General features: G+C 37.1%; 97 protein-coding genes, 3 tRNA genes and 1 pseudogene (1 of these 101 running past the window's edge). 41 read left to right on the forward strand and 60 right to left on the reverse strand.

Translation table 11 applies throughout. The features are described from left to right. Positions 1 to 249: 249 nt before the first annotated feature. The 6 genes from ABXH06_RS15390 to ABXH06_RS15415 all read right to left on the reverse strand — a co-directional run bounded on the left by ABXH06_RS15390 (position 250) and on the right by ABXH06_RS15415 (position 4,828). Positions 250 to 326, reverse strand: a tRNA-Arg gene (locus tag ABXH06_RS15390). Positions 327 to 430: 104 nt separating this feature from the next. Next, positions 431 to 507, reverse strand: a tRNA-Arg gene (locus ABXH06_RS15395). Between the two features lie 270 nt (positions 508 to 777). Next, a tRNA-Ser gene (locus ABXH06_RS15400) sits at positions 778 to 869 on the reverse strand. A gap of 196 nt (positions 870 to 1,065) precedes the next feature. Then, positions 1,066 to 1,263 carry a carbon storage regulator CsrA gene (gene csrA, locus ABXH06_RS15405; protein WP_303448405.1) on the reverse strand — a complete coding sequence of 66 codons (198 nt, stop codon included), beginning with the start codon at positions 1,261 to 1,263 and terminating at the stop codon, positions 1,066 to 1,068. A 417-nt stretch (positions 1,264 to 1,680) separates the two neighbouring features. Continuing rightward, positions 1,681 to 4,305, reverse strand: coding sequence for an alanine--tRNA ligase (gene alaS, locus ABXH06_RS15410; RefSeq protein ID WP_353518777.1), 2,625 nt, complete (start codon positions 4,303 to 4,305; stop codon positions 1,681 to 1,683). Positions 4,306 to 4,375: 70 nt separating this feature from the next. Next, a complete protein-coding gene (locus ABXH06_RS15415) occupies positions 4,376 to 4,828 on the reverse strand; it encodes a regulatory protein RecX (RefSeq protein ID WP_311580311.1) in 453 nt (150 codons plus the stop codon). A gap of 207 nt (positions 4,829 to 5,035) precedes the next feature. On the opposite strand from ABXH06_RS15415, the gene ABXH06_RS15420 reads away from it, so the two are divergent. Beyond that, positions 5,036 to 8,578, forward strand: coding sequence for a BACON domain-containing protein (locus tag ABXH06_RS15420; protein ID WP_353518778.1), 3,543 nt, complete (start codon positions 5,036 to 5,038; stop codon positions 8,576 to 8,578). A 205-nt stretch (positions 8,579 to 8,783) separates the two neighbouring features. Here the strand turns inward: ABXH06_RS15420 and ABXH06_RS15425 are convergent, their stop codons facing one another. The 16 genes from ABXH06_RS15425 to ABXH06_RS15500 all read right to left on the reverse strand — a co-directional run bounded on the left by ABXH06_RS15425 (position 8,784) and on the right by ABXH06_RS15500 (position 24,276). Next, entirely contained in the window at positions 8,784 to 9,632 is an 849-nt protein-coding gene (locus ABXH06_RS15425) for an MBL fold metallo-hydrolase (RefSeq protein WP_311580304.1), read from the reverse strand. Between the two features lie 42 nt (positions 9,633 to 9,674). Next, positions 9,675 to 10,745: a DNA polymerase IV gene (gene dinB, locus ABXH06_RS15430; protein ID WP_353518779.1), complete on the reverse strand. Its 1,071-nt coding sequence runs from the start codon at positions 10,743 to 10,745 to the stop codon at positions 9,675 to 9,677. Between the two features lie 126 nt (positions 10,746 to 10,871). Further along, the gene (nqrM, locus tag ABXH06_RS15435; RefSeq protein WP_311580298.1) at positions 10,872 to 11,102 is read right to left on the reverse strand and encodes a (Na+)-NQR maturation NqrM; all 231 of its coding nucleotides are present in this window, start codon (positions 11,100 to 11,102) and stop codon (positions 10,872 to 10,874) included. Between the two features lie 64 nt (positions 11,103 to 11,166). Beyond that, a complete protein-coding gene (locus ABXH06_RS15440) occupies positions 11,167 to 12,192 on the reverse strand; it encodes an FAD:protein FMN transferase (RefSeq protein WP_353518780.1) in 1,026 nt (341 codons plus the stop codon). Between the two features lie 223 nt (positions 12,193 to 12,415). Next, on the reverse strand, positions 12,416 to 13,639 hold the full coding sequence (gene nqrF / locus ABXH06_RS15445; RefSeq protein WP_353518781.1) for an NADH:ubiquinone reductase (Na(+)-transporting) subunit F: 1,224 nt from the start codon (positions 13,637 to 13,639) through the stop codon (positions 12,416 to 12,418). A gap of 74 nt (positions 13,640 to 13,713) precedes the next feature. Continuing rightward, entirely contained in the window at positions 13,714 to 14,337 is a 624-nt protein-coding gene (gene nqrE / locus ABXH06_RS15450) for an NADH:ubiquinone reductase (Na(+)-transporting) subunit E (protein ID WP_311580290.1), read from the reverse strand. Between the two features lie 5 nt (positions 14,338 to 14,342). Next, positions 14,343 to 14,966, reverse strand: a complete 624-nt coding sequence (locus tag ABXH06_RS15455; RefSeq protein WP_311580287.1) for an NADH:ubiquinone reductase (Na(+)-transporting) subunit D — start codon at positions 14,964 to 14,966, stop codon at positions 14,343 to 14,345. Next, positions 14,966 to 15,745, reverse strand: a complete 780-nt coding sequence (locus ABXH06_RS15460) for a Na(+)-translocating NADH-quinone reductase subunit C (protein ID WP_311580284.1) — start codon at positions 15,743 to 15,745, stop codon at positions 14,966 to 14,968. The genes ABXH06_RS15455 and ABXH06_RS15460 overlap by 1 nt, the downstream gene beginning before the upstream one ends. Beyond that, on the reverse strand, positions 15,738 to 16,940 hold the full coding sequence (locus ABXH06_RS15465) for an NADH:ubiquinone reductase (Na(+)-transporting) subunit B (RefSeq protein ID WP_311580280.1): 1,203 nt from the start codon (positions 16,938 to 16,940) through the stop codon (positions 15,738 to 15,740). Before ABXH06_RS15465 ends, ABXH06_RS15460 begins: the two co-directional genes overlap by 8 nt. Positions 16,941 to 16,942: 2 nt before the next feature. Further along, positions 16,943 to 18,280 (reverse strand): Na(+)-translocating NADH-quinone reductase subunit A, encoded by a 1,338-nt coding sequence (locus ABXH06_RS15470; RefSeq protein ID WP_311580277.1) that lies wholly within the window; start codon positions 18,278 to 18,280, stop codon positions 16,943 to 16,945. 374 nt (positions 18,281 to 18,654) lie between these two features. Next, positions 18,655 to 19,845 (reverse strand): enoyl-ACP reductase FabV, encoded by a 1,191-nt coding sequence (gene fabV, locus ABXH06_RS15475; protein WP_353518782.1) that lies wholly within the window; start codon positions 19,843 to 19,845, stop codon positions 18,655 to 18,657. A 155-nt stretch (positions 19,846 to 20,000) separates the two neighbouring features. Next, positions 20,001 to 21,095, reverse strand: a complete 1,095-nt coding sequence (locus ABXH06_RS15480; protein ID WP_353518783.1) for a TRAP transporter substrate-binding protein — start codon at positions 21,093 to 21,095, stop codon at positions 20,001 to 20,003. Positions 21,096 to 21,162: 67 nt separating this feature from the next. Beyond that, positions 21,163 to 22,548, reverse strand: a complete 1,386-nt coding sequence (locus ABXH06_RS15485; RefSeq protein WP_353518784.1) for a TRAP transporter large permease — start codon at positions 22,546 to 22,548, stop codon at positions 21,163 to 21,165. Further along, a complete protein-coding gene (locus ABXH06_RS15490; protein ID WP_353518785.1) occupies positions 22,548 to 23,090 on the reverse strand; it encodes a TRAP transporter small permease subunit in 543 nt (180 codons plus the stop codon). The genes ABXH06_RS15485 and ABXH06_RS15490 overlap by 1 nt, the downstream gene beginning before the upstream one ends. A 137-nt stretch (positions 23,091 to 23,227) precedes the next feature. Then, complete coding sequence (gene bolA / locus ABXH06_RS15495) at positions 23,228 to 23,551, reverse strand: transcriptional regulator BolA (RefSeq protein WP_353518786.1); 324 nt, start codon at positions 23,549 to 23,551, stop codon at positions 23,228 to 23,230. Between the two features lie 137 nt (positions 23,552 to 23,688). After that, a complete protein-coding gene (locus ABXH06_RS15500; protein ID WP_353518836.1) occupies positions 23,689 to 24,276 on the reverse strand; it encodes an alpha-ketoglutarate-dependent dioxygenase AlkB family protein in 588 nt (195 codons plus the stop codon). 75 nt (positions 24,277 to 24,351) lie between these two features. On the opposite strand from ABXH06_RS15500, the gene ABXH06_RS15505 reads away from it, so the two are divergent. The 6 genes from ABXH06_RS15505 to ABXH06_RS15530 all read left to right on the forward strand — a co-directional run bounded on the left by ABXH06_RS15505 (position 24,352) and on the right by ABXH06_RS15530 (position 29,182). After that, complete coding sequence (locus tag ABXH06_RS15505) at positions 24,352 to 25,494, forward strand: methyltransferase (RefSeq protein WP_353518787.1); 1,143 nt, start codon at positions 24,352 to 24,354, stop codon at positions 25,492 to 25,494. Between the two features lie 3 nt (positions 25,495 to 25,497). After that, complete coding sequence (locus tag ABXH06_RS15510) at positions 25,498 to 26,085, forward strand: YajG family lipoprotein (RefSeq protein WP_353518788.1); 588 nt, start codon at positions 25,498 to 25,500, stop codon at positions 26,083 to 26,085. A gap of 40 nt (positions 26,086 to 26,125) precedes the next feature. Beyond that, positions 26,126 to 26,710, forward strand: coding sequence for a peptidylprolyl isomerase (locus ABXH06_RS15515; protein ID WP_353518789.1), 585 nt, complete (start codon positions 26,126 to 26,128; stop codon positions 26,708 to 26,710). Positions 26,711 to 26,924: 214 nt separating this feature from the next. Further along, positions 26,925 to 27,254, forward strand: coding sequence for a hypothetical protein (locus tag ABXH06_RS15520; protein ID WP_311580249.1), 330 nt, complete (start codon positions 26,925 to 26,927; stop codon positions 27,252 to 27,254). A gap of 109 nt (positions 27,255 to 27,363) precedes the next feature. Beyond that, positions 27,364 to 28,959: an AmpG family muropeptide MFS transporter gene (locus ABXH06_RS15525; RefSeq protein WP_353518790.1), complete on the forward strand. Its 1,596-nt coding sequence runs from the start codon at positions 27,364 to 27,366 to the stop codon at positions 28,957 to 28,959. Between the two features lie 52 nt (positions 28,960 to 29,011). Beyond that, entirely contained in the window at positions 29,012 to 29,182 is a 171-nt protein-coding gene (locus ABXH06_RS15530; RefSeq protein ID WP_311580243.1) for a hypothetical protein, read from the forward strand. 124 nt (positions 29,183 to 29,306) lie between these two features. Here ABXH06_RS15530 and ABXH06_RS15535 read toward each other — a convergent pair whose 3' ends face one another. Continuing rightward, positions 29,307 to 29,846, reverse strand: a complete 540-nt coding sequence (locus ABXH06_RS15535) for a YkvA family protein (protein ID WP_353518791.1) — start codon at positions 29,844 to 29,846, stop codon at positions 29,307 to 29,309. Positions 29,847 to 30,034: 188 nt separating this feature from the next. Between ABXH06_RS15535 and ABXH06_RS15540 the strand changes: the two genes are divergently transcribed. Together ABXH06_RS15540 and ABXH06_RS15545 are read left to right on the forward strand one after the other, a co-directional pair. Next, a complete protein-coding gene (locus tag ABXH06_RS15540) occupies positions 30,035 to 31,267 on the forward strand; it encodes a DUF3667 domain-containing protein (RefSeq protein ID WP_353518792.1) in 1,233 nt (410 codons plus the stop codon). A 50-nt stretch (positions 31,268 to 31,317) separates the two neighbouring features. After that, positions 31,318 to 32,061, forward strand: coding sequence for an SGNH/GDSL hydrolase family protein (locus tag ABXH06_RS15545; RefSeq protein WP_353518793.1), 744 nt, complete (start codon positions 31,318 to 31,320; stop codon positions 32,059 to 32,061). Positions 32,062 to 32,183: 122 nt separating this feature from the next. On the opposite strand, the gene lysS is transcribed toward ABXH06_RS15545, so the two are convergent. The 5 genes from lysS to ABXH06_RS15570 all read right to left on the reverse strand — a co-directional run bounded on the left by lysS (position 32,184) and on the right by ABXH06_RS15570 (position 38,106). Continuing rightward, positions 32,184 to 33,734 carry a lysine--tRNA ligase gene (gene lysS / locus ABXH06_RS15550; RefSeq protein ID WP_353518837.1) on the reverse strand — a complete coding sequence of 517 codons (1,551 nt, stop codon included), beginning with the start codon at positions 33,732 to 33,734 and terminating at the stop codon, positions 32,184 to 32,186. Positions 33,735 to 33,956: 222 nt separating this feature from the next. Next, positions 33,957 to 35,055, reverse strand: a protein-coding gene (prfB, locus tag ABXH06_RS15555) for a peptide chain release factor 2 (protein ID WP_311580229.1) whose coding sequence is annotated in 2 segments (ribosomal slippage) — positions 33,957 to 34,979 and positions 34,981 to 35,055 — 1,098 coding nt in all. Because the reading frame shifts where the segments join, the coding sequence is not laid out codon by codon here. A 148-nt stretch (positions 35,056 to 35,203) separates the two neighbouring features. Further along, positions 35,204 to 37,045 (reverse strand): single-stranded-DNA-specific exonuclease RecJ, encoded by a 1,842-nt coding sequence (recJ, locus tag ABXH06_RS15560; RefSeq protein ID WP_353518794.1) that lies wholly within the window; start codon positions 37,043 to 37,045, stop codon positions 35,204 to 35,206. A 52-nt stretch (positions 37,046 to 37,097) separates the two neighbouring features. Then, on the reverse strand, positions 37,098 to 37,865 hold the full coding sequence (locus ABXH06_RS15565) for a thioredoxin fold domain-containing protein (protein ID WP_353518795.1): 768 nt from the start codon (positions 37,863 to 37,865) through the stop codon (positions 37,098 to 37,100). Between the two features lie 109 nt (positions 37,866 to 37,974). Next, entirely contained in the window at positions 37,975 to 38,106 is a 132-nt protein-coding gene (locus ABXH06_RS15570) for a hypothetical protein (protein WP_311580218.1), read from the reverse strand. 33 nt (positions 38,107 to 38,139) lie between these two features. Here ABXH06_RS15570 and fldB point away from each other — a divergent pair, with 33 nt between their 5' ends. The 4 genes from fldB (at position 38,140) to ABXH06_RS15590 (ending at position 44,198) form a co-directional block, all read left to right on the forward strand. Continuing rightward, positions 38,140 to 38,664: a flavodoxin FldB gene (fldB, locus tag ABXH06_RS15575; RefSeq protein ID WP_353518796.1), complete on the forward strand. Its 525-nt coding sequence runs from the start codon at positions 38,140 to 38,142 to the stop codon at positions 38,662 to 38,664. A gap of 94 nt (positions 38,665 to 38,758) precedes the next feature. After that, the gene (srmB, locus tag ABXH06_RS15580; protein ID WP_311580212.1) at positions 38,759 to 39,997 is read left to right on the forward strand and encodes an ATP-dependent RNA helicase SrmB; all 1,239 of its coding nucleotides are present in this window, start codon (positions 38,759 to 38,761) and stop codon (positions 39,995 to 39,997) included. A 165-nt stretch (positions 39,998 to 40,162) separates the two neighbouring features. Beyond that, positions 40,163 to 41,200, forward strand: coding sequence for a FecR family protein (locus tag ABXH06_RS15585; RefSeq protein ID WP_311580208.1), 1,038 nt, complete (start codon positions 40,163 to 40,165; stop codon positions 41,198 to 41,200). 82 nt (positions 41,201 to 41,282) lie between these two features. Next, positions 41,283 to 44,198, forward strand: a complete 2,916-nt coding sequence (locus ABXH06_RS15590; protein WP_353518797.1) for a TonB-dependent receptor domain-containing protein — start codon at positions 41,283 to 41,285, stop codon at positions 44,196 to 44,198. Between the two features lie 14 nt (positions 44,199 to 44,212). Here the strand turns inward: ABXH06_RS15590 and yaaA are convergent, their stop codons facing one another. Continuing rightward, positions 44,213 to 44,989 (reverse strand): peroxide stress protein YaaA, encoded by a 777-nt coding sequence (gene yaaA, locus ABXH06_RS15595; RefSeq protein WP_311580202.1) that lies wholly within the window; start codon positions 44,987 to 44,989, stop codon positions 44,213 to 44,215. Between the two features lie 297 nt (positions 44,990 to 45,286). Between yaaA and tal the strand changes: the two genes are divergently transcribed. The 3 genes from tal to ABXH06_RS15610 all read left to right on the forward strand — a co-directional run bounded on the left by tal (position 45,287) and on the right by ABXH06_RS15610 (position 47,145). Further along, positions 45,287 to 46,240: a transaldolase gene (gene tal, locus ABXH06_RS15600; RefSeq protein ID WP_353518838.1), complete on the forward strand. Its 954-nt coding sequence runs from the start codon at positions 45,287 to 45,289 to the stop codon at positions 46,238 to 46,240. Between the two features lie 119 nt (positions 46,241 to 46,359). Then, positions 46,360 to 46,533, forward strand: coding sequence for a DUF3545 family protein (locus ABXH06_RS15605; protein WP_311580196.1), 174 nt, complete (start codon positions 46,360 to 46,362; stop codon positions 46,531 to 46,533). A gap of 78 nt (positions 46,534 to 46,611) precedes the next feature. Then, the gene (locus tag ABXH06_RS15610) at positions 46,612 to 47,145 is read left to right on the forward strand and encodes a DUF6942 family protein (RefSeq protein WP_353518798.1); all 534 of its coding nucleotides are present in this window, start codon (positions 46,612 to 46,614) and stop codon (positions 47,143 to 47,145) included. An 11-nt stretch (positions 47,146 to 47,156) separates the two neighbouring features. On the opposite strand, the gene ABXH06_RS15615 is transcribed toward ABXH06_RS15610, so the two are convergent. The 5 genes from ABXH06_RS15615 to ABXH06_RS15635 form a co-directional block, all read right to left on the reverse strand. Further along, positions 47,157 to 47,930 carry an EAL domain-containing protein gene (locus ABXH06_RS15615; RefSeq protein WP_353518799.1) on the reverse strand — a complete coding sequence of 258 codons (774 nt, stop codon included), beginning with the start codon at positions 47,928 to 47,930 and terminating at the stop codon, positions 47,157 to 47,159. A 277-nt stretch (positions 47,931 to 48,207) separates the two neighbouring features. After that, positions 48,208 to 50,511, reverse strand: a complete 2,304-nt coding sequence (gene parC / locus ABXH06_RS15620) for a DNA topoisomerase IV subunit A (RefSeq protein ID WP_353518800.1) — start codon at positions 50,509 to 50,511, stop codon at positions 48,208 to 48,210. A 277-nt stretch (positions 50,512 to 50,788) separates the two neighbouring features. Next, a complete protein-coding gene (locus ABXH06_RS15625) occupies positions 50,789 to 52,033 on the reverse strand; it encodes a GGDEF domain-containing protein (RefSeq protein WP_353518801.1) in 1,245 nt (414 codons plus the stop codon). Further along, positions 52,026 to 53,954: a GGDEF domain-containing protein gene (locus ABXH06_RS15630; protein ID WP_353518802.1), complete on the reverse strand. Its 1,929-nt coding sequence runs from the start codon at positions 53,952 to 53,954 to the stop codon at positions 52,026 to 52,028. The genes ABXH06_RS15625 and ABXH06_RS15630 overlap by 8 nt, the downstream gene beginning before the upstream one ends. Before the next feature lie 167 nt (positions 53,955 to 54,121). Further along, entirely contained in the window at positions 54,122 to 54,529 is a 408-nt protein-coding gene (locus ABXH06_RS15635) for a VOC family protein (protein WP_311580180.1), read from the reverse strand. Positions 54,530 to 54,762: 233 nt separating this feature from the next. On the opposite strand from ABXH06_RS15635, the gene ABXH06_RS15640 reads away from it, so the two are divergent. From ABXH06_RS15640 to ABXH06_RS15650, 3 genes are all read left to right on the forward strand, one after another. Continuing rightward, positions 54,763 to 55,188, forward strand: coding sequence for a cupin domain-containing protein (locus tag ABXH06_RS15640; protein WP_353518803.1), 426 nt, complete (start codon positions 54,763 to 54,765; stop codon positions 55,186 to 55,188). Between the two features lie 141 nt (positions 55,189 to 55,329). Continuing rightward, the gene (locus ABXH06_RS15645) at positions 55,330 to 56,052 is read left to right on the forward strand and encodes a type 2 periplasmic-binding domain-containing protein (RefSeq protein WP_311580174.1); all 723 of its coding nucleotides are present in this window, start codon (positions 55,330 to 55,332) and stop codon (positions 56,050 to 56,052) included. Positions 56,053 to 56,322: 270 nt separating this feature from the next. Then, a complete protein-coding gene (locus ABXH06_RS15650) occupies positions 56,323 to 56,478 on the forward strand; it encodes a transposase (RefSeq protein ID WP_311580171.1) in 156 nt (51 codons plus the stop codon). A gap of 686 nt (positions 56,479 to 57,164) precedes the next feature. Here the strand turns inward: ABXH06_RS15650 and ABXH06_RS15655 are convergent. After that, on the reverse strand, positions 57,165 to 59,834 hold the full coding sequence (locus ABXH06_RS15655; protein ID WP_311580168.1) for a TonB-dependent receptor domain-containing protein: 2,670 nt from the start codon (positions 59,832 to 59,834) through the stop codon (positions 57,165 to 57,167). A 265-nt stretch (positions 59,835 to 60,099) separates the two neighbouring features. On the opposite strand from ABXH06_RS15655, the gene hutC reads away from it, so the two are divergent. Further along, entirely contained in the window at positions 60,100 to 60,801 is a 702-nt protein-coding gene (gene hutC, locus ABXH06_RS15660; protein WP_311580165.1) for a histidine utilization transcriptional repressor HutC, read from the forward strand. Positions 60,802 to 60,856: 55 nt separating this feature from the next. On the opposite strand, the gene ABXH06_RS15665 is transcribed toward hutC, so the two are convergent. The 15 genes and pseudogenes from ABXH06_RS15665 to ABXH06_RS15735 all read right to left on the reverse strand — a co-directional run bounded on the left by ABXH06_RS15665 (position 60,857) and on the right by ABXH06_RS15735 (position 78,030). Continuing rightward, on the reverse strand, positions 60,857 to 60,985 hold the full coding sequence (locus ABXH06_RS15665; protein ID WP_311580160.1) for a hypothetical protein: 129 nt from the start codon (positions 60,983 to 60,985) through the stop codon (positions 60,857 to 60,859). Between the two features lie 211 nt (positions 60,986 to 61,196). Next, positions 61,197 to 61,682 carry a nuclear transport factor 2 family protein gene (locus ABXH06_RS15670; RefSeq protein WP_311580157.1) on the reverse strand — a complete coding sequence of 162 codons (486 nt, stop codon included), beginning with the start codon at positions 61,680 to 61,682 and terminating at the stop codon, positions 61,197 to 61,199. Between the two features lie 42 nt (positions 61,683 to 61,724). Continuing rightward, positions 61,725 to 62,258, reverse strand: coding sequence for a c-type cytochrome (locus ABXH06_RS15675; RefSeq protein WP_311580153.1), 534 nt, complete (start codon positions 62,256 to 62,258; stop codon positions 61,725 to 61,727). Between the two features lie 60 nt (positions 62,259 to 62,318). Further along, entirely contained in the window at positions 62,319 to 62,618 is a 300-nt protein-coding gene (locus ABXH06_RS15680; RefSeq protein WP_311580149.1) for a hypothetical protein, read from the reverse strand. Between the two features lie 21 nt (positions 62,619 to 62,639). After that, a complete protein-coding gene (locus tag ABXH06_RS15685) occupies positions 62,640 to 64,481 on the reverse strand; it encodes a 2Fe-2S iron-sulfur cluster-binding protein (protein ID WP_311580145.1) in 1,842 nt (613 codons plus the stop codon). A gap of 773 nt (positions 64,482 to 65,254) precedes the next feature. Then, positions 65,255 to 68,371 (reverse strand): annotated as a pseudogene (locus ABXH06_RS15690) (efflux RND transporter permease subunit); the annotation flags it as partial. Positions 68,372 to 68,389: 18 nt separating this feature from the next. Next, complete coding sequence (locus ABXH06_RS15695; RefSeq protein ID WP_311580142.1) at positions 68,390 to 70,204, reverse strand: efflux RND transporter periplasmic adaptor subunit; 1,815 nt, start codon at positions 70,202 to 70,204, stop codon at positions 68,390 to 68,392. Continuing rightward, entirely contained in the window at positions 70,204 to 71,661 is a 1,458-nt protein-coding gene (locus ABXH06_RS15700) for a TolC family protein (protein ID WP_311580139.1), read from the reverse strand. Before ABXH06_RS15700 ends, ABXH06_RS15695 begins: the two co-directional genes overlap by 1 nt. Beyond that, positions 71,661 to 72,185 (reverse strand): DUF411 domain-containing protein, encoded by a 525-nt coding sequence (locus tag ABXH06_RS15705; protein WP_311580135.1) that lies wholly within the window; start codon positions 72,183 to 72,185, stop codon positions 71,661 to 71,663. Before ABXH06_RS15705 ends, ABXH06_RS15700 begins: the two co-directional genes overlap by 1 nt. A gap of 148 nt (positions 72,186 to 72,333) precedes the next feature. Continuing rightward, complete coding sequence (locus tag ABXH06_RS15710) at positions 72,334 to 72,693, reverse strand: CopL family metal-binding regulatory protein (RefSeq protein WP_311580366.1); 360 nt, start codon at positions 72,691 to 72,693, stop codon at positions 72,334 to 72,336. 779 nt (positions 72,694 to 73,472) lie between these two features. Then, entirely contained in the window at positions 73,473 to 75,362 is a 1,890-nt protein-coding gene (gene parE, locus ABXH06_RS15715; protein WP_311580131.1) for a DNA topoisomerase IV subunit B, read from the reverse strand. Between the two features lie 38 nt (positions 75,363 to 75,400). After that, positions 75,401 to 75,979 carry a YqiA/YcfP family alpha/beta fold hydrolase gene (locus tag ABXH06_RS15720; RefSeq protein WP_353518804.1) on the reverse strand — a complete coding sequence of 193 codons (579 nt, stop codon included), beginning with the start codon at positions 75,977 to 75,979 and terminating at the stop codon, positions 75,401 to 75,403. Between the two features lie 15 nt (positions 75,980 to 75,994). Next, positions 75,995 to 76,765, reverse strand: a complete 771-nt coding sequence (locus ABXH06_RS15725) for a metallophosphoesterase (protein WP_353518839.1) — start codon at positions 76,763 to 76,765, stop codon at positions 75,995 to 75,997. A gap of 5 nt (positions 76,766 to 76,770) precedes the next feature. Continuing rightward, positions 76,771 to 77,250 carry a DUF1249 domain-containing protein gene (locus ABXH06_RS15730; protein WP_353518805.1) on the reverse strand — a complete coding sequence of 160 codons (480 nt, stop codon included), beginning with the start codon at positions 77,248 to 77,250 and terminating at the stop codon, positions 76,771 to 76,773. A 144-nt stretch (positions 77,251 to 77,394) separates the two neighbouring features. Beyond that, positions 77,395 to 78,030: an NUDIX domain-containing protein gene (locus ABXH06_RS15735; protein ID WP_311580117.1), complete on the reverse strand. Its 636-nt coding sequence runs from the start codon at positions 78,028 to 78,030 to the stop codon at positions 77,395 to 77,397. Between the two features lie 373 nt (positions 78,031 to 78,403). Here ABXH06_RS15735 and tolC point away from each other — a divergent pair, with 373 nt between their 5' ends. Continuing rightward, the gene (tolC, locus tag ABXH06_RS15740) at positions 78,404 to 79,729 is read left to right on the forward strand and encodes an outer membrane channel protein TolC (RefSeq protein ID WP_311580113.1); all 1,326 of its coding nucleotides are present in this window, start codon (positions 78,404 to 78,406) and stop codon (positions 79,727 to 79,729) included. A gap of 119 nt (positions 79,730 to 79,848) precedes the next feature. Here tolC and hldE read toward each other — a convergent pair whose 3' ends face one another. Beyond that, on the reverse strand, positions 79,849 to 81,276 hold the full coding sequence (gene hldE / locus ABXH06_RS15745; RefSeq protein ID WP_311580110.1) for a bifunctional D-glycero-beta-D-manno-heptose-7-phosphate kinase/D-glycero-beta-D-manno-heptose 1-phosphate adenylyltransferase HldE: 1,428 nt from the start codon (positions 81,274 to 81,276) through the stop codon (positions 79,849 to 79,851). A 69-nt stretch (positions 81,277 to 81,345) separates the two neighbouring features. Here hldE and lpxL point away from each other — a divergent pair, with 69 nt between their 5' ends. Continuing rightward, the gene (lpxL, locus tag ABXH06_RS15750) at positions 81,346 to 82,284 is read left to right on the forward strand and encodes an LpxL/LpxP family Kdo(2)-lipid IV(A) lauroyl/palmitoleoyl acyltransferase (protein ID WP_353518806.1); all 939 of its coding nucleotides are present in this window, start codon (positions 81,346 to 81,348) and stop codon (positions 82,282 to 82,284) included. Between the two features lie 72 nt (positions 82,285 to 82,356). Further along, positions 82,357 to 83,007 (forward strand): TcpQ domain-containing protein, encoded by a 651-nt coding sequence (locus ABXH06_RS15755; RefSeq protein WP_311580104.1) that lies wholly within the window; start codon positions 82,357 to 82,359, stop codon positions 83,005 to 83,007. Positions 83,008 to 83,039: 32 nt separating this feature from the next. Here ABXH06_RS15755 and glnE read toward each other — a convergent pair whose 3' ends face one another. Then, on the reverse strand, positions 83,040 to 85,937 hold the full coding sequence (glnE, locus tag ABXH06_RS15760; RefSeq protein WP_353518807.1) for a bifunctional [glutamate--ammonia ligase]-adenylyl-L-tyrosine phosphorylase/[glutamate--ammonia-ligase] adenylyltransferase: 2,898 nt from the start codon (positions 85,935 to 85,937) through the stop codon (positions 83,040 to 83,042). Between the two features lie 226 nt (positions 85,938 to 86,163). Between glnE and ABXH06_RS15765 the strand changes: the two genes are divergently transcribed. The 10 genes from ABXH06_RS15765 (at position 86,164) to ABXH06_RS15810 (ending at position 94,205) form a co-directional block, all read left to right on the forward strand. Then, on the forward strand, positions 86,164 to 87,141 hold the full coding sequence (locus tag ABXH06_RS15765; RefSeq protein ID WP_353518808.1) for a hypothetical protein: 978 nt from the start codon (positions 86,164 to 86,166) through the stop codon (positions 87,139 to 87,141). 23 nt (positions 87,142 to 87,164) lie between these two features. Then, complete coding sequence (locus tag ABXH06_RS15770) at positions 87,165 to 88,067, forward strand: DUF350 domain-containing protein (RefSeq protein ID WP_311580095.1); 903 nt, start codon at positions 87,165 to 87,167, stop codon at positions 88,065 to 88,067. A gap of 22 nt (positions 88,068 to 88,089) precedes the next feature. Continuing rightward, on the forward strand, positions 88,090 to 89,832 hold the full coding sequence (locus ABXH06_RS15775) for a polyamine aminopropyltransferase (RefSeq protein WP_353518809.1): 1,743 nt from the start codon (positions 88,090 to 88,092) through the stop codon (positions 89,830 to 89,832). A 173-nt stretch (positions 89,833 to 90,005) separates the two neighbouring features. Next, positions 90,006 to 90,419, forward strand: a complete 414-nt coding sequence (locus ABXH06_RS15780; protein WP_311580089.1) for a YjfI family protein — start codon at positions 90,006 to 90,008, stop codon at positions 90,417 to 90,419. Positions 90,420 to 90,443: 24 nt separating this feature from the next. Beyond that, positions 90,444 to 91,133: a PspA/IM30 family protein gene (locus ABXH06_RS15785; protein ID WP_311580086.1), complete on the forward strand. Its 690-nt coding sequence runs from the start codon at positions 90,444 to 90,446 to the stop codon at positions 91,131 to 91,133. Positions 91,134 to 91,214: 81 nt separating this feature from the next. Then, positions 91,215 to 91,853 carry a hypothetical protein gene (locus ABXH06_RS15790; RefSeq protein WP_353518810.1) on the forward strand — a complete coding sequence of 213 codons (639 nt, stop codon included), beginning with the start codon at positions 91,215 to 91,217 and terminating at the stop codon, positions 91,851 to 91,853. Between the two features lie 2 nt (positions 91,854 to 91,855). Next, complete coding sequence (locus ABXH06_RS15795; RefSeq protein ID WP_311580080.1) at positions 91,856 to 92,176, forward strand: hypothetical protein; 321 nt, start codon at positions 91,856 to 91,858, stop codon at positions 92,174 to 92,176. Positions 92,177 to 92,189: 13 nt separating this feature from the next. Then, positions 92,190 to 92,651, forward strand: a complete 462-nt coding sequence (locus tag ABXH06_RS15800; RefSeq protein WP_353518811.1) for an ion channel — start codon at positions 92,190 to 92,192, stop codon at positions 92,649 to 92,651. 101 nt (positions 92,652 to 92,752) lie between these two features. After that, a complete protein-coding gene (locus ABXH06_RS15805) occupies positions 92,753 to 92,992 on the forward strand; it encodes an LPP leucine zipper domain-containing protein (protein ID WP_311580074.1) in 240 nt (79 codons plus the stop codon). 121 nt (positions 92,993 to 93,113) lie between these two features. After that, positions 93,114 to 94,205, forward strand: a complete 1,092-nt coding sequence (locus ABXH06_RS15810; protein ID WP_353518812.1) for an HDOD domain-containing protein — start codon at positions 93,114 to 93,116, stop codon at positions 94,203 to 94,205. On the opposite strand, the gene ABXH06_RS15815 is transcribed toward ABXH06_RS15810, so the two are convergent. Further along, positions 94,191 to 95,096: a L,D-transpeptidase family protein gene (locus ABXH06_RS15815; RefSeq protein ID WP_353518813.1), complete on the reverse strand. Its 906-nt coding sequence runs from the start codon at positions 95,094 to 95,096 to the stop codon at positions 94,191 to 94,193. The two genes, ABXH06_RS15810 and ABXH06_RS15815, sit on opposite strands and share 15 nt — an antisense overlap. Positions 95,097 to 95,101: 5 nt before the next feature. Further along, positions 95,102 to 96,616, reverse strand: coding sequence for a CYTH and CHAD domain-containing protein (locus ABXH06_RS15820; RefSeq protein ID WP_311580064.1), 1,515 nt, complete (start codon positions 96,614 to 96,616; stop codon positions 95,102 to 95,104). A gap of 151 nt (positions 96,617 to 96,767) precedes the next feature. On the opposite strand from ABXH06_RS15820, the gene ABXH06_RS15825 reads away from it, so the two are divergent. From ABXH06_RS15825 to ABXH06_RS15835, 3 genes are all read left to right on the forward strand, one after another. After that, positions 96,768 to 97,379, forward strand: coding sequence for a TIGR04211 family SH3 domain-containing protein (locus tag ABXH06_RS15825; RefSeq protein ID WP_311580061.1), 612 nt, complete (start codon positions 96,768 to 96,770; stop codon positions 97,377 to 97,379). A 72-nt stretch (positions 97,380 to 97,451) separates the two neighbouring features. After that, positions 97,452 to 98,975, forward strand: a complete 1,524-nt coding sequence (locus ABXH06_RS15830) for a capsule assembly Wzi family protein (RefSeq protein WP_353518814.1) — start codon at positions 97,452 to 97,454, stop codon at positions 98,973 to 98,975. A 106-nt stretch (positions 98,976 to 99,081) separates the two neighbouring features. Further along, positions 99,082 to 99,825, forward strand: a complete 744-nt coding sequence (locus ABXH06_RS15835) for a glycosyltransferase family 25 protein (protein WP_353518815.1) — start codon at positions 99,082 to 99,084, stop codon at positions 99,823 to 99,825. A 13-nt stretch (positions 99,826 to 99,838) separates the two neighbouring features. On the opposite strand, the gene ABXH06_RS15840 is transcribed toward ABXH06_RS15835, so the two are convergent. Then, positions 99,839 to 100,888, reverse strand: a complete 1,050-nt coding sequence (locus ABXH06_RS15840) for a CDP-glycerol glycerophosphotransferase family protein (protein WP_353518816.1) — start codon at positions 100,886 to 100,888, stop codon at positions 99,839 to 99,841. Positions 100,889 to 101,306: 418 nt separating this feature from the next. Here ABXH06_RS15840 and leuA point away from each other — a divergent pair, with 418 nt between their 5' ends. The 4 genes from leuA (at position 101,307) to leuD (ending at position 106,088) form a co-directional block, all read left to right on the forward strand. Beyond that, the gene (gene leuA, locus ABXH06_RS15845) at positions 101,307 to 102,851 is read left to right on the forward strand and encodes a 2-isopropylmalate synthase (protein ID WP_311580047.1); all 1,545 of its coding nucleotides are present in this window, start codon (positions 101,307 to 101,309) and stop codon (positions 102,849 to 102,851) included. 112 nt (positions 102,852 to 102,963) lie between these two features. After that, positions 102,964 to 104,067 carry a 3-isopropylmalate dehydrogenase gene (leuB, locus tag ABXH06_RS15850; RefSeq protein WP_353518817.1) on the forward strand — a complete coding sequence of 368 codons (1,104 nt, stop codon included), beginning with the start codon at positions 102,964 to 102,966 and terminating at the stop codon, positions 104,065 to 104,067. Between the two features lie 2 nt (positions 104,068 to 104,069). After that, the gene (gene leuC, locus ABXH06_RS15855) at positions 104,070 to 105,479 is read left to right on the forward strand and encodes a 3-isopropylmalate dehydratase large subunit (RefSeq protein WP_311580041.1); all 1,410 of its coding nucleotides are present in this window, start codon (positions 104,070 to 104,072) and stop codon (positions 105,477 to 105,479) included. A gap of 12 nt (positions 105,480 to 105,491) precedes the next feature. Next, positions 105,492 to 106,088: a 3-isopropylmalate dehydratase small subunit gene (gene leuD, locus ABXH06_RS15860; protein ID WP_353518819.1), complete on the forward strand. Its 597-nt coding sequence runs from the start codon at positions 105,492 to 105,494 to the stop codon at positions 106,086 to 106,088. A gap of 165 nt (positions 106,089 to 106,253) precedes the next feature. On the opposite strand, the gene ABXH06_RS15865 is transcribed toward leuD, so the two are convergent. Next, positions 106,254 to 107,924 carry an AAA family ATPase gene (locus tag ABXH06_RS15865; protein ID WP_353518820.1) on the reverse strand — a complete coding sequence of 557 codons (1,671 nt, stop codon included), beginning with the start codon at positions 107,922 to 107,924 and terminating at the stop codon, positions 106,254 to 106,256. 171 nt (positions 107,925 to 108,095) lie between these two features. Here ABXH06_RS15865 and ABXH06_RS15870 point away from each other — a divergent pair, with 171 nt between their 5' ends. Continuing rightward, complete coding sequence (locus tag ABXH06_RS15870; RefSeq protein WP_353518821.1) at positions 108,096 to 109,355, forward strand: multifunctional CCA addition/repair protein; 1,260 nt, start codon at positions 108,096 to 108,098, stop codon at positions 109,353 to 109,355. Between the two features lie 79 nt (positions 109,356 to 109,434). On the opposite strand, the gene ABXH06_RS15875 is transcribed toward ABXH06_RS15870, so the two are convergent. The 4 genes from ABXH06_RS15875 to ABXH06_RS15890 form a co-directional block, all read right to left on the reverse strand. After that, positions 109,435 to 111,984 carry a TonB-dependent receptor plug domain-containing protein gene (locus tag ABXH06_RS15875; RefSeq protein ID WP_311580028.1) on the reverse strand — a complete coding sequence of 850 codons (2,550 nt, stop codon included), beginning with the start codon at positions 111,982 to 111,984 and terminating at the stop codon, positions 109,435 to 109,437. A gap of 702 nt (positions 111,985 to 112,686) precedes the next feature. Then, positions 112,687 to 114,009, reverse strand: a complete 1,323-nt coding sequence (gene fahA, locus ABXH06_RS15880; RefSeq protein ID WP_311580026.1) for a fumarylacetoacetase — start codon at positions 114,007 to 114,009, stop codon at positions 112,687 to 112,689. Between the two features lie 211 nt (positions 114,010 to 114,220). Continuing rightward, positions 114,221 to 114,526, reverse strand: coding sequence for a DUF1289 domain-containing protein (locus ABXH06_RS15885; protein ID WP_353518822.1), 306 nt, complete (start codon positions 114,524 to 114,526; stop codon positions 114,221 to 114,223). Positions 114,527 to 114,611: 85 nt separating this feature from the next. Beyond that, positions 114,612 to 115,343 carry the final stretch of a SulP family inorganic anion transporter gene (locus ABXH06_RS15890; protein WP_311580020.1) on the reverse strand. It continues 825 nt past the right edge of the window, so the window shows 732 of its 1,557 coding nt (coding positions 826-1,557); the start codon falls outside the window, past its right edge; its stop codon occupies positions 114,612 to 114,614.

Consider the following 115,343-nt stretch of genomic DNA (forward strand, 5'->3'; position numbering starts at 1 on the left):
CAAGACGAAAAAAAACCAACCCGAAAGTTGGTTTTCTCTAGCAAAGCTAATGTGGCGGACGCGGCAGGAGTCGAACCTACGACCGGAAAGGGTTAGCTTCGTAGCCACTAAACTTTTGATAAGGCTTGACAATTAAGTGGTGGAAGCACAGATCATTGCATTGTTTCTATCTATAACATTAGCTCATGCAACAAATTCAAGACGAAAAAAAACCAACCCGAAAGTTGGTTTTCTCTAGCAAAGCTAATGTGGCGGACGCGGCAGGAGTCGAACCTGCGACCGCCTGGTTCGTAGCCAGGTACTCTATCCAGCTGAGCTACGCGTCCGCGGTAACATTTCTTTTATATCCGAGTTCAGGATAGTATTTATTTTATCAGCTTTAATACTAGCTGTACTACTTATTTTTAACCACTTTACTAAAAAGTAAAAGTGGCGGACGCGGCAGGAGTCGAACCTGCGACCGCCTGGTTCGTAGCCAGGTACTCTATCCAGCTGAGCTACGCGTCCGCAATATACTATGTTTTACATCTGAGATAAAAGATGACGAACTATGTTCGTAGCTGCTAGCACAAGTTAAGTCTATCCAACTAATCTACATGTCCGCAATATACTATGTTTTACATCTGAGATAAAAGATGACGAACTATGTTCGTAGCTGCTAGCACAAGTTAAGTCTATCCAACTAATCTACATGTCCGCAATATACTATGTTTTACATCTGAGGTAAAAGATGACGAACTATGTTCGTATTAATCTATTTAACATCTAGATAAAAGATGGCGGTGAGCGAGAGATTCGAACTCTCGATCGGGTTTAACGCCGATACTCCCTTAGCAGGGGAGCGCCTTCAGCCACTCGGCCAGCTCACCAGTGGGTGCGAATATTAATGGATCTTAAAAATAAGTCAAACGATTTTTTAGCTTTTATTTTTGTTTGCTGAGAAATCAGCCAACCAGACTATAAATCAGGCATTTTTTGCTATTTTCATCACCATAATATTAAAACCATTTTCTCAAACATATAAAAAAGCCGGCTACTGCCGACTTTTTTATTGAATGCGTTATTTTAGAACTTATTGCCAGAAGCTTCGTTATCCCCTTTTTCTGACTGAATTCGCATATAAATCTCTTCTCGATGCACTGAGACTTCTTTTGGCGCATTAACACCAATGCGAACTTGATTACCTTTAACACCCAAGACAGTGACAGTAACATCATCACCAATCATCAAAGTTTCTCCAACTCGACGCGTTAATATTAACATTCCTAATTTCCTTTATATTTGTAAACGGGATCCACTAAATAAATATAAGCTAGTAATAAATTTAGTATAACAATTGGTATGTAGTACGATAGTCACTCAGAATAAGTTTAATAAAAAACCATCAAAATAGTCGACACATCAAATAAAAAAGTAAACAAAACGCTAGTATTTTCTGTTTACCATTCAAATAATTTCACACCAATTACTTTTATTTTAGCAAGGTTATTGGGATGGTACAGTTAAAAAGGCCTTTTTTTACAATTAAATGTAACGATTAATGAAACAATAAACGCTCATTAACTAAGCATTAACAAATGATAAGAAGTTATTCATTCCTAAATCAGTAAACACTAGATAATAAAAAAGGAAACAAATAGCGTTTCCTTTTTCTAATGGGTAAATAGTTTCTTGAAATATTTACGTTAATTTTTCAGCTAACCAAGCGTTTACTGAAGCAAGTGCTTGAGAAATATTCTCAGGCTTACTTCCTCCGGCTTGTGCCATGTCAGGGCGCCCACCACCTTTACCACCGACTTGCTGAGCCACCATATTAACGAGTTCACCGGCTTTAACTTTTCCGGTTAAATCTTTAGTAACACCCGCTATCAAACCAACTTTGCCATCATTCGATGTCGCAAGCATGATAATACCAGAGCCTATTTTCACTTTCAGTTCATCTAACATACCGCGCAGATCTTTCGAGGCAACGCCATCAAGTTCAGCAATTAATGCTTTCACGCCATTAATCTCAATAACTTGGTTAATTAAATCAGACCCTGCTTGCGCAGCTAATTGCTGTTTTAAAGCCGCGATATCTCGTTCCAATTGCTTATTTTTACTTAATACTTGCTCGACCTTTTCAATGGAGCCTGCCACATCAGATTTTACTAAACCGGCAATTGAAGCAAGAGTATTAGCTTGTTGATCGATATAAGCTAGTGCTCCTTCGCCTGAAACGGCTTCAATACGACGAACGCCAGCCGCAATACCTGATTCTGAAACGATTTTAACAAGCCCAATATCTCCAGTTCTATTAACGTGAACGCCACCACAAAGCTCAGTAGAAAAGTCACCTAACGTCACCACTCTTACTTCATCGTCATATTTTTCACCAAACAGTGCCATTGCGCCTTTTTCTTTTGCTTCATCAATTTGCATCAATTGAGTATCACGGGCATGGTTTTGACGTATTTCTTGGTTTACTAAGCGTTCAATTTCATTTAATTCGGTTGGCGTTACGGCTTCAAAATGAGAGAAATCAAAGCGTAATTTTTCAGCATCACATAACGAACCTTTCTGCGTGACATGCTCACCTAAAACTTTTCTTAGCGCAGCATGTAATATATGTGTTGCGGTATGATTTTTAACGATTGCTGCCCGTCGAGCCGTATCAATTTCAGCGTTAACTCGAGCATTTAATTGAATTGGAGCTTTAGCAACACCTCGATGAGCAAATGCATTACCGACTTTAACGGTGTCTGAAACCTCAAAAGCTCCTTGGTCAGTAATAATTAACCCGCTATCGCCAACTTGGCCGCCCGACTCCGCATAAAAAGGGGTATTATCTAAAACGACAATCCCTGATGCTCCCGCTTGTAGAACATTGACACTACCTTCGTTATCAAACAGTTCGATCACGGTCGCAGAATATGAAGAATTAGTATAGCCTTTAAACGATGTGTGTTTGTCCGACTTTAATTGTTCATTATAATCGGTACCAAACTGACTGGCTTGTTGAGCACGCTCACGTTGCTGCTTCATAGCCTCGTCAAAACCTTGTTCATCTATTTTCAAATCACGTTCACGGGCAATATCAGCCGTTAAATCGGCAGGAAAGCCATAAGTATCGTAAAGTTTAAAGACATCTTCACCGCTGATCGTATCACCATCTAAATCCGTTAAAATATCTTCAAGTAACGCCATCCCTCGATCTAATGTTTTTTCAAATTGTTCTTCTTCAATACGCAAGATTTTTTCAATGATATGTTTTTGCGCAACAAGTTCAGGATAAGCCTCACCCATTTGTTCAATCAATGAAGAGACTAAGCGATAAAAGAAATGTGATTTAGCCTCAAGTTTATGACCGTGTCTTACGGCACGACGAATAATACGTCGCAATACATAGCCTCTTCCATCGCCAGCGGGCATAACACCATCTACAATTAAAAAGCTACATGAACGGATATGATCAGCAATAACGCGTAGTGATTTATGTTCTAGATCAGCACAATCTAATAATTTAGCCGTATCTTTTATTAATGCTTGGAAAATATCAATTTCGTAGTTGCTATGAAAACCTTGTAAAATTGCTGCAATACGCTCTAACCCCATCCCCGTATCTACTGAAGGTTTAGGTAATGGGCTCATTTCACCAGACGCTTGACGATTAAACTGCATGAAAACGATGTTCCAAATTTCTATGAAACGATCGCCATCTTCTTCTGGCGAGCCTGGAGGCCCTCCCCAAATATGTTCGCCATGATCATAGAAAATTTCACTACAAGGACCACAAGGACCAGTATCGCCCATCGACCAAAAGTTATCAGATTCATATTTTTTATCTGCTGACTTATCGCCAATGCGGATAATTTTTTCTTCCGGCACCCCTATTTTATTCGCCCAAATCTGAAAAGCTTCTTCATCAGTTTCATAAATAGTAACGAGTAATTTATCTTCTGGTAGCTTTAACACTTTAGTTAAAAATTCCCAGGCGAAGGTAATTGCTTCTTCTTTGAAGTAATCACCAAAACTAAAATTACCTAACATTTCAAAGAAAGTATGATGGCGAGCAGTATAACCAACGTTTTCTAGATCATTGTGTTTACCACCGGCTCGAACACAGCGTTGCGAAGACGTGGCTCGGGTGTAACTTCGTTTGTCAGCGCCCAAAAATACATCTTTAAATTGCACCATCCCGGCATTCGTAAAAAGTAAAGTGGCATCGTTACCAGGAACAAGCGAGCTGCTCGGGACAATTTGATGTTGCTTTGATGCAAAAAAATCTAAGAATGCTTTTCTTAAATCGGCACTGGTTTTGATCATAGGGGTATCCAAATTTTTTAAAATTAAATCTATTAAGTCAATTAACTCATCATTATCGAATAATAATTAGTTAACCGTCATTATGTTCTTCTTCATTGATGACCGTGAAAATTTCATCGGTTGAAAAGCCACGATATTGTAAAAATCTTATACGTTTTGCTTTGTCTTTTTGTTCTGTAATTGGTGCATGATTGAAACGTTTTTTATAAACAACTTCTACTTGATGGTACCAATTAATCTCTAACGCTTGAGCAGCCGCGTTAATATCGCGAGAACTTACTCCTTTCTGGGCAAGTTCATTTTCAATAAAACGTTTACCATAGCCTTTATTAAGCCGAGTTCGATAAACGCTATCGGCAAACCTTGCTTCATTCAAATAATCATTTTCCACAAGAAAATCAATGACAGGTGTAATTTCACTGTCTTGAAATTCACGAAGTCGCAATTTATTTCGAAGTTCAAGCTCCGAGTGCTCTCGCCTAGAAAGTAAGTCGATTCCTTTATGTAAAATGGCTTTATTCAAAGTTTTTTAATCTGCTAATCTAATTATTGTTCGCTTAATACACAAGGCCGACCAATTTAGTGCAAAACCTCTAACTATTCTACCCACAACGCAAGAAAAAATCATATTTGATGAATAAATTATGATAAGTTTTTACATTAGAGAAAGAATCGCGCAAAATATTAGAAAATGATACCCGATAAGCTGTTAACAACAATAGGGAAATGTATGAAGGAACATCTATACAATTTTATTCGTATAACTTTATTTTTCACGCTAGCTACTGTGCTGCAAGCCTGTGGTGGTTCAAGTGATAAATCACCAAATTATACTATTTCAGCGGATACTTCTGCGGTTAACTTTGCCAACGAATTTTTACAGGTTTCTGACGACTCCTATAAAGTTGATGTGACGTTTGAAGGTAACGGCTTATTAGTCGGCTTTGCCCCTGATGCCGAAATTGCATCTTGGTTAACGTTCAGAACAGAAAATGTAACAGCAAATTCTGCTACCTTATATATTGATGTTAATAATGCCGAAAACATTATCCCTAACCTTTATAACACTACCATTAGGTTATCTACTGGCGATGTTGATAAGGTTAATCTAGTTCACCATGACATCGACGTTTCATTACTTGTCTGGCAACTTATTACCGATAGTGAACTATTAAGTTTTCGCGGCACACTAGGTGATACCGAAATAGCGCCACTGTCGCTTTCAATTACCAGTGAATCAAATGTTTGGACCGCAGAAACAGATGTTGACTGGTTAACATTAGATGTCACACAAGGTACTGGCAATGGTGTAATCGTCGTAACACCAAATATTTCAGAGTTTACTAGTGCGCAACTTTACCAAGCCAATATCACCTTAACCGAAACGACAACCGGTGATAGTAAACAAGTCCCTGTCGAACTAGGTTTAGACCGACATTATCTTTATAGTAATCAAGCTAGCCTGTCATTGAGCAAACTTGCCAATATCAGCGCCACATCGAAATCATTAATGATCAACTCAAACAGCCCAACAACTATCAATTGGCAGGCGAGCAGTGATGTTGATTGGCTTGATTTAACCAAAACCAATATTTCAGGCGAACTATTGGTCAGTGTAAAATCGGATGCAAGCTTTACCGAAGCGCAAAATAATGCCGTGATCACTATCAACGCCATTGATGAAGAAGGCATGATTGATGAAAGTGTGGTTGCTGAAACCATTGCACTTTCTTTTTATCAATCCGATGAAACAAGCGAAAATATCATTCTTGAAGAATTAACAGCGAACGCGAATGCGTTAATTACCTCACCTCGAACACCTCAAATTTATATTGGCACGAATAATCAGTTACATGTTTATCATCAATACACTGGAGAATTAATAACAACGGTTGATGTATCACCAGCAGAAACTTTGTTAGAGCAATTTGTTATTCATCCTGATGGCACCATATTATTAGCCAAAGCTGATGAAACTATTGTTGGCGAAGATGAAACAACAAGTACGGTGACCCATAGGTATCACATTAATCTTAGCGATTATTCAGTAACCCAAATCACTGATGCCAGCATTGAATATGAACCTATTCAATTTGTGAGTTTTGCTGGTCGCCATTTTGTCGTCACCCAAGCGTTAGAATTTGCTGATGAAAATTTACAGCGCATTTTTTGGGATAATCAAAATGCGTATATTACTAATCAAGTAGACCAAGCACGCAATAGCCAAGCGTTTTATGCATTAGATTTAACAGACTCAAGCTTTAAGCGTTATACAGCAAAAATCAATGATTTCACTACACAAGCCATTGTTGTTGAACAAAGCCATCAATACCGACCAGAATTATTAGCAGAAAACCAAGCTATCAGCCGGTTTATCGTTGATGACAATGAAAGTGGAATTTATGCTATTAGCCCAACAAGTGAATGGATAAGCTTTGACGGCGAAACATTTACTGATAATGGCTTACTAGAACAAGCAGAAGATAGTGTTACCTTAGCGCTAACCAAATCACACAATAATCGTGCTCATTATGCTCGCTTTACGCAAACGGCAGGCTTTATTATCGATATTTATGATGAGGAGCAAACATTAATTAATACCGTTGCAACACAAGGACAGCAACCGTCTGAGATAACCTTGTCTTATGACGATAAGCGCATCGTGCTAAATACGAATAACGCTAACCAGATTGAAATTATTAATGTTGAACAAATACAATTGTCGGTTAGTAATCTTGCTTTTAAGGCGACTTTCGGCGATAGCAACATAGACAGTCAACAATTCACAGTGTCTGGTATTAGTGATTTATCGCAAGTTCAAGCGAGTGAAGATTGGTTTGTTGTTAGTACATCCGAAGTTGATGGTCAGTTGATCATTACGGTCGACATTGATGAAAATAACCTCTCAGGTTGGGGGTTATTTAATGGCACAATTACCGTATCTGATAATCAAAGTCATACTGCTACCACGATTTCAGTTGAAATTGCGATCGATGAAGTAAGACTCTATTCCAGTTTTCCTGCACTTGCTTTCAGTGCTCATGCAGATAAATCAACGCTAAATCATACCGTTGATATTCTGACGAATAAAGCTAGTAAGGTAGCATGGCAAGCACAAACTGATGTCGATTGGTTAACATTAACAGCCGATACTGACAATAACACGTTAACTGTTATAGCCGATCCAACGATATTAACCGATGTAGGTTTATATACTGCTACCATCACATTATCTTCACTAACCCCAGGAGAAAGTGTTGATGGACAAATCGCTGTTAATTTAAGTAAAGGTAATTTTAATACCGCAGATTTTGAAGAGCTAGTTATTGAGGATATAAATCCAAATAGCAATGGCGTGGTGTTAGATACCTTGAGACCTTACTTATATGTTGCTCAAACCGATATCATTGATGTGTATAACATTATTGATGGGAGTAAAGTCACGAGTATTCAATCGCCACTTGCTGAGGTGGATTTAACTAACTTAGTCATAAACCCTGACAGCACTTTGTTATTGGCATCAAATACAGAAACATATCTTGATGAAAATGAGCAAGAGCAAACACGGATAAATTATTACCAAGTCACATTAGCTGATTTTTCTATCGAGCAATTAGATGGTGATTTAATTGATATTCAATATGCCCCCTCAAAAATTGTCAATGTATCAGGAAAACCTGTAGTTATTACTCAAGCGTTAGAGTTAGCTGATCTGTCATTAACTAGACAGTATTGGGATAATGAAAATGCGTATTTTACAGCGGCTTTAGCTAAGGTACCTACAAGCAATACCTTTATTAGCTACAATGCGACTGACTTTAATTTACAGCATTTTACACTTACTTATAATGCTTTTTCAGCAAGTACGATAAGTGTAATGAATACACTTGACTACATTAACCCTGCCCATGCCAATGGAGTTTCAGGTATTGCTACCAGTACTGACGGTAGAAACATTTATACCGTTAATAGCACCTCTGAATGGTCAACCAATAACGATGGTGAATTTGCCGAACAAGGTTTATTAGATGGCAATACGTTGACCAGTCCTGTGGCAGTGATCACAGATAGTCAAAATAATAGTTATTTTTATCGCTTTGATTTTGGTATTGGCTTTTTTACTCTAGCGAAATATGATGAGAATCAAAGTAATGTTTGGACTACAGGCTATACCGCTGGCTCAGGTGACATTTATTTATCAGCGGATTATCAACGCGTTGTACATTACAATAATTCAGATAATAAATTAGTGATAGATTTTATGCCTGATTAATATATGACAACTAAATAACCATATTAAAAAGCCCGCTTTAGCGGGCTTTTTGTTTTCTTCGCATCGATAAAAACCATAAATTGACATTAGATCATTGCTCGATGCTTTTTCGTTATCTATGCAAAAGAATGACTTAAATACGCTTTCAAACTTTTACTTTTCAAGCTTTTACTTTCAAAACTATCAGTATGAAAAAGAATGGTGGTTATTTTAAATCTTTAACGAGTGTTTTTAACCACTTCTCTTCGGAAATGAAACTCCATGATTTGCTTTTATACTTCTCTCCAATACCCATCTGTAGAATGTCCTCTTCACTTTTCCCTTCAGATAAGGCCTTTTCAACTCTTTTAATGCTAAAATCAATCATCTGTGCAAACGCGTTAAACTCAGCTTTATTCGTTAATTTCCCATGACCAGGGATCACCACCACATCGTCAGGCAGTTGCTCAATGATTTTTTTTACGTTCGCTAAATAGCCTTTGACACTGCCACCACTGTCTAAATCAATATAAGGGAAGCCTATTTCAAAAAACAAATCGCCTGTGTGTATCACATTAGCTTCTTTAAAATAGACAATAGTGTCACCATCGGTATGGCCACTAGGTAAATGGGTTAATTGAATATTTTCATTGGCGAGATAAATATTCAAACCATCTTTATAGGTCACTACAGGTAAGCTATTAACGTCATGATTTTCTTTATCAGTTAAACGATGACGGACGTTTTCATGGGCAAATATAGGTGCTTTATGTGAAAAGTAACTGTTACTACCGGTATGATCGCCATGATAGTGAGTATTGACCACATATCGTAATTGATTATTTTTAATGCTTTGCATTGCTGATTCTATTTTTTCAGCAAGCGGCTGGAATTGATCATCCACTAATAACAAGCCCTTTTCAGTAGCAAGCACACCAATATTACCACCAGCCCCCGTTAACATATACACATCCCCAGCCGCCTTATGAGCCGTAATTTCAACTTCTGATAACTGTTGTGCATCTATAATTGTACTACCAAGCGCTAAAGTTAGTCCTAATATTAATTTTTTCATGCTAAACCCTTTATTATTTTGCTTATTCATCAATGAGTAGTTCTAAAGAATAGGTAAAATTAATTGCTGACATTCACTCTCCAAGCTTTTTCTAGGACTAAAGGCCAATGTTATCCCAACTAACCTAATCGCACGATTATTCGCTCTTAGCATCGCCCTTTGAAACAAACGTCTAAATATTTCTACATCAACCTCATCACTACGTTGTTCAACTGTGGTTTGGTTGAAGTCAGCAAACTTTAATTTAACTCCTTGTTTAACAATAAGCTTATCTTCGCATTTACTCAAACGATACTTTAATTTATCAAGTAAACCATCCATGACTGCTTGAACTTGCTCAAAAGTTATAATGTTTTGACTCAAAGTAACTTCAACGGCCAGTGATTTTCTTTCTCTATCAGGCTCGACTAAACGCTCATCTCTGCCAAAACTTCGATGATATAAGCTAATTGCTTGCTTACCGACAATATTTTGTAAATTGATTATTGAGCTATTTCTTATATCCCGACAAGATTCAAATCCTTGTTCGGCTAAGCGTAAAGCTGTTTTAGGACCAACTCCGGGAATTTTCTTTAAAGGTAAATCAGCGACGAAGTCTGCTACTTGTTCAGGTGGTATCACACATTGGCCATTCGGTTTATTCTCATCGCTTGCAATTTTTGCTAAGAACTTATTTGGCGCTACACCAGCAGATGCCGTTAAATTTAATTCGTTATATATATCTTTTCGAATTTGTTCGGCAATTAATGTAGCGCTACCATTAAAGTGTATTGTATTAGTAACATCTAGATAGGCTTCATCTAAGGAAAGCGGTTCTATCAACTCTGTGTAACGTTGAAAAATATCTCTAATCTGCGTTGATACCGTTTTATAAACAGCCATACGAGCATTAACAATGAGCAGATCTGGACAAAGTTTTTTAGCCTGATGATTTGGCATTGCGGCACGAACACCATATTCACGCGCGATATAATTACAGGTACACAACACCCCACGGGCACTATTTCCGCCTATCGCAATCGGAATATTTTTATAGGCAGGATTGTCGCGCATTTCAACCGCAGCATAAAAGCAATCCATATCTACATGTATGATTTTTCGTTGCTTAGTCATCTAAACAATAATACTGTAAATAAAAACAGTATAATAATTATTACTAAAACATCAAGTCATACGCCGGCATTAAAAACAAAAAAGCTACCCAAAGGTAGCTTTATTATAAAACGTGTTAACGAACCGTTAGATATTTTTAACGTTTATCGAATGATGATTATCACGCTCTTGTGCGGCGATACGCTCACGCTCTTGGCGCTTTTCACAAGGGCTATCACAATTACAGGCTTTCTCAATACCTACTGAGCCGAGTCCTCCACAACTTCCCGCTAACGTTTTTTGTTGAAAGATATACCCCACCGCCATTCCAGCAGCAATAATAAGAAAAAAAACTAAGGTCACTAAAAAAATCATCATAACGAAACGTCTCAATATTTAACGAACATAAGCCTCAACAATTACACAATAGGAATTGTGCGAATTATTTAAGGTATTGCATGAATTTTACCGTGCTTTGCTCAACAAAGCCATTTTCCGTTTTAACGATAAAATACGCGGCTAAATCATGTTGCTCAGCAAAGGCTAAAGCTTGCGCTTCTCCCATGACCATCATTGCAGTAGATAGACCATCGGCAGTCATCGAAAATGGATGGATAACCGTTACAGAGACTAACTTATGATTAATAGGTTTGCCTGTAGCCGGATCAATAATATGAGAAAAGCGTTGGCCGTCAACTTCATAATAATTACGGTAATCACCCGATGTAGCAACCGCATTATCTTTAGGGACAATAATTTGTTGCACAGCACGCTCTATCGTCACTGGTTTTTCTATTGCAACATGCCACAATTCGCCCGTATGTTTAAATCCTTTTAGGCGCATTTCTCCACCTATTTCAACAAGATAATTTTCAATACCTTGCTGTTCGATATACTCTGCAACAATATCAACACCGTACCCTTTAGCAATTGTGGATAAGTCCACATATAGATCTGGATTTAGTTTATTTAACATCCCGTTTTGTAAAACTAGTTTATCTAAACCTACACGTTGTCGAGTCGTTTCGAGTAACTGATCTGAAGGAATGGTTTCAGGACGAAACTCAGGGCCAAACCCCCATAAGTTCACTAAAGGACCAACGGTAATATCAAGTTTACCTTTACTTAGCTGACCTAAGCGTATCGCCTCAGTAATCACTCTGTCTAACCCTGCTGAAATTTTAACGGGTGTTAAACCGTTCGACTGATTAAATCGAGATAATTCAGAATCTTTAATATAAGTCGACATCTCTTGGTTTAATTGTACTAATAAATCATCAATGCCCTGATGCATACCTTTGATATCAACTTGAGCATTTTCTTCGCCAATGACCACTTTAATATTATAAGTTGTGCCCATCGTTTTACCTTGCAGTAAAACCTCTTGTTTAGCTAAGTCGTTACTTGGGAAGCAACCACTTAACACTAGTACAAATAGTAAGGCAGAAATTGATTTTAATTTATTCATTTATAAAACCTAGATAATTTATTATTTATATAAAAAGCTTACCTTTCTCAAACTAAGCTTCTTATATAAATAATAAAGACGACAAATGTCGTCTTTATTATGTGCATTGCCCTGTAATTTTTAACTCATTCATATTAAAACAAAAAGAAGGCGCATCGCTCACGATAGTCAGTCATCACCTTCAATACAATGATTCGATGAACAAGTAAAAATTCAGTTAAATTTACCCGCCGAAGTCATCCAACATGATGTTTTCATCTTCAACGCCTAAGTCTTTCAACATATGAATAACAGCAGCATTCATCATTGGAGGACCACACATGTAATATTCACAATCTTCTGGAGCTTCATGGTCTTTCAAGTATTGCTCATGTAAAACATTATGAATAAAGCCAGTTAAGCCGTCCCAGTTATCTTCTGGTTGTGGATCAGATAACGCTACATGCCATTCGAAGTTATCATTTTCAGCAGCAAGCGTATTATAATCATCTTCATAGAACATTTCGCGTAGCGAACGTGCACCATACCAGAAACTCATTTTACGTTTAGATTTAAGACGCTTTAATTGGTCGAAAATATGTGAACGCATTGGTGCCATACCTGCACCACCACCGATAAACACCATTTCATTATCAGTTTCTTTCGCAAAAAATTCACCAAATGGACCTGAAATAGTCACTTTATCGCCAGGCTTAAGACTGAAGATGTATGATGACATTTTACCTGCAGGTAGATGTAATTTTCCAGGAGGTGGCGTAGCGATACGCACATTCAGCATTATAATGCCTTCTTCTTCTGGATAGTTTGCCATCGAATATGCACGTAATGTGTCTGTATCAACTTTTGATTCAACATCAAAGAAACCAAAATGATTCCAGTCACCACGGTACTGTTCATCAATATCAAAGTCACTATATTTTACATGATGCGCAGGCGCTTCAATTTGAATATAACCACCCGCTTTAAATGGTACTGATTCACCGTTAGGAATTTTAAGCTTAAGTTCTTTAATGAAAGTCGCTTTGTTATCATTTGAGATAACTTCACATTCCCATTGCTGAACACCGAAGATTTCATCTTCAACTTCAATTTCCATGTTTTGTTTTACAGCCACCTGACACGCTAAACGACAACCTTCTTTCGCTTCACGTTTCGTAATATGACCTAATTCAGTTGGTAAAATATCACCACCACCTGAATGCACTTCAACACGACACTGACCACAAGTACCGCCACCGCCACATGCTGAAGGGATAAAAATACCTTGTTCAGCAAGTGCGCCTAATAATTTTCCACCCGCGGCAGTTGTTACTGATTTATCAGCATCGCCGTTGATTGAAATAGTTACATCACCTTCGGCAACCAACTTTGATTTAGCAAATAAGATCACTAGTACCAAAGCTATAACGATTGCAGTGAACATGCCTACGCCGAGAATAATTTCCATCGACTTTTCCTTACACTTTTCTAGGAGAAGGCGCTTAACTCAATGAGTTACAAACACCTTCTGCATTAATCTTATTATAACGAGATACCACCGAAAGAAAGAAAGCCAAATGCCATCAATCCTGCAGTAATAAACGTAATCCCTAAACCTTTCAGGCCATCTGGTACATCAGAATATTTCATCTTTTCGCGGATACCAGCAAGTAAAACAATCGCTAGTGCCCAACCAATACCAGAACCAATACCGTAAACAACAGACTCACCTAAGGTTAAATTTTTCGCGACCATAAAAGAGACGGCACCAAAAATTGCACAGTTCACGGTAATTAACGGTAAAAAGATACCCAACGCTTGATACAGTGCTGGAAAATACTTATCAAGCACCATTTCAAGGATTTGAACTAAAGCCGCAATCACACCGATAAAGGTGATAAATGATAAAAAGCTTAAGTCGATAGTTTTAGCAGGATCAGTAACTCCCATCAAACTATCTAAAGCACCAGGTGCCAAAATGGCTTGATAAATGATTTGGTTTGCTGGAACCGCAATACCTAAAACCACAATAACCGCGACACCTAGACCAATTGCTGTACTAACTTTCTTAGACACGGCTAAGAAAGTACACATTCCTAAAAAGAATGTTAAAGCAATATTTTCAATAAAAATGGTTTTAACTAATAAACTTAAATAATGTTCCATTTGCTTTAATCCTTCTCAACTTGTGCTGGTTTCCATTGGCGAATAGCCCAAATGATTAAACCAATAATGAAGAATGAACTAAAGGGTAAAACTAATAAGCCATTCGCTTGATACCAACCACCATTTTGAATCAATGGTAAAATCTCGATACCAAATAACTTACCAAAACCGAATAATTCACGGAAGAATGCAACCGTCATTAAGATAAAACCATACCCTAAACCGTTACCAATACCGTCCATAAAGCTTACAACTGGCTTTTCTTTCATAGCAAAAGCTTCTGCGCGCCCCATAACAATACAGTTGGTGATGATCAATCCAACAAATACCGAAAGCTCTTTCGATAATTGATAAGAAAAGGCCTTAAGCACCTGATCAACGACAATTACTAATGAAGCAATAATCGCCATCTGCACGATAATACGTACACTTGATGGGATCATGTTGCGGATCATTGAAATAAACAAGTTAGAAAATGCTGTTACAACAACTACAGCTAATGTCATAACTAAAGCATTAGCCATAGAACTTGTTACCGCTAATGCTGAACAAATACCCAATACTTGTAACGCAATAGGGTTGTTATCAACAATAGGACTCGTTAATACTTTTTTAGTATCTGAAGACATTACTTAAGCCCTCCACGATTTTTAGCAATAAAAGGACCGTAGCCTTCTTCACCAAACCAAAATTGTAATGTGCGTGTTACACCGTTACTGGTTAACGTAGCACCCGAAAGCGCATCAACACCGTGTATATCATTTTCTTTAGCGCCACCTTTAACAAGCTGCACTTTCACGTCACCGGCTTCGTTATAGATTTTCTTACCAGGCCATAAAGCTTTCCAAGCAGGGTTTAATACTTCTGCCCCTAAGCCCGGAGTTTCCTTATGATCTGAATAGATAACACTTTTCACGGTATTTAAATCAGCTTCAAGTCCAACAAAGCCATACATCAAATCCCAAAGGCCAGAGCCAACAATAGGAAGAACAACCGTTTCAACTTCTCCGCCACCATTACGCACTAAGTAAATAACAGCCGTATTTGAACGACGATTGATACCAGCTAAATCGTTTTCTGGTTTGCTCGATTTCTCTGCATCACGTGCATTACGACGTTCATCGAACATGTCGATTTCTTGTTGAGACGCATCTTTAACGTATTCACCTGTATCAAGGTCAATCATTTTTGCTTCAACAAAGCGATCATAGGTAGCAACAATATCGTCACCGGCAAAATCTAACAAATTAGAGGCTTCTAAAATCTTAGTTTGCTTATCAAGCAACTTATTCGCTGTTTGTAGAGGCTTTAATTGTACCGCAGAAAACGATACTAATAATGCACAAACAAGACAAACAACAAAGACAAAACCAACCGTTCTGCCAAAGGTTTCTTTAGAACTAGACATTGCGCGCAAGCCTCCTTTTGATGTTACTTTGAACAACAAAGTAGTCGAACAACGGTGCAAATAAGTTAGCAAACAATATCGCTAACATCATACCTTCTGGGAAAGCAGGATTCACAACGCGAACTAAAACCACCATAATTCCCACTAACGCACCAAACCAATATTTACCTGTGTTAGTAAATGAGGCTGACACTGGGTCTGTGGCCATAAACATCATACCGAAGGCGAATCCACCAACGACTAGATGCCAATACCAAGGCATAGCAAACATCGCATTAGTATCACTACCGATAGCATTAAATAAGAATGATGTAACAACCATACCGCCAAACACACCTAACACGATGCGCCATGATGCGATTCCTTTATAAAGGATATACGCGCCACCAAGTAAGATAGCAGCTGTAGATACTTCACCCACAGAACCAGGCATGAATCCCCAAAAAGCATTCCACCAATCAGCATTAACACTGTAATCAATCAAACCTTGGTTCGCCGCACTTAACGCTGTTGCACCTGAGAAGCCATCGACTGCAACCCAAACCGCATCACCTGAAATTTCTGCAGGGTAAGCAAAGAATAAAAACGCTCGACCCGCTAAAGCAGGGTTTAAGAAGTTTTTACCTGTACCACCGAAAATTTCTTTTGCGATAACAATACCGAAGGTAATACCAATAGCGACTTGCCATAAAGGAATACTTGCCGGCAAAATAAGTGCAAAAAGTATTGAAGAAACGAAGAAACCTTCATTGACTTCATGTTTACGAACGGCTGCAAACAACACTTCCCAAAAACCACCAACAATAAAAGTTACTGCGTAGATTGGTAAGAAAAACATCGCACCATAGAACATCATGCTAAACCAGCCTGAATCAGTGGTTAGGGTTCCACCTAACATATGAAACAAACTAACTTGCCAAGTATCAGGCAATGCATAATTAGCCGCTAATGCTTCTGTTGCTTGGAAACCAATATTGTACATACCAAAAAACATGGCAGGAAATACCGCTAACCAAACTGTGATCATGATACGTTTTAAGTCAATACTATCACGTACATGTGTTTTACCTTTGTTCACATAACCAGGGGTAAATAAACCAGTCGCTATTGCTTCATATAAAGCAAACCACTTTTCATGTTTGCCGCCTTTTTCAAAATGCGGCTCAATATCTTCTATAAACTTTTTCAAGCCCATGACTAACCTTCCTTCTCAATTGTGGTTAGGCAATCACGAAGGAGTACGCCGTAATCTGTTTTGCCTGGGCAAACAAATGTACAAAGCGCTAAATCTTCTTCGTCTAGCTCTAAGGCACCAAGTTGTTGTGCGCTGTCGGTATCACCCGCAGCTAAATCACGTAACAACATAGTCGGTAAAATATCTAAAGGCATAACACGTTCAAAGTTACCAATTGGTACCATTGCACGAGCACTACCATTAGTCGTTGTCGTCATATTAAATAACTTACTTGGAAAGAAATGAGACATATATGCACGCGTTACTGAAAACTTATTTGGTCCAGGGTACATATAGCCAATAAACTCTTTCTCTCGGCCTTCTCTTAATACTGATAGTTGTACATGATAACGGCCAAGGTATGCATGAACACCTTGTGCTGTTGCACCTAAAAGTAAAGAGCCAGAAACAACACGCGTTTCACCTTCGTTGATTTCACCCGCCACTAAATCATTAGTATTAGCACCAATGATAGTACGAATTAAACGCGGATTTTTAACTTCAGGGCCAGCCAGTGAAATTACACGAGTGCTGTTTAACTCACCTGTAGTAAATAATTGGCCAATAGCGATAACGTCTTGATAACCAACATGCCAAGCAAATTTTTCAGCACTAACTGGCTTTAAAAAATGCATGTGAGTACCGACTAAACCGGCAGGATGCTTACCAGCAAATTCGTTCACATTCACATTATCCGCTACCGGAATATTTGCCCCAGGAGCTTTACTAACAAACACTTCACCTTCAGTTAAACGTGAAAGGACGGTTAAACCTTGTTTAAAAGCTTCACCTTGTTCATTAATAATCACTTCAGGGTTTGCCGCTAACGGATTTGTATCCATTGCGCTAACAAATATAGCGATTGGTGATGAATCAATTGCCGGCACTTTACTAAAAGGACGTGTACGAATTGCAGTCCACAAACCTGAATTAACAAGATTTGAGACAACATCTTCACGCTTTAATGTATTTAGTTCAGTGGCTGGGTAGTGAGTAAACGTTTCTTGTTCATCTCCGTCAACTTCAATGACGACAGACTGTAAAACACGTTTTTCACCACGATTGATTTCTTTAACAACACCGGCGGTTTGAGCTGTGAATTTAACGCCAGGATTCTTTTTATCTTCAAAAAGAACTTGACCTTTTTTTACACGATCATCCACTTTAACATACATGGTTGGTCGCATACCCACAAACTCTTCACCTAATGTTGCAACGGTTTTGATGGCATTGCCATCATGGATTACCTGCTGGGGAGAACCAACTACAGGAACATCCAGACCTTTTTTTATTGTAATCATAAACACTTGCACTACTTTTGATGGGAGTATCAAAATCAACTATTTACTTACCTAAACAAGCTATAACTCAAATGACTTATAATTCAATTAGGTAAAGTAAATGATCGATTTCAGTGTATTTCAGTAAGTTACTTATTTTTCTAATAAAAATAGAAAAACAAGTCCTACCGGCTCTAAGTTTAAATTTCTGGCGCGATTTTAACACAAAAGCTCTAAATTATTCTATGCTCTGCGTTACTTTAAATTACAATTTAGTCGAATAAATTTAATTTTGCTCACAAAAGCAACAAATAATGATAAAGAGATAAAAAAACCGACATAAAATGTCGGTTTTTTTGAGATAAATCAGCTGGTTTTATCCAGTTACTCGTTATTTAAAGTAAATGATTAATTTCCGTCACAGGATTCACATCGGCATCATAATCGACACTATCGATACCAAAACCAAATAAACGAATAAATTCGTTGTGATAACCAACATAATCGGTTAATTCGTCAATTGTTTCTGTTTCTACCGTATTCCAAATGTCAGTCACACGTTGCTGAACACTATCTTCTAGTTCTTTATAGTTTTGACGGTAACGGTTCTGTTCATCAAGCCTTGGTGACTCGCTGTATATATTTTCAATAAATAAATTTTGAATTTGCTCGATACAACCTTCGTATGTTCCATCTTCTTTCATCACTTTAAACATTGCTGAAATATATAAAGGCATAATAGGAATTGCGGAACTTGCTTGAGTAACAACTGCATTCAATGAAGTAACATGTGCTGAACCATTAATACTTTTAGTTGATTCATTGATAGCCGCTGCCGCTCTATCTAAATCTTCTTTCGCTTTACCAATGGTCGCTTTACCATAAATAGGCCACGTTAACTCTTTACCAATATAGGTATAAGCAACACTTTTGAAATTACTTGATAAAACACCCGCTTCGTTCAATGCTTTGATCCATAATTCCCAATCTGCACCACCCATCACATCGATAGTACCTTGAATTTCTTCTTCACTGGCTGCTTCCACAGAAACTGAATCAATAATACGCTTAGCGGTATTTAAATTTTTCGTGGTAACACTTTGTCCAATTGGCTTAAGGGTTGAAGAATAAACTTCACCCGTATCAGGATCCGTTCTGCGAGGTGAAGCCAAGCTATAAACCACGAGATCAATTTCACCTAATTCCGCTTTAATTGTTTCAATTGCTTTCGCTTTAACTTCATGAGAAAACGCATCACCGTTGATATTTTTAGACCATAATCCTTCAGCATCCGCCGCTTTTTGAAACGCTGAGGTATTATACCAACCAGCACTAGCCGTTTTCTTCTCTGTTGGCGGTTTTTCAAAGAAAATACCTAACGTATTGGCTTTATTGCCAAAAGCTGCAGTAATACGAGAGGCTAGTCCATAACCTGTTGATGAACCAATCACTAAGACATTTTTCGGCTTAACGTCTGATTGCGCATGTGCTTTAACATAAGCAATTTGCTCGTTTACATGAGCTTCACAACCCGTCGGGTGTGCATTTGTACAAATAAAACCACGAATTTTTGGTTTGATAACCATAAAAAAACCTTCTCATTAAATCGATTAATTCGGCTGGATGCTCGAAAGTTGCCGCATAGTTTACTCTGCTGAGAAAAATAAGAGGTACGAGCAGTTATATTAAATCAGATATTTCACCTAACCAAATGAAATATCTGTATTTTATTTAAAGAGTATTATCTATTTTGATAGTACTCTTTTAAAGTTAAATCGTTGTATTCTCGCATTGTTTGTAAAGACTCACTATAAGACGACCACACTTTAGCAAAATTCTCATCATTTTCAGCTTGTTCAGAAATTACTTCTTCGGTGTAACCTTTTAAGGCTTGCATCACCTCGGGTGGGAACTGTCGCAACTTAACCTGATGTTTTTTAACTAAGTCTTTCAAAGCATTATTATTACGTGCATTGTATTCATCTAACGTATCTTCATTGACTGCACGAGCAGCAATTTCAACAATTTTCTGTAAGTCTTTTGGCAATGCATTTAACGCTTTTTCGTTGACTAGAAACTCTAAAGTTGTTCCTGTTTCATGCCAAACGGAAGAATAATAATATTCTGCCACTTGATGAAAACCAAAAGCTAAATCATTATATGGACCAACCCATTCAGAGGCATCAATAGCGCCACTTTGTAATGAAGAAAAAATTTCACCGCCCGTTAAGGTAACTGGGATCGCGCCAGCGCGTTTTAATACTTCTCCTCCTAAACCAGGAATTCGCATTTTTAACCCTTTAAGGTCTTCAATCGAATTAATTTCTTTTTTAAACCAACCAGCAAATTGTGCTCCAGAATTACCGCCTGCCATAGGGACTACGCCAAACGGTTGATACAGCTCTTGCCAAAGCGCCAAGCCTCCACCGTAGTGTAACCAGGCATTAAATTCCGTAGCTGTCATACCAAAAGGGATAGCGCTAAAAATAGGTGCTGCCGGCATTTTCCCTTTCCAATAGTAAGCCCCACTGTGTCCCATTTGTACGGTCCCTTGCGAGACAGCATCAAAGACTTCAAAACCAGGCACTAATTCACCAGCCCCATACACTTTAACGGTTAATCGACCACCACTCATTTCATCAACATATTGAGCAAATTTTTCAGGTGCCATGCCTAATCCGGGAAAGTTCTTCGGCCAAGAAGTCACAAGTTTCCACTGGAATGTTTCGGCTTTATCGGCCACTGTCGAAGTGGTATTGTCTTTTTCACCGCATCCCAAAAGAACAACGGTTGTAAAAACAAGCAACGCGAAAGATTTTAATCGTGATTTTTTCATAATTTTTCCATATTTTTCTTTTTGTAGTCGCCTTTCAGCGGCCTGATTTCTTAAAGTTAGCGGCTCACTACCCATAAATGACTGAAGGTAGCCAAGTGATTAATTCAGGCCACTTAGCAAGCGCTAATAATAACAATAATTGCATCAATATAAAGGGAATAACCCCCCGATAAATCGCGGATGTTTTAATCGCTTTATCGGCGACACCGCGTAAATAAAATAACGCAAAACCAAAAGGAGGTGTTAAAAAAGAGGTTTGCAAATTGATGGCTATCATAATGCCTAGCCAAATGGGATCTAACCCCATCGCTAATAAAATAGGCGCAACAATAGGCACAACGACAAAAGTAATTTCGATAAAGTCTAAAATAAACCCTAATAAGAAAATAACTAACATGACGATTAAGGTTGCACCTACGACACCACCAGGCATACCTTCAAAAAAACCTTGAACGAGTTCTTCTCCGCCAAAACCTCGGAAAACCAATGAAAATAAACTAGCTCCGATTAAGATTAAAAACACCATAGAAGTAATTTTAACCGTACTTTGCATCACCGCTATTAAATTTTCACGAGAGAGTTGCTTTTGAAACAATGCCAAAATTACCGCGCCCATCGCACCTACTCCTGCAGCCTCAGTAGGTGTAGCAAAACCAAGTAATATGGAACCAAGCACAGCAAACATTAGCAACAAAGGTGGCACCAAAGCCGATAGCATTAATGACGTTTTTGATCTATTCCCTTGAATCTCTTTGATATCTTGTGGAGTTAAACTTGGTACTTCATTTGGCTTTAAATAAGCATAAATCAAACAATAGAGCATATATAAGAAAACCAAAATCAACCCTGGGATCACAGCGCCAGCAAATAGATCTCCTACGGAAACCGTTTCAGGGCTAAATATCCCCATTTGAAGTTGGGCTTTTTGATATGCACTTGATAAAACATCCCCTAATAAAACTAGAGCAATAGAAGGGGGAATGATCTGCCCTAAAGTTCCCGTTGCACATATAATGCCGGTAGAAAATTGAGGGTTATAACCACGTTTTAACATTGTCGGTAATGACAATAAGCCCATAGTAACAACTGTCGCGCCAACGATACCTGTACTTGCTGCCAGCAACATTCCCACTAAAGTCACTGAGATACCTAGTCCGCCATTAAAGCGGCCAAATAATACCGACATGGCGTTGAGTAAGTTTTCCGCAATTTTTGAGCGCTCTAGCATTGCCCCCATAAAAACAAATAAGGGTACTGCTAATAACGTTTGATTGTTCATGACGCCATAGATTCGGCTAGGTAACGCAGTTAAAAAAGCGGGTTCAAAAATATTAAAAACACTGCCTAAACCAGCAAAAATTAAGGCCGTTCCCGCCAAAGAAAGCGCAACCGGATACCCTAATAGCAAAACTAAACATACAACAACAAACATCAATAAAGCAATATACTCCATTAGTTGCCTCCTTTTTGTTCAGTTGTCTGAGCACGAGTTGTGACAATCAAAAAATTCCGCTCTATTTCCGCCACACCTTGTAATAACAAGGTAATAGCAAGTAATAAAATGAGTGATTTATTGATAAAAACCATGGGTAAGCCGCCCGCTTCACTTGATTTTTCCATAATTTGCCAAGCAATAACGACATAATCAAAACTGATGATAAAAATAGTGATACACACAGGTGCAAGTAAAAATAATGCACCGAACAAATTTACCATCGCTTGTTGTTTTTTCGAAAAACGTTGATAAAAAATATCCACACGGACATGACCATCGACTTTTAAGGTATACGCAGCGCCAAGCATAAAAACCATAGCATGAAAATACAAAACAGATTCTTGCATGGCAACCCAACCAAGATTAAACGCATAACGCAATACCACAATAACAAAACTTACCACCACCATAGCAAAGGTTAACCAAGCGATGAGTTTACCCGTGTAGTCGGTAAATTTATCTATAGATGAAATGGTATTTTCTAACCATTTAAGAGACATGAATTTTCCCAGATTTTAATTATAATTTTTATAAAGAGAACAAATACCAGATTCTTCAACTGAATGAAATAATTATTAAGTACTAAGATAAAAAAATGGCCACTAAAGGTAGCAGCCATTTTTGATTTTATTGATGATTACGCGGATTTTTTCCCACCACCTAAACATTTAGGTGATAAAGGAGTATTAGCTTCATAATAATCATGCCATTCTTTTTCTGTATAAGTATGCAACGCTAAAGCATGAATTTTTTCAGCTAACTCTGTCGCTAATACCGCATTTATAGCGCGATGTCTTTTAATTAAACGTTCACCTTCAAAACTATTTGAAACAATGATCACTTTAAAATGAGACTCACTTCCTGGTGCAACATTATGCTGATGACTTTCATTTATGACATCAAGGTGTAAAGGGGAAAATGCAGATAATAATTTTTCTTCAATAATGCTTTCAACGGTCATTGGCTGATCCCTGTTAATTTTATATTTATAACTTTAATTCTAGTATTGATGGCTCATTGTGCCATCAGTCTAGATGTCTATCTTTAAGAAATAACGCTAAGCTACTGCTCAAACAACAAAAACAATAGCAAATAAATTTATTGGATATTTCGAAACGTTAAATTAATTCTCATTGATTGTTCAACACGACTTTTATGGATAGCATGTTGCCAGTTTTTTTGTGTATCTCCCGACATAACTAACAAGCTGCCAGATTGTAAGGGTAATTTAACGCTTTCTCCACTGCCTTTATGCTTTAAATGAAACATGCGCTGGCAACCAAACGATAACGATGCAATGATTGGCTGTTCTCTTAGCTCAGGTTCATCATCACTGTGCCAGCTAACCGAATCTCGATGATCACGATAGCAATTAGCCAGCATGGCATTAAACTCTTGCTGACAAAACTCACTCACCTGTTGTTTTAACTCTAATAAATGACGCGTCCAATTCAGCGGGAATAACGTTAATTTCGAATAAGTATAACTCGCATTATTATCACCATACCAAGCTTGAAGTCTTGGAATATCGACCATTTTGCCAAACATAGCAATTTTATCTTGTCGCCAAGCAATTTCTTGATAAAGTTGTTTTGTCAGTCTTTTACTTTCACTAAAATCAATAAAATTAGGATAGTAAGCAACACTTGCTCCACTTAATGAAATTTTAATCGGCTTCTTCTTAATTTACCCTAGTGACGAGGGCCGAATTTTGGCACAATAGTTACCTTTCATCTAGCAAAATTAGTAGCTTAATTATCTATGTTTAGTCCCTTTATTATCAATGACAAAAATTTATTTCTCGATCGTTACCCGATTAATCAGGTTAACCGCAGTTTACAGGCATGGGATGCAGCCGATGAGTATTTAGTAAATTATGTTTCTGATAATCATTTAATAACAAATAATTCTAGCGTATTAATTTTCAATGATAACTTTGGCGCCATTAGCTTAAATTTTACCAATAACACAGTACAGACAATAACGGACTCGTATATTAGTCAATTGGCGTTAGTTCACAATGGTGAACAAAACAATTTACCATTAACCAAAATCAATCAATGCTCAAGTTTAGACAACTTACCTAACGCCGCAGATGTTATTCTCTATAAAATCCCAAAAAGTAAAAACTTAATGGTTGAGCAACTTGGTAAAATTAGAAAAATCTTAACTCCCGACACACATTTTATTGCCAGCGATAAAGCGAAAAGTATTCAAACATCGACATTAAAACTATTTGAAAAACACTTAGGGATCACCAAAACCTCATTAGCAGTGAAAAAAGCGCGCTTAGTTTTTTGTCAATTTGATCCGGCATTGCAGGAAACGCCTCAACAAACAACCAAATCTTGGCAGTTAGACAACAGTCAAATAATCATTAAAAACTATGCTAATGTTTTTGCCAGAGAAAAATTAGACATTGGTGCTCGCTTGTTTATCCAGAATTTACCTAGCTTAACCAATGATAAAAAAGTCATTGATTTAGGCTGCGGAAATGGCGTTGTTGGGCTTTCGTTACTTAAAGACAATCCGAAAACACACTTAACCTTTACCGATGAGTCTTATATGGCAGTTGCCTCAGCGAAAGAAAATGTTCAAGTTAATTTTCCAGAAAGTACTGATAACTGTGAGTTTATTGTCAATGATTGTTTAACAGATATTGAGCCACAAAGTGTTGATCTAATATTATGTAATCCTCCCTTTCATCAACAAAATGCCACAACCGATCATATTGCTTGGCAAATGTTTAAAGATAGTTCTCGCGCCCTAAAAAAAGGCGGGGAATTACGTATTGTTGGCAATAGACAACTTGGTTATCATATCAAATTACAACGCATTTTTGGTAATGAGAAACTCATCGCCAGTAATGATAAATTCGTCATATTATCGGCCATTAAGAAATAAATTATGCATACAATTGCTCATATCAAGGCTCAATTGAACAAACTCGCCGCGGGTTTAACACTTGTACTGTTAACCGCTTGCGCAAACACGACAAATAAGATGGTGATTGCACCACAAATACCTGTGGTAAAATCGAATTTTCATGCCATGAAGACTGCTCAATTAACAGTGACAGACATGCGAGCAAATAGTCATGTTGTGGCGATTCATCGAGAAGGAAAAGCGATTGAATTAATCCCCGCGCATGATCATATTGATACAGTGTTAACCCCCTTATTGAAACAAGCATTTATCAATAGCGGCTTAACTATTAATAACAATGCAATGAATAGTATAGCGTTATTTATTAATACGGCAGAGGTTGATGTTTACCAATCCTTAATGAAATATCACACTACCAGTCAATTAACGTTAACTGCGAAAGTTTCTGCAAAAGAACAAACACTCACAAAAACTTTTAAAAATAAAGGCAGTAGTGAAGGCGTATTATCTGCTGATTTAGCCGTGTTAGAGCGAAACCTTAACCAACAAATTAGCGATACTATCGCATTAATCGTTAACGATAGTGAAATCCAACAATTTTTAAAATAATAATTCGATTAGCCGCTAACCGCTTTGTTTAGGAATTCTTATGAAATATTTATCTTTTTTATTGCTTGCCCTGTCTTTCGCTGTCCAGGGAAATAAGCTAGATCTCGATACTGATAACTTATATCCTCAAGTAAAACTTGAAACGTCAATGGGGGTTATTATTGTTGAGTTAGATCGCGTGAAAGCCCCAATTACCGTGGATAACTTTCTCACTTATGTAGTGACAGGTGAATATAACAACACGGTTTTTCATCGCGTAATTAAAGACTTTATCGTGCAAGGCGGTGGTTATGATAAAGATTTTGCCATGAAAAAAACACATGAAAACATTGTGAATGAATCCGGAAATGGTTTAAAAAATGAGTCGGGGACCATTGCTATGGCCAAAGAAAATAGGCCACATACTGCCAATCGACAATTCTTTTTTAATGTTAGCGATAATAAAAACTTAGACCCAGGCAGAAAATGGGGCTATGCCGTATTTGGTTCTATTATTGAAGGTGAAGAAGTAATTGAAGCTATGTCAGCAGTTGCAACCGATTATGATGAATCAATGGCCTGGAATGATGTCCCCCTTGAGCCAATTATCTTAATAAAAGCAACATTATTGCCCGCAGCGTTTTAAGCTTTTAGTCACTGCATTGGCTAAAATAAATTGTTATAACTTACAAAGCGCTACCAGAAAACACACGTTATACTTTTGACAAGTGACACTTTATCTACGATACATAAGGTATTACATGCTACAAGTTGACTAAAATAATAATCGGAATTAATTCACAATAAGCAATTTTGTGATCTTTCTCATGTATGTATGTTTATTAGAAATGGGGAAAGAAATGATAATTGAGCAGTTTATCAACGAGAAGATTCTACAAATTAGCGCTTATATTAAAGCTGTCATTGAAAAATCTCTACACTATACAGAATTGGATCAGTTCATTATTGATACAATGGAAGAATGGACATTACTACAGGTAATGGACGATACGCCGGGTAATGCTAAAGAACGAGTATTTTGGCATGTTATGCACGAAATGAGCTTACATGGCAGTCATGCGTTGTCATCCGATTTGTATTTTCGTAGCGAAATAAATACCTGTCTTGATTTTTTTAACGGCATCGGTAGTTATCCTATCGATTGTATTGGCTGGCGCCCGTTGCCTTAATTTTCCCATTTAACTTAATAATATTGACGCAGCGACTAAAATTATCCTTTTTTACCTAAGTCGACTCTGATAGTCTCCATAGCAAATTCTAGCATTATGAATTCTGTGCATGTCATCGCCAAATACGATAAAAGAAACACTCAATTACTTTAAAAATAAACGACTACTTACCATTTTTTGTTTTGGTGTTGCCAGTGGTTTTCCATGGGTATTAATCGGCTCTGCGATGACTGGCTGGTTAAAAGACGAAGGCTTAAGTCGTTCTAGTATTGGCTTATTCGGACTGATATTTGTCGCTTACAGTATTAATTTTCTCTGGTCACCCTTAGCTGATCGGATCAAAATACCTTTTATCACGGCTAAAATTGGTATGCGACGTAGCTGGATTATGGTAACCCAACTCATCATTGCCTTTGCCGCGCTGCAACTCAGTTATTTAGATGCAACCAACCAACTCAATTTGATGGCTATGTTTGGCTTAATTATTGCCCTAGCCGGTGCAACGCAAGATATTGCGATAGATGCCTATCGTATTGATTCTTTATCAGGTTACGATAATAATATTATGGCTGCCGGCTCAGCAATGGCAACAGCGGGTTGGTGGACAGGGTATGCAGGCCTAGGCAGTATCCCATTTATTTTAGTCAGCCAACCCAATTGGCATTGGCCTGAAGTCTTTCAGATATTAGCTGCCATCATGTTAGTGCTTATCATCACAGCTATAGTGGTTAGCGAACCTCAAAGTAATCGTGAGCAAGTTCTCGATAAAATTGAAGCCGATTACTTAAACGTTTTACCTCAATATGGTAAAAAATCACTGCTGATCTTGTTTATTTTACCTTTAATATTTATCAGCATTATTTACGCAAATATTGGCTACCCTGCTTGGCCTGAAAGCATTATTGCAAGCGAATATCAATTCACCTTTGTTACTTTTTTAGTCGTGGGGTTACTGTTTATATTTCTGCAACAACTCGCTCGACTTAACAAACAACTGGCGATTCAAAATACCACGAATAAGAATCATCAGATCACGGTAACTCATCGAGTCACCGCATGGTTACTAACAACTCTAGTAGCGCCTATTCAAGAATTTTTCGATCGCAATGGCACTAAACTCGCGTTATCGATATTAATGTTTATCTTTTTATTCAAATTAGGGGAAGCATATTTAGGTCGTATGTCGATTGTATTTTACCGTGAAGTAGGTTTTTCCAATGAAGATATCGCTTATTACTCGAAAATGATCAACTGGGCGACAACCATTGTTTTTTCTTTAATAGGCAGCGTTTTCACCATCCGCTACGGTATATTAAAAGGGTTATTTATTGGTGGCATTGCGATGTCTTCTAGCAACTTACTTTTCTCTGTCATGGCATTTGTTGGTCCTAATAAATTATTATTTGCCTTTACAGTTTTTGTTGATGGTTTTACTTCTGCTTGGGGGTCGGTAGCCTTTGTTGCACTTTTATCTGTACTTTGTAATAAAAGTTTCACGGCTAGTCAATATGCCCTAATGGCTTCATTAGGCACGTTTGGACGAGTAATGCTCGGCTCTTACTCAGGGATTATTGTTGATTGGTTAGATGGCAATTGGGCATTCTTTTTTATCTTAACCTCGCTGATGGTGATACCAAGTTTATTATTTTTATATGCGATTAGAAAACCGTTAACTGCCTTGATTGAAAAACAAAACGGAAATTAGCCGTTAATTGTTCTATCATATTGATATACAGATTAAATTAAAGTGTTTATAGATGATCAGATTGTTATTTTTATTACCTATATTAATGTCGGCTGTTTGGTGGTGGTACCTTAATAATCGAGGCTACACCATGAAAGAAGGCTTACGTGGCTTTATTTATATTTTTTCATTTAATGCGATTATTATTGGATTTTTCACCTTAATGCTTTTTGTGACCCATTAACTTAAACCTATCGTTAATGATTAGTTTTCCAGAAAATACCAACAAAACTAAACATCAAAGATGAAAAAAAATCTTCACATTAAGTGAAGATTTTTTAATAAATCATGTAACTAAAATCGTTAAATTAAAACATTGAACGACGACCACTACGGCGTGTATTACGACGATTTCTCATTCGACTATGTAATTCTCGACGCTTTGCACCTAACCATTCATCACGAGTAATAGTAACATCACCAGTGCGACCTTCTTCACGAGCACGATAAGCACAGAATTCTTCAAATGCTTCAATATCGTCTTTTAACTCTTCAGCGACTAACTCAATCATAATAGCATCATCTAAAAAGCCTAAAACAGGAATATGATCAGGGACTAAATCTTCAGGATCACTAAAATAAGCCAAGGCACTTAACACGTCTTTACGCTCTTCGGCAGGAATTTCCCACTCAGCATCTTCAATCATGGCGACAAGTGTTTCTAACTTCTTAATACGCTCAGTAACAAAAGGCGGAAGTTCAACATTAATATCCTGACTTAAGCTTTTTGCATTAGTTAAAATACTTGCTTCACTTAGACTTTCCGCGCCTGATTGTGCTTTTCTCATCACATCACGAAAGTGCTCTAGATCTGATTCTTTTAATTCAAAAGTAACTTCAAATGCCATTTTAATTCTCCTACGATTGGCTTTTTCTTCTTTACCATTAAATCTAACAGAACATTGCCAGTTCAGCACGTAAGTTACGATTATTTTTGTAAAAAAGGTAATTAATTTTCCGCTTTCATCAAGATTACAATTATTTTGATAAAATCTCATGCTATTATCTAAATGAAACAACCATTAAAATTCACAATATGTCTGATAAATCAATAATAAAGCAAGACAATCAAACATTAGCACAAGAGAATGTTAAAACCTGTGAAAACTGTCACGCCCCCGTTCAAGGTATGTATTGTTCTCAATGCGGTCAATCGGTTGAGTCAACATTACGATATTTTTGGAGTGTTGTTTTACACTTGCTTGACGATATATTCAGCTTTGACTCCCGCGTAAATCGCACCTTAATCCCTTTATTATTCAGGCCCGCTTTTCTTACTAACGAATATATCGCTGGCCGACGAGTGCATTACGTACCGCCGTTAAGACTGTATCTTTTTATTAGTATTGTTTTTTTTCTTACTTTGAAGTTTTTTGCCGTCGATGAAAGCCTAGGGGCGTTTAATGTAGGAGATTCCGTTTCTTCAACGGTAAAAGTAGAACAGCATCTCAGTAAATTACAAACGAAAAAAGCAACTGCAACACCAGATAATCAATCGTTAATTACCGATGAAATTAAAAAATTCTCTCAATATAAAGAGGATTTAACCAAACAAAAAAGTCTTGCTATTAAAGGACTCACGGATAAATTAGTCCAATTAGAATTTGAAAAGTTACGCGAAAAAGATAATTTTTCACCCGAAAAACAAAAGAATCTTGATAACTTAATTGAAAACATTACGCTTTTTAAAAGCGGCGAAAAAAACAACTTATCATCCGATAAATTAACCTTTGGAAACAATGAAGATGGTAGTTTGTCTTTTGATTTTTTAACCCCTGAGCATAATAAAAAAGTTAACGATTTCGCTCAGCTACTTTCGAAAAAAGCAGAAAAAGCCTTTAACGAAGATCCAACACCTTTAATTAAAGAAGCGATTGAAAAGCTACCACAACTGCTTTTTATTCTATTGCCGTTATTTGCCGGCCTATTAAAAATCATGTTTATTTTTTCTAAACGCCTTTATTTAGAACACTTAACCGTTGCATTACATAGTCATAGCTTTATTTTCTTATCCATTTTAATGGTAGAACTTATCGGTTTTGCTAAGTTTTATGCAGCTCATCTTCCGCTCATCACCCATATTACCGAATTTTTAGAAGTTGCTATCGTTATCTGGATCCCTATATATTTGTTTATTATGCAAAAACGCGTTTATAAACAAGGCTATTTTTTCACCACCATAAAATATGCATTCATTGGGATAACGTATATGGTTATGATTGCCATAACAGCCACTGTTGCTTTCATTTGGGGACTCGCAAGCACTTAATGTTGAGTATTTCACGCAAATTTGAATCACGCTAGTATCCAAGAAACCTTATGATTACAATTTTATTCACCATTTTCGCTTTAACGATTATCGCGATATTTCTTTTGATAATTCAAGGAAGATGGACTCGCAAATCCACCGTTAAATTACCAGAGCCAAACGGCGCACGAAAAGGTAGGTCTGGTAAAGTTCTACCCACTGAGGGTGACACGTTAAAAGCACTTATTATTGGCGATTCATCGGCAGCAGGAGTGGGCGTTGATCATCAAGATAAAGCATTAACCGGATTCTTAATTGCGAGCCTAGCGAACCAGTTTGGTGTTGAATGGCAATTAATGGCGAAAACTGGCTTTACTTGTACCGAACTCATAAAGCAACTGCAACAGCAACCACAGCCATTTACTCATATTGATCACGTTCTTGTGGCGATTGGGGTTAATGATGTAACAAATTTCACTCGACGGAAACAATGGCAGAAAAACTTAGTAACGTTAGTGGATTTATTAGAAAATCAGTTTCATACGCACAACATTATCTTTACAGCTATTCCGCCTATGCACTTATTTACCGCTCTGCCTCAACCTTTAAGATGGATTTTAGGGACTCGAGCAAAACAGTTAAATCAACTAATGGCAGAAATAATACAGACCAAACCAACTTGCCATATATTGCAGCCAGATATTCCTTTTTCAGAGCATTATTTAGCAGATGATAAATTTCATCCATCACAAGCTTCTTATAAGTTATGGGCTGAACAAGCAGCTCAATTAATAAGGAAATTGAGTGTGATTTAGGATTACCCCCAATAAAAAGCCCGTAATCTTTTTATTGATTACGGGCGTTATTTAAGCTTTCTCTGATCGCACAATCCGGTTTTTAATCGCTAATCAACTTGTACGTGCTTAGAAACCACTGACTACTTGTCAGCTAAAGGTTTCATATGCGGGAATAAAATAACATCTTTAATGGTTGGTGAATCCGTAAATAACATCACTAAGCGATCAATACCAATACCTTCACCTGCTGTAGGTGGTAAGCCATATTCTAATGCTTGAATGTAATCGCCATCGAAGTGCATTGCTTCATCATCACCAGCGTCTTTACCTTCCACTTGGTTTTGGAAGCGAGCGGCTTGATCTTCGGCATCATTTAACTCTGAAAAACCATTAGCTAATTCACGACCGCCAACGAAAAACTCAAAACGGTCAGTAATAAATGGGTTTTCATCATTACGACGAGCTAATGGTGAAACTTCCCAAGGGTATTCGGTAATAAACGTAGGTTGATCTAAAAGATGCTCAGCTACTTCTTCAAATATTTCACAAATATATTTACCAGGCCCCCACACTTTAGCTGCATCAGTTTCTTTCACACCAACAGCTTTAGCCATCGCTTTTAATGCATCAAAGTTTTCTTCAGGGTTACGTAAAACATTTTCATCAAGATCTTGACCATATTTCAAAATGGCATCCACCATTGAAAGACGAGCAAATGGTTGACCGAAATCATAAAATTTCTCTTCAGTGATTTCACCCTCAGCATTCTTCACGGTATTACGGATCACTGACGTACCCATCACATCTTCCGCCAAAGTGCGCAGCATATCTTCAGTTAAATTCATGAGATCTTTATAATCAGCATACGCTTGGTAGAACTCAATCATAGTAAATTCTGGGTTATGACGCGTTGATAATCCTTCATTTCGGAAGTTACGGTTAATTTCGAATACTTTTTCAAAACCACCTACCACCAAACGCTTTAAGTAAAGCTCAGGGGCAATACGCATATACATTTGTATATCTAATGCATTATGAAAAGTTTCAAATGGTTTCGCCGTTGCACCGCCAGGTATAGTTTGCAACATTGGCGTTTCAACTTCCATAAAGTCACGTTCAGTTAAAAACTTACGAATACCATCGACAATTTTTGAACGAACTTTAAAGGTGTTTCGTGTATCTTCATTGATAATTAAATCAACATAGCGTTGACGATATTTTGTTTCAACGTCAGATAGTCCATGGAATTTTTCTGGCAATGGACGAAGTGATTTTGTTAATAACTCGTATTTGTCCATATTGACGTATAAATCACCTTTACCTGATTTATGCATAGTGCCCGTTACACCAATGATATCACCGATATCTAGCGTGCCCCATTTCGCTTTAATTTCTTTTTGTACCGTTTTATGAGCATACGCCTGAATACGACCTGTCATATCCTGTAAGACCAAGAAAGGACCACGTTTTGCCATAATACGACCAGCAATGCTGTACTCTGCAGTTTCAGCTTCAAGCGTTTCTTTATCTTTTTCACCGTGTGCAGCTTGTAAATCAGCTGCATAGTGTTTTCGATCAAACTTGTTTGGGTGGCCATTAGCCGGACAGTTTTCTCGAATTTGCGCTAATTTGCCACGACGTTCGGCAATCAATTTATTTTCGTCTTGGTTTGCTTGTGCTTGGTCAGTCATTTCATTTCTCAAACTTGGGTTAATAAATGGCATTTTTCCGCCAATATAATTCACATTGAAATTTAATTGTTTTTTCCAATTTATTCATTCAATATTCTTTATTAAATTAAGGCTAAGTTAACAGCCATTAATTCAAGAAAAACACACGGAGCATACAGGTGTATGTGAGTATGTTTGCCGCAGAAGTTATGGTTGATAACAACGCGTTAATTAATAAAGTCGTTATAAGCCAGACTTTAAACTCGCTTCTAAAAATTTATCGAGGTCGCCATCTAATACGGCTTGCGTATTACGGTTTTCAACCCCAGTACGTAGATCTTTGATTCGACTGTCGTCTAATACATATGAACGTATTTGACTGCCCCAACCGATATCCGATTTACCATCTTCTAATTCTTGCTTGCCTTCATTTTGTTTCTGCATTTCCATTTCATACAACTTAGCTTTTAATAGCTTCATCGCTGTAGCACGGTTTTTATGTTGTGAACGATCCGCCTGACAAGCAACAACCGCTCCGGTGGGAATATGGGTTAAACGAATAGCAGAATCTGTTTTATTAACGTGTTGACCACCCGCACCAGATGCTCTAAACGTATCGACACGCAAATCAGCAGGATTAATGTCTATTTCGATATTGTCATCAATTTCCGGATAAATAAACGCTGAGGCAAAAGATGTATGACGACGACCACTTGAATCAAATGGTGATTTACGAACGAGTCGATGAACGCCAGTTTCCGTTCTTAACCAACCAAATGCATATTCACCGGTATACTTAATAGTACAACCTTTGATCCCCGCTACATCACCATCTGTCACTTCAATGGCTTCAGTTTTAAAGCCGTGCGCTTCTCCCCAACGAAGATACATCCGCATTAGCATTTCGGCCCAATCTTGCGCTTCAGTGCCACCCGAACCTGACTGAATATCTAAATAACAATTATTAGCGTCTTGTTCGCCAGAAAACATTCGACGAAATTCTAATTTCTCTAAACTTGCTTCTAACGTTTGAATTTCTGCTTGTGCGTCTTCAAAGGTTTCTTCATCGTTTTCTTCAACGGCGAGCTCTACAAGCCCCTCAATATCTTCACAACCTGAGTCCATTTGGTCGATAGTTTCCACAACTGCTTCTAAACCAGCACGTTCTCTGCCTAATGCTTGAGCTCGCTCAGGTTCATTCCAAATTTCAGGGGCTTCTAATTCGCGAACAACTTCAACTAAACGCTCAGATTTCTGATCGTAGTCAAAGGTACCCCCTAAGCATATCTGTACGCTCACGAATTTCTTTAATTTTATTTAAAACAGGGTTTACTTCAAGCATGCTTAATTTTCTTTTTACACCGCCAAAAACATTGGCCAATTTGAATAGTAAAATAGTCGCGCATTGTAGCTTAATTACACGGGTAAATAAACGCTTGCGTGTCGCAATTTATCAGGAAGTATTTTTCTCGAAGGGAAAGCAAAGATACTTATGCGGAAAGAGTTAAATACTCAACCATTAATTGTAACGATTGCTTGCCTCGAAATTCATTAATATCGAGTCGATAACATAAATATACTCGGCTTGCATTATGATTAGGCCATTGTTTTACGTTAATATTAAAAGCAATAGCATCAAAGACTTGTCCTTGTTTTTCCACCACCATTTTAAGATGCTTTTCACCAACGATTCTTTGTTGTATCAATGTGAATTCATCGTCAAATACCGGTTCAAGGAAATTTTGCCCCCATGGTCCCGCGTGTCTAATTTTTTCTGCAAAATCTAGCGTCATTTCAGTTAATGATAATGAACCATCTGAATAAACTTTTCCTTCAAGTAAATCATGATCTAACCATTGTTTGGCATAATCATGAAAGTGTTGCTGAAAAAGTGCAAAATTTTCTTTTAAAATGGTCAATCCAGCAGCCATGGCATGACCACCAAATTTAGCAATAAGCCCTGGATGTTGGCTATCGATATGTTCTAATAAATCTCTTATATGCAGACCCGGAATTGACCTTGCCGAACCTTTAAGTTCTAGACCATTGTCACTTTGGGCAAAAACAATACTTGGGCGATGAAACTTTTCCTTTAATCTTCCTGCGACTATGCCAATGACACCTTGATGCCATTGCTCATTAAACAAAGAGATAGCATAAGGTAAATTTTCTTCGGTAAAGTTAAGTTGCTTCATGATAGTTTCGGCTTCATGTTGCATGCCTTGCTCAATTTCACGACGTGACTTATTTAAACTATCCAACTCTGCCGCCATCACTCTTGCCGACATCAAATCAGCAGCTAATAAACAGTTAATTCCATAAGCCATATCATCTAAACGCCCTGCGGCATTAATACGTGGACCTAGCGCAAAACCAAAGTCACTGGCCATTAACCGTTGTTGATTCTTTCCTGCTATTTCAATTAACGCTTGAATACCAGGGCGAGTGTGCCCTGCTCTTATTCGTTTTAAGCCTTGCTCCACTAAAATTCGATTATTTGCGTCTAGCGAAACCACATCAGCCACGGTACCTAAAGCGACAAGATCTAATAGTTGTGCAATGTTTGGCTCAGTAATTTTAGGCTTAGACGTATTGAATTGGTTGCTACTATCATGATTGTTCACATCATTTTGTAGTGATTGATTTTCAGATAAATCAGCATCTTGAGATGACTCTGGCTGAGCGTTATTTTCGTGGGAAAAAAACCAGTTTTGTTCGCGTAAATATTTTCTCATCGCTAACATAAAATAAAACGCCACTCCAACACCTGCTAGCGCTTTACTGGGAAAGCTGCATTGGTGTTGATTAGGATTAATAATAGCATCAGCTGGAGGTAACGACTTACCTTGTAAATGATGATCAGTCACAATGACTTTTAAACCTAATGATTTAGCCTTTTCAACGCCAGCAATGCAACTAATACCACTATCCACAGTAATTAATAGTTCAGCACCTTGTTGATATGCAATATTGACGATTTCTGGCGTTAAGCCATATCCATATTCAAAACGATTTGGCACTAAAAATTGATGATTTGTATATCCAAACATCGATAACGCTGTCATCATTAAAGCAGTACTTGTTGCGCCATCAGCATCAAAATCACCAACAATAACAATCGTTTGATTCGCAACCATCGCTTGATAAAGTATTGTGCAAGCATCATGGATACCAGCTAATTGCTCAACAGAAATTAACTGGTTAGCTTTAAGGGTTAATTCATTCGACGATTGCACACCACGCGAGGCATATATTTGTTTAATAACTGGATGTAGCGATGCTGGCAAAAAGCTATCATCTACCTTTTCACGTCGCACAATCACTTTATTCATATAAACACATCTGCCTAGTTAAAGTTGAGCATTTAAGTAGCGTGTCATGCAACTAGCTTTCAGTGTTGATACTTTCAAGTATTTGTAATAAATCGGCAGGCTGGCGATAGCCCGGTAACAAAAGTCCATTAGGAAAAATAATAGCAGGAGTAGAATTCACACCCACTTGACGGCCAAAATTAAACTCGGCCTCCACTGGGCTTTCACAAATTCTTTGTGCTACAGATGCCCCTAACTTAGCTTTAGTTAACGCTTCATTTGGCTGTTCATGGCACCATATAGAACGTAAATCTTTAAAACCTTGCGATAATCTACCTAACTGATCAGTCACACCTGCTCGTGGGTATGCCATATATTTAACTGTGATCCCTAACTCATTATATTGTTCAATTTGCTTATGCATTTTACGACAATAACCACAGGTAATATCTGTAAAAACAGTGATTTGATGCTTTTCATTTTTAGCGGGGTAGACAATCATGTCATCGCTAAATTGTTTTAATCCTTCAATGCGTAATTCAGCTAAGCTATCTTCAGTATGATTAATCACATCATTACTGCCAATGCCATAAAGCTTACCTTGCACTAAAAATTGCCCGTCTTTACTAGCGTAAAATAAACCTTGTTTGGTCACTACTTCAACAAGCGCAGGAAATGGAGATGCTTTAACGGATTGAATCTCTAAGTTAATGCTAGATGCGAGTGTTTTCTTAATCTCAGCTTGTGCTTTTTCTGAAAGTGTATTATCTACTTGAGCTAAAGCATGAGTCACGCAAAACAAGCTACTGATCAAAAAAACGAAAGCGCGATATTTAAACATAGAAATTCCCAATATATATTTTAATTAATCTCTTTTACACAAGGTTTATAACAATCAATTTAAAAGAAACCAAGACACGATCAAGCAGACCGTAACAGAGGCGACAAAATTACAGGGTATTTGATAAAAAATCAATTTTTATACTGGTATTTCCGGCTTCAATCGCCCCATTAAAAATTCCTATAATTTTTTTAATCCTTGCTAGCTTGTTAATAGCTCGATCTGATAAACTGCGCGCCATTATATTTCCCAAATAACTAGCTAGGAAGAAAGCATGGAAATTGGACTTTTTTATGGCTCAACGACTTGTTATACAGAAATTGCTGCCGAAAAAATTCAAAGCCAATTTGATGATGGTGTCGTGCAATTATTTAACCTAAAAGATATACCATTAGCTGAAAGCGAGAAGTTTGATTTACTCATTTTTGGTATTTCAACGTGGGATTATGGCGAGATTCAGGAAGATTGGGAAAGCCATTGGGATGAAATAGATCATCTAGATCTTAACGGTAAAATTGTTGCGTTATACGGCATGGGCGATCAAATCGGTTACACCGAATGGTTTCAAGATGCTTTGGGAATGTTACATGACAAAGTTATCGCTCAAGGTGGATATGTTATCGGTTTATGGCCAAACCAAGGTTATGAATTTGCCGCTTCTAAAGCGTTAACAGCTGATAAAAGCCACTTTGTTGGTTTAGCTTTGGATGAAGATAACCAATATAATGACAGCGATACACGTATTAGCTCATGGTGCCAACAAATACACAATGAAATACAAGACGTATTATCCAGTTAATCAATTAAATTATAAACTTTTTAACGTGCACTATAGGTTATTGACGACTTTACCACTATAATCTGCACATCTTAATTTCGAGCCTAAAATCACTATGTTTGAGCAGTTTGACCTAGATTCAGAACTCCTAGGCGGCATAAACAATGCCGGTTATACTAAACCTACTTCCATTCAATCGCTAGTTTTACCTGCCGCGATGGCGGGGAAAGATGTGTTAGCATCTGCACCGACAGGAACAGGAAAAACTGCCGCATTTATTTTACCCGTTGCTCAGCATTTACTCGATTACCCAAGAACAAAACCGGGTTTTCCACGTGTACTAATTTTATCGCCAACTCGTGAGTTAGCGTTACAGATACATGAACAAAGTGAAAACTTAACGGCGTTAACTAAAATAAAAAGTGGCGTGATCACCGGTGGTGTTAACTATGGTAGTCACAAAGAAATTTTAAATGAAACCACCGATATTTTAATTGCTACCCCTGGTCGGTTACTTGAATACATTGAAAATGAGCAGTTTGACGCGCGTGAAATAGAAATTCTAGTGCTTGATGAAGCTGATCGCATGTTAGACATGGGTTTTGCTGAAACGATAAATCGAATTATTGCCGAAGCAAGATGGCGTAAACAAACAATGCTTTTCTCAGCCACACTCGAAGGTGCAGGCGTGGTTAAGTTTTCAAAAGAAATACTCAACGATCCGATATTTCTTGAATCGAACCCTTCACGTAAAGAAAAAGCTAAGATTCATCAATGGCTTCATTTAGCCGATGATAAAGATCATAAATTTGCCTTACTAGCTCACTTATTGAAGCAAGAAGAAATTAAACGAGCGGTGGTTTTTGCCAATAAGCGTGAAACCGTGCAATACCTTTCTGGCAAACTATACGCGGAAGACATTCCTTGTGCTTGGTTAGAAGGTAAAATGGCACAAGATAAGAGAAATAAAGCAGTTGAACGTTTACGCAATGCACAGATAAATGTATTAGTTGCCACGGATGTAGCAGCACGAGGCTTAGATATTGATGACATCACCCATGTGATTAATTTTGATATGCCTAGAAAAGCCGATATTTATGTACATCGTATTGGTCGAACCGGTCGAGCGGGTAATAAAGGCACGGCAATTTCATTAGTAGAAGCACATGATATGGCGGTTGTGGCTAAAATTGAACGTTATATAGGCGATAAATTGCCTCGTAGAGTGATAGAAGATTTACGGCCTAAATATAAAGAAGCAAAAGTTGCATTAAAGAAACCGAAAGTCAAAAAATCAAAAGCACAAATGAAAGCTAAAGCGAAAAAACAAGCCAAACGATCCGCGAAAAGATGATCATAAACAAGTAATATTGAACATCTGCTCAATATTACTTGCTTAGTCCATTAATTTCGGTGAAAATATCATCTGTTGAAATTGTATACTATTATTTATAGTAATCAGTAAAAACATATACGCTAATATCCAGATATTTTGCCGTTATTAAGGAAAGCAACCAAAGTGTCAAATCGATTAATCAACCAACAAATTAAACAACAAGCGCGAACTTGGGTGCGTTGTTTAAATCGTGGATTAACCGACTCTGAAAAACCACAACTAATTGCATGGCTTAATCAAAACCCTCTTCACCATCAAGCACTATATAAAGCGACATCTGTTTTCGATAACATCAAAGAATTAAATGAGCTAAATGGTGTATTTCCTTTAGAGAAAAATGACCGTTTAAGTGGTTTAAGTGCTAAAAGTTTATTTTTAATAATGCTTTTATTATCTCTAATGGCGATTTTACTCGGTCAGTCAATATCAACAATTTCAGTATTTCCCGCTGAAAATCAAATGATGAATTATCAGACTCGCATTGGTGAACAACATGAGTTTTTATTACCTGATGGTAGTAAAGTCACATTAAATACTCATTCTAAAATCACGGTAAATTACAATAAGAACCATCGCAATATACACTTGTTGTATGGTGAAGCTCTTTTTGACGTTGCCAAAGATAAAACTCGACCTTTTACCGTCAATACCGGTAATAAATCGTTCACGGCGCTCGGTACAGTGTTTAATATTCAAAAAAATAATGAACTCGATATGGAGCTCTATGTCAGCGAAGGACAAGTGCTAGTTAGTAATCAATTACCGAGCAAAAAACTTGCTTCTTTGATAGAAACAGAACGTGCAAAACATGACTCCAGTATGATCATCACAGACGGCGAAAAAACGGTGATTGAAAATAAACAACAACAAGCAACGTTCTCATTATCACAAGCCCAAGCGGAACAAGAATTATCTTGGCAACAAGGCATGTTAATATTTTCAGGTGAAACTCTAAAAGAAGCACTCAGTGAAGTTAGTCGTTATAACAAGATTCAATTTGAGATTGCCAACGACGATGTTAGCAAAATAAAAATAGCGGGTTATTTTAAAGCTGGTGATATCAATGGCTTACTAGAATCGCTGGCAAATAACTTCAATATTAAATATAAATTTAATGCCACAAATTCAATTCAATTAAGTAAAGCAGAGAATCCTTCTTAATCACTTCTGCTTAATCTTAAAAAAGTCTATACTGCCAATATATCAAACATTTAAATCACCAAATAGGTAACTTTTTCGCTTGATGTTATTTTGGCAGCCGTATGTTTCAGGTATTAAACAATACTTTAACACCATGAAAACATTCTTATTCTGTAAGAAAAATAAAATTGCTAGCATCGCAATATTATGGCTTTGTATTAGCAATAACAGCTTCGCCGAAAAGCTGTTTCTGTTTGATATTCAACAGCAACCTGCGGATCAAGCATTAATAACCTTTGCAAAAAAAACCGATAAAACGATTATTTTTTCGTATGAATTAACTAGAAACTATCAAACTAATACACTTAAGGGCTATTACAGTTTTACTCAAGCACTACGAAAATTGTTAAGAAATTCAGGGTTAACCTCTGTGATTAAAAATAATCAATTGCAGATAATCGAAGACAGCTCGTTTATAAATTTACAATCCGAAAGTAATAATATCTCACCATTACCGTCTAAGACACCTTCACTGCAAAGAACAAGAACACATCAACAACAAGAGCACATTGAAAAAATAGCGATTGTTGGTAGTAGAAATATCGCAAGAAGTCTTCAAGAGTTACCGGTCCCCGTAGATATTCTCTCCCAGCAAAGTTTAAAGAATACCGGTGAATTTGAAGTTGGTAAAATGCTGCAAAGTATTGCGCCTTCATTCAATTTTGCCAGTTCTTCGATAAGCGACGGCACAGATGTATTAAAACCTGCAACATTAAGAGGATTAGGACCTGATCAAACCTTGATTTTAGTAAATGGTAAACGCCGACATCATGCAAGCTTACTTCATATCAATACTTCCGTAGGCCGAGGCACTGCAGGAGCTGACTTAAATACCATCCCTTTATCTGCCATAAAACGTATAGAGATACTACGTGATGGCGCTGCGGCTCAATATGGCTCAGACGCCATTGCAGGTGTCATTAATATCGTATTAAAAGATTCAGCGAACACCGGCAGTTTTCACTCAACTATTGGTCAATATCAGCAAGGTGACGGTAATACCTTTGATGTAAGTATAAATAAAGGCTTTACACTCAATGAACATGGATTTTTTAATACAAGTTTGAGTTATCTTACACATCAAGCAACCGACCGCTCTGGGTTACATGGTAGTTGTCAGTATCAAGATTGTTTGAAACTTGAAAATGGCGACTATCTTGCCACTGATCAAAAAGAAAAAACAGCCAATAGAAATACCTTTAAAATTGGCGATCCTGCGTATCAGCAATTAAGTTTAGCTTATAACGCTAATTACCCAATCAAGACTGGTGAATTATATAGTTTCGCTTTATATTCTAAACGAAGAAATAATTCTGCTGCTTTTTTCCGCCACAGTGCCAATGAGCTAGCAAATCCTATTTTGCAAGATAATATAGCCGTTAGACCTAATGGCTATTTACCTTATATTCATTCAGATATTACTGACACGTCCTTTAATTTAGGATTTAAAACAGAACTTAGTAATGATACAGCGATAGATATTTCATTCACACAGGGTGAAAATACGATCGATTATCGCACTAAAAACTCGCTGAATGCTTCATATGTTAACCTACTAAATTCACAAGGGTTGTTGAGCCCAGAACAAATTAGAAGTCAACTACCACAATCGGCAGATGCGTATTCGTTATCTTTATCATTACAAACCTTAAATATTGATGTAAGGCGTATTTATGAGTACTTTTCTCTCGCCATAGGTGCTGAAATAAGAAAAGATAAGTATCAAGTCAGTCCTGGAGAGAAATATAGTTATTTTGATTATGATAGTCATGGCGATAGTGCCTATTTTGACCATAATGCTTTAGGCGGAATTCAAGGTTTTCCTGGTATTTCAACAAATTCATCTGTTCACGAGTCTAGACAAGTAAGCTCTTTATATTTAGAGCTAAACAGTGAATTAATTGAAAATATCACGTTTGATGGTGCCTTAAGGTATGATAATTATAATGACTTTGGCGATACCTCGAATATTAAACTTGCTACTCATTGGCGTCTCAATGAATTAATCACCTTACGCAGTTCTATCAGTACTGGGTTTAGAGCCCCTTCTATGCAGCAACTTTATTTTAATAATATCAGTACCCAATTTATTGTTGATGATGACGAGCACTTTACCGCAGAACAAATAGGTACCTTTAGAAACGATAGTCCGCTCGCATCCCTGATTGGTGTACCACAATTAACAGAAGAAAAATCAACAAACTTTACCTTTGGAAGTGTGTTTAATTTTACCGATAAATTCAACGTCACGCTTGATTATTATGCGATTGATATTGATGACCGCATCGTTATCAGTAATAAATTAGGAGTTGGACTGTCGACAGAATTAACAGAATTATTACAGCAAAACCACGTCGATAAAGCGCAGGTTTTCCTTAACGGGGTCAATACAGAAACGAGAGGTTTAGATGTCATTGCTAGTTGGAAAACACCTTTATTCAATGGTAATTTTGACTTAACATTTGCCGGAAATATAACCGACACGGATGTCAGTAAACGCTATGTGCCAAACTCAACTGTATTGAATGCGCTGTCAATTGAGCAAGTTTTTTCAGAACAAGATATTTCGATTATAGAAGAATGGCAGCCCAAGAATAGAATGAGTGTCAATGCAACTTATCTATTAAATAATTGGTCAGTGAATTTTAATGTTAACCGTTACGGAAAATACACCATAACGGATGGCGGCAAACAAACCTACGGCGCTGAAATATTGACCGACATACAAGTAAAACACCAATTTAATCGACAAATATCTTGGTATGTGGGAGTAAACAACCTCTTCAATGTCACTCCCGATAAAAATACCATCGCAAATTCACATGCGGGCACTATAGTAGACGAACAAGGCAATGAAATAGTCAGCAGCCCTGGCGTATTTAAATATTCTCGCCGCTCTACACCCTTTGGTTTTAATGGTAGTTACTTGTACTTAGGGTTAAATTACTATTTTGAATAACCAAAATGAGTGAGTTATTCGACCTCTTTACGCGTGAAAACCCAATCATTCCCTTTTGATAAGTCTTCATTAAAGCTATACCCCGCTACCGCAAACCCTTTTAATTCTGCTAATGAATTCACTTGATTTTCAATAATATATCTAGCCATTAATCCACGTGCTTTTTTCGCGAAAAAACTGATCATTTTATATTGACCATTTTTCCAATCTTTAAAAGCCGGCGTGATCAAATCAGCTTGTAATGACTTTTTCTTCACAGCTTTAAAGTATTCATTTGACGCTAGGTTCACTAAAATATTATCTCCTTGCTCTGCAAGTGCTTGATTTAGCTTCTCAGTAATTAACTCGCCCCAGAATTGATATAAATTAGTACCACGATCGTTATTAAGCTTAGTGCCCATTTCTAGCCGATAAGCTTGCATTAAATCTAAGGGCTTAAGTAAACCATATAATCCCGACAATATTCTCATATGCTGTTGTGCGTACTCAAAATCAGCATCCGTTAAAGTTTTTGCATCTAGCCCTGTGTATACATCACCATTAAACGCCAACACTGCTGGACGAGCATTTTCAGTAGTAAAAGGTTGTGACCATTGTCCGAATCTTGCGGCATTTAGTCCGGCTAATTTATCGCTGATCCCCATTAAGGAAGATATCTCTGCAGGAGAAAGTTTGACGCATTCTTCTATTAATAATTGGCTATGCGATAATAATTCAGGTTGTGAAAATTTATCTGTCGTTAAAGGAGATTCATAATCTAAATTTTTTGCAGGAGAGACAACAAGTAACATAACGGATCCAACTCAATTAAAATTGTCGATACTATATCATAGCGAGGTCGGATTTAAATCGATGAAATCGCGATCTATCGCATAAATAAATAATCTAATTATTTATTAAAAATTCACAAAAGCTACTTGCTAATTTGCTAGGATTTGATACAAATTAGTGTTCGAACTCAAATGTTCATAATCGATAATTTGAGTAATTATCGAAGTCACACCAGAAATAAGCCGCTTGTCATATTATTTACGATTTGCTCAACGCTTAATCGGTACACTTTTCACATTTAATCAAAGGAAAATATGATGACAAACCAACTAGAACAGTTAAAAAAAATGACGACGGTTGTTGCTGATACTGGCGACATTGAAGCTATCGCAAAATTTCATCCACAAGATGCGACAACTAATCCTTCATTACTTCTTAAAGCTGCTTCGATAGAAAGCTATCAACATTTATTGGACCAAGCTGTAACTTGGGCAAAGGCACAATCCGACAATGCTGAGCAACAAGTGATTGACGCGGCAGATAAATTATCGGTATTAATTGGTTTAGAAATTTTAAAAATAATCCCTGGCCGTATTTCTACGGAAGTTGATGCCCGTTTATCGTTTGATACTCAAGCGTCAATTGAAAAAGCACATAAACTTATTGCTATGTATAACGAAGCCGGCATTAGTAATGATAGAATTTTAATAAAATTAGCCTCAACATGGGAAGGGATCAAAGCAGCCGAACAGTTAGAAAATTCCGGCATTAATTGCAACTTAACCTTATTATTTAGTTTTGCTCAAGCGCAAGCTTGTGCTGAAGCGGGCGCATATTTAATTTCTCCATTTGTTGGTCGTATCTTAGATTGGTACAAAAAAGACACTGGGAAAACAGCATATCCAGCAGCAGAAGATCCAGGTGTATTGTCAGTAAGTAAAATTTATAATTATTACAAAGCTAAAGGTTACCAAACAGTGGTTATGGGCGCGAGTTTTAGAAATAGTGGTGAAATTTTAGCGTTAGCAGGCTGTGACCGATTAACCATTAGCCCTCAACTTTTAGATGAATTAGCTAACTCTCAAGAGCCAGTTGAGCAAAAATTATTTAATGATCAGCCAGCCATAGCAAAAGAGTCGCCACTATCCGAAGCAGATTTTCGTTGGTTAATGAATGAAGATGCGATGGCAACTGAAAAGTTATCAGAAGGGATCAGAAATTTTGCTATTGACCAAGTGAAATTAGAAAAACAACTTTCAGCACTATTATAAAAATAAAAATAAAAAAGGTTACTATTCATTCACTTGGCTAAAAACTTAAAAAAAATGTTTCAATTTTTCAGGATAGTATGATAAAAAAATCATGCAGTTGTAGAAAAAAGGAGCATTCCATGGATAAGCTAAATGAAGTCGTTGGCTCACTTGGTAAACAACCAAAAGCCGCAACCAATAGTAATAAAAAAAGAAAATGGCGTGAAATAGAACAACTGAAAGAAAAGTTCCAACTTGAAAAAGACCTAAAAGTCTATGAAGACTCGCTAGAGTATATGTTGGACGAGTTTTAAGCTAATTAAAACGTTTAAACTAAAACCCAGTTTTTACTGGGTTTTTTATTGCAAACATAAAAATATAGCAGTAATAAAATGTCACTAATCGGGCTTGGTAATCCAGCTGCACAATTAAATGTTTATATTGAGAATACTCCACCGTTAGAGTCATACCTCTCGTTATCCGCATGTAGACCAATGCAAAACGGGGAGATTAAAATGATCGCAGATCTTACCGGCAATCATTGGCGTAAAATATTTAATGTTTATGCAAAACTCGTCTTTGAACTAACCAAGCCACATTATAAATCGTGGCAAGACTATCGAGATAATGCACTACTGCAAGGCCACAGTAATGAGAATTTATTATTTAAGGTAACAGCGGCAGAGATATTACCACACTTAATGCGTCATAATACGTCACCAAAAAACATTTCAATTATTATGGGAAAAACCTATGCGAGTAAGTTAGAACTTGCTGAAACTTGTCACTGGCTATCCACAGAGTTTGCTATCAATACCGATAAAAATTTAATAATTTGCCCTTACTTTGACTACCGACAATTATCAAATATAAAAATTACCAAACTCTGCCAATTAATTAAATCAATGCAAAATGTAAAAACTTAACCCTTACTTTTTCAGGCATTTAACTTTAAGTAAAGCGAGTCTTGTTCAAGCCATTGCGGGTAATGACGAATAGGGTTTGCGTTTGGTTTAGCTAAATAAAACCCTTGCGCATAACTCATTCCTAATTGCCTTAAGAGTTCATATTCTTCAAAGCTTTCGATACCTTCAACCACGACCTTTGCTTGTGCCGATTTTGCTAATTCAAATATTGCTTTAAGAAATTTTCTTTTAAAGTTATCAAGGTGGCAGTTTTCAACAAAGTAACGATCAACTTTAACAATATCTGGCCGTAATTGGCTCCACATTTTTAAACCTGAATACCCAGCACCAAGATCGTCAATAGCGACATCAAAGCCAAATTCTCGATATTTTGCTAGCGCAAGACTCAAAGTTTCTGCGTTTGGGAAAGGATATTTTTCACTCAATTCAATGACGATCCTTCGACAATCTAACCCAGCCTTCTCAACAAGTTTTATCGTTTCACCTTGTGGGTGGGCTTTATCTAATAACACCAACGGACTTACATTAAGAAATAATTTTCCTTCCAATTGTAAGTGAGCAAATTGTTGAATTGCAGTATCACGACATAATATTTCAAGCTCAGATAATAAACCACAATCAGTAGCTGCTTTAAATAACACATCAGGCGCGTAATAAATGCTATCTAGAGGGCCCCTAGATAATGCTTCATAACCAACGATAGTTTGATTAGTAATATCAAAGATGGGCTGAAAAACCACTGTTATTTTTTTATCACGGATAATATTTTGAATAATTTTATACACAGAAATCTCCTTTCACCTAAAAGTTTAGGAGTTTTAGATGACAGATTTATGACAAAATTTGAATATAACGTAGGAATTACGTTGAATTGTCACGAATGTGTGAAAGCTATTTCCTAGGTAATTAAAACGCTAGAATGTAATTAGGCTTAGCAAGTAACGACAAACGTTACATTACTAAGCCTATGACTATGCCAATCTATGTGAATTAATAGTGCGGAGAATAAATAAAGCTTAATTAACAGATCAAAGTTAAACTAAACGATAATTTACTGGTACCTTATTCGCCACCTGTATCAGGTGCTTCAGTGTCATCCTGTGCAACGTTAACCGGCGACTCTACTTCAACGCGATCGACTCGCTGTAAGCCTCGTGGTAATTTATTACCTCGTCTACCCCTTTCACCACGATAGTGTTCTATATCACTTGCTTTGAGGGTTAATTTTCGTTTACCAGCATGTAAAGTCACGGCGTCTTGATCCGTGATAACCTCAAGAAGTGTCACAAACTCTTCGCGTGACTTTGCGCGCGCAGACGAAATATTGATAATTTTATTACCTTTACCTTTACTCAATATCGGTAAATCTTTTACAGGGAAAACCAACATTCTTCCTTCGGTAGTAATGGCAAGTACTAACGCTTTTTCAAGGTTTTGAATAAGCTTAGGTCTGATCACTTTAGCGTTTGCCGGTAAACTAAGTAATGCTTTACCGTTTTTGTTGCGGCTGATCATATCTGAAAACTTACCAACAAACCCATAACCAGCATCGCTGCTCAATAAGTAATTCGCATTGTCATCTGCCATTAACGTTTGCTCAAAGTTCTCACCGGCGGATAAATTGAAACGTCCCGTTAAAGGTTCGCCTTGGCTTCGAGCAGTAGGCAAAGTATGCGCGTCAGTGGTATAAGCCCGACCTGAAGAATCGATAAATACAACAGGTCGATTACTTCGCCCTTTCGCTGAACATAAATATTCATCTCCAGCTTTATAGCTTAACATTTTCGCATCAATGTCATGCCCTTTAGCACAACGAGCCCAGCCCTTTTCAGAAACAACAACAGTAACAGGTTCACTTGGTACTAAATCTTTTTCTGATAATGCTTTTGCCTCGGTACGTTCAATAATTTTCGAGCGACGTTCATCTCCATATTTTTCTGCAGCTTCAAGAATTTCCTTTTTCATTAAGGTATTCATTCGTGCATTGGAGCCCAATATCTTCTCTAACTTTTCGCGTTCTTGATTTAATTCATCTTGCTCTGCACGAATTTTAATTTCTTCTAACTTCGCCAATTGACGTAGTTTAATTTCTAAAATCGCTTCCGCTTGAATTTGTGAAAGCGAAAAGCGAGACATTAATTCTACTTTCGGTTCATCATAATTACGTATAATTTCAATAACTTCATCAATATTTAAATACGCAATCAATAAACCGTCTAAAATATGCAACCGCGCAAGTACTTTATCTAAACGATATTGCAAACGTCGTCGAATAGTTTCACGGCGAAACTCAATCCATTCAGATAAAATACTTTTTAAATTTTTAACCGCAGGCTTATTATTTAAACCAATCATGTTGAGGTTAACACGATAGTTTTTTTCTAAGTCGGTAGTGGCAAAAAGATGTTGCATTAATTGTTCTATATCTACGCGATTTGAACGAGGAACAACGACTAATCGCGTTGGATTTTCATGATCCGACTCATCACGTAAATCTACAACCATAGGTAGCTTTTTCGCGGTCATTTGCGCGGCTATTTGTTCTAATATTTTCCCACCTGATGCTTGATGAGGTAAGGCGGTTATCACCACCTCACCGTGTTCGATATCATAAACTGCCCGCATTTTGATGCTACCACGGCCAGTTTGATATATTTTTTCAATATCGGCAGCTGGAGTGATGATTTCTGCATCAGTTGGATAGTCGGGGCCTTTTACAACCTCTAATAATTCGGTAATTTCAGTTTTAGGTGATTCGATCAGTTTGACACAGGCGTTAGCCATTTCTTTGACATTATGTGGCGGTATATCCGTTGCCATACCCACGGCAATCCCCGTAATACCGTTTAGCATAATATGAGGGAGACGCGCAGGCAACGTTTTTGGCTCTTTCATCGTGCCATCAAAATTAGGTAACCAATCAACCGTACCTTGGCCAAGTTCACTTAATAACACTTCACTAAAGCGAGATAAACGAGACTCGGTATAACGCATCGCGGCAAAAGACTTAGGATCGTCTGGGGCACCCCAGTTACCTTGACCATCAACTAAAGGATAACGATAAGAAAATGGCTGCGCCATCAACACCATAGCTTCATAACAGGCGGAATCACCATGCGGATGAAATTTACCTAACACATCACCAACAGTTCGAGCTGACTTTTTATATTTCGCTGCAGCCGACAAACCAAGTTCTGACATGGCATAAACTATACGACGTTGTACTGGTTTTAAACCATCGCCAATATGTGGCAAAGCTCTATCCATGATAACGTACATGGAGTAATTTAAATAAGCTTCTTCTGTAAATTGTCGTAATGGTCGTTGTTCAATACCATCAAGACTATAATCAAGCGCATCAGACATGGATAAATTTTCCCAATATAAACGACTTAGCTTCTGTTTATTGGTTGAGTTTTAATCAACAAGTAAACGCTGAGCGTAAATTTTCTTTTTAATATTAAACATTATTGAAAACATGCCGTTCTTTAAATGTAAAAAAGACTAAAAAGCAGTTTAATTATTATTAATTTGATTAGATTAAAGTGAAGTTCAACCTTTATATCTCTGCACTAGCTTAGCTGATTATCACATAGGAAAAAATAGCTGATCGAAAGAAAGTTTTAGAATTTGATAAATATTATCAATCTTGCTTAATATAGCTACAGACTTGATTACGACCGGTATTTTTTGCCGCCATTAACGCTTCATCTGCGGCATTAACTAATGCATCAAAATTTTGTTCCGTTTGTGACAAACTCGCAACACCAATGCTGATCGTTATCTGAAGAAACTCTTCTTGATAAGTGTAACGATATTGTTGTACTTTTTCACGAAAACGTTCGGCAATGGCTTTTGCTTGTTCATGGTTGGTTTGAGGTAAAATAACCGCAAACTCTTCACCCGCGATTCGAGCAAAAATATCGCGAGGACGAATCGACTCTTTGCCTAATTGACTAATCGCGTTAATCAATTCATCACCAATAACACAGCCATACTCTTGATTGATACGTTCGAAAAAGTCAATATCTAATAGGATGACACTGAGATCATGCTGATATTTTAAAGCGGCTTCTAACAATAATTCGCCTTGTTCAAAGCAAGACTGTCGATTTAATAGCTGAGTTAAATTATCACGCTCAGTAAGTTGTTTTAACGCGGTATTTATTTTTAATTGTCTGATCAAAAGCGCAATAAAAATAATTGCGGTGATCAGCAAAATCCCTATATTTCGTTGCTGAATCGCGACTTCTTTTTCAGTTTCTTTTAATTGTAAATGTTGCAACTCATGTTCTGTTTTTAATAATTCATTCGCTTTTACTTTAAGGTCAGTATCATATTTAGCATTAAGTTTTGCTAAACGTTGTTCGCGTAAAAACTTACGATAATCACGATATTTATCTAAATAATTATTCTTTTGTTGATATGCCAATTCATATTGACCAATTTGGGCATAACTGTTTGCGAGCTTGGTATGTATTTGGTTAAATTGTGGCTGAATTAATTGCATAGTTGCAATTTTATCTTCGAGTGATAACGCCTTTTTTAACCAATTAATTGCTTTATGTTGTTCATGACTCTCGCGAATAATATTCGCGCGAATAATCAACATCAGGTATTTTTCAGCCGCATTAAAACTATGACTAATATCGTCAACTTTAGGTAATAATTGCTCGGCTTGTCCAGGGGATTTTTCACTCAATTCAAGCAATGAAAGGATCCTAGCATTCACCGGCAGTGGTTCATCATTATTTAGTAAGCTAGATTGAACGGCTGGTTTTGTATCAGATAAGAGTGGAGCATTATTTAACTGCTCTTCCGCGCTAAGTGTAAACATCACAATCAGCAGCAAAAAGCCAATTAATTTCAAACTAGTGACATTAATCATCTATGAACACCTTATTTCCACCAAGACCTTTTGCCTTAACGCGCAATTCATTCGCCGCGGATAATAAAACTTCAAAATTTGCATGGTTAATTTCAAGGTACTGAGTAACGCCAGCACTGATAGTCACCTCTTGTAAATCTTTATTAAGCTTTGCTTGTTGTGCTAATGACAGACGTATTTCTTCAGCCATTTTTTGAGCTGAAGCTTGTTCAGTATCGGGTAGCACAGCGACAAATTTATCGTTATCAAGTCTGCCGAACAGGTCATTTTCACGCAGGTGTGACTTGCCAAGCTGAGCAATAAACTTCAGTGTTAAATCCCCTCTGTGATACCCCTTAATGTTATTGATACTTTTTAAATTATCGATATCTAATATAAAAATACTTAACGGTAATTTTTTATCTTTTGCGTGATAAATTAATTCTTCGCCTAACTGCATCAAGTAACAACGATTGGTCACATTCGTTAAACTATCGCGCATTGAAGCAAGTAACATTTTTTTCTGACCACGAATAATTTTGATCAATATCCATGCAAGGATTAAAGCGATAATGGCAAAAATTATCATGAATATTCTACGGTTTTGCACATCACTTTGAGCTTCCGATAATAATAAAGATTGAACGGATTCTTTTTGTTGTAAAATTTTAGATTGTAGATCAGCTTGCTCACTTTCATATCGCATGCGAAGATCTTCAATTTCATCTACATTACTTTTTTCAGGTAATGACAATGCAAAGGTGATAAATTCGTCTTGCGCTTGATAAGCTTGTTTAAAATCTTCAATCTTGTAATAAGTTTCCGCTTTTAAATACAGTAAATCTAACTTAGAAATAGTATTGACAACTTTTTTCTCGCTACCTTCATATTGTTTCAAATATTCGGTAGCAACATGCATATTGTTTAACGCTTCTTGATAACGTCCTAATTCCAAAAATAAATACCCTTTATCAAGTGCATGAGCAATAGGAATATCGACTTGTTCCGTTTGTTCAATATATTGACTCGCAATTAACATATATTGATAAGACGCCTCAGGATCACTATCTTTTTGCTTTACATGTGCCCAAGCCATGCCCGAATATACAGAAGCGATCAATTCGTTATTTGAAATTTCATCGATATGTTCGAGTATTTGTTGATAAACCGTGATGGCAGCTTCGTATTTCTCATTTATAGAGTAACTTGACGCTATATTTCGTAAAGTATTGATAGCGTATAACGATTTTCCGGCTTTTACATAGAATTCGTAAGCTTTTTTATGATACGACAAGGATTTATCTTCCTGATTTATCAAGCTATATAAAATTCCCATTTCGCCATAAATATATCCGGACAACTCATCATCATTAATACTTTGGGCAATGGCCAATGCGTCATTAAACATAATTAGCGCGCGGTCAAACTGCTCCATTAAATAGTCTAATGCTCCTAGATTAATTAAACCTACCGCGACTATTTTTTTATTATTTAAGGAGTCAGCAATCTCCAACCCTTGTATATAGTCTTCACGTGCCGCTTGATAATCTCCCAAGCTTTCGATGGCAAAACCGCGGGCATAAAGTAATTCAGAAGTAGTAATACTAGGACTTGATAAACGCCTTGCTAACGTTAATGCCTCATCAGCTAATTTAATACCTTGCTGGTATTGTGCTTGTTCGACATAAAGTTCTGTTAATAATTTATTGAAAATTAATTGGTTCTCTATTGATAACGAAGAAAGGTCATGACTTTGTTTATTAAGAAAATTAAAGGCTTGTGCAGCATTGGTATCTTTTAGTGATTCGGCTTTTTCAATGAAAGCATCAAAGGTACTATTTTCGATAACTTGCCAAGCAGTTGACTCACGCGTTATCAAGAGTAAAACAATCATCACTAGAGATTGAAGCAATTTTGATAAATTGAAATAATCTCTAACCAATGTAATACCTTTAATTATTAATGTTTTTGAAGATGAAATTTTTCAGGGCATCAGTATAAAACGAAGTTAAGACAATGATAAAGTCAAATTTAATTATTTATTTATGTTACCAACTAGATTGTTATTTTCTATTGCGAATCAAACAAATAGTAAATATTCCTGCTAAATTAATCTGACAATTTCCAATAACATGCCTCAATTTTATTGCCTTCTAGGTCTAAGACAAAACAGCCATAATATTTATCACCATATTCAGGTCTTTCTCCGGGCTTTCCGTTATCTTTTGCTCCTAAGGCAAGCGCTTGTTGATAAAAATTATCAACCTGTTCTTGGCTTGTAGCAACAAAACCAAAATGTACACCATTACCTTGGCTCGCCATTTTTTTATCAAAAGGAATTTGCAGCCAAAATTCAGGGTAGCCGCCCTTTCCAAAGGCAACAGCATGTTCATATTCACAGACTAACTCTATCGCTAGGGTTTTTAATAACGGTTGATAAAAAGCTTTTGCTTGCCCGACATTTTTTGTTCCTAGTGATGCATGACAAATACTACGAAGCTCTCTGTGTTCAATCATAATGCTCAACGCCTTAATCATTATTCATACTCGATATTGTGCTACACAGTAGCATAACGTAAATGATTTTTATTGAGAAATCGTTAAGCAAACTGGCATTGCACAATAAACAAGCCAATAAACAATAGCGCCAAGTAAACACAAAATAACAGGTAAATTAAAATGTAAATTCACACGATGAACTTTTTTCTGTTATAACTATATCAATACATTTAATTTACATTATATTAACCATGAAATTGATCGTACATTTGTTATTCCTTTTCGTTATTTGTTTGTTAAGTACAAAAGCCTATGCAGGCACCGATTTAAGTACTTATACTCCTCCTAAAGACATGAAAAATTTGCATATACATGAACTTGGCAGCAGTGAAAGTGCCACTGAATTTATTATTTTTGTTCGTAATGAAGTAAAAGCACATCTTCATAAAGAACACACAGAACTTATTTATGTATTAGAAGGAGAAGGATTGTTTTATTTAGATGAAACTAAACAAATCGTAAAACCCGGTGATTTTATCCGCGTAAATAAAGGCGTTGTTCATTCCGTAAAGGTAACCTCACAATCGCCATTAAAAGTGCTATCAATTCAAACGCCTAAATTTATTGGTAAAGATAGGCACTTTGTCGATAAACCATCTAGCACTCCCTCAAAATAAACAATAAAAACTATTGATATTTATGCTAATAAATTGCATAAATATAAAATAGCGGTAATGAGTTGATAATTTATCGTTTAATTTAACATGGATGTTCAGTTGTTGAAGTAAATGCAAATGCTAAGGAATAATGATTCATTTATGAGAGCTCGAGTTACCGCATTGCTTACCATTTATTTAGGGTTAAGCTCCTTATTTAGTTTCGCTGTTTATTCAGCAAAATATAAATTAGGTGTGAATAGTTCAGGAGGCCCTGATTTTTTTTATCAAGACAATAAAATTCAAGGTAGTATTGGTGAAATTTTTCAATGTGCTTTAGATGTCTCACATATTCAGTATGATTCTCGTGCTCTCCCCGTAGCCAGACTCTTATTTCAATTAGAGAGTGGAGAAATAGATATCGCCGTTGGCTTAGCTAAAACCATTAACCGCAGTGAAATAGCTACCTATGCTAACCCACTGTTAAATATTAGCTATTTTTTCATTACTGCAAATCCCGTATTGAATAAGTTGAGCGATTTATCAGACAAACAAATTGCGGGGTTAAGGCACTCTAATATTATCGATATGATTGAGAATTTGAATGCTATTCCTCATGAAGTAGACTCCTATGTTCAAGCCGTAAAAATGGCCACGCAATCAAGAGTTGAAGGAGCAATATTACCAATAACTGTGTTGTCTAATATGGATGAGAAGTTACTAAAAGGCGCCAATATTTTTCAAATCGATAATAAAGAAATAAGCTTTTATATTTCTCATAAAACAGAAGATTTAGCACGATTATTAGCACAAATAAACCAAGGCATTAGTCAATGTAAAAAGCTGCAAACGTCGTTATCCAAAAGCACTGTTGAAAAAATTTAACAGTGCCTTTTAACATCAAAATAACAATTTATTTAAGTGAGCTACTTAGTACAAAACTCCGTGATTAAGCAGTCCTCCCCTTAAATTGGTAATTAAGCCAAAAGATGACAAAAACCAAGTTTTCTGCACTTCAGCATAAGACTTTGGTTTTGCAGATGATTCCCATCCATCACGTTTTGAAGTGTTACTCCCTTTGTAGTGATAAAGTGATTTTGGCCACCTAATTAGAGGATGCTACGTTCTATCTCATAACCGAATTAGGAATAGAAAATGGCAAAACATTCACGTAAAAATTTCAGCTCAGAATTTTGTTTAGAATCAGCACAATTAGTTTTTGATCATGGTTACACTTATGAAGAAACTGCTAAGGCGATGAATGTTGGTTATTCAACGATTGGCAAATGGATCAAACAGTTAAAAGAATAAAGTCAAGTCACCTATGACGCCAGATCGATTAAAAATAAGTGAGTTTGAAAAAGATAGAATGTATTGTATTAGAATAGGAAATTCTAAAAAAACTACGGCGCTGTTGATGCCAGATTCACTGAATAATTCTAATTATTCGAATTATTCGAAAAGCTCAACCAGAGCCATAAAGCAAAATACACAGTGAAATTATTGTGTGAAGTATTTAATGTACATCGTAGTAGCTTTAAATACTGGGCAGTCTGAGATAAAAGTATTCTAGCCGATGAATTAGTGTTACAAGCTGAAGTCAAAGCTACACATAATTAAAATGGCGGCTCAGCAGGTGCTAAATCGATGAGTGAAATTGTTACTCAGCGAGGCATTTAGTTATGCTGGTATCGTGAGACAAGGCTGATGAAACAGCTTGAATTGGTTAGTTGTCAAATGCCGCAACATGCTTATAAAAAGGCATCTAAAGAGCATGTAGCAATACCTAACTTGATACTGACTAAACTATAAAACCGTGGCCAAATATCCTTGAACACTACATTGAAAGACCAGTTCCACATTCTTAGAAAACGTAAATGGTGAATATAAAAAAGTAAATACAATTAAAATTAATATCAAAAAATAACCTTTTATTTCATATATAAAAAAAGCTTGTCACCCAGGGAGGTGTGACAAGCTTAAGCTATCAAAGGGCTTTAAAAACGATAAGACATTTTTACAAAACCTCTACGACCGAGTAAATCGTAAGTCATCACATCGGTATTAGCATCATTCCAAGAGGTTAAATATGGCGCTTCTTCATCTAATAAGTTGTCAATACCTGCCGAAATAGTCAGTTCATCATTAAACATATACGACGCTGAAATATCAGAATAAGTTATTGAATCGACAGACTTACCAAGAGGATCAAAGTCATTTCCATTTACATCATCAGCACCACCAATATAACGCAGAGAATAACTAGCCATCCAATCATCGCTTATTAATGACAAGCTAAAGTTACTGCGCCACTCTGTATAACTACCTTGATCTTCAGTGATATACCCAACCTTATCAATAGTCGGCTGTCCTGCAAAAGGTGTACTTTCATGATCTAATAAACGCGTCACATCCAAATTTGTTTTGGCATCATAACCAAATAATTCAAATTTATATGCAATATTAAAATCAATACCACTAACTTTTTCTACGGCTGCATTTACAGGGCGTTGCTGAAGTTGATTAACTTGCTTAGTCACTTGATGACGAGTAAAAGTATCACAAAATTGTGAGTTTCCTACAGGATCTTCATAACATAACTTCAACATATCAGAACCATTTACTGAAGTAATAGAATCTTCAATTTCTATATTAAAGTAATCAAACGTAGTAGATAAACCTTTAACAAATTCAGGCTCCCACACAATACCTATAGTAGTTGTATCTGCTGATTCTGCACCAAGTTCCGGATTTCCACCAACACTTGTTAAAACAGTTGTACCGTCTTGAACAAAGTCAGCAGGAACTCCGTCTGCTAAACAATTAGCAGCAATTGCCCCTGTAGCATTCTCACAAGGATCTATAGTTCTTAAGTTTTCTCCATTAGTACCACCAAATAACTCAGTGATAACGGGAGCACGAAATGCTGTAGACTGCACACCACGGATCATTAATGCATCATTAACTTTCCATGTAATACCAAGTTTATACGTAGATTCAGCACCAACCGTACTGTAATCAGAATAACGCATTGCCATTTCTGCCGTTAAGTTTTCTACCAAGGGCATATCGGCTAATAACGGAACGGATAACTCGATGAATGCTTCACTAACATCATAACTACCACTAATAGGATCTTCATTACCATTAGCTAACACAGTTGAATCAGGGTCACGCCAGCCATCTTCAGCTCGGTGTTCTACACCAGCAGCAAACCCTAATACACCTGCTGGCAATTCAAATAAATCACCATAAATATTAGCAGTCCAACTACGCATCTCATTACCACCTGTTCCTTCTCGGCGATACTTAACATAGTCAATAACACCCTGATCTAGCTGGTTTACACCAAACCAATCCCCACAAGGAATACCATTACTATTATCATAAGTACAAATACTATCATCTAAAGTCTGTGCAGCTTTAGCTGGGTCGATATCAAAAGTCCATCCGTCTGTTCCTGTATTTCTGCCATAATTAAAAGCAAAATCCCATCCCCAACCATTATCAAAGTCACCTTCAAGGCCTAATACTATACGAATAGTATCAGTTTCTTGGAAAAAGAAGGGGGCACCTAACTCTGTATTCCGGCGACTTTGAAACTCTAAATCTTGACCAGTTGGGTTATAAGCAAAATCTTGAGATACTTTTATACCTGCAAACCCATTGCGAGGCGTAACAATTTGCTTACCTTTACGTTTTGTATACATAGTTTCTGTAAATAAACGTATTGAATCATTCACTTCATAGTTAACAAAACTTGAAATATTGATGCGTTCCATAGGACTAACAGCATTCAAATAAGGGATCCATTCAAACCCATGCTCTTCACTATTGTATGGACCATATGCATCACCATTGTTCTCATCTTGGCTAAATTGGACCTGACTACCATCTGCCAGTAATGCTCTCCCCCCTTCAGTTGTACCACTACCAAAACATTGAAATTTTCCTTCTTCTGTACCAAATTTAGCACAATCGATACGATCTGATTGACGAACTGCTTCAGTATTAGTGTAATTTAAACTTAAAACTGCATTACCTCGTTCAAAATCTCCACCTAAGGTAAGATTAATATCTTGGTTTTCACCATCCCCTTCGTCAGTAATACCAGCTTTAATATTAAGCTCTGCACCTTCAAAATCCTTTTTAGTGATGATATTTACTACACCAGCAACAGCATCAGCGCCATAAATTGCCGAAGCACCATCTTTCAATACTTCAATACGCTCAACCATTGAAGTTGGAACCATATTTAAATCGACAGAACTGTTTGCTCCAGTCCCCCCACCAACAACTCTTCTTCCATTAAATAAAACAAGTGTGCGCTTAATTCCCATCCCTCGAAGATTTACTTGTGCTGTACCATAACCACCACTTGTCCAATAAGCGTTGGTCGCATTACCAGCAACACCTGCTGAAAAAGACATTTCTTGTAATAAGTTTTCAACGTTTGAAATACCGGACATGCTTATTTCAGCAGCGGTAATAATAGAAACAGGACTAGCTGATTCCATATCAGCTCGCTTGATTTTTGATCCTGTAATTTCAATTCGTTCAACTGCTTCATTGGCTTCTTCTGCATTGGCTAATGCAGGAAAAGACATAATACCACCTAGCAGTAAAGCCTTTGTAATTGGGCTAAAGTTATTTTTAAAGTGCTTCATACTTTTATTTCCTCTGATTTTAGTTAGTAGTTTTTTATTATTGTATAAACCTTATACAACACTATACCTGTATATACAACGATTTTTTTAAATTAATATTTTGGTATATTTTTCTTGTATTTCATTAATAATTATAAAAGAATCACTTACTAATTAAAGGACTTACCAGCTAGTATATACAGAGCGTTTACACACTGTTAAGATAATGTAAACTATCTTTATTGGGTACGCTGTCTAGAACCATATTGACGAAAATTAAAAATTTATGAATTTACCGAAATATAAAATCATTGCTGACTATATAAATAAAAAACTGTCGTCCTTAGAATGGCCTGAGGGTTTTAAAATTCCTTCTGAGACGGAGTTAGCTACACAGTTTTCAGCAAGCCGTATGACCGCTAGAAAGTCTATTGAAGAGCTTGTGTCACAAGGTTTATTAAAGAGAGTTCCTAGCGTTGGTACATTTGTTGAGCCTTCACAAGCCCAAAGCTCATTATTAGAAATTAAAAATATATCTGAGGAAATAAAATCAAGAGGCCACACACACAGTATGACCGTGCTGAGTAAATTAACTTTGGTTCCAAATGGTGAGTTAGCTTATACATTAGAGGCAAATAATAAAAAAGTATTCAAAGTTATAATCGTTCATTTGGAAAATAACATTCCACTTCAATTAGAAGAAAGGTATGTGAGCGCTGAAGAAGTTCCATTATTTTTAGAACAAGACTTCAGTAAAACAACTGTAAATGAATATTTGTGTTCCGTTGCTCCGTTAACTGATGCTGAAATTACAATAGAAGCCATAATACCAACAAAAATTTTAAAACATAATTTGAAATTGGAAGACGGCGTTCCTTGTTTAAAAGTGACTAGAATTACATTATCTAACGGACACCCTATAAGCTACGCAGTTTTATATCATCCTGCTGATAGGTTTAAGCTAACAAGTAGTATACATCTTAAGTAAAGTATTAAAGTCCCTGTTTTGCTTGAATAAAGCTAATCACCAATCAAGAATATACTTACCCTACCTCACTAATGCCTGCATCATAATTACTAGGGTGTTGTTCTGGTGCACCTTCAGCTAAATGTAAGTAGCAAGAAGAAACTTCCTTACCTAAAGAATATGTATAATATTCAGTGTCCTTCACTTAAATACCACAATTTATTTATGCACTTACTGGCATTAATGAAATTGAATCGACATCTAACTCATCTCCTATAGGTAAAGCTTCCTTTTTTAAATATTGCCTGCTTATCTTTGGCTTGATGTTTCTCATCGCCATGCGCAAAATTAACAAAACTTATGACGATTAAAATAGTTGCTGTAATATATATCCTTCTTATCGTTTACTTTAATTATTAGTTTGACCAATGGATACGAACTATTTTCCACTCACCATGCTGCTTTTCTAATACCATAGTTTCCATACCTTCGTAATTACGCTCTTTCCCTTTGTATGTTCCTGTGTTTTTACTGCGAGACATTGAAACAGCACTGTTACCCATGACTTTTACATCATGTTCTAATGATTCACTATTCATGGCAGCAAGATATTTCATATCTGACAACATATGATGGTGAGCGTATTCATCGGCAGAACGCTCCACTCTTCCTCCTTCAAAAATTAAAACATCGTCAGCCAATAGTTTTCTCGCTATAGTTTTATCACCTGTTTTCAACGCCTGATGGAATTGCGTAACCACTTTTCCGGCAGATAAATCAACACCGATAAACATTTCATTTTTTAGTCCAGAATGGTGTTCATTATCTTGAGCAATACTTACACTTCCCCCAAATACTCCCACTAAGCAGACGATCATCATTGGAAATTTATTTTTTATCATTACTTTCCCTTTTTTAGTTTTAGTTTGAATTTTAGTTGGATGTTAATCTATCGCTGTAAGCACTTGATATTGTTCAGGTGTCAAAGTCGGTAAACGCTTTATAAAAGCGACCATTGCCCAGATACGATGATCATCATGCGTTTTACCCCATGCAGACATTCCGGATGCTTTGATACCATGTTTAATTACCCAAAAATGCTTACGAGCAGTCTCTATTTCATCGCCATGTTCATGTCCTATATGGCTATTATCTGAAACCGTCAAATTAGGCGGTACTGGATATAACCCTAAGCTCATATCACTCTCATTTTGATCTGGTTTTAAATGGCAACTAGAACACATGTATTCGTAATCAGTGCCTCCTGTTAGTAACAATTCAGGGTCACTTAAATCCGGCACTTCAATAGATCGTGCAGCTTTTTTAATAGAGTTTTCTCTAGTTTGTTCTAATAACCAATAGACCAAATCACTATGCGGCTCATCTGCTGCAACATTAACAATTCCTGAGTACATAACGGTAGCCCCACCACCTATACCTAAGGCAACAAGCAGTAATATTAATTTAAATATTTTCATACGCTTTCCTTTTGAGTCAGCAGTCACTTAATACACCTACTAAGTGACTAATAAAGTTAATTAATGATTATGCTCGTTTTGATCATCTTTCTTTTTTGTTTTATGTTCATTTTTCTTCATTTTACTGTGATCCATTTTGCTATGGTTCATCTTTCCTTTTGATTTTTCAGCTTGCTTCATACATTTTTTCATCATGGCAATAGCAACAGGATCTTTCATATCCATTTTGTTGTGGTCCATTTTGCTACAATCAGCCTTTTCTGCTTTTTTTACATGTAGTTTTGGATCATGTGCAGTGGCGCTAATTGATAAAGTAATTGCAGGTATTACTATAAGAGCAACTTTTTTAAAATTTTTCATTATTTTCTCCAGTTAAAAGGTTTAGGTAAAATCATCAAAAGCTATTGCGCTGTCTTTAACGCCTTTCGCTTTTAAGAAATTAATTGTTTCTGTCATCATATTTTTAGGCCCACATAAATAAAACTCTAAATCGTCAATGTGCCCTAATGTTTCAAAGTTTAGTGATAAAATTTCTTGAGCATAGCCTGTTGCCCCCAACCAATCATCACTTGGTTTAGAAAGAGTTGGATAATAATGAAAACTCTCATTATTTTCTGCGAATCGATAAAATTCATCCGCATAAAGCAAGTCACCTTCTGAGCGTGCTCCATAAAAGAAATGAATGTTTCGTAAATCAATGTTTTCTATGTTCTTTATAGCAACTTGCTCTTCAATTAGTGATTTTAGAGGTGCCATTCCTGAACCCGCGCCTAAAAGAACCATGGTTTTTTGACTATCTTTCTTAGCAAAAAATTCTTCGAAAGGTCCAATAGCTTCAATCGATGAGCCTTCAGCCATGTTACATAAATAACTAGAACCTACACCCGGTAAAGTTTTATGTTGTGGGGCCGTTTGTATTTTAATTGTAAAAACTAACTCATCAGTAACCAATGGTGATTCTGCTAATGAATAGCTACGTGTACAAGCAAGATGTTCATATTCTAAGTGTTCAATATGATGCCAATTAGCTTTTAAATGTTCAGGCAGATTTAGTGGAATTGAGACACCTTTTCCTGCTGGAATGAAAAATCGCATAAATGCACCAGCTTTATAAGATATAGGAACTTCACCTAGTACCTTAAAACGTAGCTCTTTCATAAAAGGAGTTAAAAAACGACTTTCAGATAATACTAAAGTATGTTTTTTAGCTTCCGTCACATCCATTAGAGTCATATGTTCTACATCCGTACTAAAATGCTGACAAGCTAAACGATAACCTTGCTGTAACTCTTTATCACTAAAATGTACGTGATCTGCTGATGTTGACTTAAGCATAGGGTTTATCATTACTCTACAACGACCACAAGTTCCTCCACCACCACAAGTTGAAGGTAGTGCAATATCATGTTCAATAAGCCCATCTAGTAGGTTAGTATGGTTAGAGAGTATTACAGTGCCCATACTTTTTTGGTTCTTATCAAATAGCTTGACCCCTTGTGATTTAGAAAAGTATTTAATTCTATATTGTCCACGCAAGCCAAGATCTACTGTCCAAATAAGCCCACTGAACGATAACCAAAGCGTAATAAATGCGAACAATATTATTTGAATATTATTAAAACTTCCTTCATTAGCATAATCCATGAAATGCAGCATAAAAAATATATCAGCAAATCGCTTATGATCATCACTATGTCCCACTAATCGCCCTGATTCAGCCTCAATGTATACACTTGTATTAATATCGTTAACAAAGTTTATTTGCCAGGCGGCATTCTTCTGTTTTGGAAAGTCTTCTATAGGTGGGTGAAGGAGTTTAATTGAGCTAGTATCACTTGGTCCATTATACGATTGTTTTGCAATTTCTAATGCTAAAGTGCTATCTATAACCATTTTATCACCAGTTAATGCATTAGCTAAGCTATAACGATTTTTAAAGTTTTTATATAGCCCTTTTTGATGAGTTAATAAATAGTATGCCTTCCCTAATATATAGGTAGGCTCTATTGAAATTGCAGGTTTAAAATTAATCAACACCTCCTTTAAATCAATAAAGTTGTTATTATTAACTTCAGTCTGTTGGTGCGTATGACTTCTATACGTATCCCCAGCCGCTTTGGTATGATCCATTAAGTTAAAATAAATGCCACTCAACAACCATAATAAAAACTGAATGCCAACTATCACAGATGCCCATTTATGTATCTTTCTAATTAAAATCATAATTTAGCCCCCCCGTTAAGCAATAATTCATCGTCAAGTTTAGATGGCTTAAATACTCTAAAATACGTTAATATCAAACCTGATAATGCAGCTAATATACTGAATAAAGTCACCCAAAAAAGTAAGGAATTATCAATTTCGCCTTTCTCATAATCCATCGCATGAAACCTAAACATCCAATCAAAAATACGCCAGAACTCATGTCGCTTTGCCAGTAAATTTCCATTCGTTGCTGATATGTATATGGATGGACTTCCAAAATCAGTAAAATTGACTCTCCATGCCGGCAATGCATTATGTACCCTTCTACTTAATTCAAAAGGAGGGTTGTCTGTTATCAGCTCAACACTCGCCACTTCATCACCACCTGTAAATGAATGTTTTGCTGCTTTAATAGCCAAAGATTTATTTAATGGAGTTAATAGTTCGCCATTATTTGCATCAAGCAAATAAAACTCTTCTTTATCTCCAGTTTTAACCGTAAAACGGTAAACTTCTCTATCAATAAACTTACCAAGGCTAACTTTTTCAGCCTTTGGATAGGTTTGCTTAATATCTTTTAACGATAAGTTAATGTTACTTATATTAATTTTAGTTTGATGGTTCTCCACTAAGGTATCACCATGAATATAATCAATATCAAAAAACACCATATAAGCCCCCGTAACAGACCAAATAACAAATTGCGAACCTAAAAACAGCATTAACCATTTATGATATTTACGGCTACTTTTTAATAGGCTAAATGGCTTATTTTTAGTTTTATCATTGTCTTCTAATGAGTTAGCACGCCATAAATAAAATAGTGCTGGTAAAATCAATAAGGTCAAAATAACGGCACTAAACATCCCCCCCACCATAGGCGCAGCTATACGACTCATCACTTCTGAGCCAGTTCCTGTACCATATAAAATAGGCAATAAACCAACAATGACTGTACCAGCGGTCATCATTACTGGACGAACTCGTAAGCCAGCACCATGTAACACTGCTTGAAGTACATCAGCTTTAGAGGTCGAAATAGCTCTTTCTTGATGATCCGTAATCATTTCTTTATATGCTTGATTTAAATAAACCAACATTATGACGCCTATCTCTACAGCAACTCCCGCTAACGCAATAAAACCGACACCAACAGCAACTGAAAAGTTATACCCTTCGAGATACATCAACCAGATACTACCAACCATAGCAAGTGGTAAAGTTCCCATAATCATCGCAACTTCAATGAAGTTTCTAAAGTTTAGGTACAATAGAATAATGATAATGAAAAGCGTTAATGGTACAACGTAAGTTAATTTGGCTTTTGCGCGTTCCATATATTCATATTGGCCCGCCCAATTTACTGAGTAGCCAGATGGTAGCTGTAACTTGTCTGCGACAACCTTTTTTGCCTCAACAACGTAAGTTCCTACATCTACCCCTTCAATATCAACAAATGTCCAACCATTTAATCGTGCATTTTCTGACTTAATACCCGGAGGCCCATCTTCAATAAAGACATGAGCAACATCGCCTAATGAAATCCTTTGACCATTAGGGGTAACAATCGGTAATAAAGAAAGTTGCTCTGGAGAGTTACGATAATCCTGCGGGTAACGTAAGTTCACAGGGTAGCGTTCCAACCCTTCAACAGTTTTAGTAACATTCATCCCTCCAATAGCCGTAGCAACCACTTGTTGAATTTCAGCAATATTTAAACCATAACGAGCCGCTTTTGCACGTTGAATATCAACTTTAACGTAACGACCACCCGCAACCCGCTCAGAGTAAACAGATGCAGTACCCTGGAAATCTTTCAAGACTTCTTCTAATTGTTTACCAATATCTTGAATTACTGATAAGTCAGGACCCGCTACTTTAATTCCAACAGGGGTCTTGATCCCTGTTGCTAACATATCAATACGTGTTTTTATAGGCATTACCCACGCATTGGTTACACCAGGCAATTTTACTAAAGTATCCAGTTCTTTTTTTAAGCTTTCCGTAGTAACTCCTTCACGCCACTCTTCCTTGGGTTTTAATTGAATAAAGCTTTCAATCATTGTCAATGGCGCAGGATCTGTTGCAGTTTCAGCACGGCCTACTTTACCAAACACAGTCTCTACTTCAGGAATCGTTTTAATTAGCTTGTCTGTTTGTTGCAATAACTGCCTTGCTTGACCTATAGAAATACCAGGGTACGTGGTAGGCATATACATTAAGTCACCCTCATCAAGCGGTGGAATAAATTCACTACCAATCTTATCAAGTGGATAAATACCAACAGCAAGAACAGCTAAGGCGGCTAAAATGGTTGATTTTGGAAAACGTAAAACAGCCTTCAAGGCTGGCATATATATATAAGTTAACCCCTTATTTACCGGGTTCTTATTCTCAGGAAGTACTTTACCTCGGATAAAGTACCCCATTAAAACTGGCACTAAGGTAATAGCAAGTGCCGCTGATGCAGTCATTGCATAAGTTTTAGTAAAAGCAAGAGGAGCAAACATTCGGCCTTCCTGAGCTTCTAAGGTAAATACAGGCACAAAACTAACGGTAATAATTAGTAATGTAAAAAATAAGGCTGGACCTACTTCACTTGCAGATTCAATTACAATTTGCCATCGGTTCTCTTTAGTTAATGGTGTTTTCTCCATATGTTTATGCATATTTTCAATCATGACAATTGCACCATCAACCATTGCGCCAATAGCAATGGCAATACCACCTAATGACATAATATTTGCATTCAGCCCTTGCCAATGCATCACAGCAAAAGCTGTTAATATTCCAACAGGAATACTAAAAATTGCCACTAAAGATGAACGCACGTGAAATAAGAAAATTATGCATACAAGGGCAACAACACCGAATTCTTCTAGTAATTTATAAGATAGATTATCTACTGCCCTTTCAATTAACGCAGATCTATCATAAACAGGAACAATTTCAACACCATCAGGTAAACCATTTTTAAGTTGTTCAAGCTTATCTTTAACACCATTTATCACTTGTTGAGCATTTTCACCAAAGCGCATGACTACGATACCGCCTACTGTTTCACCTTCTCCGTTAAGTTCAGCGATACCACGGCGCATTTGTGGTCCAGTACCAATATCGGCAACATCTTTCAACAGTAGTGGTGTACCATTTTGGTTAACCCCCAAGGGGATATTTTCTAAATCATCAACATTTTTCAAATAACCTGTTGCTCGAACCATGTATTCTGCTTCAGCCATCTCTACAACTGAGGCACCTATTTCCTGGTTGCCCTGCTTTATCGCTGTTTGAATTAACGATAAAGGAATACCAAATGCTCTTAATTTATCTGGATTGACTCTTACTTGATATTGCTTAACCATTCCACCAAGTGCTGCAACTTCAGAAACACCAGGCACAGTTTGCAGTTCAAACTTTAAAAACCAGTCTTGAATACTACGTAATTGGCTTAAGTCATGTTGGCCTGTTTTATCCACTAAAGCATATAAATATACCCAGCCAACTCCCGTTGCATCGGGGCCTAATTGAGGCCTTGCCTCACTCGGTAAGCTAGGTGCTACTTGACTCAAATATTCAAGCACTCTGGAACGTGCCCAATATAAATCAGTATTTTCATCAAAGATGACATAGACATAAGAATCACCAAAGAAAGAATACCCTCTTACGGTAACAGCGCCTGGTACAGAAAGCATGGCAGTAGTCATCGGGTAGGTAACCTGGTCTTCAACAACTTGTGGGGCTTGACCAGGGTAACTTGTTTTAATAATTACTTGCACATCAGATAAATCAGGCAGTGCATCAATAGGCGTTTTATTAACAGAATATAAACCAATGCCTACGAGTAAAAAGGTAGCGAGTAATACAAAAAATCGATTACCAACGGACCAACGTATTATAGAAGCAATCATAATAATCTAACTCCTATATTAGTGGTTTGAATGATCAACAACAGGTGCTTCTAATCTAGAAGTTTCACCCTGTTCATCACCTTGCCCTAGTGGGGCAATTTCAAAAATTACAAAATGTTTACCACGCACTTCAAAAGTAAACTTAACTTCCATCCCCTCAGAAAGTCCTTCAAGGCTAACATTGTGCCCTGTAATGAAATCTAAAGTAGCCGCAGGTCGTCCCCACTTTTCAATAGCAGATCGACTAATATTCACCATTCCATGATCAATCATTAACGAGTTAATTGTTCCAGTAACTGTCGCTGACGAGTCATCTGCCACTTCTTCAGTTACTTGGCTTGTATCACTTTCACTCATGTCGTCAGGAACATGGATATTACTGATTTTATAATCACCATTATCTCCTTTTGTCACTTCAACATGTAAACTCATCCCTTCACTAAGTAATGAAAAGTCAACGCTGTCCGATGCTATGAAATCCATCGTCATTTCTGGCCATTCCCACTCAGGTATTGCATCGTGAGTTAATGTCAACATTTTGTGATTAGCCATCAAACTTTGTATTTGTGCCGAGACCCACACTGAAGAAAGTACTGAATCATCTGCATCAGCAATAACGCTATTCATACGCTTGAAGTCTGAAGACTTACTTGACTCCGAATCTAATAAGAACTGTGCTGAACTAACCACTTTTTCCCCGTCAGTTAATCCTTCAAGTATTTCAACGCTTTCACTATCGTATCGCCCTACAGAAACAGCTACTGATTTAAAACTCCCCTCACCAAGGGCGAGAACAACTCTATCTTGGTTTCCTGTTCTAATAAGTGCTTCTTTAGGGATCAATAAAGCTTGTTCATCACCTGTAGTGTGAATCGCAATTTGAGCAAACATATTTGGTTTGAATTCGCCTTCTTCATTTTTAAAACGAAGACGTACTTTCACAGTGCGAGTTTTTGCATCTAGTGTCGGGTAAATATAATCAACTTTTCCTTGCCATGTTTTTCCAGGTAAGTAATCAAGAGTCATGGTTACTGGGGTGCCTGTTTTGACTTGACCCGCTTGGCGTTCAAACACCTCAGCTTCAACCCATACTTCCGATAAATCACCAATTGACATTAAAGTAGAGCCAGGCTTAACAAAAAATCCTTCACGTATTTTTAAATTTTCCACCACGCCATTTTGTGGAGAATAAAAAGTAATTGTTTGCTGTACTTTCTTTGTTTTTTTCAGCTTTGCAATAGATGATTTTGGAAGTTGTAGTGCCGATAACCTATTTTCAGCAGCACTAATTAACCGACTATTTTTACGATCTAATGCCAATAATAATTCTTCTTGGGCATTAACTAATTCAGGGGAATAAATTTCATAAAGGGGTTGCCCTTTCTTAACAGGATCTCCAATAGCCTTAACATATAGCTTTTCAATCCATCCTTGTACTCGTGGATGGATATGAACTAACTTATCTTCATCATAAGCAACATAACCGACTGTATTTATTTCAGTGTGCAATGATTTATAACTAACTATTGCTGTTCTTACACCGAGGTTATTTACAACATCAGGAGAGATACGAATTGTTCCGGGACCTTCATCAGGTCCTTTACCACCATCGTCGTAAACAGGTACTAAATCCATACCCATTGGTGACTTCCCTGGCTTATCTCTTTTGTAGTTCGCGTCCATTGGAGCTACCCAATAAAGCGGTTTCTTTTCAGCCGTTACAACAGAGCTTGCTTCTCCACTATTTGTCGGGGCCATAAAACTATAAACCCCAAATGTTAAAAAGCCACCGATAACCATGCCAATTACTATTGGCTTAATATTGTTGTTCATTATTCATCTCCCGAAATAACAGTGAAACCACTATTATTTGATAAATTCATATTATTGTTACTAACGACAGGATCTATGCTGCCTATAAAAAGGTAATTAAGTTCTAGTAATAACTTCTGCTCTTCGACATTAAGAGTTAACTCATCTATTTCCGCATTTAATACAGCGATTCGTGAGCGAACCACTTCGGCAAAGTCACCATCATCATTGGTGTAGGCTGTTAACGAAGCTTCAGCTTGATCGTGGATTTGAGGCAGTAGCTTCTCTTTGTATAAGTTCTGTCTATCTTTCAATCGAAGTAAGCGCCCTTTGGCACTGGAGTATGATGCGAGCAATTTTCTCATCAATAATAGTTTTTCAGTTTTTATAGCTTCTGTTTTTGAAATAGCTGACTTAACTTCTTTGTCCTGTCTATTATCTGTAAAAAGCGGCAAGTCAAAGGTAACCCCTACAGAGAACAAGTCCGCTCGACTGTTTCCCATTGGATCATCATCACGGTAACCATAACTAGCATTTAATCCCCACTCAGGTTTGTATTTTTGCTTAGCCAATTTGATTCCAGTTTTTGTTGATTTAATTTTCTTTTCAACAGCGACAAGTGAAGGGTGGTTAGCAATATATTTTGCCAGTTCGCTAGGGCGTAACCAGCTATCTGTAAGAACTATATTGCTATTCACTAAGTCAATTTGAGGTAACTGCTTAGTCAAAACGATATTGTGTAGGTTAAAATCATCGTCTACATAAGTTTCACTTTGAGAACTTTTCTCTATAGAAAACTTTGTTAACCATTGAGACAACATACCTTCAAAGCGGTTTTGTTGTTGTCCTAAGACATCTAACCGATCTTCTAACCTTGTAAGCTCCAATTGCGCTCTTACAATATCCTGCTGCCTTGTTTTACCTAAAGCAGACGAATAACTTGCTTCTGCAACATCCGCTAACTGTTCAAAAAGCGCTCTGTTCTTTTCAATTAAAGCAATACTTTCTTGAATTCTGTATGCATCCAACCAAAGGCTGCCAACAGTAACAGCTACTTTGGACTCTCGATCTTTTCGTTGATACGGGAATGATTCACTTTCAATCTTGAGTTGTTCTCGCTTAATCAACAATGTATCCCCACGAGGAAACATTTGAGATATACCAACTTTCGCTTGTGTCATACCCTCTTGCCCGAAATCAAACCCATTAATAGGTAAGTTTGCTAAACCAAGAGAAACTTTTGGGTCTGGTAATGTACCTACGGCAGTACTCATCGCTTCAATAGCATTTTGCTTATGAACATTTCCCGTTAACCATGGATCATTCTTCTGCGCAGACTTGATAGCTTTCTCAAAAGTTAAGGCTGAACTAGAAGTAATAGTAGGAATATCAGCAGAATTTGCAGTTAGCACTGTAAGAGCTAACATACCCGCACAGTATTTCACGCTTAAACTTATGATAATTTTAAATTTATTCATTAAAACTGCTCCTCATAAGATTGAACGCTAGCATAGACCTCATAAGCGCCCCCTTTCTTAAGCAATAACACTTTATAAGGTTGAAATTTATCCCCTACTTCCATACCGGGAGTTCCCGCTGGCATTGCAGGAACAGACAATCCAATAACATCGTCAGAGTGTTTTCCTTTTAAAAATTTATGAATAAATTTGGCAGGAACATGCCCTTCAAATGCATAACCATCTTTAGATATAGCGGTATGACAAGAACGGTATCGAGGCTCAATTCCTTTCTCTTCTTTAACCGCTGTAAAGTTTTGATAATTGTGGACTGTTGATTCGAACCCATGCTCATTTATATGGCTAACCCACTTTTTGCAGCAACCACATGTAGGACTCTTATAAACCTCTAAAAGAATAGGATGAGATTTAGAATTATGTGTTTTAGATGAAGTCACTGAAACTTCTTCTTTTGAACAACTTGCAATAGCAATGACTAAAGTAAAGGCAGCAACAGCCTTTAACGTAAATTTTTTGGAAAACATAACCCCCCCAAAGGGATATCAATTAATAATTGAATTGATTAGGCTATTCTTGATTTTGCTTAAAAATACTTAAACGCAGAGATCAAAAAGCCTAATACAGAAATTTTGCATATAAATGAGCCAAATTTTAGGCGCAATTATTCTGTATTTAGCTTAATATGGGAGGTCTATATAGAGAGGATGAAGATTGACTTTGAGCCAAGTATAAATATGAGAATATTTTTGATGATGAATCAATAAACAGACTGTCATTTGTATCTTTCATTAGCGCAGCGATACTTGAGCACCCTCCAGTAAAGCAACTACAACTATTAACACAACAGTCATCTTCTGCTTCATCTGAATCATCAGATGAATGACTCATCATGGAATGGTCACTATGGTCCATCATTGACATATTTTGCATTTGCTCCTGCCCACTATTTCCCTTCATACTCATCATATGATAAGACATAACAGTAGACGCGACCGCTTGACCAACAAAGGTCAAACAGACTAGCAGTACCATTAATGTTTTGGAGAAATTAGAATTCACAGCTAACCAACAAAATATTTCAATTATTAATATAATCACATAGGAGATGTTATTTTTCAATCTTAATTTATTTCAAATAACATTTTAGAACTGATATTACTTGTTCTTCTTTTCACTTCCTTTATTCACTTTTCAAATATCAAAAGTCATAAAACTTGTTAAACCTTGAAGATCCTTAGAGAACACCTTACTTTCCATTTCCTAAAATAAGTTTAACAACATCAAAGCTTTCTTCAGGTAAACTGTTTGATTACTTCGAATCCCATAAGTGTTTTAATTTGGTAACTAAAGGGCGCTCACGAATTGTTATTTCCGTTATAATTTCAAACTCATAACCTGATGCATCTGCAAACTCTTCGACTATATTTAACAATTCTTTAGTTTCATGTTCGAGATAACGTAAGTCTTTTACTTCAAACAGTTTCTTTTTTCCATCGATATATAAAACAAAAAATCTGCTGTGTAATGATGAGCTTGTCCATCAACAATATATTTTAATCTGAGGGTCTGGGTGTCATATTCAACGACAATTGAGGCAAGCTCAAGATGGTAACAAAAATCTCGCTCCCAAAAACCTTCAATTCTTATAACCCTTGAATTCGGCCAGGAGGCAGGTAAGTTGCAAATAGGAATTCCTTTCTTTTTTCAAATTTCTTCGTTTCAAAAATATTTACCATTTTAGCCAAGATATTTTAAATCTGGCAAAAATGTCAAATTATAGACTAAATCTGTCAGTTTATGGTTTAATTACCTTAAATCACTTCTACCATATCGCCTTTACTTTGTAGCCATTCTTTACGATCACCACTACGTTTTTTCGACAATAACATATCCATCACTTCCATAGTTTCAGAGTGCTCATCAACCGTCAGTTGAACTAATCGACGAGTATTCGGATCCATAGTGGTTTCACGCAACTGTAATGGATTCATTTCACCTAAGCCTTTAAAGCGTTGAACATTAACTTTGCCGCGTTTTTTCTCGGCTTCTATACGGTCTAAAATGCCATCTTTTTCATCTTCATCTAACGCATAGAAAACTTCTTTACCAACATCTATTCGATAAAGAGGCGGCATAGCTACGTAAACATGCCCTGCCTGTACTAAAGGTAAAAAATGCTGAGTAAATAAAGCACATAATAAGGTAGCTATATGTAAGCCATCGGAGTCAGCATCCGCTAAAATACAAACCTTGCCATATCGTAATTCTGATAAATCTTCAGTATCAGGGTCTATTCCTAAAGCTACAGAAATATCATGCACTTCTTGTGAGGCTAAAATTTGACCCGATTCTACTTCCCACGTATTTAATATTTTCCCTCTAAGCGGCATGATGGCTTGGTTTTCACGATCTCTTGCTTGTTTTGCACTACCGCCAGCGGAATCACCTTCCACTAAAAACAATTCGGTTCGAGTGATATCTTGGCTACCACAATCAGTCAATTTACCGGGTAATGCGGGTCCTTGCGTAATTTTTTTACGAACGATTTTTTTACTTGCTCGTAAACGACGTTGAGCATTTGAAATACAAAATTCTGCTAACGCTTCGGCAATTTCAGTGTGCTCATTTAGCCATAAACTGAAGGCATCTTTCACGACCCCTGTGACAAATGCCGCACATTGACGAGAAGATAATCGCTCTTTCGTTTGTCCAGCAAACTGCGGATCTTCCATTTTAACCGACAAGATATAAGCACACTTATCCCAAATATCATCTGGGGTTAATTTAACACCACGTGGGATCAAATTTCGAAATTCACAAAATTCTCGCATCGACTCAAGCAAGCCTTGGCGCATACCATTTACGTGCGTACCGCCTTGGATAGTTGGGATCAAATTCACATAACTTTCGCCGACTGCTTCACCGCCTTCAGGCAACCAAGTTACCGCCCAATCAACGGCTTCGTTTTGTGAAGAAAAGTCACCAACGAAAGGCTCTTCAGGCATACTGACATAGTCTTTTACCGATTCTTTTAGGTAATCACAAAGGCCATCTTCATAACACCATTGATATTTTTTATCTTCATTTTTATCATGAAATTTAATCGTTAAACCAGGACATAGTACCGCTTTTGCTTTTAACAAATGTACTAAACGGCGTGCTGAAAACTTTGCTGAATCAAAATAATTTTCATCGGGCCAAAACTTAACACGGCTACCAGTATTTCTTCGGCCAACCGTACCTGTTTCTCTTAGTTCCTCAACTTTTTCGCCATTTTCAAATGCCATTTCATACATTTTTCCATCACGACGAACCGCTACATCAACTCGTTTTGATAAGGCATTGACCACTGAAATACCAACCCCATGTAAGCCACCAGAGAATTGATAATTCTTATTAGAAAATTTACCACCGGCATGTAATTTACAAAAAATTAGTTCGACCCCAGAAACCCCTTCTTCTTTATGAATATCAATCGGCATGCCTCGACCATCATCTATCACTTCTAATGATTGATCTTTATCTAAAATAACCGTGATATTTTGCGCATGACCGGCCAATGCCTCATCAACAGAGTTATCGATAACTTCTTGACCCAGATGATTAGGTCGAGCAGTATCGGTATACATACCGGGACGATGACGTACGGGATCCAAACCGCTAAGCACTTCAATGGATTCTGAATTATATTGTTCGCTCATAATGCTTTTCTGATAATTATTATAAAGTTGAGTGGATTTTACTGCAGTTCTAAAAATGTCATGATTGCTGGTAACATTCGGTGATAATCTATAAAGCTATGATCGCCGCCTTCTTGCACAATTAACTGGCAATTTTGATATTTTTCTACTGCTTGCTGATAATCTAACACTTCATCGCCTGTTTGTACCATCACCATGTAATGTTTTTTAGCAATTTTTTCTTGTGATTGTGCTTTTAAGTCAATCATATGTTGCTTAGTCACGTGATAAACTTCTTGTGTGTACGGATTTACCTGTTGACCTAAATAATCCACTAACAATTCAAAAGGCTTAACAGCAGGATTAATTAACGCCGCTTTTAATTGATATTTTTCAGCCAAATACGTTGAAAAATAGCCACCTAAAGAAGAGCCCATCAAGCACCATTGATGATCAGGTTTCGACTGTAATATTAGCTCTAATTGCTTAATCGCTGCTTTAGGATTATTTCGTAATTGTGGGCAATGAAAGTCAATCGCTATTTGATGATCTTGTAAATACTGTTTGGTTAATTGCGCCTTTGTTGACAGTGGCGAAGAATTAAAACCGTGTATGTAAAGCATACTTTTTTTAATCATGTTAATAGTAAAACCTTAATCGATAAAAACTACTTGGCTATTCACTTGTCCATCATCCGCTAATTCAAATATACGAAAACCTGCTGGCTTTCCTGAGTTTTCAACCCTTGTTGCATTTTGATCAAATTGAATCGAGGTGGCAGGGCAAGTAAATAATGGAATAACGCGTTCAGTTATATCAATTTTCAACGCTAACGCATTATGCACATGACCACAAGCAACCGCTTTTACAGCCTCAAGTTTATTAAGCGTTTGATAAAATGTATTTTTATTGAGTAAGCCATGTTTATCAATAAAGTAACCAACATCAACAGGATGATGATGCATAAATATAAACTGAAATTTATGCGAATCCACACAATTGAGTAACCGAGCTAACTCATTTGCTGAAACCTCCCCTGACGGAGTCGTACTTTTACTCGCTAATAATTGAATTTGCCATTGGTTCTTATTGATCACTTTAGCGCTATGAAATGGTGTGCCAGACAAGTACTGCTGCAATAATTTTGGTTCATCATGATTACCAGCAACAAAGTAAACCGGAAGAGTAAAATCGGTTTCATTAATGGCATCAGTAAAGTTTTGATAAGAGCTAATACTATGATCTTGGGTGAGATCGCCGGTAAAAACAATTAACTCAATAGCAGGCGTTCTTTTTATCTGCTCAAGAACACGGCATAGATTTTGATAAACATTGACGCCAAAATGAAGCGCGGTTTTATCCCGATATAAATGGCAATCGCTTATTTGAGCAAAACGTAAAATATTAACCTCCAGAGAAATGATACCAGTTAATCAATCGTTAATAAGCGACTTTGACCGAGCTGTAAACTAAGCTGTAGCCATTCATTAAGGAATACGTTGATCTGTTGCTTTTCATCAGGAAGGTGCATGGCTTGATTGGGATAATCGTAGCGTGGTTTCACCTGCTTGATACCTTGATTACTAATAACTTCAGCCATTCGAGCATCATGATATAAGCGGATCACCATTGTTGGCCGTAAATAATCTGTAAATAAGCTATTATTCGATAACTTTTCTCTACCTATGGAAGAATCTTGCGTCATGGTAACTAGTGAGGTGTAACGAGTGACTTCGTTCACTTCGAGACTATACGTTAAAAAGTCAGAAATAAAAAAACTTCGTTTTTCACCTACTTTTTCTTTATCTGCTAATAACCGTAATAACATCATATAATTGACATCACAAAGACTCATCAAATTAGATAAGTTTGGTCGATATTGCGATGTCTTATTTAACGGTATTGCCACTACAATCTCACATTTAAAATCATATACTTAACATAATCAGAACGTTAAAAATAAAGAACTCAAAAAAGAACCTACCTAGCGATATTGAACTAACCTTCTACCTACTGATGACTAAGCGAATCTCAGATTATTTATACACAGCAGTTACTTCTTTTGAATACTTTTATAATTCAACGCTAACCATTGTAACCCAATTACCGTAGCAGCATTAGCTATTTTTCCTTGCGATAATAATGCTAAAGCCTGTGTTCTTTTGACGACATGCACTAAAATATCCTCTCCTTCTTCTTCCAAGCCATATACCCCGCTAACATTACGACTATCCACCGTAGCTAAGTATAAATAAATGGCTTCGCTCATTCCTCCGGGACTTGAGAGGTATTTCATCACTTTTATGACATTATTTTCATCAATATCAAGGTTTGCTTCTTCTTTGGCTTCTCTGATCGCAACATCAACAGGTTGTTCACCTTCTTCAAACATGCCAGCAATAAATTCCAACATCCAAGGCGTATCACCCGCTCGAAGTGCTCCGGGGCGAAATTGCTCTATCAGCACCACTTGATCCAGCACAGGATCATAAGGAATGAGTACGACCGCATCACCACGTTCAAAAACTTCTCGGCTGATGACATCGCTTTTTTTTCCCGAAAACAACGTATGTTGAATGACATATTGGTCGAGATTAAAAAAGCCAGCATACTTTCTAACTCTTTCTTTTAACTCAACATCCTGATGAGTGAACCGTAAAAAAGTCGATTTATTTTTATTTTCGTTCATTTTTAGTCAAATCTAATAGAAAAAAGGGAAAATCACTACGACAAACCATTAGCATTAAATATTTTGTTACACTAGAATGGTTCGACAACTAACTATACTATTTAGCTTAAATACTAAAACAAGTAGAATATACCACTGATTAACAATTAAAAAATATTAGCTAGATTCCAGTTATTTAGCCACTTAAGTTCAATGCTGTTGTTAAAATAACTAGAGCACCAATTAACAGTTGATGTTTATCATTAAGTCCAAATAATAAAGTTTGGCAGGGTAATTGCTTTTTGCTATACAGCAGTATGATTAATTAGCATGCTATAAATAATGCCCAAACAAAATAACAAGTTTAGAAAACGATGAAAGGAATTGCTCTCACATGAAAAAAAATATTACCTCGCTTATTATAGGTATAGCTTGTGCAGCCACTAGTTCAATGATTTATGCTGAAGATTTACTATCAGTATATGAGCAAGCCAAAGCCAATGATCCAGTTGTTTTAAAAGCTCAGGCACAATTTAAGTCTGCGCAAGAAGACATAATACAAGCGAGATCAGTGTTACTTCCTAATTTAAAAGCAACCGCCAATTATAGTAACGGCGAGACTGAATTTAGAAATGGCGGTCAAATCACTGACTACGAAGGAACAACTTTAACGGCTAGTTTAAATATGCAATTGTATCATCACGATACTTGGTTACGTTTAGATAATGCTAAAAAATCAGCGCATCGCAGTGATATTAATTATCAAGCAGCTAAACAAGATTTAATCGTCCGTGTTACTCAAGCTTATTTTAACGTGTTAAGCGCTAAAGACGATTTAGAGTTTGCAGAAGCAGAAAAAGCAGCAATTGAACGCCAACTTGAGCAAACTAAACAACGTTACTCTGTTGGTTTAACTGCGGTAACGGCTGTCCATGAAGCGCAAGCACAATATGATAATGCGGTGACTGAAGTTATTCGAGCAGAAAACAGCGTCTATAACTCGGAAGAAGCATTACGTGTGATCACCAATATTTATCCACGCAATTTAAATATATTAAACAAAGAGTTATTCAGTGCTTCTCGCCCAACGCCAGACAGTGCAAATGAATGGCAACAAACCGCAGAAGCGAAAAATTTAGATTTGATCGCTCAAAAAATTAGTGTTGATATTGCAAAAGAAAATATTAATATTGCTCAGTCAGGCCATTATCCCACGATAGATTTAAATGGTAGCATTTCTCGCGCTGATAATGATGACCTTATTGATAATGTAACGGCAAAAACTCAAGGGCAATCTTTTGGCGTGACGTTAACCGTACCGCTATACTCAGGTGGCGCTACAACCAGTGCTGTTCGTCAAGCACAAAGTAATTATGTTGCTGCTAGCCAAGATTTAGCGCAAACACACCGCAATGCTGTTCGAAACGCTCGTAACTCATATAATACGGTGATAGCGGCAGTTTCGGGCATTAAAGCTTTACAACAATCGGTAATTTCTGCGGAAAGTGCGTTAAAAGCAACGGAAGCAGGTTTTGAAGTTGGAACTCGTACTATTGTTGATGTATTAGATAGTACCCGTAATTTATATAACGCTAAACGTAATTTATCTTCAACGAGATACAGCTACATTCAGTCAATATTGGCATTAAAACGTGCTGGCGGTACCATTTCAGAACAAGATATCATTGCCATTAATAAAGGGCTTTCAGCTCCTAAATAATGCACTCGTGAAAGACGCAAAAAAGGTGTCGTAAGACACCTTTTTATTTGTTTTAGTGGTTAATCAAATTGACAAAAATTCGATAACTTAAAAATATCTATCCGCTTCAATGTTAAGCATTAATCTTCTAAACGAATGGTATTAATAATTTCTGTCGTTGAAATACCTTCTTCAAAGTTCAATACCTTTACTTCACCGCCAGCAGCGATAACTTCTTCACCACCAGCAATTTCAGAGACTTGATAGTCGCCACCTTTCACTAAGATATTCGGTAAAATATTAGCAATCAAGCGCTGAGGCGTATCTTCTGTAAAACTCACTACCCAATCTACGGCGCCTAAGCCTGACAAAACGGCCATACGTCGGTCAACAGGGTTCACCGGTCTGCCAACACCTTTGAGTCTGGTAACTGAAGCATCGTCGTTCACCGCAACAATAAGTCGAGTACCTAATTCTGCAGCATTTGCTAGATAAGAAACATGACCTGCATGTAAAATATCAAAACAGCCATTTGTCATAACAATTTTTTCACCGCGTGCTTGAGCCATAGTAACCGCAATTTTCAATTGATCTTCAGTTAACACACCAAAGCCACTTTCTTGACCAGTAGCAAGTGCGTTTTGTAATTCAGCCTCACTTACCGTTGACGTTCCAAGCTTACCTACAACAATACCAGCAGCAATATTTGCTAAAGCACTCGCTTGCGGGAAGTCTGCTTTAGCAGCGATGGCCAATGCAAGCGTTGCTATCACGGTATCACCAGCGCCAGTTACATCGTAAACTTCTTTCGCTTGGGTAGGTAAATGGAATTCTTCATGGTCATGGCGGAGTAAGGTCATACCTTGCTCACTTCGGGTAACTAACATCGATGCTAAATCGAGGTCTTTTAATAAATTTAAACCTTTCTCAACAATTGTAGCTTCGTCTTTACAGTCGCCAACCACGGCTTCAAACTCAGATAAATTAGGAGTAATGATGGTCGCCCCTTTATACCGAGAAAAATCTGTTCCTTTTGGATCAACGATCACCGGGACATGATGTTTGTTAGCAATACGGATCAACTGTTGAACTTCTGACAATGTACCTTTAGCGTAATCTGAAAGTAAAATAACGTCATGTTCAGCAACGAGCGCTTCAACATTGTTTACTAGGTTAGTTTTATCTACCGAACTCATCGATTCTTCAAAATCCAATCGGATCAATTGTTGGTTTCGGCTCATTACGCGCAATTTAGTGATTGTAGGGATTTCATTAATACGATCAAATTTACAGGCAACATTCATCGCTTTTAGATGTTTTTCTAATGTTGTGGCCGCTTCATCATTACCTGTGATACCCGCTAACGTTACTTTTCCCCCCAAAGAGGCAATATTTAACGCAACATTTGCCGCCCCACCTGGTCTGTCTTCATCTTGATTAATTTTCACAACAGGTACCGGAGCTTCAGGAGATATGCGCTGTGTGGGCCCATACCAGTAGCGATCTAACATAATATCGCCAACAACTAAAACGCTTGCTTGATTAAAAGCTGGAATATCTACTTTCATCCTATGTCTCTTAACAGATATAATGGTTGATAGTGTATCACATGAATTTCAATGAGTTGACATCATCCCGTGAGTAAAAATAAAGTTTTACAGCCAAATTTCAAACTATCTTTTCTATTACCTCAATATTGGCTTACTTGGCTTGGGGTTATCATTTTATATACGATTTCATGGCTACCTTATAAAGTTCAACTTGCCCTTGGTCGTTTGGTCGGTCGCTTATTATTAAGGATAGCGTCAAGTCGCAAAAAAGTCGCGTTACGCAATTTAGAATTATGTTTTCCAGATATGTCTGATTCTGAACGCCAGCGAATACTCAAAGAAAACTTCGAAAATACCGGTATTGCCTTATTCGAAACAGGCATGGGTTGGTGGTGGCCTGATTGGCGAATTAAACGTAAATTTACCATTACTGGTCTTGAACATATCGAGGCCGCTAAAGCAGACGGGCAAGGTGTATTATTATTGGCTATGCACTATTTAAGTGCTGAAATCATAGGAAGAGGGTTTGGTCACGCTCACCCTTTAGTCATTTTTTATCGCCCACATAACAACCAACTAATGGAGTTTTTTCAATTTAGAGGACGTGGCCGTTCTAATAAGTACATGCTAGGTAAACGTGATGTAAAAGGCCTTATAAAAGCTTTAAGGGATAAAGAATCATGTTTATATCTTCCTGATCAAGACTATGGTAGAAATCGCAGCTTGTTCGTGCCACATTTCGCGGTAAAAGAAACCGCCACGACCACAGGGACATTAATTTTTGCTCGTCAAAAAGACACAAAAACCATGATGATGATCCCGAAAAGAAAAGAAGATGGTAGCGGTTATACGGTTGAAATCACCCCTCCTCTAGTTGATTTCCCTACTGATAACGATGAGCATGATGTCATCAGGGTTAATCAAGAAGTCGAAAAAGCAATTTTGCGAAAACCAGAGCAATATATGTGGTTACATCGTCGCTTTAAAACACGCCCAAATGAAGATGATCCTTCGCTTTATAAGTAATTGTATAACTCGAAAGTTTTCAGTATGGTATACATTAATATTATGTTTACCTATTTTTCAGAAGATTAGCCTATGCTTTTTTGGATAAAAAATATTATCTTTTTAATTATTCTAATCATTCTTGCGTACTTTTTAGTCGCGAATGAAGAATTGTTATTTTCTGAAAAGGTAGAAGCGCCTGAGGCTGCGACGGAAACAACTCAAGCAGCAAAAGCCAAACCTGTTGCAAAGAAAAAATCTACTAATTCTGCCGCAGAAGGCTTATCTCGTTTTTATGCTAACTTACATGGCAGTGATGAAGGTCCACGCATTCGAAATAATATTGTTTATCTTCCAGAGCCAAAAGGCGATTTAGTAGAAATACTTGAGGCACGCCGCATGGTCACGCGTCCATTATTAAAACATTGGCGTGGAACGGTTGATAACAGACCATTTAGAAAAGGCCAAACTTTATATCAAAAGCTTGTGGAATATGCAGAAAAAGATGGGCTTGAAGTTATTTGGTGGCTAAATAGAGACTTTTTAGTTAAAGACCCATTTAGAATTAACAAAGATATTGTCAACACGGCATACTGGGTTGGTAAAGCGATTGGCGGTCATTTCCCTGACGGTTTATCCTCGTATTTTTGTTATCAACAACGTACCTTAGTGTTAATCGAAAAAGAGCTTTCTTATCTTGATGAAGAATGTTTACTTTTACCACAAAAGAGCCGTCAACGTTAACGGCTCTCTCCTGCTAAACCAGTTAAAACAAGCTAATTAATTTTGTTGTATACTAAAAATTGCTGTGTAATTTCAGTGATTTTCTTTGAGTTATGATCAAACTGTTGAGCATTCATCATCGCTGATTGATTTTGTAAGCTCGTTTTATGGCCAAAGTTTCTCAATTGACAATAATGCTCAATTAATAAATCTTTTTGCTCATTGGTAAGGATATCCACATTAGCAAGAGTGGTAAAAATGCGAATATTATCGGAGTATTGCGAAATTTCATGATATTTCGCGCTATAGTTAAGCACTAAGTATTGCGTGAGAAACTCAATATCAACTAATCCCCCCTGTCCTTGTTTAATATCAAACAGTTCATCAGTCGACTTATCTAAGTGATCACGCATCTTATTGCGCATATCAACAACCTCTTTTTTAAGAACGTTTTCATCCCTAGGCTGCACGAGTATCTTGCGACGAATCTCATTATATTGATCAATAATGTGTTGATTGCCATAAACTGCTCGAGCACGTACTAATGCTTGATGCTCCCACGTCCAGGCTTCATTTTCTTGGTATTGCTTAAAGGTTTCAATATTTACTACTAGTACGCCTGAGTTTCCTGAAGGTCGCAAACGCATATCAAGTTCATACAGCACGCCATTATTCATTTTAGTGTTAAAAATATGCATGATTCGTTGAGCAAGCTTTGCATAAAACTGACTGGCCATCACAGGTTTTAACCCATTAGTTTGATCGTCAAGTTTACAATTGTGAATAAAAACGAGATCAAGATCAGAAGAGTAGCCCAATTCAAAACCGCCCATTTTGCCATAGCCAATAACAGCGAATCCCTTATCATCGCTATCAGCTAAACTTAACGGCACACCAAAACGTTCACTGACTTGTTGCCATGCCATATTGACAACTTCACCAATAATAGCTTCCGCTAAGGCGGTTAAGTGATCACTAACTTTGGTTATTGGTAAAACACCGGCAATATCGGCCGCAGCAATACGTAATTGCTGTGCTTGTTTAAATTGCCTTAACATATCCATTTGTGCTTCTAAATCTTCTTCAGGAATACGTAACAATACTTGCCGTAAATCTGCCGCATAACTTGAAAACTCTGGTGGGTTATTTAGTAATTTAGGGTCAATTAATTCATCTAACAAAATAGGATATTTTGCCATATGCTCAGCAAGCCAACTACTTGCTTGACACAATTTTACTAAATGTTTTAACGCCCCTTCATTTTCGTATAACAACTCTAAATAAGCCGTTCTAGTGACGATTTTAGTAAGCAACCAAGTAATGCGTTCAAGCGTGATCTCATTTCCGTTTATATTAACAATGTGGCTGATAAGAATCGGTACAAGCTTACTGATAATTTGCCTACCTCGATTACCGATTGAACGTTGTTTAAAATCTCGTTTTAGATCAACAAGTAGTTGCCAGGTTTTTTCTGCATGCCAATTTGGTTGATGACTAGCAATCCAATCGACCGATTCATCATCAGGCCATTCACTTTCCCACAATGTTACCCATTGTTCATTTTCCATTTGATGATTTGGGCTTTCTTCACCAATTAACACGATAAACTCTTGATGAACCGCACTTGTTAAACGCTGTAAGTACTCTAAAAAGCTCGACCAGTTAGGAAACGTTTCATCCCCTAAGACATGTAAGATTCTTGCTTGATCTAATGGCTCATCCGGTAGTGTTTGGGTTTGTTTATCATCGATTGCTTGAATAATGTTCTCAACCCGTCTTAAAAAACGATAAGCCTTTTCAAGCACTTGTTCACTATGTTCTGAAATTTCTTGATGTTTCACTAATATCGGTAACACAGTTAATAAATTTCGCTGTTGTAATTCTTTAATTCGACCACCACGAATTAACTGAAACACCTGAACAATAAACTCTACTTCTCGAATACCACCGGCACCTAACTTGATATTACCGGTCAATTTTTTTCTACGTACTTCTTGGGCAATCATCATTTTCATGCGGCGCAAGCTATCGATGACACTAAAATCAATATAACGACGGTACACAAAAGGCCTGAGCAAATCCGACAATTTTCCGTGATATTTACCTTCACCAATTAAACGTGCTTTTAACATTGCATAACGTTCCCAGTCACGTCCTTGTTCTTGATAATAATCCTCCATGGCATTAAAAGTGAGTACTAAAGGTCCACTTTCACCAAAAGGACGTAAACGCATATCTACGCGATAAACAAATCCATCTTCCGTTTTTTGATGTAGGGCTGTAATTAATTTTTGTCCTAAACGAGTGAAAAACAGTTGATTATCAATACTGCGTCTAACTCCCACAGTTTCACCTGTTTCTGGATAGACAAAAATTAAATCGATATCAGACGAAAAATTTAATTCTTTACCACCAAGTTTTCCCATGCCATAAACAAGTAAAGGTTGGATTTCACCCAATTTGTTAGTCGGTTTTCCCCATTTTTGAAAACAAAATTCACTTAGCCATGCCAACGCCTCTAATATCAAAGCATCCGCCAATTCAGACAAACGCTTTAAAGATTCATCTAAAGAAATATTTAACACCAGATCGGCAGTAGCAATATGCACCATTTGTACTAAACGAAATAAACGTAATTGACGATGTAATGCTTCTTCTGTTTGGCAATCTTGTAATTGAGCTTTTAGTAAAGAGTTATAATTAGGCGTATTTTTTTGATAGACGCTTTCTGTTACAAATAAATTAATGACAATTTCAGGTGCTTGCAGAGCACTTCGTAACACAAAATCACTCAGTGTAATGACGTGTTTAAAATCAGCTAAAGCTTGACTACTTGCTTTTTCAGTTAAAGATTGAGCAAACTCTGGATATTGACTACTAAATTGTTGCCAAGATTTTTGCTGTTGATTCTCTAAACAGGAAATAAATGGTTTACGGATTATAGTTGTCACTTACACCTCGACTGACTAAAATTATTCATAGTAATATACAAGTTAATATAATGACTTAACTTTGTCTGATGACATAACAAATCAATAGACATATTATGTCATCAATGTTATTAGTATAGTTAATTCGCTAAGAAATTGAATGTAATTATTGATTTTTAGTTACAGTAAATGGATCATAAGCTATTCAATTCTCTTTAATTTTCACCATAGCATTTTTGAGGGACATATGGCAGAAATGCACTATTATAAAAAATGGATATTTGCCTTTTTATTGATCATGGTAGGGTGTTCAGATCCAGTAAAAGAACAAATTACCCAACAAACCCCCATTACCGAGCAAAGAATTCTTCAGCTTGGCGAGGCGCTAGATCAAGGCCAAGTTAGAAACGCTAATTTAATCAAACAATACGCAAATAAATTACGCTCATTAAAGCCAGAACTTTCCGCTTTAATTGATGAGTTCGCGAAAGATGCAACGCAGCAAAGTCCTATGTTTATCGCGTTACAAGAACGTCTAAACACAGTAAAGACTCAACCGAACATGTTTGCGAATAACCAAGCTATATTCGATGAATTGCTCAATATTTATCAAGCAGCCGATCCTGTGCTTTATTCTGACGCATTGAGCGATCCATTAAACGTGCTTGCGGATATGTCTGATGGAGCCTTACCGAGAGTAAATGCATTACCAAAAGAGCAAAGTTTACGAGCCAATAATGCTCAAGACTTTGGTACGGGCGAACAGCTAATTGGTAACCCAAATTATGGACAGTGGACTACCGGCAGTAACGGCATGTCGTTTTGGGCTTGGTATGGCATGTATTCTATGATGGGGGATCTTTTCGGTTCTCGACGCGTTTATTACAACGATTGGGGAAGCCGAAGAAACTACAGCTATTATAATGACTATGGTCGCACACGTTACAGCTCCCCTAGTCAATTACGTAAACAGACTCAATTGGATACCCGCACGAGAAAGTCTTTTGAAAGTAGAGGGCAAAAATATACCAGTGCGTACAGCAAAAACCGTACGGGTTCGTCTAGTCTGTCAGGAAAAAGTAAAGTTGCACAAACCAGTGCAAAACGGTTTAACACTAAATCTTTTAATAAAAGCAGTTACGCAAAAAAATCTACAGCATCTAAAAACGCTAGCTTTCGCAATAGTTCGAGCACCACTTCTCGTAGCTTCAGACGTGGCAAATAACGAGAAGAGATCAAGGAAAAATTATGAATACATTTTTTGAGATAACAGGGTTAAGTCAAGAGTTAATCATTTATCTAGCCATAGATATAACCATTGCCATTTTATTGCTTGGTGCCATGAAATTTATTTCAGGTTTATCGGCACAAGTCAACGCCACGGATGAGTTATCTAGCCAAGATAATTTTGCCTTCGGCATCAGTGTTGCGGGAAGTATTGCTGCACTAGGCATAGTGTTAACAGGCGCAATTACCGGAGAAAATGCGCCAAGTTACCAAATGGAAATTATTGGAATGCTTTCCTATGGTGTGCTTGGTTTAATATTAATTAAAATAGGCCGTGTCATTCATGATCGCTTAGCGTTGAATCAAATTGATAAAACCGAACAAATAAAAGCGCGCAACATTACTGTTGGATTAGTAGATGCCGCAGGAGCTATTGCCACGGCCATTATCATCCGTGCGGTTCTTTTATGGGTTCACGGCATAGATGTGAGTACTTTTGTTGCTATTATTGCAGGTTTTGTTGTTTCGCAAGCTATGTTGGTATTAGTTACTCGCATAAAAGAACGTCAATACGCGAAAAACAATCAAAATGATAGTATGCAAGAAGCTTTCGCAAATGGCCAAGTTGCGCTTGCTATACGGTATGCTGGCCAAGTAATAAGTACCGCACTAGCCGTTACCGCTGCCAGTTACTTTTTTGAGTATAATCCAGAAACTTTAGTCTCTACCTTAACGGCTTGGTTAATATTTAGTGTTGTGATGACGATACTTGTATCTCTATTAACTACATTGGCAAAAAGCATTATATTATGGGGAATTAACTTAGTTGAAGAAGTTGATCAACAGCATAATATTGGCGTCGCAAGTGTTGAAATGGCGATAAGTATTTCAATAGCACTTATTTTAACCGCATTAATGGCATAAATTGACTCGTTAACCTTTATTAGTGAAAAACGCACAAAAGCCTAAGGTAAATAAGCATCAAGTTTTAAATAAATCATTTATTTGGCATGACTTGCTGCTTATTATTACCATGGCTGTATTGGCCGGTTGTGGCCTAATATACGAATACTTATTATCGCATTACGCTGGCAGAGTGTTAGGCGTGATGGAAAGTGCTATCTATACCATGATAGGACTGATGATTGTTTCTATGGGTTTAGGGGCTTTTGCCGCACGAAAAATAACCTGTGCTTTTAATGGTTTTGTTTGGCTTGAACTGATTATTGCATTTTTAGGTACAAGTTCCATTCTCATTATTGCCAGTTTGATCGCAGCAACTCAATTACTGCCGCAAATTATTGCCGATACATTTTCTTTACCACCCGATGCCTTACCCCGAGGGGGCTTTTTCAAACAAATAAGCTATTTAGCTTTTAATAGTCCATATTTTTTTGGATTATTACTCGGTTTTTTCATTGGTATGGAAATTCCGTTAATCGCGAAAATACGTGAACAAATTCATCAAAAACATCTAGCTAATAATTTAGGTACCATCTACGGGGCAGATTATATTGGTGCGGGTATTGGTGCGGCAATATGGGTGTTATTTTTATTAACCATTGATATCAGTAAAGCCAGCGCTTTGACGGCAGCCTTAAATTTAATTGCCGGTTTTGTCTTTATCACTTGTTATTGGCAAAAACTTCATTGGCGTAAATTATTAGTCGCTTTTCATGGCTTGTTACTTATTGGTATTTTTTTTATATATCAGCAAGGTAATCAGTGGTTAATGCAATTAAGTAACTTATTGTATTTAGACAATGTGGTTTACACCGATAAAACACGTTATCAACAACTCACGTTTACTGAACGACAAATGGGCTTAGAACAGCAACCTATCATTAACTTTTATCTTAATGGACGATTACAATTTTCGTCATCAGATGAGCATATTTACCATAATTACCTTGTTGCTCCTGCACTTGCCGGCTCAGCACGACAAGACAATATTTTAATCATCGGTGGCGGTGATGGCCTTGCATTAAGAGATGTATTAGCTTGGCAGCCCAAACACGTTACATTAATCGACTTAGACCAAGAACTCATCGAACTATTTAAACAGCCCAGTGAAACGCTGCCAGCATCCCTTGCTCGAAAAATAACTCAGCTAAATCAACAAAGTCTCTCTCACCCTAATGTTGAATTAATTTATAGTGATGCTTTTATTGCCATAGATAATTTATTGAAACAACAAAAATCTTTTGACAGTATTATTGTTGATTTACCTGATCCTAGCCATCCTGATTTAAATAAACTTTATTCCGTTAATTTTTATGCTCGTTTAAACCAGTTATTATCCGGAGATGGACTCATAACCATACAATCGACAAGTCCATACCACGCAAAAGCAGCCTTTTTATCGGTAGGTGAAACCGTAAGAGCTGCAGGCTTTTCAGATGTTCAACAATACCATGATAACGTTCCTAGCTTTGGTGAATGGGGTTGGACAATCGCCTCAAAGCGTGGATTAAGTCCGTTAGCTAGGTTTCATACCCTTGATAAATTTCAGGTTGAACAGCAATGGTTAACCTTACCTATGTTAATTGGTGCCTTTGAATTTTCACAAAATTTTTATTCTAAGCAAGGTAAAGCGGCTATAAATTATTTAGGTAGCCATACTATTTATCAACTACATCAAAAGGCTTGGCGCAATCAACAAGGACTTGAAAATGCTTACACACAGTAGTTACTTTGTTAAAAAACTACAATATTGACTGTATAAGATAAACTTAATTTACAGAAAAATTAAATCAGCGCTTGACATATTATGTCACGATGCTAAATTTACAACATCGACATAATATGTCGTGGGTTAATAAAGTTATTGCAACGACCCTTTGATAAAACATGAGGAACAACATGAATATTCACAAAATTGCTAACCATTTGAATGCATTGGCAGATAACTCAGAAACCGGGATGGTTTTTGACTGTCAACCAATTTCAGGCGAAGTTGACGTACTACAAATAACGGTTATCGGCCGTGAAGAGTTACCCGTATTTGTTTCGGTTACTGATGATCAAATTCTTTGCATTACGTATTTATGGGGCACAGAAGAAGTGAAACCGGAATGTTTAGCGGAAATGCACGAAAGCATGCTAGAAATGAATATCCCTATGCCACTTTCATCATTTTCTAAAATTGGCGATAAATATGTCATTTTTGGCGCTTTATCAATTGGGTCGACGTTTGATGATATTGAACATGAACTTGCCGTCTTAAATAACAATGCCATCGAAGTGATCGATGACATGAGCGACTACTTAATTTAAGCAACCACCTTTTGGAGTATTATTATGAGCATTTTTAAAAAAATTATGACCGCTATCCGTGGTGGTGCAACTGAAGTTGGCGAAGGCATTGTAGATGCAAACGCGACGAGAATTTTTGAACAAGAAATTCGTGATGCTGAAAACCACTTAACCAAAGCTAAACGAGATTTAACTGGCGTAATGGCTCAACAAATGGCATCAAGTCGTGAAGTTGACCGTATTAAACGTGAGATTACAGAACACGAAGGTTATGCAGTTCAAGCCTTAGAAAAAGGTGATGAAACATTGGCATTAGCTGTTGCGGAGAAAATCTCAACTTTAGAGGGTGAATTAACAACCCAACAACAAGCACTTGATAGTTTTGAAGGTAATGCAAATCGCTTAAAAGAATTAGTGAAGAAAAGTGAACGCCAAGTACAAGAATACAAACGTCAACTTTCCATGGTGAAAACCACAGAAAGTGTGCAAAAGGCTACGTCTGCTATTACAGACAACTTTTCTTCGAGCAATTCTAAACTTCTTAACGCGAAAGATTCATTAGAACGCATCAAAGCTAAACAACAAAAGTTTGATGACCAAATGAAGGCCGCTGAGGTGTTAGAATCTGAAAATTCAGACAGCTCACTTGAAGCTCAATTAAAAGAAGCAGGAATTGGCGCAACTGACAACAATGCAAATTCTGTATTAGAGCGTTTAAAAGCCAAGCAAAAGTAACTTGTTTATACGTAAATACTAAGCGCCTACTTGATACCGTCGAGTAAGCGCTTGTTTGTCATAACATAAACTGGGATAACGATGAGCTTTTTTAAAAAAATATTCAACAAAGATGAAACTGCCCGCCAAGTCAATCAAGCCAAAGATTTATTAAAAGGTGACATTATAGTATTAACGGACAGTTTTGCTTTGCCTGAAAACTTAAGAAATCAACAATTTCAAGTCAGTGAAATCAATAGCTACGAATATGAGAATCAAGTAGACACCGAATGGGTGCTAACTGGCAATGACGATACTGAATTATATTTAACCTTAGATATTGATGATAAAACCTATTTAAAGTTTTCTTTAAAAATTCAGCATGACGATGTTGAAACTTTATTTGATCTTGATGAATTCTCAACGATATTTGAAGAGCCTGGACAAGCTTTTTTAACCCGAAAAACAGATAGCCATTTATCACAGGGCTGGACGAGTGAACAATATCAACAATCTCAATTTTCTACGGTAGGCTATTTTCATCGTAAAGATCATCGTAGCGAAAGTTTATCCGCTTATGAAGGTAAAGACGCTGGTGAACAATTTGAACTTTATCAACTTTTAGATAAAGATCAATCGCGCGGTATTGAGTTAGAAGTTTGGCAAGATGGCGACACTGATGTATTTTTAACGATATACCGACCAACAACAGATATTATAGACATGTTTCCAGGAAGTTAATTGTGAGTAGAAAACTACCAGAAAAATGGCAATCATCCGTAAAAGCAGCAAAAGCAACCCAAGTCGCTTTTGATATGGATGAAAAAATTCAGTTAAGCATAAGAAGAGAAGCCCTTGAAGTTGGTTTAAGCCCTTCAGACAAAATAAGAGATATTTTAGGCTTACCTGTGAATAAAAAACCCAAACGACCTAGATTAACCGTTAGTCTGTCTGCTGATGATTATGTTGTTTTAGCAAAAAAATATCACTTAGCACCAGAACAACAACTGGAAATTAAAAAGAAATTGATGGATGATTTAATACAATACGTTAGTCAACAATAATAAAGTCACTCTCATGAAACCATCATTAAAATCATACACTATTGACGAATTTGGTGTAAAAAATTACAACTCGTTTTATTTATTACTGATCACTATCGCTGTGCTTTATGGTGTCATCGCCCTACTTTCCTTTCCATTATATCAATACGAGCTTGCCTCAGAGCATAGTAACATTAGATCTTATAAAGATGCCTTTTGGACACTGCAAATGAGTGCAAGTACTATCGGCTTTGGTGATTTCTATCCGGTAACCTTACCTGGGCGAATCATTGTCGCTGCAATGTTTTATATTGGAGTAGGTATGGTGGGTTTTGTCGGCGCACAATTTGTTAATAAATTTGTCGGCTTTTCAGATACCAATGTAAAAAATAGAGAGCTTAGAAAACAAAATAAAGAGATTCTAGCTCACAACAAACATCTCGAAAAAAAGATAGACAGTATTCTTGAGAAGGTTGAAAAGATCACCTCAAAATAAAGTTGTTAATTCTTGGTACCATTTGAATTGCTTGTCTTTATCACGTAATCTAGAAGCTAATCTGCTGAAAATAATACTTAAAGAGTATCAAGGAAACGTATATGTTAACTAAAACATTGTTCACTGTAGTCTTAATCTCATTTCTTACCGGTTGTGCAAGCTCTGATAATATGGAACAACAAGTCAGCACGCTTTCTAATAAAGTTGATAAGTTGACCATGCAAGTATCTAAATTAAATGCTCAACAAGCTAAAAACACTGCGGAAATTAATGCCCTTAAAGCCGCAAATGACAAAACTAAACAGCGCATGGATAACATCGCTAAAAGTTATAAAAAATAATATTGTCATCACAATGCATAATTGGAAGAATAGAGCTAATATAATAATTACTTAGCTCTTTTTTCGAAACTAATTACCCAGTTTCATACGATGAATAGAGGAAATTCTCATTTTTCTTCAATTGGTAAAGTCATTATTTTCTTCTCGCAAAAAAGCGATAGAGCAAGCCAATTATTTATATTTCGAAGATTCTAAAACCCCGGCTATTGAAGTAGATAAAGTAACGGTTGCATCCCCTCCCCCTTCTGAGCGTCAACCAATAAAGATCACCAACCAGTTTGATGAACTGTCAGATAAGTTTTCTGATTACTTATTCGGCAAATCAACCGATAACCATCAGCGCGATGAGTTAAGTCAGTACGTTGAAACAGAGATTATTAAATTACTCGATTATCCTAAAGAATTAGTAAAATCATTACCTGTATTACCGCTTTCATTAACTACCTTGATTAACGAACTCAAAAATGATGATTTCAATACCGACCTACTGATCAGTATTATTAATAAAGAGCCAATGGTAGCAGCTAAAGTCATTGAGCTGGCTAATTCGGCTAAATATAATAACCATAACCGAGAAATCACTGAGTTAAAATCTGCCTTTATGACTATAGGGGCAAATGGCTTAAGTGAAGGGATCATTGTTCATTACTTAAAACAAATGACGCCTACGTCTAATGTATATTTTAAGCAATACGGTGAAAAAATATGGCAGCACAGTTTAGAAACGGGTAATAATTGTCAAAATATAACTTCTTTAAGCGAGTGTTCAGCGGATCAAGCCACAGCATATTTAATCGGTTTAATTCTAAATTTAGGGGCCATGGTTGTCTTTCAGGTACTGATCGAAGCGTTTAGTTTTGTAAATCCAAACTGCACTCCAGACTCGAGTGCATTTAAAGTATTATTGAAACAATATTCCCCCAGAATTACCTACCAAATAGCGAATTTTTGGCGATTACCAGAAAAAGTGACTCAAACATTAAAATTACAACTTTATATTAGAGATGAAGTGTCATTGGCAAATATTTCAAAAAAATACCCTATAGCGGGCTACACTTTTGAAGCAAATGTACTAAGCCAACTCAATATACTTTATAACGCAGAGAAAATTTCCGAAGACGAATTATCTGAGATCTCACAAACCATTTTGTATTCAAAGCAAGCTAAAGCCATGTTAATTTCGTTACAAAACCAAGAATCACCTCAAGGGTAATGACTCCACTAAACCACTCGGTTGTTCTAATCTTTGTTTGATAATGTGACTTTGTTGATCGTCATGTTGAATAAATTGTGCTACCGCCTCTGTAAAAAAATTCTTCCCTATATTCTCTTCATCAGACAAAGGCTTATGTATTTCAATTAACTTTTGACCATCCTGTTCGTAAGACATTTTTATCGGCTGTTCAACAATGCGGACTTGCGTACCAACCTTGATATTGTAATAAAGCCATTCAATATCTTCAGCATACATTCGAATACAACCAGAACTGGCTCGCAATCCAATCCCCATGCGTTTATTAGTACCATGAATTAAATATTCACTACTCGCGAGACGTAATGCATATTTACCAAAAGGATTATCAGGACCTGCAGGGATCACTTTCGCCATTTCTTTGCCATGTACTTCTTTATATCGGTCTCGCATTTCTTGAGGTGGAGTCCAGGTAGGATTTTTACGCTTATCGCCGATATAACTGATCACTCTTGGAGTTGTTAATCCTTGACGACCGATGCCAACCGGAAATACATAGACTAAAGGTTCATTCGGCGGAAAATAATACAGTCGTAACTCAGCTAAATTAATAACAATACCTTTACGTTCAGCATAAGGTAGCAACATTTGCTTCGGTATTTCTAGCAAAGTGCCTTTGGTAGGCAAAAAAGGATCAACGTTTGGATTCGCCGCAATTAACGCTAAGAAACCAACATTATGGTATTCACTTAAGGCTTGAAAATAATCCCCTTGCTCAACTAGGTAGGTAACTTTTTCGCCAATTAATTTTGAATTGCCCGCAGGTAATTGATACACGCTTGCCACACTAGCAAAGGAGAAACTCCCAAAAATAATGACGAAACTTCGCAGTGACTTAATAAGCTTTGTCATAAAAATTAAGTTAACCAATAGGCTGGCAATGACAACGCTAAATTTTTACTATGGGTTAACGCGATCAGTAAATTTTCAACTTTACTTTCTTGCCAATCTAATATTTTTTTATTATTAGCTTCGTTCACTATTTCAGCTTTTTCTAATTGCTGTTTAATAATCCATAAGCTTTGTAGTTCACGTAAACCTAATTGAATATCTTGAAGCGGCATACGATATTCGCTGCGTTGTTTGGCATCAAAAAAACTACCGAACCAATTTCCGGTCAACAAACTACGATGCAAACGTTTACGTTGTGATAAATATTTCTCGGCGTCCATTGAGGTTAACGTAGCCATTTCAGTATTGAGTAACGCCAAACTTTCAGAAAGTTTTTGCTTGGCGAAGGGAATTAAAGGCTCTTGCGTAGTATTTGTAAAATACTGTTGTCGGTTTTGACAGGTGATCATCCGCAGTAACGATAAAAGTAAGCCATTAAAACGTTCACTATGCAGTAATTGGCTTACCATTACTTTATCGGGAAAGCGGCGTTTTTCTAATTTGAGTTGTTCTATCAATTGCTCACTATAGTCTAATTTTTTTCGATAATTACCTGTTTTTGTCATTAACTCTCGAAAATATATCGCACTATCAACCCATGCAAATAATTGAATAAAATAACTTAACTCTTGTCGTATCGCTAAACTCTGTTTAGATAGTTTCTCATCAAACAACCAAAATCCCTGTCTTAATAAAGCCAACACATCAACAAGCTCAGCTAACTTATGTAACCGTTTATCATTAAGATATTGCTCTATCGTAACTTGGGTTAGTTGCAAGCAATGACGAATACCATCAATAAAACAGGTTTCTATATTATCGGCATTACTGTGTAAATCTAATTCAAGTTCCACATCTTCAACTTGTTGTTTATTAAAATATAATCGATAACCTCTCGCCGCTTTACTTTGTGTTCCGGGACGTAAAGATAATGATTTAAATAAACACTCGGCAAGCGAAAATAAACCTTCTCTTTCACCAGAAACTAATTCTAATTCCAGCTCACAAATTTCAAGTGAGCGACCTTGAGAAGAAATTTCACCTTGATCAAATGCCAACTCAATCACACTATTTTCCATGGTGATAAGCCAGATTTCTCGAGTGAAGTCGGTATTAAACAAAGGAATTATTTGCGTCTGTAATTGTTGTGCAGTTTTACTATTGGGCCAAATCTCTGTTGGAAATAAAGTAAGATCAGGATAAGGGGCACTTATATCAACATTGTATTCTGGGCGTTGATGTAAGCCACCAACAACAATACCCGCAGTTTTAATTGTTTGTTCAATTTGGCTTCCACAAACGCGAATTCTCAGCCCCATATCTAAATGACGTAAAGCAAGTTCAGGTGTATCAAAATAGCAATTAGATAATTGTTTTACCTGATGCGTGTAAGTTAATGCGTTTTCTGTTAATAAATTAAAAATTTTTGCTGAAACATCATCACTGTTCGTTAAATATTTAAGCTCGACTTCTGTAGCCATACTTACCTTTATCGTATTTTACGATATAAACCTATTTGAAAAGATTAACCTTACAAAAGCTCTAACCATGAAGCAATATTTTTCGCTTGCTATCGTCGCGACAAACCCATAATATTTTCACCTAGAATCATATCCGTTTTTTGGTAACTAAATGAAATTAATAAAATGTTTGCTCGCTAGTTTTCTTTTTATCTTAAGCTTTAACTCTTTCGCGCAAGAAACTGCACAAACAACTGAAGAAAATCGCACTGTAGCATATATCTCTGATGATTTATTTATCTATATGCATGCAGGTCCGGGTAATAATTATCGTATTTTAGGCAGTATCAATGCAGGCGAAGAAGTTTCATTAACCGGTAAATCGGCAAACGATTATACAGAAATCATTGATAACAAAAATCGTGTTACTTGGGTTGAATCAAAATATGTAAGTACCACGCCGGGGCTAAGAGTAGCAATAGCTGAACTTAATGGAAAGCTTGCTAGCAGTGAAGAAAATAGCTTAAAAATATCTGCTGATTTTACCCAAGCTAACAATAATATTGCACAATTAACCGCAGATAATAGTCAATTAACTGATGAGATCACCGCTTTAAGAAAGCAGTTAACGCAAACACAATCACAACTTTCTAATCAAGATTTAGCCATAAAGAAAGAATATTTTTTCAATGGCGCGATCGTGTTAGCTATAGGTTTAATTTTAGGCTTAGTGTTACCAAGATTGTCTGCACGCAAAAAAGGCTCTATGGAAAGCTGGAAATAAAGAGTCTAACACCCTCTTTTATAAAGCATTTTAACTACCTTTACTTCAGCTCTAATGATTGAATACTATATTGTGAAATACCAAAAATTTTTAAAATACCATAAATTCCATTATGTCTTACTTTTTTTATGCCTTTCTGCACATGCAGAACCGTGGATTGATAGCTCAAATTTATTTTTAAGGGAAAATATTCAACACCTAGTAGATGCGGGTTATATAACGACACCTGTCACCACTTTTCCTTTAATGTGGTTTGATATTGCGCAAGACTTAAAAAAAATCCCTTACTTCAAACTTAATCAATCTGAAATAGACGCCTATAACTATATACAGCATCAATTACAGTTAGCCAAAAGAAATCAAACCCGTATTAAAGCAACTTTTGCTACTGAAGATAATCGTTTTGCAAGTTTTGGCGACACATATAGAGCTAAAAATAGTTTTACGATTCATAATAGTTTTATGAGTGATACATTCGCGTTGAATCTGTCTCCTAGCTATAATGTGTCGCCTACTAAAGACGATGAAAAACATTTTGATGGCAGTTATCTCGCTGGATTTTGGGGGAATTGGGTTATTTCTGTTGGCAAACAAGACAGATGGTGGGGACCCGGTTGGGATAGTAACTTAGGGTTAACTAACAATGCTAAGCCAATTCCTGCGATCGCGATTTCAAGGAAATCAGCAGCCCCTTTTAGCGTTCCTTTTACTGAAATATCAATACCTTGGACAGTTACTTCTTTTATGGGAGTAATGGATGATAACCGAGTCATTAAAGACACTTTATTATGGGGCTTTAGACTCAATTTCATACCGATACCAAACTTAGAAATAGGAATAACACGATTAGCGCAATGGGGGGGAAAAGGTCGGCCCAAAGGCTCCTCAACTTTTTGGAATGTTTTCATTGGTAAGGACAATTGTGGTGCTGGTGGTCTTGAATGTTTGGCTGATGGTTCCCAAGAACCAGGTAACCAACAAGCAGGCTATGATTTTAGGTATTCATTCAGCTTACTCGATACCGCTTTTGGCTTATACGGACAGTCCATAGCTGAGGATGGCAATGATAACAGCTCATTCAGCTTTTTAACTGAAGTCCAGTCACAAATTGGCATGGATGTACGTATCAATCTTTTTGAAACTAGTTCTACTTTCTTTGTCGAATATGCTGATACTTACACAGACTGTGTTGACGAAGATACTATCGACGTTGGCAATTGTTTTTATGAGCATCATATTTATCAAACGGGAATGCGTTATGAACAACGTACGCTTGGAAACTTATACGATAATGACGCAAGTAGTTTAGTTTTTGGCCTGATTTCAAACATTAGTTCCAATACCCGTATGACAATTAAACTACGTAACCTGAGATTGAACAAAGACAATAGCGACAAAAATAGCGAAAGTCTTATTATTGGTAACCCGCTGACAAAATATGCTGAAAATACCACTATGCTTTCCACGAAAGTGCAACATAGTTATCGAAACTGGCGTTACACCGTTGGTTTAGATATCAGTCAATCAACGTTTAAAAACGCAATTGCAGATAAAAAGAAAGCTAACTTATTCTTATCTGTTGAATACAACCTTTAATGAGTTTTTCATTCGAAGCATGGTTATTGATGAGCGACTATACATTAATACTGTTATACCTTATTTTAGTACATAAATTCATTTTGAAAATTAATAAGCCCCTACTATGCATATAAATAACTCTTGTCCTGTCTATATAATCAATCTAGATTGTGCTCAAGATAGAATGGCGAATATGCATGAACAATTAATTAATTTGAATATTGATTATACTCGTATTTCCGCAGTCAAAGGGGTAGATTTATCCGAGGCTGAGATCAACCAAGTTTATTCTTCAACCCTTAATAATCAATATTTTAGAGCTGGTTTAAGTTTAGGCGAAATAGGCTGCTACATGAGCCACAGAAATGTCTGGCGTAAAATGGTCGCCGAAAACATAGCCTATGCGGTGATACTAGAAGACGATATGCTATTAACTCCCCAGTTTAGGGAAATTTTTCAATATAGCGACACCTTTAAACACTACGACTTGATCAAACTCGCTGACAACAGAGATCATCAACCAAAACATAAAAAACAGCTAGGGGATGATTTTGAATTAATTAATTTCACCAAAATTCCTAATTGTGCCACCGGTTATACTTTAAGTCTTGCAGGCGCGAAAAAACTATTAGCCAGAGAAAAGTTTTATCGACCTGTCGATATTGATATGCAATTTTGTCGTGAACTTAATTTGTCAGTATTCGGTTTACGTCCATACCCAATTACAGAAAATAAAAATATGGTCAGTAACATAGTCACCTTAAATGGTGGCTTTCACGGTAAAAAAAGTACCAGTTTTATTAGAAATATTAAATATCGTGTCCATTTGTGGTGGCATAGAAAAAATTATATTTCTGGTGAACTTTAGATAACCGCTAAACTTACCAAAACTTCCAATAATTCAATTGCTTTCGCATTTTAAATTGTCGCAATAAATTTAGTGGTTTCTTTCTAGCAGGTATATTTTTACCCGCCAACATTTCATCTACGGCGTCTAATACGCGCTGCGAAGACTTACCATCTTGGTATGGATGTGTATCATTAATAAAGCGTTGGATATTATCCATTAACTCTTTGGGTCGGCTTAAAGCTTGAGTAATGGTTGCTTCCAACAAATTAGGATCTCCAATATCTAACATATAATCTTTTGGCGCGATATTGTTAAAGGTAACCACAGGCTTATGTTGTAATAAAAACATAATGAGCACAGAGGATGTGTCACAAACCATGACATCAGCTTGTTGTAATAACGGAATAACATCGTCAGTTTCAACAAAGGTTAAATAGTCATTTTGAATCGCTTTATATTGCTCAACAATAGTTTTATTCATTTTAGGATGAAACTGAATCAACCAACGCCATTTACCGGTTTTGCTCAAACGTTTTACCGTTTCAAACAAATGGGGAGCACAAGTTAAGTGTTTAGAGAATGTAGAACACATTAATATGGTTGGTATGTTATTCTCGGTAACGAATGGTTTAGCTTGGAATAAAGGATCTAACGCGCACCAACCTGTCTCTTTCACACTAAATGTTTGATGACTTTCAGCTAACTTAGAAAACTGTACGGTGGATTCTGGGCCTTGTGTGCAATAAAGATCAAAGCAATTACGGACTTTGTAATGATCGTTATTTCCTCTTTTATCTAACTTTCCCGCATCAAAGCCATGAAAAACAGCCACATTAATGCCAGGGAAAAAGGTAGGTGCAATGTTTGCAGGATATAACACAGCATCAGGAGAGTATGCCATGACTTCTTCAACTGAATGTAGTACTTTTTCATCAGAGTGAAAATACGCTTGATTTACATTTGAGCCTTGTATAAACCATGCAACTTCAGCATTTCGATTTAATATGGCGCTTTGCACTGGTCTTAAAATAGCGAAACTATAATTCTGTGAGATATTAAGCAGATACTTTCTTACGGTCATAAAACTACGAAAAATTACTAACGGATTACGCCATATTCTACCCGATTATATAAGATGATAAAGAGTTAGTTAACTTACTTCGTCTATTTGTTATGCAAAATACAAATATCGTTAGACTGTTTTGCTCTCAAGTTTTATTTGACAAAAACTGAGTAAATACGTTATTAATACACCACTAACTCATTTATCAGCTAAAAAAGCCGATTAATAACAAAAACGTTAAACAAAATATGTCTCATTTAATTTATACAATTCGTACAAACCTCCTCCTCGTATTAAGCATGCGCGGATAGTTTTTTATTGACATAAATTAGATAAAACAATTAAAACCCGCGCCAATTTTCGCGGGTTTTTTTATGCCCGTAATTTATAATTTTTTTGGCATAAACTAGTTATTAATATTATTAAGGAAGCAATTATGGATAACCAAGTCGTTATTTTTGACACAACATTACGAGATGGTGAGCAGGCGTTAAACGCAAGTCTTTCAGTGCATGAAAAACTACAAATTGCACTTGCCATTGAACGCTTAGGTGTTGATGTAATGGAAGTTGGTTTTCCGGTTTCTTCTCCAGGTGATTTTGAATCCGTGCAAAAAATTGCGCAAACCGTAAAAAACTCTCGCGTTTGTGCATTAGCGCGAGCGGTTGAAGGTGATATTCAAGCCTGTGCTGACGCTTTAAAAGTTGCAGATCAATTTAGAATTCATACTTTTATTTCAACGTCAGATGTTCATGTTCAGCAAAAATTAAAAAAAGATTTTTCAGATGTTGAAGCAATGGCCATTCACGCGGTTAAATTTGCCCGTAAATTTACCGATGACGTTGAGTTTTCTTGTGAAGACGCCGGTCGTACCCCCATCGATAACTTATGTCGTATGGTAGAAAATGCCATCAAAGCAGGCGCTACTACCGTTAACATTCCTGACACCGTAGGTTATACCATCCCTAATGAATTTGGCGGTATTATCACTAATTTATTCAATCGAGTTCCGAATATTGATCAAGCGATAATTTCAGTGCATTGTCATAATGATTTAGGTTTAGCCGTAGCAAACTCAATGTCGGCGGTACAAGCTGGTGCTCGTCAAATAGAGTGTACAATCAATGGTATTGGTGAACGAGCCGGTAATTGCTCTTTAGAAGAAGTGGCGATGATCATCAAAACTCGTCAAGAGCTTTTAGGCGTGCAAACCAATATCAATCACCAAGAAATCGCTCGTACCTCTAAGTTAGTAAGTGATTTATGTAATATGCCGGTGCAATTAAATAAAGCCATTGTTGGCGGAAACGCCTTTAGTCATTCTTCAGGTATTCACCAAGATGGCATGTTAAAAGCAAGCAACACATACGAAATTATGACACCTGAAAGTGTCGGTATTGCTAAAACAAAATTAAATTTAACCTCTCGCAGTGGTCGACACGTCATCAAACACCGTATGGAAAGCTTAGGCTACCAAGAAAATGAGTTTAACTTAGAAGAGTTATATGCCGACTTTTTAGAATTGGCTGACAAAAAAGGCCAAGTTTTTGATGATGACTTAGAAGCATTACACTTTAATATTCAGCAACAAGACGCTAAAGATTATTACCATTTAGACACCTTAAATGTGCAATGTGGTGGTGGTGATTTTGCAACAGCAAGTATTAAATTACTGTCTGGCGAAAACAGTCAAATAGTCTCAGAAACGGGTAATGGTCCTGTAGATTGTCTATATCGGGCAATCAAGAAAGCCGTTGATATAGATTTTGAAGTAGCCGATTACAAAATATCTAACAAAGGTGAAGGTGAAGACGGTTTAGGTAAAGCAGATTTAGTCGTTACCTGGCAAGGAAGAAACTTCCATGGCTATGGTTTAGCTACTGATGTGATTGAAGCATCAGGCCAAGCACTTATTCATACGCTAAATAGTATTCACCGCGCGCAAAAAATTGCCGCGATAAAACAAGATAGTAAAAAATAACGAAGCAGCGATAAAAACTATCGCTAAGCAATTAGTATCACGTCATACCAATTAACTATTGTTGATTTTATGATATCGAACAAAATATAACGTTTACGAAATAGGTTTAAAAATGTCAAACATAGCAGTGTTAGCCGGTGACGGTATCGGCCCAGAAGTAATGGTTGAAGCAAAAAAAGTTTTAGCCGCAGTTGCAGATAAATTTCAATTCACCCTAAAGACCCAAGATTATGACGTAGGTGGCGCCGCTATTGATATTCATGGCAATGCATTACCTGATGTAACCATGAAAGGTTGTCAGGCAGCAGATGCTATTTTATTTGGCTCTGTTGGCGGTCCAAAGTGGGCAAATTTACCTCCAACTGAGCAACCAGAACGTTGTGCGCTTTTAGGTTTACGTGGTCATTTTGATTTATTCTGTAATATGCGTCCTGCTACGTTACAACCGGCTCTATCTTCTTTATCAACATTGAGAAGCGATATTTCCGCGCAAGGTTTTGATGTTTTAGTGATCAGAGAATTAACCGGCGATATTTATTTTGGTGAACCAAAAGGTCGTAAAGGTGAAGGAGACGAAGAAACCGGTTTTGATTCTATGTTTTATTCACGCCGTGAAATTAAACGCATTGCTCATTTAGCTTTCCAAGCGGCACAAAAACGCAATAATAAAGTCACTTCAGTAGATAAAGCTAACGTGTTAGCAACGAGTCAACTATGGCGTCAAGTGGTAGAAGAAGTAGCTGTTGAATATCCTAATGTTACTTTTGAACATTTGTATGTTGATAACGCTGCCATGCAATTAGTGCGTGATCCTAATCAATTTGACGTGATGTTATGCCCTAACTTATTCGGCGACATTTTATCTGATATTTGTGCGATGATCACAGGTTCAATGGGTTTATTGCCTTCAGCCAGTTTAAACAGTGATGGATTTGGCATGTACGAACCCGCCGGTGGAAGTGCACCTGATATTGCCGGGCAAGGCATTGCTAATCCAATCGCTCAAATTTTATCGGCAGCATTAATGCTTCGTTATAGCTTAAACCAAGACGACGCTGCAAAAGCCATTGAAGAAGCGGTAGGAAGTGCGTTAGACAACGGTATATTAACCGCAGACTTATTACCTGCAGAACAAAGAAGTAATGCGAAAACGACTAGCGAAGTGGGTGATTATATCTGCGCTCAAATCAATACAGCAAACATAGAGGGAGCATAATAATGGCAACGACTTTATATGAAAAATTATGGCAACAACACTTAGTTGAAGAAAAAGCAGGAGAAACGCCATTACTTTATGTTGATCGCCATTTGATCCATGAAGTTACATCGCCACAAGCTTTTGCTAACTTAAAGTTTCATAACCGCCCTATTCGTCATCCTGAACGTACCATTGCGACCATGGATCATAATATTTCAACCCGTTCGATTGAAATTGATGCTGCAGGCGAAGGTGCTGCGAATCAATTACGAACATTAGAGAAAAACTGTAAAGAATTTGGTATTGAATTATTTGGCATGGGCCATAAAAATCAAGGTATCGTGCATGTTATGGGCCCAGAGCTTGGCTTAACCTTACCTGGTACAATTATCGTCTGTGGTGATTCTCACACAGCAACGCATGGTGCATTTGGCGCCTTAGCATTTGGCATTGGTACTTCTGAAGTTGAGCATGTTTTTGCGACGCAAACTTTACGCCAAACGAAAGCTAAAACCATGAAAATTGAAGTGAATGGTCAAGTTGGCGAAGGGATCAGTGCAAAAGATATCATCTTAGCTATCATAGGTAAAACAGGTAGTGCAGGCGCAACAGGTTATGTGGTCGAATATTGTGGTAGTGCAATTGAAGCATTAACCATGGAAGAACGTATGACTGTGTGTAACATGAGTATTGAGTTTGGTGCAAAAGCGGGTTTAATTGCTCCTGATCAAACCACGTTTGATTATTTAGAAGGGAAAGAATACGCACCAAAAGGCGAAATATGGCAACAAGCGATTGAAGATTGGAAAGCCTTAAAAACCGACGATGGCGCTCAATTTGATACGGTATTAACATTAAAAGCCGAAGATATTAAAGCACAAATCACTTGGGGAACAACGCCAGGGCAAGTGACTTCTGTAGACGGTGTTGTACCTTCTCCTGATGACTTTACTGATCCGGTAGAAAAAGACTCTTGTGCCGCAGCACTAGTCTATATGGGCTTAGAAGCAGGAACTAAAATCACCGACATTGAGATTAATAATGTCTTTATCGGTTCTTGTACTAATTCACGTATTGAGGACTTACGTGCCGCAGCAAACACGGTAAAGCGCTTTACCGCTAACGGTGAGAAAGTATCAAGCAAAGTAAATGCGATTGTTGTACCTGGCTCTTATCGCGTTAAAGAACAAGCTGAAGCTGAAGGCTTATCAAAAATATTTATTGATGCCGGATTTGAGTGGCGCTTACCAGGTTGTTCAATGTGTTTAGGGATGAATGACGATGTCTTGTCAGAAGGTGATCGTTGTGCATCAACCAGTAATCGAAATTTTGAAGGTCGCCAAGGTCGAGGGAGTCGTACTCATTTAGTAAGTCCTGAGCTTGCTGCTGCATCGGCTATCGCTGGTCATTTTGTTGATTTAAATGCTTAAGGAGCAATAATAATGGAAAAATTCACAACACATTCAGGTTTAGTCGTTCCTTTAGATGCATCAAATGTTGATACCGATCAGATCATCCCAAAACAGTTTTTACAAAAAACGGAACGCATTGGTTTTGGTAAACATTTATTTCATGATTGGCGATATTTAGATGCTTCGGGGCATCAAGACAACCCTGAGTTCATTTTGAATGCACCAAAATATCAAGGGGCAAGTATTTTATTAACTCGCGAAAATTTTGGTTGTGGTTCAAGTAGAGAACATGCGCCATGGGCATTAGAAGAATACGGATTTAAAGTCATTATTGCGCCAAGCTTTGCTGATATTTTCTATGGAAATTGTATCAATATTGGATTATTACCGATTAAGTTATCTGATGATGAAATCAATGAACTATTTGCAGAATGCGAAAACGGTGAATTTAATTTAACGGTTGATTTAGAAAAAAATCAAATCACGGGTTCAAGTAAAACCTATCAGTTCTCATTAGATAAGTTCCACCAATATTGTTTAGAAGAAGGCATTGATAGCGTTGGTTGGACCCTGAAAAAAATTGATACCATCAAAGCGTTTGAGGCAAAAATGCCAGTATGGCAATAAAGATTATCTGCTGAAAATATCAACGAAGATATTATCTCGCGTGATATTTATTTTAGTGCCTTGATAGCAATATCAAGGCATTTTTATTGCACTTTATTTTTTAATTTCAGTCAAATAATCAGATTAAATGAACAATCTTTAATGAATAACCTATAGTGAAACTAATTACCAACTCGATAGCGCTGGCATAGTAAACTGCTCTTGTTGATAGCTTAAAAGAACCTGTTGAGGAAAAATTTTAGTCAGTACTACACCTTGTGCAATTTCTTCTCCTTCGCGTCTATCCTGACCATTTACCCGCACCCAACCTTGCCCTTCTGTGGCAAATATGTGCATTTCAAATTGTAACGTAGGTAATGAGTCTTGTAATCGCACCGGCAATTGATGAACGGCACGATATTGCTGAACATCATCAGTTATTTCGTCATTACTTATTGAATTGGATATAGCAGACTGATTAACGGAATCTTGTTGGTTTACTGGTTTTTCTGTTGGTTTCGTATCATTAATTGCCGCTTTAAACCGTGAAAGAATATCTTCAGAAACTCCCGGTTCGGCAACAATATCAAACTGCTCATCGTTAATCGCATGATTCTTTTGCGTTAGGTTCACTTTTTCGGGTTGATAGCCTAAAACCCTTGGTTTATCTGGTTGCTCAGAACTTACCGTGACGGTAGCTGAATCGGTGGTCAATTGTTTGTTATTAGCAAGTGTCACTTCGTTAGATGACGGGTTTAACCTAGGGTTATCTGAACGTTCAGCTGTCACTTCGACATTTGATGGTTCTTTATTTAATGGGCGGTGATCAGTTTGTTGGTCGTGGGTGCTCAAGTTAGCATTGACTTGTGCTTTACTGACTTGATTAGCGTTAGCACTATGTTGAGCATCAGCGGCGGCCGTAATTTCAAAATGATTAGTGGTTAATTTATCAGTACCAAACCAATACCCAAGATACCCTACGGTAGCTACTAACAAGACCAATGAGGCAATTTTTATTGGTAACTGCCAAACAGGCGCTTTAATTTGATAATCGCCTAGCGCTTCAACAGCCGCTTGTTCAATTATCGAACGTCCGATAACCGTGTCGTTTTTACCGTAGGCTATCACTAACGCGCGTTCACATAACAAGTTAATAACTCGTGGAATACCCTGAGAAATTTTATGCAAAGCCGATATTGCAGCTTTGTTAAATAAAGCTCTCGTGCAATGAGCAACAGACAATCGATGTTGAATATATTGGCTTAATTCCAGTTTTGTCAGTGGCAATAGATGATAGCGGGCGGTGATACGTTGCGCTAATTGTCGTAAATCTCGGCGTTGTAAAAGTTGTTGTAGTTCAGGTTGACCAATTAATATGACTTGTAATAGTTTTTTCGTATTCGTTTCCAAATTAGTTAGCAAACGTAATTGTTCCAGCACTTCTGGTTTGAGATGTTGAGCTTCATCAATAATCAATAAAGTATTAATACCTTCTTGGTGATTTTTTTGTAGCTTAGTTTGAATTTTGTCGGTTAAATATTTAAGGGTAGCTCCGGTTTTTTTATATCGAATTTTCAAGTTATCACAAATACATGCCAGCAACTCTTCACATGATAACGTCGGATTAAGGATAAATGACGCTTGGGTATTTTCAGGCAATTGCTCCATCACGGTTCGACTAATGGTAGTTTTTCCTGTCCCCACCTCGCCAGTAAGTAAAACAAAGCCTCCATTGTCGCCTAAACCATAACTTAAGTGGGCAAGAGCCTCACGATGACGATCACTCATAAAAAGGTAAGCAGGATCTGGGGCTATCGAAAATGGCGCTTCACTTAAACCAAAATAAGCTGTGTACATAATTCTTCAATAAATATAAAAACAACCCCAAGAAAGTACCCTGTCGTCAATCAGAAGTCAAAAAATCACGAACGACTATGATAAACTTATTTTTTATGTAATTCGTTGTACAAATTTACTGACTTGTATAGCTGTGAACCTTTGTACCTTCAATCATTGAATAGAAAAATAATGTCTAAATTCAGAAATTTAAATCCACTTAATGTATTTCTAGTTGGTGGTGCAGTGCGAGATCAATTACTCAACCGTGAGGTTTATGATCATGACTGGGTGGTGGTGGGTAGTACAGTTGACGAAATGCTTGCGCTGGGGTTCACGCAAGTTGGTAAAGACTTTCCGGTATTTTTACACCCTGAAACCAAAGAAGAATACGCCTTAGCAAGAACTGAGCGAAAAGACGGAACTGGCTACACCGGCTTTATTTGTCACGCTGATGAGAATGTGTCGCTAGAAGAGGACTTACTTCGACGAGATCTAACCATTAACGCCATGGCATTAAGTAATACTGGCGAAATAATAGATCCTTACGGTGGAAAAAAAGATATAGAAAATAGAGTATTACGTCATGTTTCGAGTGCATTTTCCGAAGATCCGTTAAGGGTATTAAGAGTCGCCCGTTTCGCTAGTCGGTTTCACCAATATAATTTTAACATTGCCCCTGAAACTATGACGATTATGCAAGAGATTAGTGAAAGTGATGAGTTATTAACTTTATCAGGAGAACGAATCTGGCAAGAAATGTCTCGCAGTTTAGCTCAATCACACCCTGAAATATTTTTTACTACCTTACGCGAATGTGGTGCCCTAAAAAAACTTTGGCCTGAATTAAATGCCTTATGGGGGATCCCAAACCCTGAGCAACATCATCCTAAAATATGCTCAGGTATCCATACGATGATGGTGTTACAACAAAGTGTTAAATTATCAAACAAACTATCAGTTCGCTTTGCAGCCTTGTGTCACGATTTAGGTAAAACATTAACGAATCAAAACTCATACCCTAAACATATTGGTCATGAACAACTTGGTTTACCTTTAATAGAAAAAGTTTGTCAAAAATTCAAAGTACCTAATAAAGCAAAATCATTAGCCCTTAAAGTGTGCCAATTTCACTTACATTGCCATCGTGCTTTTGAATTAAAACCACAAACTATTTTAAGCTTGTTTAACAAGCTCGATGTTTGGCGAAAACCCGATGAATTTGAAGATTTCTTACTGGCTTGCCAAGCTGATGCAACCGGTCGATTAGGGTTTGAAAATACGCCCTATCCACAAGTGAAATATTTACAAAACCTATATCAACAAACTAGTCAGGTTAAACCCACTGAATTTGTGGAACAAGGCTTAAAAGGCATCAAAATTAAAGAAGCCATCAATGAGCGGAAACTTAACATCATGACAGAATTAAAAAAATCTTTCGCCAAAGAGTAGATTTAGTTTGTTAAGGCTAGTCAACGTTAGAAAATAAAAAACCACGCAAATGCGTGGTTTTTATTAAGTTCAAGAACGATTAGAACGTGTAGCTAGCTTTTACGTAGTAATAACCACCGTTGTAATCAAATGGACCACTTTCGTAGTAAATAGCACCACTCCAGTTATTCGCCGCTTGTAACTTCTGTGCTTCTTGGTCAAAGATATTCATTGCACCTGCAGAGAAAGTTAATGAATCACTGTAGAAATAGCTTACTTCTGCATCAAATGTGATAGCTGAATCTGCTACTTCAGACTCTTCTGGCGTTGTACCGTCAGCGTGTGTTGCATAATACTCACCGAAGTAATTTGCACGAACAAACATGCTCACATCTTCCCATGACTGAGCCATAGTTAATGTACCACGATGTGCAGGAATACCATCTTCTAATCGGTCAATTTTACCTTGGTTTGTTGTTGCTGGATTAAACGAATCAACTTTAGTATCTGTCCAGTTGTACGCTAAGCTCCACTGCGTATCACCATCAAATAACTCCATTGAATAGTTTGCTACCACGTCAACACCTTGAGTTGTCGTATCAAAGTCGTTGGCAAAATAAGTCACCGCTGAAATTAATTCAGGATTCGTAACACCTGCAGCTTCAAGAGCAGTGTAATCAGCAGGCTCAACAGTAATTTGACTTGATTGCGCAATACGATCTGTTACTTCAATGTTGTAGTAATCAGCCGTCATGAAGAAATCACCGCTGTTATACACGAAACCAGCCGCATAACTTACTGACTCTTCTGGCTCTAACTCTTTACCACCATAAAATGCAGCAAGAGGGTTAGTTGGTGGCGCAGTAAAGCTTTGAATTAATTCACCTTCAACCATTGAAGTTGCTGTGTTTACTACGTTTGCTTGACCAACCGTTGGTGCACGGAAACCAGTACTGTGAGAAGCACGTAAAGACACTTCATCTGAAACCGATAATTGTGCCGTTAATTTATAATTAAGCGTATCACCAAACGACGTAAAGTCTTCATAACGTAATGCACCACCTAATAATAAATCATCATTAACTTGTGCTTCAAGATCCGCATAAAGGGCGATACTACGACGAGTATTGATACCTTGAGCTTCTGGACCAAAACCTTTAAAGCCATGAGAACCAATGTTAAATCCTTGTGCAGCATAAGGACCTGCTTTCCAAGAAGACTCTTCACCAGCCGTAATTTCAAAGCTCTCTTCACGCCATTCAGTACCAAGCGCTACATTAAGTGGTTGATCAAAACCAGCTTCAATTTCTTTAACAATATCAAAGTTAAAGCTTTTCTCTAGTTGAGTATATCCACCTGTTTCAAAGTCAACCGGCGTGTCTAAACCTAAAGAAGGGTTTAAGGTATTTTTTAGGATAAATGTTGACGCACTACGACCTACAGAGCCACTTAAGTCATAATACCAACCTTCTAACACACCTGACTTCGCTTCACCTTTAGTACCAATAGCGAGTGATGTATCAGTAATGTTACCACCAAATCTTGGTGTGTAACCGCCAGGCATAATTTGGTTCATCGCGAAACAGTTTGGATCAGCAACCATGGCTTGATATTCAGCAGTATCTAGTACATTCGGTACATTTGCCGGTACAACTGCACAAGTACGTTCAGCCCCCATTGATTGCGCAACATCACCAATTAATAACGTTTCACCACCATCAATAGAGAAAACGTTACTACGGTTATGTGGGTTACGATAGTAGAAACCACCTTCCGCATCACGCTCAGAGTAGTTACCAAACATGTAGAATTCTTTATCATCGCCTAAATCAAGACCAACATTACCGAATAAGGTAATATCATCTTTAATTTCTGGGCTACCCCAAATCATTGCCGGATCTGGAACATGATTGTTACCAGCCGCTTGTAAAGCAGCAGCATCAGGACGTTGAACACTTCGGCTTGTCGCATCAGCATTTTTCAACTGAAAACTTAAATTGACAAAACCGTCGTCAGTAAAAGGTAAACCAATATTACCGTCTACAATTGTGCTGGTTCCATCACCTTCATAGTATTCACCGTGTTTAACAGATAGTGAACCACCATCAGCGTCATCTTTTAAAACAAAGTTCATAACACCAGCAATAGCATCAGAGCCGTACTGAGCGGCAGCACCATCTCTTAAAACTTCCACTTGCTTTAACGCTGCGCTTGGGATCACTGAAATATCAGGACCTTGTGCACCATCGTTAACACCACCACCTTGGAAAGCGATAACCGATGCACGATGACGTCGCTTACCATTTAGTAAGATAAGCGTACTATCAGATGACAAACCACGTAAGTTCACCGGACGAATTAGTGTAGCAGCGTCACTAATGGGTTGTTGGCGAACGTTAAATGAAGGGACAGCGCCTTGCAGCATATCCAACATATCACTTGACGCACTTTTACCTAACTCATCCCCACCAACGATATCAACAGGAACTGGAGATTCAGCAACTGAACGTGGAGCAGCACGAGAGCCTACAACCGCAATACGTTCAACTTCTTCTTCAGCACCTGTGTTTTCTTCTGCATATGAGGGAGCAGTACCTAACGCTAAGCCGACAGCTATTGCTAACGTGCCAGCACGAAATTTATTAGACATTTTATTTCCTTCCTAGTTTTAAGGTATATAAATAATTATTATTATTGCTTAGATACATCCTTTGATATAACTCTAAGCTCAATATGTTATAAAACAGCAAGTAACGCTTTACAAGTGCTCGAGAGCCCGTTTCAAGTCAAAGTAATGAAAGTTTACCAATCTCATTTCATCGATGTTAAGTCACATCTCTAAATGAGTTATTTATATATATTTCAAGCAAGTCAGACAGACTATATTCTCTAGCTTTATTATTGATCTTTCAAAATGCGAATAGCTTCGTATAAAAAATCTTGCAAACATAACAATAACGACTAAGAAATAACTTTGATATTCAAAAATAAAATAGATTTTTTTTTGAACTTTTCAAGAGCGACAAGAATAACGGTGATAATTTCACCTGAAATTAACTAAATTTTAACAGGGAATAATGTATACAAGCCAATTCATCGCACTAATCATGCAGTTTGTCGTAAAAAACACTCAAAAAGACTAAATGAAAAACCAAAAACAATGAATAAATATTCAAAAAATAATAAATAAAGAATGGAAAACTGATGGATATCTTTAAGCGAATAACTTTTAATGTTTTTTTATAACTTACCACTTAATATAAAAAAAGCTTGCCTTTAGTATAAGGCAAGCTTTGTTTAAACGCAGCACGAAATTAACTACCTGACGCGCTTTCAAAAATAAAACGTGTTGTTAGTCAGCAGGTAAAATTTTCGCTTCAACCAAACCAAAACCAATACGTGCAGCCCCTGGTTTTTCACACCATCCTGTCATGATGACATTATCGCCATCTTCCAAGAAAGTTCGTTTTTCTCCGTTTGGCAAACTAATCGGCTCAGCGCCAGCATTCGATAGTTCTAACATTGAGCCAGCTTCTTCAGGGTTAGGGCCTGATTGTGTCCCACTACCAAACATGTCACCAGAGCGTAAATTACAACCATTGACTGTATGATGAGCAACCATTTGGGCAACTGTCCAATATGAATCTTTAAAATTAGACTGGGATAATGGCGTTGGTGCTAAATTATTTAAGCGCATCGCGTCGGTTTCTAATAGCACTTGTAAGTTAATATCAAAAGAACCACTCGCTCTATTTTGACTAGACTCTAAGTATGGCATTGGCTGAGGATCTGCTTCATCACGGGTCCAGTGTGCTTTATAAGGAGCAAGCGCTTCAGTGGTCACTATCCATGGTGATATTGTAGATGCAAAGCTTTTTGATAAGAACGGTCCTAATGGTTGGTATTCCCAACCTTGTATATCTCGTGCAGACCAGTCATTAAACAGACAAATACCAAAAACATGATCTTCCGCATTTTCAATGGTAATCGGCTCACCTAATTCATTACCATTACCAATAAAAATACCAATTTCAAGTTCATAATCTAAACGCTTACAAGGACCAAATGACGGCTCAGTTGCAGTAGGAGCTTTGGTTTGTCCCTTCGGGCGTTTAAAGTCTTTACCTGAAACCTCAATAGAAGATGAGCGACCATGATAACCAATTGGTACCCATTTATAATTCGGTAGTAATGGGTTATCAGGACGGAATTTTTTCCCTACAGAGGTAGCATGATGAATAGAAGTATAAAAATCCGTGTAATCGCCAATATTACAAGGTAAGGCAAATTCAGCATCCGCTTGTGGCACTAAACAAGATTCAAGCTTTTGCTGTGCCGATGAGCCAGAACTTAACGCTTGAGACAAAGCTAAACGTAACGCAGACCAAACAGCTTTCCCCATCCCCATAAACGCATTCAGTTCACGTTGAGAGCAGGCTTCAAGTGCCGTTAATGCAACTCCTGAAAAAACACCTGAATTTTTTGCCGCAGATAAATCTACTATTTGATCTCCAATAGCAACCCCACCACGAAAATCTTCATCTGATCCTATTCTTTTAAACACCGCAAAAGGTAAATTTTGAATAGGAAAGTCACAACCCGTTTGGTTGGCAGTTTCAACCCAACTAGTTAAATCTGGGTTATGGGTTTCATTAAGCAAATGATTATTCGACATTGGCAATAATACTCCGAAAAAGCGTAGAGAATGTTTTATGTTGTTAGATTATAGAGCAAAAAACATTGAGAAAATATTTGACGTCATTATAACAGCGAGCCATTGAAAGGCTACGAAATGACAAAATTGTAACTGAGGAACTGTCAACTTATTGTTGCACTAGAAAAGTAGACTTTACACCCAGTTCAAAAAACTCAGTCAACTATAAGTTCTATAGCTCAAAATCACCAAAGTCCATATCCTTCGATGTCGATAATTTATTTTTGCTAGGCGGGTCAAGTAATGAAGGTTGAGGATTCTCAACGTTTTGTTCAATTTCTTTGGTTTTAATTTTGCCGTCTTTACGTTTTTTGCGTTGAATACAACGTTTGATGACTTTTTGTTTTTCAGTTGAGGCTAAATTTATCCAATTTTGACGCTCCTCTCTGGTTCGAAAACACCCCAAACATTGGCCTTTATCATCTGACTGACAAATACCAACGCACGGACTAGGAACATCAAAAAACTCTAATTGCATATTTTACTATCATTAAGCGTAGTGGATTTTACTACGATAAAATTCGCCTATTGTTTATTATAACCCATAGGCGAATTAAACCCTATTACGCTAATTCATCCGTTGCTATATGATATTCAGGATCTTCAATGACATTAATTTCAACCAAACTACCTGCTTTAGTTAATAACTGTTTACACTCTGAATTTAAATGTCTTAAATGCATAGTTTTACCGCTAGCGATATAGCGCTCTGCAAGTGTATCAATGGCTTCAATTGCGGAGTGGTCAGCAACCCGTGAATTTTTAAATTCGACAATGACATCGTCGCTATCGTTACTCACATCAAACTGTTCTAAGAAATTTGAAATAGAACCAAAGAATAATGGGCCATGAACTTCATAAACAGTAGAGCCTTGTTCATCAACAGTACGTTTTACATTTACATGTTTTGCATGTTCCCAAGCAAAAACTAGTGCTGAAACAATAACACCTACTACTACAGCTACCGCTAAATCCGTAGCTACCGTTACCCCAGAAACTAACACGATAACAAAAGCATCAGCTTTAGGTACTTTGCCTAAAATACGGAAGCTTGACCATTCAAACGTACCAATAACCACGATAAACATCACACCAACAAGTGCAGCTAATGGGATGATTTCAATCAAACCAGAAGCAAACAAAATAAAGCCTAATAGCGCTAAAGCTGCTGTAATACCAGACGCTCTGCCTCGTCCACCTGAATTCACGTTAATCATAGATTGGCCGATCATTGCACAGCCCCCCATTCCGCCAAAAAAGCCATTAACGGCATTTGACGCACCTTGGGCGATACA

The organism is Thalassotalea sp. SU-HH00458 (genome assembly GCF_040362795.1).
Classification (GTDB): Bacteria; Pseudomonadota; Gammaproteobacteria; order Enterobacterales; family Alteromonadaceae; genus Thalassotalea_H; species Thalassotalea_H castellviae.

Bases quoted from the DNA above. Each gene is read 5' to 3' on its own strand.
- ABXH06_RS15870 (WP_353518821.1), top strand. From the start codon at position 108,096: ATGTCTAAATTCAGAAATTTAAATCCACTTAATGTATTTCTAGTTGGT.
- ABXH06_RS15645 (WP_311580174.1), top strand. From the start codon at position 55,330: ATGAGAGCTCGAGTTACCGCATTGCTTACCATTTATTTAGGGTTAAGC.
- recJ (WP_353518794.1), bottom strand. From the start codon at position 37,045: ATGAATAAAGTGATTGTGCGACGTGAAAAGGTAGATGATAGCTTTTTG.
- ABXH06_RS15480 (WP_353518783.1), bottom strand. From the start codon at position 21,095: ATGAAAAAATCACGATTAAAATCTTTCGCGTTGCTTGTTTTTACAACC.
- ABXH06_RS15835 (WP_353518815.1), top strand. From the start codon at position 99,082: ATGCATATAAATAACTCTTGTCCTGTCTATATAATCAATCTAGATTGT.
- ABXH06_RS15455 (WP_311580287.1), bottom strand. From the start codon at position 14,966: ATGTCTTCAGATACTAAAAAAGTATTAACGAGTCCTATTGTTGATAAC.
- ABXH06_RS15875 (WP_311580028.1), bottom strand. From the start codon at position 111,984: ATGTCTAATAAATTTCGTGCTGGCACGTTAGCAATAGCTGTCGGCTTA.
- ABXH06_RS15815 (WP_353518813.1), bottom strand. From the start codon at position 95,096: ATGACAAAGCTTATTAAGTCACTGCGAAGTTTCGTCATTATTTTTGGG.
- ABXH06_RS15625 (WP_353518801.1), bottom strand. From the start codon at position 52,033: ATGATTAATGTCACTAGTTTGAAATTAATTGGCTTTTTGCTGCTGATT.
- hldE (WP_311580110.1), bottom strand. From the start codon at position 81,276: ATGAAAGTAGATATTCCAGCTTTTAATCAAGCAAGCGTTTTAGTTGTT.
- ABXH06_RS15680 (WP_311580149.1), bottom strand. From the start codon at position 62,618: ATGAAAAATTTTAAAAAAGTTGCTCTTATAGTAATACCTGCAATTACT.
- csrA (WP_303448405.1), bottom strand. From the start codon at position 1,263: ATGTTAATATTAACGCGTCGAGTTGGAGAAACTTTGATGATTGGTGAT.
- ABXH06_RS15780 (WP_311580089.1), top strand. From the start codon at position 90,006: ATGAATATTCACAAAATTGCTAACCATTTGAATGCATTGGCAGATAAC.
- ABXH06_RS15790 (WP_353518810.1), top strand. From the start codon at position 91,215: ATGAGCTTTTTTAAAAAAATATTCAACAAAGATGAAACTGCCCGCCAA.
- ABXH06_RS15420 (WP_353518778.1), top strand. From the start codon at position 5,036: ATGAAGGAACATCTATACAATTTTATTCGTATAACTTTATTTTTCACG.
- ABXH06_RS15650 (WP_311580171.1), top strand. From the start codon at position 56,323: ATGGCAAAACATTCACGTAAAAATTTCAGCTCAGAATTTTGTTTAGAA.
- ABXH06_RS15510 (WP_353518788.1), top strand. From the start codon at position 25,498: ATGCATACAATTGCTCATATCAAGGCTCAATTGAACAAACTCGCCGCG.
- ABXH06_RS15805 (WP_311580074.1), top strand. From the start codon at position 92,753: ATGTTAACTAAAACATTGTTCACTGTAGTCTTAATCTCATTTCTTACC.
- ABXH06_RS15535 (WP_353518791.1), bottom strand. From the start codon at position 29,846: ATGGCATTTGAAGTTACTTTTGAATTAAAAGAATCAGATCTAGAGCAC.
- nqrM (WP_311580298.1), bottom strand. From the start codon at position 11,102: ATGATGATTTTTTTAGTGACCTTAGTTTTTTTTCTTATTATTGCTGCT.
- ABXH06_RS15735 (WP_311580117.1), bottom strand. From the start codon at position 78,030: ATGAACGAAAATAAAAATAAATCGACTTTTTTACGGTTCACTCATCAG.
- ABXH06_RS15440 (WP_353518780.1), bottom strand. From the start codon at position 12,192: ATGAATAAATTAAAATCAATTTCTGCCTTACTATTTGTACTAGTGTTA.
- ABXH06_RS15570 (WP_311580218.1), bottom strand. From the start codon at position 38,106: ATGGCGCGCAGTTTATCAGATCGAGCTATTAACAAGCTAGCAAGGATT.
- hutC (WP_311580165.1), top strand. From the start codon at position 60,100: ATGAATTTACCGAAATATAAAATCATTGCTGACTATATAAATAAAAAA.
- ABXH06_RS15865 (WP_353518820.1), bottom strand. From the start codon at position 107,924: ATGTACACAGCTTATTTTGGTTTAAGTGAAGCGCCATTTTCGATAGCC.
- ABXH06_RS15460 (WP_311580284.1), bottom strand. From the start codon at position 15,745: ATGTCTAGTTCTAAAGAAACCTTTGGCAGAACGGTTGGTTTTGTCTTT.
- ABXH06_RS15825 (WP_311580061.1), top strand. From the start codon at position 96,768: ATGAAATTAATAAAATGTTTGCTCGCTAGTTTTCTTTTTATCTTAAGC.
- yaaA (WP_311580202.1), bottom strand. From the start codon at position 44,989: ATGTTACTTGTTGTCTCTCCTGCAAAAAATTTAGATTATGAATCTCCT.
- fahA (WP_311580026.1), bottom strand. From the start codon at position 114,009: ATGTCGAATAATCATTTGCTTAATGAAACCCATAACCCAGATTTAACT.
- tolC (WP_311580113.1), top strand. From the start codon at position 78,404: ATGAAAAAAAATATTACCTCGCTTATTATAGGTATAGCTTGTGCAGCC.
- ABXH06_RS15530 (WP_311580243.1), top strand. From the start codon at position 29,012: ATGATCAGATTGTTATTTTTATTACCTATATTAATGTCGGCTGTTTGG.
- ABXH06_RS15700 (WP_311580139.1), bottom strand. From the start codon at position 71,661: ATGAATAAATTTAAAATTATCATAAGTTTAAGCGTGAAATACTGTGCG.
- ABXH06_RS15705 (WP_311580135.1), bottom strand. From the start codon at position 72,185: ATGTTTTCCAAAAAATTTACGTTAAAGGCTGTTGCTGCCTTTACTTTA.
- tal (WP_353518838.1), top strand. From the start codon at position 45,287: ATGACAAACCAACTAGAACAGTTAAAAAAAATGACGACGGTTGTTGCT.
- alaS (WP_353518777.1), bottom strand. From the start codon at position 4,305: ATGATCAAAACCAGTGCCGATTTAAGAAAAGCATTCTTAGATTTTTTT.
- ABXH06_RS15515 (WP_353518789.1), top strand. From the start codon at position 26,126: ATGAAATATTTATCTTTTTTATTGCTTGCCCTGTCTTTCGCTGTCCAG.
- srmB (WP_311580212.1), top strand. From the start codon at position 38,759: ATGTTTGAGCAGTTTGACCTAGATTCAGAACTCCTAGGCGGCATAAAC.
- ABXH06_RS15485 (WP_353518784.1), bottom strand. From the start codon at position 22,548: ATGGAGTATATTGCTTTATTGATGTTTGTTGTTGTATGTTTAGTTTTG.
- ABXH06_RS15545 (WP_353518793.1), top strand. From the start codon at position 31,318: ATGATTACAATTTTATTCACCATTTTCGCTTTAACGATTATCGCGATA.
- dinB (WP_353518779.1), bottom strand. From the start codon at position 10,745: ATGACTAAGCAACGAAAAATCATACATGTAGATATGGATTGCTTTTAT.
- ABXH06_RS15765 (WP_353518808.1), top strand. From the start codon at position 86,164: ATGGCAGAAATGCACTATTATAAAAAATGGATATTTGCCTTTTTATTG.
- ABXH06_RS15755 (WP_311580104.1), top strand. From the start codon at position 82,357: ATGCTTTTTTGGATAAAAAATATTATCTTTTTAATTATTCTAATCATT.
- ABXH06_RS15670 (WP_311580157.1), bottom strand. From the start codon at position 61,682: ATGATAAAAAATAAATTTCCAATGATGATCGTCTGCTTAGTGGGAGTA.
- ABXH06_RS15840 (WP_353518816.1), bottom strand. From the start codon at position 100,888: ATGACCGTAAGAAAGTATCTGCTTAATATCTCACAGAATTATAGTTTC.
- ABXH06_RS15710 (WP_311580366.1), bottom strand. From the start codon at position 72,693: ATGGTACTGCTAGTCTGTTTGACCTTTGTTGGTCAAGCGGTCGCGTCT.
- ABXH06_RS15635 (WP_311580180.1), bottom strand. From the start codon at position 54,529: ATGATTGAACACAGAGAGCTTCGTAGTATTTGTCATGCATCACTAGGA.
- ABXH06_RS15490 (WP_353518785.1), bottom strand. From the start codon at position 23,090: ATGTCTCTTAAATGGTTAGAAAATACCATTTCATCTATAGATAAATTT.
- leuD (WP_353518819.1), top strand. From the start codon at position 105,492: ATGGAAAAATTCACAACACATTCAGGTTTAGTCGTTCCTTTAGATGCA.
- ABXH06_RS15425 (WP_311580304.1), bottom strand. From the start codon at position 9,632: ATGAAAAAATTAATATTAGGACTAACTTTAGCGCTTGGTAGTACAATT.
- ABXH06_RS15520 (WP_311580249.1), top strand. From the start codon at position 26,925: ATGATAATTGAGCAGTTTATCAACGAGAAGATTCTACAAATTAGCGCT.
- fldB (WP_353518796.1), top strand. From the start codon at position 38,140: ATGGAAATTGGACTTTTTTATGGCTCAACGACTTGTTATACAGAAATT.
- ABXH06_RS15640 (WP_353518803.1), top strand. From the start codon at position 54,763: ATGAAATTGATCGTACATTTGTTATTCCTTTTCGTTATTTGTTTGTTA.
- nqrE (WP_311580290.1), bottom strand. From the start codon at position 14,337: ATGGAACATTATTTAAGTTTATTAGTTAAAACCATTTTTATTGAAAAT.
- nqrF (WP_353518781.1), bottom strand. From the start codon at position 13,639: ATGGAAATTATTCTCGGCGTAGGCATGTTCACTGCAATCGTTATAGCT.
- leuB (WP_353518817.1), top strand. From the start codon at position 102,964: ATGTCAAACATAGCAGTGTTAGCCGGTGACGGTATCGGCCCAGAAGTA.
- leuC (WP_311580041.1), top strand. From the start codon at position 104,070: ATGGCAACGACTTTATATGAAAAATTATGGCAACAACACTTAGTTGAA.
- bolA (WP_353518786.1), bottom strand. From the start codon at position 23,551: ATGACCGTTGAAAGCATTATTGAAGAAAAATTATTATCTGCATTTTCC.
- ABXH06_RS15465 (WP_311580280.1), bottom strand. From the start codon at position 16,940: ATGGGCTTGAAAAAGTTTATAGAAGATATTGAGCCGCATTTTGAAAAA.
- lysS (WP_353518837.1), bottom strand. From the start codon at position 33,734: ATGACTGACCAAGCACAAGCAAACCAAGACGAAAATAAATTGATTGCC.
- ABXH06_RS15885 (WP_353518822.1), bottom strand. From the start codon at position 114,526: ATGCAATTAGAGTTTTTTGATGTTCCTAGTCCGTGCGTTGGTATTTGT.
- ABXH06_RS15720 (WP_353518804.1), bottom strand. From the start codon at position 75,979: ATGATTAAAAAAAGTATGCTTTACATACACGGTTTTAATTCTTCGCCA.
- ABXH06_RS15540 (WP_353518792.1), top strand. From the start codon at position 30,035: ATGTCTGATAAATCAATAATAAAGCAAGACAATCAAACATTAGCACAA.
- ABXH06_RS15610 (WP_353518798.1), top strand. From the start codon at position 46,612: ATGTCACTAATCGGGCTTGGTAATCCAGCTGCACAATTAAATGTTTAT.
- ABXH06_RS15590 (WP_353518797.1), top strand. From the start codon at position 41,283: ATGTTATTTTGGCAGCCGTATGTTTCAGGTATTAAACAATACTTTAAC.
- parC (WP_353518800.1), bottom strand. From the start codon at position 50,511: ATGTCTGATGCGCTTGATTATAGTCTTGATGGTATTGAACAACGACCA.
- parE (WP_311580131.1), bottom strand. From the start codon at position 75,362: ATGAGCGAACAATATAATTCAGAATCCATTGAAGTGCTTAGCGGTTTG.
- ABXH06_RS15525 (WP_353518790.1), top strand. From the start codon at position 27,364: ATGTCATCGCCAAATACGATAAAAGAAACACTCAATTACTTTAAAAAT.
- leuA (WP_311580047.1), top strand. From the start codon at position 101,307: ATGGATAACCAAGTCGTTATTTTTGACACAACATTACGAGATGGTGAG.
- ABXH06_RS15675 (WP_311580153.1), bottom strand. From the start codon at position 62,258: ATGAAAATATTTAAATTAATATTACTGCTTGTTGCCTTAGGTATAGGT.
- ABXH06_RS15655 (WP_311580168.1), bottom strand. From the start codon at position 59,834: ATGAAGCACTTTAAAAATAACTTTAGCCCAATTACAAAGGCTTTACTG.
- ABXH06_RS15685 (WP_311580145.1), bottom strand. From the start codon at position 64,481: ATGATTTTAATTAGAAAGATACATAAATGGGCATCTGTGATAGTTGGC.
- ABXH06_RS15820 (WP_311580064.1), bottom strand. From the start codon at position 96,616: ATGGCTACAGAAGTCGAGCTTAAATATTTAACGAACAGTGATGATGTT.
- ABXH06_RS15800 (WP_353518811.1), top strand. From the start codon at position 92,190: ATGAAACCATCATTAAAATCATACACTATTGACGAATTTGGTGTAAAA.
- fabV (WP_353518782.1), bottom strand. From the start codon at position 19,845: ATGGTTATCAAACCAAAAATTCGTGGTTTTATTTGTACAAATGCACAC.
- ABXH06_RS15470 (WP_311580277.1), bottom strand. From the start codon at position 18,280: ATGATTACAATAAAAAAAGGTCTGGATGTTCCTGTAGTTGGTTCTCCC.
- ABXH06_RS15505 (WP_353518787.1), top strand. From the start codon at position 24,352: ATGTTTAGTCCCTTTATTATCAATGACAAAAATTTATTTCTCGATCGT.
- ABXH06_RS15605 (WP_311580196.1), top strand. From the start codon at position 46,360: ATGGATAAGCTAAATGAAGTCGTTGGCTCACTTGGTAAACAACCAAAA.
- ABXH06_RS15565 (WP_353518795.1), bottom strand. From the start codon at position 37,865: ATGTTTAAATATCGCGCTTTCGTTTTTTTGATCAGTAGCTTGTTTTGC.
- ABXH06_RS15770 (WP_311580095.1), top strand. From the start codon at position 87,165: ATGAATACATTTTTTGAGATAACAGGGTTAAGTCAAGAGTTAATCATT.
- ABXH06_RS15695 (WP_311580142.1), bottom strand. From the start codon at position 70,204: ATGAACAACAATATTAAGCCAATAGTAATTGGCATGGTTATCGGTGGC.
- ABXH06_RS15785 (WP_311580086.1), top strand. From the start codon at position 90,444: ATGAGCATTTTTAAAAAAATTATGACCGCTATCCGTGGTGGTGCAACT.